This is a genomic window from Enterovibrio nigricans DSM 22720 (genome assembly GCF_900167155.1).
GTDB classification, from domain to species: Bacteria; Pseudomonadota; Gammaproteobacteria; order Enterobacterales; family Vibrionaceae; genus Enterovibrio; species Enterovibrio nigricans.
Window position 1 is genome coordinate 1 of the sequence record NZ_FUXU01000006.1, and the last position, 115,343, is coordinate 115,343.

The 115,343-nt window shown below is 46.7% G+C and carries 94 protein-coding genes, 5 tRNA genes and 2 pseudogenes (1 of these 101 running past the window's edge); 48 read left to right on the forward strand and 53 right to left on the reverse strand.

What is annotated here, in order from left to right:
* The first annotated feature begins 874 nt into the window (after positions 1 to 874).
* Entirely contained in the window at positions 875 to 1,201 is a 327-nt protein-coding gene (locus tag B5D35_RS03600; RefSeq protein ID WP_078751237.1) for a hypothetical protein, read from the forward strand.
* A gap of 345 nt (positions 1,202 to 1,546) precedes the next feature.
* Complete coding sequence (locus B5D35_RS23980) at positions 1,547 to 1,957, forward strand: hypothetical protein (protein ID WP_139367719.1); 411 nt, start codon at positions 1,547 to 1,549, stop codon at positions 1,955 to 1,957.
* A 109-nt stretch (positions 1,958 to 2,066) separates the two neighbouring features.
* Here B5D35_RS23980 and B5D35_RS03605 read toward each other — a convergent pair whose 3' ends face one another.
* The 13 genes and pseudogenes from B5D35_RS03605 to B5D35_RS03670 form a co-directional block, all read right to left on the reverse strand.
* Positions 2,067 to 2,306, reverse strand: a complete 240-nt coding sequence (locus B5D35_RS03605) for an SEL1-like repeat protein (RefSeq protein ID WP_078751238.1) — start codon at positions 2,304 to 2,306, stop codon at positions 2,067 to 2,069.
* 60 nt (positions 2,307 to 2,366) lie between these two features.
* Positions 2,367 to 2,876: pseudogene (sodC, locus tag B5D35_RS03610) on the reverse strand (superoxide dismutase [Cu-Zn] SodC).
* 34 nt (positions 2,877 to 2,910) lie between these two features.
* Positions 2,911 to 3,375 (reverse strand): ankyrin repeat domain-containing protein, encoded by a 465-nt coding sequence (locus B5D35_RS03615; protein ID WP_078751239.1) that lies wholly within the window; start codon positions 3,373 to 3,375, stop codon positions 2,911 to 2,913.
* Between the two features lie 99 nt (positions 3,376 to 3,474).
* Positions 3,475 to 4,989, reverse strand: a complete 1,515-nt coding sequence (gene katE1 / locus B5D35_RS03620) for a catalase KatE1 (RefSeq protein WP_078751240.1) — start codon at positions 4,987 to 4,989, stop codon at positions 3,475 to 3,477.
* Between the two features lie 687 nt (positions 4,990 to 5,676).
* Positions 5,677 to 5,763: transfer RNA gene (locus B5D35_RS03630), tRNA-Leu, on the reverse strand.
* Positions 5,764 to 5,846: 83 nt separating this feature from the next.
* Positions 5,847 to 5,922 (reverse strand) — tRNA-Gly (locus tag B5D35_RS03635).
* A gap of 32 nt (positions 5,923 to 5,954) precedes the next feature.
* Positions 5,955 to 6,031 (reverse strand) — tRNA-Met (locus tag B5D35_RS03640).
* Between the two features lie 42 nt (positions 6,032 to 6,073).
* A tRNA-Gly gene (locus B5D35_RS03645) sits at positions 6,074 to 6,149 on the reverse strand.
* Positions 6,150 to 6,152: 3 nt separating this feature from the next.
* Positions 6,153 to 6,226 (reverse strand) — tRNA-Cys (locus tag B5D35_RS03650).
* Positions 6,227 to 6,494: 268 nt separating this feature from the next.
* Positions 6,495 to 7,697 (reverse strand): enoyl-ACP reductase FabV, encoded by a 1,203-nt coding sequence (fabV, locus tag B5D35_RS03655; protein WP_078751242.1) that lies wholly within the window; start codon positions 7,695 to 7,697, stop codon positions 6,495 to 6,497.
* A gap of 162 nt (positions 7,698 to 7,859) precedes the next feature.
* Positions 7,860 to 10,154 carry an acyl-CoA dehydrogenase gene (locus B5D35_RS03660; protein ID WP_078751243.1) on the reverse strand — a complete coding sequence of 765 codons (2,295 nt, stop codon included), beginning with the start codon at positions 10,152 to 10,154 and terminating at the stop codon, positions 7,860 to 7,862.
* Positions 10,155 to 10,204: 50 nt separating this feature from the next.
* On the reverse strand, positions 10,205 to 10,882 hold the full coding sequence (psrA, locus tag B5D35_RS03665; protein ID WP_078751339.1) for a TetR family transcriptional repressor PsrA: 678 nt from the start codon (positions 10,880 to 10,882) through the stop codon (positions 10,205 to 10,207).
* 534 nt (positions 10,883 to 11,416) lie between these two features.
* Positions 11,417 to 12,259 carry an SDR family oxidoreductase gene (locus tag B5D35_RS03670; RefSeq protein WP_078751244.1) on the reverse strand — a complete coding sequence of 281 codons (843 nt, stop codon included), beginning with the start codon at positions 12,257 to 12,259 and terminating at the stop codon, positions 11,417 to 11,419.
* A gap of 314 nt (positions 12,260 to 12,573) precedes the next feature.
* Here B5D35_RS03670 and B5D35_RS03675 point away from each other — a divergent pair, with 314 nt between their 5' ends.
* On the forward strand, positions 12,574 to 13,428 hold the full coding sequence (locus tag B5D35_RS03675) for a MurR/RpiR family transcriptional regulator (RefSeq protein ID WP_067414617.1): 855 nt from the start codon (positions 12,574 to 12,576) through the stop codon (positions 13,426 to 13,428).
* Positions 13,429 to 13,596: 168 nt separating this feature from the next.
* Positions 13,597 to 15,042, forward strand: coding sequence for a pyruvate kinase (gene pyk / locus B5D35_RS03680; RefSeq protein WP_078751245.1), 1,446 nt, complete (start codon positions 13,597 to 13,599; stop codon positions 15,040 to 15,042).
* Between the two features lie 80 nt (positions 15,043 to 15,122).
* On the opposite strand, the gene B5D35_RS03685 is transcribed toward pyk, so the two are convergent.
* The gene (locus tag B5D35_RS03685) at positions 15,123 to 15,725 is read right to left on the reverse strand and encodes an HD domain-containing protein (protein WP_078751246.1); all 603 of its coding nucleotides are present in this window, start codon (positions 15,723 to 15,725) and stop codon (positions 15,123 to 15,125) included.
* On the reverse strand, positions 15,718 to 16,305 hold the full coding sequence (rimJ, locus tag B5D35_RS03690) for a ribosomal protein S5-alanine N-acetyltransferase (protein WP_078751247.1): 588 nt from the start codon (positions 16,303 to 16,305) through the stop codon (positions 15,718 to 15,720). Before rimJ ends, B5D35_RS03685 begins: the two co-directional genes overlap by 8 nt.
* A gap of 34 nt (positions 16,306 to 16,339) precedes the next feature.
* Between rimJ and B5D35_RS03695 the strand changes: the two genes are divergently transcribed.
* Positions 16,340 to 16,810 carry a methylated-DNA--[protein]-cysteine S-methyltransferase gene (locus B5D35_RS03695; RefSeq protein ID WP_078751248.1) on the forward strand — a complete coding sequence of 157 codons (471 nt, stop codon included), beginning with the start codon at positions 16,340 to 16,342 and terminating at the stop codon, positions 16,808 to 16,810.
* Positions 16,811 to 16,825: 15 nt separating this feature from the next.
* Here B5D35_RS03695 and tyrR read toward each other — a convergent pair whose 3' ends face one another.
* From tyrR to pspA, 6 genes are all read right to left on the reverse strand, one after another.
* Entirely contained in the window at positions 16,826 to 18,364 is a 1,539-nt protein-coding gene (tyrR, locus tag B5D35_RS03700) for a transcriptional regulator TyrR (RefSeq protein WP_078751249.1), read from the reverse strand.
* A gap of 266 nt (positions 18,365 to 18,630) precedes the next feature.
* Complete coding sequence (locus tag B5D35_RS03705; RefSeq protein ID WP_078751250.1) at positions 18,631 to 19,647, reverse strand: YcjF family protein; 1,017 nt, start codon at positions 19,645 to 19,647, stop codon at positions 18,631 to 18,633.
* A 9-nt stretch (positions 19,648 to 19,656) separates the two neighbouring features.
* Positions 19,657 to 21,051, reverse strand: coding sequence for a YcjX family GTP-binding protein (locus B5D35_RS03710; RefSeq protein WP_078751251.1), 1,395 nt, complete (start codon positions 21,049 to 21,051; stop codon positions 19,657 to 19,659).
* Positions 21,052 to 21,119: 68 nt separating this feature from the next.
* Positions 21,120 to 21,506 (reverse strand): envelope stress response membrane protein PspC, encoded by a 387-nt coding sequence (gene pspC / locus B5D35_RS03715; RefSeq protein ID WP_078751252.1) that lies wholly within the window; start codon positions 21,504 to 21,506, stop codon positions 21,120 to 21,122.
* Positions 21,503 to 21,733, reverse strand: coding sequence for an envelope stress response membrane protein PspB (gene pspB / locus B5D35_RS03720; RefSeq protein WP_078751253.1), 231 nt, complete (start codon positions 21,731 to 21,733; stop codon positions 21,503 to 21,505). The genes pspC and pspB overlap by 4 nt, the downstream gene beginning before the upstream one ends.
* Before the next feature lie 25 nt (positions 21,734 to 21,758).
* A complete protein-coding gene (gene pspA / locus B5D35_RS03725; protein WP_078751254.1) occupies positions 21,759 to 22,424 on the reverse strand; it encodes a phage shock protein PspA in 666 nt (221 codons plus the stop codon).
* Between the two features lie 192 nt (positions 22,425 to 22,616).
* Here pspA and pspF point away from each other — a divergent pair, with 192 nt between their 5' ends.
* The 6 genes from pspF (at position 22,617) to B5D35_RS03755 (ending at position 28,989) form a co-directional block, all read left to right on the forward strand.
* On the forward strand, positions 22,617 to 23,618 hold the full coding sequence (gene pspF, locus B5D35_RS03730; protein WP_078751255.1) for a phage shock protein operon transcriptional activator: 1,002 nt from the start codon (positions 22,617 to 22,619) through the stop codon (positions 23,616 to 23,618).
* Positions 23,619 to 23,729: 111 nt separating this feature from the next.
* Complete coding sequence (gene sapA / locus B5D35_RS03735; RefSeq protein ID WP_078751256.1) at positions 23,730 to 25,349, forward strand: ABC transporter substrate-binding protein SapA; 1,620 nt, start codon at positions 23,730 to 23,732, stop codon at positions 25,347 to 25,349.
* A 3-nt stretch (positions 25,350 to 25,352) separates the two neighbouring features.
* On the forward strand, positions 25,353 to 26,315 hold the full coding sequence (locus B5D35_RS03740) for an ABC transporter permease (protein WP_078751257.1): 963 nt from the start codon (positions 25,353 to 25,355) through the stop codon (positions 26,313 to 26,315).
* The gene (gene sapC, locus B5D35_RS03745; RefSeq protein ID WP_078751258.1) at positions 26,302 to 27,189 is read left to right on the forward strand and encodes a putrescine export ABC transporter permease SapC; all 888 of its coding nucleotides are present in this window, start codon (positions 26,302 to 26,304) and stop codon (positions 27,187 to 27,189) included. The genes B5D35_RS03740 and sapC overlap by 14 nt, the downstream gene beginning before the upstream one ends.
* Positions 27,189 to 28,199, forward strand: a complete 1,011-nt coding sequence (locus B5D35_RS03750) for a peptide ABC transporter ATP-binding protein (protein WP_078751259.1) — start codon at positions 27,189 to 27,191, stop codon at positions 28,197 to 28,199. Before sapC ends, B5D35_RS03750 begins: the two co-directional genes overlap by 1 nt.
* Positions 28,183 to 28,989 carry a peptide ABC transporter ATP-binding protein gene (locus B5D35_RS03755; RefSeq protein ID WP_078751260.1) on the forward strand — a complete coding sequence of 269 codons (807 nt, stop codon included), beginning with the start codon at positions 28,183 to 28,185 and terminating at the stop codon, positions 28,987 to 28,989. The genes B5D35_RS03750 and B5D35_RS03755 overlap by 17 nt, the downstream gene beginning before the upstream one ends.
* A gap of 75 nt (positions 28,990 to 29,064) precedes the next feature.
* On the opposite strand, the gene pyrF is transcribed toward B5D35_RS03755, so the two are convergent.
* The 9 genes from pyrF to B5D35_RS03800 all read right to left on the reverse strand — a co-directional run bounded on the left by pyrF (position 29,065) and on the right by B5D35_RS03800 (position 38,372).
* Positions 29,065 to 29,760, reverse strand: a complete 696-nt coding sequence (gene pyrF / locus B5D35_RS03760; protein ID WP_078751261.1) for an orotidine-5'-phosphate decarboxylase — start codon at positions 29,758 to 29,760, stop codon at positions 29,065 to 29,067.
* Between the two features lie 6 nt (positions 29,761 to 29,766).
* On the reverse strand, positions 29,767 to 30,936 hold the full coding sequence (gene lapB, locus B5D35_RS03765) for a lipopolysaccharide assembly protein LapB (protein ID WP_078751262.1): 1,170 nt from the start codon (positions 30,934 to 30,936) through the stop codon (positions 29,767 to 29,769).
* A 6-nt stretch (positions 30,937 to 30,942) separates the two neighbouring features.
* Complete coding sequence (locus B5D35_RS03770) at positions 30,943 to 31,227, reverse strand: LapA family protein (protein ID WP_078751263.1); 285 nt, start codon at positions 31,225 to 31,227, stop codon at positions 30,943 to 30,945.
* 178 nt (positions 31,228 to 31,405) lie between these two features.
* Positions 31,406 to 31,684 carry an integration host factor subunit beta gene (gene ihfB / locus B5D35_RS03775; RefSeq protein ID WP_078751264.1) on the reverse strand — a complete coding sequence of 93 codons (279 nt, stop codon included), beginning with the start codon at positions 31,682 to 31,684 and terminating at the stop codon, positions 31,406 to 31,408.
* A 75-nt stretch (positions 31,685 to 31,759) separates the two neighbouring features.
* Positions 31,760 to 33,430 carry a 30S ribosomal protein S1 gene (rpsA, locus tag B5D35_RS03780; protein ID WP_078751265.1) on the reverse strand — a complete coding sequence of 557 codons (1,671 nt, stop codon included), beginning with the start codon at positions 33,428 to 33,430 and terminating at the stop codon, positions 31,760 to 31,762.
* 102 nt (positions 33,431 to 33,532) lie between these two features.
* Positions 33,533 to 34,219 carry a (d)CMP kinase gene (gene cmk / locus B5D35_RS03785; protein ID WP_078751266.1) on the reverse strand — a complete coding sequence of 229 codons (687 nt, stop codon included), beginning with the start codon at positions 34,217 to 34,219 and terminating at the stop codon, positions 33,533 to 33,535.
* A 164-nt stretch (positions 34,220 to 34,383) separates the two neighbouring features.
* The gene (gene aroA, locus B5D35_RS03790; protein ID WP_078751267.1) at positions 34,384 to 35,667 is read right to left on the reverse strand and encodes a 3-phosphoshikimate 1-carboxyvinyltransferase; all 1,284 of its coding nucleotides are present in this window, start codon (positions 35,665 to 35,667) and stop codon (positions 34,384 to 34,386) included.
* Between the two features lie 113 nt (positions 35,668 to 35,780).
* Positions 35,781 to 36,866 carry an ion channel gene (locus tag B5D35_RS03795; RefSeq protein ID WP_078751268.1) on the reverse strand — a complete coding sequence of 362 codons (1,086 nt, stop codon included), beginning with the start codon at positions 36,864 to 36,866 and terminating at the stop codon, positions 35,781 to 35,783.
* Between the two features lie 123 nt (positions 36,867 to 36,989).
* Entirely contained in the window at positions 36,990 to 38,372 is a 1,383-nt protein-coding gene (locus B5D35_RS03800) for a uracil-xanthine permease family protein (RefSeq protein WP_078751269.1), read from the reverse strand.
* Between the two features lie 290 nt (positions 38,373 to 38,662).
* Between B5D35_RS03800 and B5D35_RS03805 the strand changes: the two genes are divergently transcribed.
* Entirely contained in the window at positions 38,663 to 39,421 is a 759-nt protein-coding gene (locus tag B5D35_RS03805; protein WP_244556498.1) for an MBL fold metallo-hydrolase, read from the forward strand.
* 50 nt (positions 39,422 to 39,471) lie between these two features.
* Here the strand turns inward: B5D35_RS03805 and serC are convergent, their stop codons facing one another.
* Positions 39,472 to 40,554, reverse strand: coding sequence for a 3-phosphoserine/phosphohydroxythreonine transaminase (gene serC, locus B5D35_RS03810; RefSeq protein WP_078751271.1), 1,083 nt, complete (start codon positions 40,552 to 40,554; stop codon positions 39,472 to 39,474).
* Between the two features lie 245 nt (positions 40,555 to 40,799).
* Positions 40,800 to 43,538 carry a DNA topoisomerase (ATP-hydrolyzing) subunit A gene (gyrA, locus tag B5D35_RS03815; RefSeq protein ID WP_078751272.1) on the reverse strand — a complete coding sequence of 913 codons (2,739 nt, stop codon included), beginning with the start codon at positions 43,536 to 43,538 and terminating at the stop codon, positions 40,800 to 40,802.
* A gap of 616 nt (positions 43,539 to 44,154) precedes the next feature.
* On the opposite strand from gyrA, the gene ubiG reads away from it, so the two are divergent.
* The 8 genes from ubiG (at position 44,155) to glsA (ending at position 54,031) form a co-directional block, all read left to right on the forward strand.
* Positions 44,155 to 44,865, forward strand: coding sequence for a bifunctional 2-polyprenyl-6-hydroxyphenol methylase/3-demethylubiquinol 3-O-methyltransferase UbiG (ubiG, locus tag B5D35_RS03820; RefSeq protein WP_078751273.1), 711 nt, complete (start codon positions 44,155 to 44,157; stop codon positions 44,863 to 44,865).
* A gap of 40 nt (positions 44,866 to 44,905) precedes the next feature.
* The gene (gene gph, locus B5D35_RS03825) at positions 44,906 to 45,568 is read left to right on the forward strand and encodes a phosphoglycolate phosphatase (RefSeq protein ID WP_078751274.1); all 663 of its coding nucleotides are present in this window, start codon (positions 44,906 to 44,908) and stop codon (positions 45,566 to 45,568) included.
* Between the two features lie 399 nt (positions 45,569 to 45,967).
* Entirely contained in the window at positions 45,968 to 48,247 is a 2,280-nt protein-coding gene (gene nrdA, locus B5D35_RS03830) for a class 1a ribonucleoside-diphosphate reductase subunit alpha (RefSeq protein WP_078751275.1), read from the forward strand.
* A gap of 65 nt (positions 48,248 to 48,312) precedes the next feature.
* The gene (gene nrdB, locus B5D35_RS03835; protein WP_078751276.1) at positions 48,313 to 49,446 is read left to right on the forward strand and encodes a class Ia ribonucleoside-diphosphate reductase subunit beta; all 1,134 of its coding nucleotides are present in this window, start codon (positions 48,313 to 48,315) and stop codon (positions 49,444 to 49,446) included.
* Positions 49,443 to 49,733, forward strand: coding sequence for a 2Fe-2S iron-sulfur cluster-binding protein (locus tag B5D35_RS03840; RefSeq protein WP_078751277.1), 291 nt, complete (start codon positions 49,443 to 49,445; stop codon positions 49,731 to 49,733). The genes nrdB and B5D35_RS03840 overlap by 4 nt, the downstream gene beginning before the upstream one ends.
* A gap of 329 nt (positions 49,734 to 50,062) precedes the next feature.
* On the forward strand, positions 50,063 to 51,442 hold the full coding sequence (gene gad, locus B5D35_RS03845) for a glutamate decarboxylase (RefSeq protein WP_078751278.1): 1,380 nt from the start codon (positions 50,063 to 50,065) through the stop codon (positions 51,440 to 51,442).
* A 91-nt stretch (positions 51,443 to 51,533) separates the two neighbouring features.
* Entirely contained in the window at positions 51,534 to 53,093 is a 1,560-nt protein-coding gene (gene gadC, locus B5D35_RS03850) for a glutamine/gamma-aminobutyrate antiporter GadC (RefSeq protein WP_078751279.1), read from the forward strand.
* The gene (glsA, locus tag B5D35_RS03855) at positions 53,090 to 54,031 is read left to right on the forward strand and encodes a glutaminase A (protein WP_078751280.1); all 942 of its coding nucleotides are present in this window, start codon (positions 53,090 to 53,092) and stop codon (positions 54,029 to 54,031) included. The genes gadC and glsA overlap by 4 nt, the downstream gene beginning before the upstream one ends.
* A 57-nt stretch (positions 54,032 to 54,088) precedes the next feature.
* On the opposite strand, the gene B5D35_RS03860 is transcribed toward glsA, so the two are convergent.
* A complete protein-coding gene (locus B5D35_RS03860; RefSeq protein WP_244556499.1) occupies positions 54,089 to 55,336 on the reverse strand; it encodes a CinA family nicotinamide mononucleotide deamidase-related protein in 1,248 nt (415 codons plus the stop codon).
* Between the two features lie 233 nt (positions 55,337 to 55,569).
* On the opposite strand from B5D35_RS03860, the gene B5D35_RS03865 reads away from it, so the two are divergent.
* A complete protein-coding gene (locus B5D35_RS03865; RefSeq protein ID WP_078751281.1) occupies positions 55,570 to 56,754 on the forward strand; it encodes an aromatic amino acid transport family protein in 1,185 nt (394 codons plus the stop codon).
* A 154-nt stretch (positions 56,755 to 56,908) separates the two neighbouring features.
* A complete protein-coding gene (locus tag B5D35_RS03870; protein WP_078751282.1) occupies positions 56,909 to 57,796 on the forward strand; it encodes a DUF3943 domain-containing protein in 888 nt (295 codons plus the stop codon).
* Positions 57,797 to 57,880: 84 nt separating this feature from the next.
* Here the strand turns inward: B5D35_RS03870 and B5D35_RS03875 are convergent, their stop codons facing one another.
* The 3 genes from B5D35_RS03875 to cysB form a co-directional block, all read right to left on the reverse strand.
* Positions 57,881 to 58,603 (reverse strand): sulfite exporter TauE/SafE family protein, encoded by a 723-nt coding sequence (locus B5D35_RS03875; RefSeq protein ID WP_078751283.1) that lies wholly within the window; start codon positions 58,601 to 58,603, stop codon positions 57,881 to 57,883.
* A complete protein-coding gene (locus B5D35_RS03880) occupies positions 58,604 to 59,806 on the reverse strand; it encodes a methyltransferase (protein ID WP_078751284.1) in 1,203 nt (400 codons plus the stop codon).
* 138 nt (positions 59,807 to 59,944) lie between these two features.
* Positions 59,945 to 60,895: an HTH-type transcriptional regulator CysB gene (gene cysB / locus B5D35_RS03885; protein ID WP_244556502.1), complete on the reverse strand. Its 951-nt coding sequence runs from the start codon at positions 60,893 to 60,895 to the stop codon at positions 59,945 to 59,947.
* Positions 60,896 to 61,248: 353 nt separating this feature from the next.
* Here cysB and B5D35_RS03890 point away from each other — a divergent pair, with 353 nt between their 5' ends.
* The 7 genes from B5D35_RS03890 (at position 61,249) to B5D35_RS03915 (ending at position 68,351) form a co-directional block, all read left to right on the forward strand.
* The gene (locus B5D35_RS03890) at positions 61,249 to 62,004 is read left to right on the forward strand and encodes a DNA repair protein (protein WP_078751285.1); all 756 of its coding nucleotides are present in this window, start codon (positions 61,249 to 61,251) and stop codon (positions 62,002 to 62,004) included.
* 308 nt (positions 62,005 to 62,312) lie between these two features.
* Positions 62,313 to 64,286: a methyl-accepting chemotaxis protein gene (locus B5D35_RS03895; RefSeq protein ID WP_078751286.1), complete on the forward strand. Its 1,974-nt coding sequence runs from the start codon at positions 62,313 to 62,315 to the stop codon at positions 64,284 to 64,286.
* A 10-nt stretch (positions 64,287 to 64,296) separates the two neighbouring features.
* Positions 64,297 to 65,244, forward strand: a complete 948-nt coding sequence (locus B5D35_RS03900) for an ABC transporter substrate-binding protein (RefSeq protein ID WP_244556500.1) — start codon at positions 64,297 to 64,299, stop codon at positions 65,242 to 65,244.
* Between the two features lie 5 nt (positions 65,245 to 65,249).
* A complete protein-coding gene (locus B5D35_RS24755) occupies positions 65,250 to 65,558 on the forward strand; it encodes a hypothetical protein (protein ID WP_244556501.1) in 309 nt (102 codons plus the stop codon).
* Between the two features lie 327 nt (positions 65,559 to 65,885).
* Positions 65,886 to 66,710 (forward strand): DUF3100 domain-containing protein, encoded by an 825-nt coding sequence (locus B5D35_RS03905; RefSeq protein WP_078751287.1) that lies wholly within the window; start codon positions 65,886 to 65,888, stop codon positions 66,708 to 66,710.
* Between the two features lie 3 nt (positions 66,711 to 66,713).
* Positions 66,714 to 67,163, forward strand: a complete 450-nt coding sequence (locus tag B5D35_RS03910) for a hypothetical protein (RefSeq protein WP_078751288.1) — start codon at positions 66,714 to 66,716, stop codon at positions 67,161 to 67,163.
* The gene (locus B5D35_RS03915) at positions 67,164 to 68,351 is read left to right on the forward strand and encodes a M20 metallopeptidase family protein (RefSeq protein ID WP_078751289.1); all 1,188 of its coding nucleotides are present in this window, start codon (positions 67,164 to 67,166) and stop codon (positions 68,349 to 68,351) included.
* 78 nt (positions 68,352 to 68,429) lie between these two features.
* Here B5D35_RS03915 and adiA read toward each other — a convergent pair whose 3' ends face one another.
* Positions 68,430 to 70,724 (reverse strand): arginine decarboxylase, encoded by a 2,295-nt coding sequence (gene adiA / locus B5D35_RS03920; RefSeq protein WP_078751290.1) that lies wholly within the window; start codon positions 70,722 to 70,724, stop codon positions 68,430 to 68,432.
* Between the two features lie 374 nt (positions 70,725 to 71,098).
* Here adiA and potE point away from each other — a divergent pair, with 374 nt between their 5' ends.
* Both potE and B5D35_RS03930 read left to right on the forward strand, forming a co-directional pair.
* Positions 71,099 to 72,418 carry a putrescine-ornithine antiporter gene (gene potE, locus B5D35_RS03925; RefSeq protein WP_078751291.1) on the forward strand — a complete coding sequence of 440 codons (1,320 nt, stop codon included), beginning with the start codon at positions 71,099 to 71,101 and terminating at the stop codon, positions 72,416 to 72,418.
* A gap of 9 nt (positions 72,419 to 72,427) precedes the next feature.
* Positions 72,428 to 72,802 carry a hypothetical protein gene (locus tag B5D35_RS03930; protein ID WP_078751292.1) on the forward strand — a complete coding sequence of 125 codons (375 nt, stop codon included), beginning with the start codon at positions 72,428 to 72,430 and terminating at the stop codon, positions 72,800 to 72,802.
* A 56-nt stretch (positions 72,803 to 72,858) separates the two neighbouring features.
* On the opposite strand, the gene B5D35_RS03935 is transcribed toward B5D35_RS03930, so the two are convergent.
* The gene (locus tag B5D35_RS03935) at positions 72,859 to 73,833 is read right to left on the reverse strand and encodes a LysR substrate-binding domain-containing protein (protein ID WP_078751293.1); all 975 of its coding nucleotides are present in this window, start codon (positions 73,831 to 73,833) and stop codon (positions 72,859 to 72,861) included.
* 166 nt (positions 73,834 to 73,999) lie between these two features.
* Positions 74,000 to 74,467: a low molecular weight protein-tyrosine-phosphatase gene (locus B5D35_RS03940; protein ID WP_078751294.1), complete on the reverse strand. Its 468-nt coding sequence runs from the start codon at positions 74,465 to 74,467 to the stop codon at positions 74,000 to 74,002.
* Between the two features lie 217 nt (positions 74,468 to 74,684).
* Between B5D35_RS03940 and cobO the strand changes: the two genes are divergently transcribed.
* Positions 74,685 to 75,275 (forward strand): cob(I)yrinic acid a,c-diamide adenosyltransferase, encoded by a 591-nt coding sequence (gene cobO, locus B5D35_RS03945; protein ID WP_078751295.1) that lies wholly within the window; start codon positions 74,685 to 74,687, stop codon positions 75,273 to 75,275.
* 46 nt (positions 75,276 to 75,321) lie between these two features.
* Here cobO and B5D35_RS03950 read toward each other — a convergent pair whose 3' ends face one another.
* Positions 75,322 to 76,350 (reverse strand): metal-dependent hydrolase, encoded by a 1,029-nt coding sequence (locus B5D35_RS03950; protein ID WP_078751296.1) that lies wholly within the window; start codon positions 76,348 to 76,350, stop codon positions 75,322 to 75,324.
* Positions 76,351 to 78,391: 2,041 nt separating this feature from the next.
* Positions 78,392 to 79,450, reverse strand: coding sequence for a recombinase family protein (locus B5D35_RS03955; RefSeq protein WP_078751297.1), 1,059 nt, complete (start codon positions 79,448 to 79,450; stop codon positions 78,392 to 78,394).
* A 768-nt stretch (positions 79,451 to 80,218) separates the two neighbouring features.
* On the opposite strand from B5D35_RS03955, the gene B5D35_RS03960 reads away from it, so the two are divergent.
* A complete protein-coding gene (locus B5D35_RS03960) occupies positions 80,219 to 80,647 on the forward strand; it encodes a CBS domain-containing protein (RefSeq protein WP_078751298.1) in 429 nt (142 codons plus the stop codon).
* A gap of 60 nt (positions 80,648 to 80,707) precedes the next feature.
* On the opposite strand, the gene B5D35_RS03965 is transcribed toward B5D35_RS03960, so the two are convergent.
* The 3 genes from B5D35_RS03965 to apbC form a co-directional block, all read right to left on the reverse strand.
* The gene (locus tag B5D35_RS03965) at positions 80,708 to 82,867 is read right to left on the reverse strand and encodes an AsmA family protein (protein ID WP_078751299.1); all 2,160 of its coding nucleotides are present in this window, start codon (positions 82,865 to 82,867) and stop codon (positions 80,708 to 80,710) included.
* Positions 82,868 to 83,039: 172 nt separating this feature from the next.
* Positions 83,040 to 83,681 (reverse strand): uridine kinase, encoded by a 642-nt coding sequence (gene udk / locus B5D35_RS03970; RefSeq protein WP_078751300.1) that lies wholly within the window; start codon positions 83,679 to 83,681, stop codon positions 83,040 to 83,042.
* 172 nt (positions 83,682 to 83,853) lie between these two features.
* Positions 83,854 to 84,945: an iron-sulfur cluster carrier protein ApbC gene (gene apbC / locus B5D35_RS03975; RefSeq protein ID WP_078751301.1), complete on the reverse strand. Its 1,092-nt coding sequence runs from the start codon at positions 84,943 to 84,945 to the stop codon at positions 83,854 to 83,856.
* Between the two features lie 203 nt (positions 84,946 to 85,148).
* Here apbC and metG point away from each other — a divergent pair, with 203 nt between their 5' ends.
* Positions 85,149 to 87,185 (forward strand): methionine--tRNA ligase, encoded by a 2,037-nt coding sequence (gene metG, locus B5D35_RS03980; protein WP_078751302.1) that lies wholly within the window; start codon positions 85,149 to 85,151, stop codon positions 87,183 to 87,185.
* A gap of 67 nt (positions 87,186 to 87,252) precedes the next feature.
* Here the strand turns inward: metG and B5D35_RS03985 are convergent, their stop codons facing one another.
* From B5D35_RS03985 to lrp, 6 genes are all read right to left on the reverse strand, one after another.
* Positions 87,253 to 88,815: a methyl-accepting chemotaxis protein gene (locus B5D35_RS03985; RefSeq protein WP_078751303.1), complete on the reverse strand. Its 1,563-nt coding sequence runs from the start codon at positions 88,813 to 88,815 to the stop codon at positions 87,253 to 87,255.
* A 295-nt stretch (positions 88,816 to 89,110) separates the two neighbouring features.
* The gene (gene serS / locus B5D35_RS03990) at positions 89,111 to 90,397 is read right to left on the reverse strand and encodes a serine--tRNA ligase (RefSeq protein ID WP_078751304.1); all 1,287 of its coding nucleotides are present in this window, start codon (positions 90,395 to 90,397) and stop codon (positions 89,111 to 89,113) included.
* Positions 90,398 to 90,562: 165 nt separating this feature from the next.
* A complete protein-coding gene (locus B5D35_RS03995; RefSeq protein WP_078751305.1) occupies positions 90,563 to 91,897 on the reverse strand; it encodes a replication-associated recombination protein A in 1,335 nt (444 codons plus the stop codon).
* Positions 91,898 to 91,923: 26 nt separating this feature from the next.
* On the reverse strand, positions 91,924 to 92,520 hold the full coding sequence (lolA, locus tag B5D35_RS04000; RefSeq protein ID WP_078751306.1) for an outer membrane lipoprotein periplasmic chaperone LolA: 597 nt from the start codon (positions 92,518 to 92,520) through the stop codon (positions 91,924 to 91,926).
* A 12-nt stretch (positions 92,521 to 92,532) separates the two neighbouring features.
* Positions 92,533 to 95,325 carry a DNA translocase FtsK gene (locus B5D35_RS04005; protein WP_078751307.1) on the reverse strand — a complete coding sequence of 931 codons (2,793 nt, stop codon included), beginning with the start codon at positions 95,323 to 95,325 and terminating at the stop codon, positions 92,533 to 92,535.
* 213 nt (positions 95,326 to 95,538) lie between these two features.
* Positions 95,539 to 96,033 (reverse strand): leucine-responsive transcriptional regulator Lrp, encoded by a 495-nt coding sequence (gene lrp / locus B5D35_RS04010; protein ID WP_067414434.1) that lies wholly within the window; start codon positions 96,031 to 96,033, stop codon positions 95,539 to 95,541.
* Positions 96,034 to 96,198: 165 nt separating this feature from the next.
* Here lrp and ald point away from each other — a divergent pair, with 165 nt between their 5' ends.
* From ald to infA, 7 genes and pseudogenes are all read left to right on the forward strand, one after another.
* Entirely contained in the window at positions 96,199 to 97,314 is a 1,116-nt protein-coding gene (gene ald / locus B5D35_RS04015) for an alanine dehydrogenase (protein WP_078751308.1), read from the forward strand.
* A gap of 121 nt (positions 97,315 to 97,435) precedes the next feature.
* Entirely contained in the window at positions 97,436 to 98,392 is a 957-nt protein-coding gene (trxB, locus tag B5D35_RS04020) for a thioredoxin-disulfide reductase (RefSeq protein WP_078751309.1), read from the forward strand.
* A 134-nt stretch (positions 98,393 to 98,526) separates the two neighbouring features.
* A complete protein-coding gene (gene cydD / locus B5D35_RS04025) occupies positions 98,527 to 100,296 on the forward strand; it encodes a heme ABC transporter permease/ATP-binding protein CydD (protein ID WP_078751310.1) in 1,770 nt (589 codons plus the stop codon).
* The gene (gene cydC / locus B5D35_RS04030; RefSeq protein ID WP_078751311.1) at positions 100,289 to 102,010 is read left to right on the forward strand and encodes a heme ABC transporter ATP-binding protein/permease CydC; all 1,722 of its coding nucleotides are present in this window, start codon (positions 100,289 to 100,291) and stop codon (positions 102,008 to 102,010) included. The genes cydD and cydC overlap by 8 nt, the downstream gene beginning before the upstream one ends.
* Positions 102,011 to 102,098: 88 nt before the next feature.
* Positions 102,099 to 102,803 carry a leucyl/phenylalanyl-tRNA--protein transferase gene (gene aat / locus B5D35_RS04035; protein ID WP_078751312.1) on the forward strand — a complete coding sequence of 235 codons (705 nt, stop codon included), beginning with the start codon at positions 102,099 to 102,101 and terminating at the stop codon, positions 102,801 to 102,803.
* Positions 102,804 to 102,805: 2 nt separating this feature from the next.
* Positions 102,806 to 103,506 (forward strand): annotated as a pseudogene (locus B5D35_RS04040) (arginyltransferase).
* Positions 103,507 to 103,744: 238 nt separating this feature from the next.
* Positions 103,745 to 103,963, forward strand: coding sequence for a translation initiation factor IF-1 (gene infA / locus B5D35_RS04045; RefSeq protein WP_016961517.1), 219 nt, complete (start codon positions 103,745 to 103,747; stop codon positions 103,961 to 103,963).
* Positions 103,964 to 104,028: 65 nt separating this feature from the next.
* On the opposite strand, the gene clpA is transcribed toward infA, so the two are convergent.
* Both clpA and clpS read right to left on the reverse strand, forming a co-directional pair.
* On the reverse strand, positions 104,029 to 106,290 hold the full coding sequence (gene clpA / locus B5D35_RS04050) for an ATP-dependent Clp protease ATP-binding subunit ClpA (RefSeq protein WP_078751313.1): 2,262 nt from the start codon (positions 106,288 to 106,290) through the stop codon (positions 104,029 to 104,031).
* A gap of 58 nt (positions 106,291 to 106,348) precedes the next feature.
* Complete coding sequence (gene clpS, locus B5D35_RS04055) at positions 106,349 to 106,669, reverse strand: ATP-dependent Clp protease adapter ClpS (RefSeq protein ID WP_078751314.1); 321 nt, start codon at positions 106,667 to 106,669, stop codon at positions 106,349 to 106,351.
* Between the two features lie 826 nt (positions 106,670 to 107,495).
* Between clpS and cspD the strand changes: the two genes are divergently transcribed.
* Positions 107,496 to 107,717, forward strand: coding sequence for a cold shock domain-containing protein CspD (cspD, locus tag B5D35_RS04065; protein WP_078751316.1), 222 nt, complete (start codon positions 107,496 to 107,498; stop codon positions 107,715 to 107,717).
* Between the two features lie 206 nt (positions 107,718 to 107,923).
* On the opposite strand, the gene icd is transcribed toward cspD, so the two are convergent.
* A complete protein-coding gene (gene icd / locus B5D35_RS04070) occupies positions 107,924 to 109,171 on the reverse strand; it encodes an NADP-dependent isocitrate dehydrogenase (protein WP_078751317.1) in 1,248 nt (415 codons plus the stop codon).
* Positions 109,172 to 109,396: 225 nt separating this feature from the next.
* Here icd and B5D35_RS04075 point away from each other — a divergent pair, with 225 nt between their 5' ends.
* From B5D35_RS04075 to B5D35_RS04100, 6 genes are all read left to right on the forward strand, one after another.
* Complete coding sequence (locus B5D35_RS04075) at positions 109,397 to 110,053, forward strand: pseudouridine synthase (protein ID WP_078751318.1); 657 nt, start codon at positions 109,397 to 109,399, stop codon at positions 110,051 to 110,053.
* Positions 110,054 to 110,138: 85 nt separating this feature from the next.
* Entirely contained in the window at positions 110,139 to 111,251 is a 1,113-nt protein-coding gene (gene mnmA / locus B5D35_RS04080; RefSeq protein WP_078751319.1) for a tRNA 2-thiouridine(34) synthase MnmA, read from the forward strand.
* A 13-nt stretch (positions 111,252 to 111,264) separates the two neighbouring features.
* Positions 111,265 to 111,885, forward strand: a complete 621-nt coding sequence (hflD, locus tag B5D35_RS04085; RefSeq protein ID WP_078751320.1) for a high frequency lysogenization protein HflD — start codon at positions 111,265 to 111,267, stop codon at positions 111,883 to 111,885.
* A gap of 21 nt (positions 111,886 to 111,906) precedes the next feature.
* Positions 111,907 to 113,277: an adenylosuccinate lyase gene (purB, locus tag B5D35_RS04090; RefSeq protein WP_078751321.1), complete on the forward strand. Its 1,371-nt coding sequence runs from the start codon at positions 111,907 to 111,909 to the stop codon at positions 113,275 to 113,277.
* A 138-nt stretch (positions 113,278 to 113,415) separates the two neighbouring features.
* Positions 113,416 to 114,549 (forward strand): ribosomal protein uL16 3-hydroxylase, encoded by a 1,134-nt coding sequence (locus B5D35_RS04095; protein WP_078751322.1) that lies wholly within the window; start codon positions 113,416 to 113,418, stop codon positions 114,547 to 114,549.
* Positions 114,550 to 114,749: 200 nt separating this feature from the next.
* A protein-coding gene (locus B5D35_RS04100; protein WP_078751323.1) for a permease crosses the window boundary here: on the forward strand, positions 114,750 to 115,343 show its 5' portion. It continues 471 nt past the right edge of the window; only the first 594 of its 1,065 coding nucleotides appear in the window; its start codon is at positions 114,750 to 114,752; the stop codon falls past the right edge of the window.

Consider the following 115,343-nt stretch of genomic DNA (forward strand, 5'->3'; position numbering starts at 1 on the left):
GCCTGAAACTCAGTATATTGCTTAAGAACCGAACAACTTTAGGCTGCCATGTCTTCCAACCGAATTAAGCAACAAAGCCATTTCACAATGTACTCTTACTGTCTTTTTAATTAAACTAAAGTGCACTATAAAAAGAGTCAAAGTATGTTGGCCTTTTAATGTTTATGAAATGTAAGAAATGAGTAAAAATGGGGAACTAGTGGTCAGGCAGTCGGAAACCTGACACTTTTTGGGCGATTAAGGCGAGGTAGTACACCATTCACTGCCGATTCTGAGCCTACTATGTTGTTGCGATTTAATCAGTACACGTATTTTCACCACATAGAAATTATCAACGTACACAACGCGATACACAGTGATAGTGTGGTGTAGCATCATCACCAATAAGAAAGGCGGGGGATTTCGTATTGTTTCTGGCTATCAATAGGATTCAACATGCCGTAAACAGAACGTCATTTCACATTCAGTGAAGCAGTATGAGACCACTTCGATAAGACCATGAAACGCACCAATTTATGATTTCCAAAAAAGCGTCCGCCCCTATTTTCTCAGCTCCATATGGTGACCAAACATAGAATGACAGAGACCCTGTATGGCTGCCACATAAATTATAGATTTCCTTTCTTATTGAGAAGCCATATAATGTAAATCTCCAAATATGGATCTTTATTTTTAACAAGGAAAAGAAATTTAATTTAAATATTTCATTCAGGATAATAATATCTATCTTCTTGATCTTTTATAGCTCTTTTTCATTATCTAGCGTCATTGGTTCAACCCATATGTTTTCAGAGCGGCATGAAAAAGAAACTCTTTTCCATGCCAAATCAATAATTCTTCAAAAAACGCGAGCAAGGTAGAAGATGAATATGCTTTGTATCTACTCGAAAGAATAAAAACAAGTAATTTAAGAGGTGACGTTTCCACTTTCAAGGCTCTCACACTGATCAAGATTGGGGAAAAAGATGCAGATGAAAAAATATTAAAATTATTAAACGAGGGAATGGAACACAAAAACCCACTATCCTTCGCGATGCTGTATAACATTTACAATGAAGGATTAATGAGCATTGAAAAGTCATCTAAAAAAGCAAATAAAATAAGGGACGCGTATATTTTCGATTACAATTTAGGAATATTTCCAGCTGGTTTCGAAAAAGTAATAATTTTAATAGATAAGATATTTCACAACTGGGAATAAACAATCGATACTAGCCTTAACTTATTTTAGAAATTGACATGAATTGAATTATTTTTATCTCATGTTTAATATTTCAGTCATTCACTTTCAAAGGTCCAGGCAATCCAGAATCAATATAGTTGCAAGGTTTTAGTATGCAATAACATACACCTTTATCGATGCAGTACATTCCTCAACATTGGCAGCATTCAGCCATATATGGCAGTTCAATGGACTCTTTCTCCCTTTAGATCTTTTTCAAAAAACCGAAAACTCACAGGAACATCTAATAGGAGTAAAACAATGGTCGAAAAGGAAATTAGCAGTCAGTCAGAATAATGTACTAAGCAAACGAGGTTTCTAAACATGAATGGCTTAAGTAGATTAAACTACACAGTCTTAGCTGCTATTTTATTAGTAGCATTTACTTTCTGGTATGCTTTCTTGCCATATAGCAAAATGCCGTTGACCAAGATAAAAATATCCGAACCAGAGCCTTATTGCACCTCTAAGATTAAAAATGGACGTTGGACATCCACTTTTTTCTTAGTAAGTGACGAAGGTGTTTATTACACTATTAGTCATTTGGATAATGGATTTTGCGAGAAAATAAAATCTATTACATACGAAAACCAAGTGGCTTCTATAGAATTTTCGAGCAACCAAAAAGGAGAAAGAAAAGTTATAAGTAAACTTTCTGTCAAATGCAACGTATTATATGAATATAAAAATTCATTGGACAATCTTTGTGATTACTTACCCTTGAGAAACTGTTAAATTTTCAGTTATCCGTCTGGTTGCAGCCAGACGGACAATGGATGCAGTACGCAAAAAAAAGGGCCTGAAAGCATAAGCCTTCAGGCCGTAATATGGCGTATAAATCATTTTAATTTATATACTGACAATCTTGGAACGAAGAGTCTTTGCATTCAAGCACCAATGCCTTAGCTTCCTCAATTTCACTGTCACTTAGTAGTTTTTCCATCTGCGCAATCATTTCCTTGCTTTCTGGTTCTTCAGACGATAAATACGCCCACATATAGGCTAATTTATTATCTTTTTTGACCCCGAAGCCGTCTTCATAAATATTTGCAAGATGGCGCATCGCGGTTGAATAACCTTGCATGGCAGAAAGCTGAGTACTCCAAGGCAGTTGAAGTACTTTTTACACCGATTAATATAGAGCTTACTTAATCACGCCACACGATTCGAGCACCACCACCTCCAAGTTTCTCCGGATGATCAGAATGGTTGTCCCCCCCCATATGAATCATCAAAGCACGTCCTTTCACATCATCGAATTTGACTCGTGGCGCCAATACTGGCTGTGTGGCTCTGCCCAGTGAATTAACATAAAGTGTAGGCAAATCACCAAGATGATTATCGTCAGTCCACGGGAAGCCATGTTTACCCGTTTTCGCTGGGTCATAATGCCCACCCGCAGCCCCTCCTAGTATGGTATTTCCACCTTTGGTAATACTGTCGCATGAGCCATTTTTGTGCAAATGGAAGCCATGCATACCAGTAGGTAACCCTGTAGTGTTGGCGTAAAAACGGTGCCGTAATCACTAGAATGAATCATCACCGTTCCGGCTGACTGCCCTGAGCTAAGATCAATCATTTCCACACTCACTGCTTCTGCAAAAACAGATGAAGAAAAAAGAGCGAGTGCAGTAATACATAGTTTTTTGTTCATATTGTGACTTCCTTTCGTTGTTAGAACACTACACCTAGTAAGCAAGCGATTTCAGCACATTAGATTGTCCATAGATTTCAGCAAATTCTTTCAGATTAAGTCCGCCTTTATTACGCAGCTCAGGGGAACAACCTGCTTGATATAGGTCTTTCGCAATACCAATTTCACGTTTGATAAGTGCCCCCATTAAAGCAGTATTACCTCGCTTATCTTGCAAACAAGCATTCGCACCGGAGTCGAGAAGTAAACGGACAGCTTCTCTATTTCCTTGATAGGCAGCTACCATTAGAGCGGTGTAACTTTGGTTGTTGCGTTGGTCTATAGGGAAGCCTTGAGAAACGAATGTATCAAGCACTTCAGTATTTCCCATCCGTGCGGCATCAAAAAACAGTCCAACCAAAGATTGATATTCCTCTTCCAGTCGATCATCAGCAGCCAATACGCCGTGCGAAAAGATCAAAGAGAAAATGATGGAACAGAGCAAAAACACAGTTTTCATTCGCTCACCCTCACTTACATATTGGAGAATGACCCACGGGAGCGCTGATTTCCGGGCAGAAAAGAGCAGATAAATCTCCCGCAGGTCAAAACTTGAGATTTACATCTTCGCTTTGTTTTTGGCTTGCGTAAGATTGGTATCTGTAGCCTCAGCTAGGCGTGAACCGTACTCCTTATCTGCACGATAGAAATAGCTCACCATGGTTTCCTTAACGCCTTTGTCCATCACCTTATTAAGGTCACCTGCTAAGTTAGCAATCAAATCGCTTTGGTCTTGCTCGTTCATGCTGCGGTACAACACACCCGCTTGGTAGAAGTTGCGAGGATTGCTGATTGCTTTTTGTTGAACTGTGCCCACAAGCTTGGTTTCAACCGCTTTAAATTGCGTATCTTCTGCCAGCGCCAGTTTACGGCTTGGTTCGTAGTTCACGTCGCCATTGGCTTGTTTCGCGTTGTTGCTCAGTCCATCTTGGTTATGGTTGTTCACTGATGCTAAAGGGCGGTTTACTGGCAGTTGGAACAAGTTCACACCCAAGCGGTACAGCTGCGTATCTGCATATGCGAACAAACGACCTTGTAGCAATCGATCTTCCGATGGCTCGATACCAGGAATCAAATTCGAAGGCGCAAATGCCGACTGTTCAGTGTCTAAAAAGAAATTTTCAGGTAGGTGGTTCAACGTCATAGTACCGATTTTTTGATCCGGTACATTCAGCCATACTTTGGTTGCATCCAGCCCATTGTAATCCAGTTTGCTCAAGGCTTCTGGCGTTAGCACCTTCACGTAAAGGTCCCACTTAGGGTAGTTACCACGCCCAATTTCTTTGTAGAGATCGTTGGTTAGATGGTTGAAATCCTTGCCCTGCATCGCCGTTACTTCATCGGGGCGAAAGCTTTTAATACCTTGAAGGCTCTTCCACTGGAACTTCACATAGTTCACATCACCTTGCTTATTGACCCACTTATAAGCATGAACGCCAAATCCATCCATCGTGCGATAGCTCGCTGGCGTGCCTAGGTTACTGTAAACCCAAGTGAGCATGTTGGTTGCACTAGGCTCATGACTGAAGAAATCAAAGAATCTATTTGGATCTTGAACGTTGGTTACTGGAGACGGTTTCAGAGAATGCACCATATCCGGAAACTTAATCGAATCACGGATGAAGAACACCGGTAGGTTATTCCCTACAAGATCCCAGTTACCCTGTTCAGTATAAAATTTAGTGGCGAAACCACGAGGATCGCGAAGTGTTTCTGGTGATCCTTTTGAGTGAATAACGGTTGAGAATCGAACGAAAACAGGTGTTACCTTTCCTTTATTAGTAAAAGGAGCTGAAACCGTTAAGTCACTAAAATCACCAGATGCAACAAATTCACCAGAAGCACCAGTACCACGAGCATGCACAACACGCTCAGGAATACGCTCTCTAGCAAAACGTTGCAATTTTTGGATAAGGTGAACGTCTTGCAGCAACACACTGCCGTTTTCACCCGCTGTGATTGAATTCTGGTTGTCACCGACAGGTGAACCATTGTCACTTGTCAGGGGTTGCGCCTGTAGAGATATGCTGGCTAAGCCAACTGTAATTAATAAAAAGCTTTTTGACATCCGCATGGTTGCTCTCCATTGCATGCTACCCATTTGACTTATCGAGTGGTCTATGGATATTCAAAAGCTCTTTTCTGCCCATGAAGAATATACCCTTAACGATACATTTTACTTAATGGAATATATCTATGGATTCAATAGGTAGAAACGATGACAAAATTTAACAGGGTAAATAGATGCAAGTATATTTCCCTTCCCCTCCAGAAAAACTTACTTTCGCTCCGTGAGGGTCAAATATTGGAAGACGGAATTTTCATCCAGCAGGGAAAAACGGGGGAAGAAGCAAATCAAGCTATGGAGTGCCGAGCTTAAGGACGCTGTAAAGGAATGTGATAATGCCTATGGAGTAAACAGCCTGTATGTCATTCATCAGACAACGGGCTCTTCTTTTTCACGCGATGGGTTTAACTCTCGTTGGAAAAAGGCGCGGGAACGGGCAAGAAAAGAAACGGGCCTCCCCCTCGATTTCACCTTTCATGATTTGAAGGCAAAAGGGATATCCGATTACAACGGAAGTACGAGGGAGAAACAGATTTTTTCCGGTCACAAGACCGAAAGACAGGTGGCAACTTACGACAAAAAAGTGGAACAAGTACCCTTACTCAATCGCCAGAACATTACCAATTGATATTACCAAATATTACCCAAATAAAAACGGCTCACAAGCAGATGCTTGTAAGCCGTTGTTATAGATGGTGCCCCGGGCCGGACTTGAACCGGCACAACGCGAACGTCGAGGGATTTTAAATCCCTTGTGTCTACCAATTTCACCACCAGGGCACGCAATTCTTTATTGCGATGATTGACACCATCGTCGCATGTATTTCTACATACTTACCTTCATAGATATAAAGGTCAAAATTTGGAGCGACACACGAGGTTCGAACTCGTGACCTCAACCTTGGCAAGGTTGCGCTCTACCAGCTGAGCTAGTGTCGCATATTACCCGGCATAAGCCGAATAATTAAATGTGGTTGCGGGAGCCGGATTTGAACCGACGACCTTCGGGTTATGAGCCCGACGAGCTACCAAGCTGCTCCACCCCGCGTCCGTGTTTCAATGTTCAAAGCACACTGAGAGCTTATATGTTTGGAGCGACACACGAGGTTCGAACTCGTGACCTCAACCTTGGCAAGGTTGCGCTCTACCAGCTGAGCTAGTGTCGCAAATGGAGGCGCGTCCCGGAGTCGAACCGAGGTCCACGGATTTGCAATCCGCTGCATAGCCACTCTGCCAACGCGCCATTCCACAACCACCTTCAGAAGTTGCCTTCCTCGTTGGTATGGGTGGCATTTTACATAAGTTTTTCGGGCTGTCACGTACAAATTTAGGGGTTTTGGTTCGTTTGCTTCTTATTCAACCAAATATGATAAATATCAGCCACATTGATCATATTTTTAGCAATTTTTACTGGAAATTTTCAGTTCCGTTTATCTATTTAGTTTTCCCGGTATGCACCAAATAGAATAAAGGCCAGCATATTCGCTGACCTTTTCATTCAACATACTGATTTAGATAGCTTGAACGTCGAAATCTATTTCTGTGTTCACGTCCGCATCGTAGTCAACACCTTCAATACCAAAGCCAAACAGCTTCAAGAACTCTTCTTTATACTCAACGTAGTCAGTCAGTTCTTTCAGGTTCTCAGAAGTGATTTGAGGCCACAGATCACGGCAATGCTGCTGAATGTCTTCACGCAATTCCCAATCATCCAGACGAAGGCGGTTTTTGTCATCTACTTCTGCAGGAGTACCGTCTGCTTTATACAGACGCTGGCTAAGCATACGGTAGATTTGTTCCATACAGCCTTCATGCAGGCCCTCTTCACGCATCTTCTTAAATACCATCGCAATATAAAGAGGCATAACAGGGATTGCAGACGATGCTTGGGTCACCACACTTTTCAGTACTGCAACATTGGCACTACCGCCGGTTGCAGACAGTTTCTCGTCCAGTGCTGACGCTGCGCGGTCCAAGTCCATCTTCGCACGGCCTAGCGCGCCGTCCCAGTAGATTGGCCACGTCAATTCAGTACCGATGTAGCTGTATGCCACTGTCTTACAGCCATCAGCCAGAACGCCCGCATCAGACAGAGCCTGAATCCACAGTTCCCAGTCTTCACCACCCATAACCGTGACTGTGTCTTTGATTTCTTCTGCCGTTGCTGGCTCTACGCTGGTTTCGATGATTTCATCTTTGTTGGTATCAACCGCCGTTGAACGGTAAGTCTCGCCGATTGGCTTCAATGATGAACGAACCACTTCACCTGTTTTTGGCAGTTTACGTACTGGTGACGCCAGAGAGTAAACCACCATGTCGATTTGACCCAAATCTTCTTTGATCAGCTCAATTGTTTTTTTCTTCGCTTCATCAGAGAAAGCATCGCCGTTTAGGCTTTTGGAATACAGGCCTTCTTCTTTTGCAAACTTGTCGAATGCTGCAGAGTTGTACCAACCCGCTGTACCCGGCTTTTTCTCTGTGCCAGGTTTTTCGAAAAACACACCGATGGTCGCTGCACCGCCGCCAAACGCTGCTGCAATGCGCGAAGATAGACCGTAGCCACTTGATGAACCAACAACCAGTACACGCTTAGGTGCATTTGCGATTGGACCTTGTGCTTTGGTGTACTCGATTTGCTCTTTTACGTTAGCTTCGCATCCTTTTGGATGTGTCGTCGTACAGATAAATCCGCGAATTTTCGGTTTGATGATCATATTCAACCTTCCTTACAAAGTTGCGCCTAGGATAAATACTTCATCTTGTTTTCGCACTTTTTTTTGTTGTAAAAGCCCTGATTCAAGCAGTGGTTGGAGGTGTTGACGAAAAAAAACGCCGCGATTGCGGCGTTTTTGAGAGCTAGGTTTATTTGCTGTCGGTTACGCCGCTTTGCCTTTTTTACCTGAGTTACGGGTTGATGACTTGGCTGGCGCAAACCAAGAAGGGTCAAAATTATCTACCTGAATGGCTTTAGACCGAAGCGCATCAGCTTCTGTGATCTGCTCAAACTCCGCCTGCGAGATAACCTTTTCTTCGAGAGCTTTTTCAAGTTTTTCCTTAAGAGGAACTTTCGCAGGGATTTGCCCATTTTTTGCAGCTACCGCTAGTTTTTTCTCTAACGGTCTAATGGCTTGCATCGCTTCAAATGCCCTTTCCATAATGGCAACCGGATCGGTTTCTTTGCCGCCAACATAGCAAAGGTGCGTCAATCTCGTGCGGTGTGCTCCTGGTGTCATCATCAAAGTGGCAATCTCATTGGCCAATTCATCGGAGGGGGCTTTAAAGTGCATGCCCAGCGGGAAGGTAATCGCACGCAAGGTGGTACCAACCCCTCTGCGAGGGAAATTGTTGAATGCACCATAAAATGCCTCTGCACACTTATTCAAACAGTGTTGAAGGGAGTAATGAACAAAGGGTAAATCCGCTTGTTGACGCCCATCATCTTCATAGCGTTTTAATACCGCCGAGGCGAGATAAAGATGACTCAATACATCTCCTAATCGGGCAGACAGCATTTCTCTACGCTTTAATTCCCCGCCCAACATCAACATAGACACGTCAGCTGTAACAGCCAAAGCACGGCTCATTCGCGCAAGCTGTTTGTAATACTTTGCTGTTTCGCCCGAAACTGGCGAACGGTTAAATGACGAACGCGAAAACGCGTTGGTCAGGGACATCAGAACGTTCTTAGATGCAAAGCCGATATGCTTCATCAGCAAAGCATCAAACGATTCAGCTCCCTTCGCCTCATCAGTTTCTGCGGCCGCTTCCATTTCTTTCAGTACGTAAGGGTGACAACGCGTTGCACCTTGACCAAATATCATCAGGTTTCGCGTAAGAATGTTTGCACCTTCTACGGTGATCGCCACGGGCATACCAAAGTAATGGTTGCCGATATAGTTCAATGGACCAAGTTGGATCGCACGGCCTGCATGTATATCCATCGCATCGTTAAGTATGGTGCGTGCTAATTCTGTCATGTGATATTTAGCAATCGCGGTGACAATCCCGGGTTTTTCGTTCATATCGAGGGAGGTTGTCGTCAAGGTACGGGCGGCTTCAAGCATATAGGTGTATCCGCCGATACGCCCCATCGCTTCTGCCACACCTTCAAATTTGCCGATGTTCATACCAAACTGCTTGCGCACATATGCGTAAGCACCTGTCGTTTTCGATGCAAGATGACCGACAGCCGTACCTAACGCGGGGAGCGAGATGCCCCGCCCTGCAGAAAGGCATTCCACCAGCATACGCCAACCTTTACCCACATAGTCTTGACCACCAATGACCCATTCCATCGGAATAAAGACATTTTCGCCGCGAGTAGGGCCATTCATGAACGACAGCCCTAACGGGTTATGGCGCTCTCCAATTTCAACGCCTTCATGATCGGCAGGGATTAACGCACAGGTAATGCCAAGCTGTTCATTGTCGCCAAGTAGGCCGTCCGGATCATGCAGTTTAAATGCGAGCCCCAATACTGTTGCAACGGGTGCAAGCGTGATATAGCGCTTGTTCCACGTCAGGCGAATACCTAACACTTCTTTGCCGTCGTGCTCACCCATGCACACAAAGCCCTTATCAGGAATTGACCCTGCATCAGAGCCCGATTCCGGTCCTGTCAATGCAAAGCAAGGAACTTCATCACCATTGGCAAGACGGGGCAACCAGTAGTTCTTTTGGTCATCGGTACCATAATGGGTAAGGAGCTCTCCTGGGCCTAAGGAGTTTGGCACCATCACGGTAACAGCAGCGCTCAGGCTACGTGTCGCAATACTGGTGACAATGGTGGAGTTAGCGTAAGCAGAAAATGCTAATCCACCGAATTCTTTCGGGATAATAAGCGAGAAAAATTTTTCTTTTTTCAAGAACTCCCACACTTCCGCGGGCAAGTCTTTTCGCTGTTGAACGATGTCAAAATCATCAAGCATATCGAGTAAGGTTTGCAGTTGATTGTCGATAAACGCCTGTTCTTCATCTGACAGCCTGGGTTTAGGGTATTGCAGCAGCGTTTGCCAATTCGGATTTCCGCTGAACAGTTCCCCGTCCCACCACACACTGCCGGCTTCCATTGCTTCACGTTCTGTCACTGAAAGAGGGGGCAGCACCTTCTTAAAAAACTTAAACGCTGGATCGCTGAGATAACGTCTTCTTATTGATGGTTGAGAGCTCATGGTTCAGATCCTTTTTGTTTCGTTACTTGATTATTGTTGTTCTGTTTTTCTTAGCTCACGCTAAGAGAAGTGCCGCTACTAATGAGCGTTAGCTCTCCTGCAACGGGTGCATCTACGCCCGCGGCTAAATAAGGGATGAGTCGATCGACAATGTCCTCTATCAACACCGTATGACCAAAATCATTTTCTGCAATTTCGCTTAAAGCCACATTGGAGGCCATGGTGAAAATGACAGCACCAAGCGTGAAGTGAAGGCGCCAAAACACGTTTTCTGGCTTCAATGAAGGATTGGCTTTAACGACCGCTTGAGTGAACGCGGTTAAAACCGTGTCATAGCGCGTGGTAATAAACCAACGTAGATGCCCTTGAACATCCGTGTATCCTCGTCCAATAAGCTGCATGAATGTGGATGCTCCATGTCGGCGAAAGGTATCCAGATCCAACAGTGGTCGTTTTGTACACGCAAAAACATCCATCATGGTGATGTCATCTTTCACAAGCAGCCGCTGAAGTTCTTGCTCCAATTGAGGCATGAATTTTTCCAGATACCGTGCCAGTACCGCTCTCACTAAAGATTTCTTGTCGCCAAAGTGATAGTTCACTGAGGCCAAATTTACATTCGCCTTACTGGTGATCGTTCTCAAAGAGGTGTCTTTAAACCCATGCTCAGCAAAAAGCTGTTCTGCTGCATCAAGGATTTTTGCTTTCGTCTCGCCTTTCCCAGCCATTTTCATTCACCCGTATTAAACACCTGTTTAACTTTACATCTCGTTAGCATTAATAACAACCCGAAAACAATCACACTTTTAACAACTTTTCTTTTGAGAAATACAACAAGGTCTAAGGTACCGATATCAAAGGATTTTATTTAGAAAGGGAGACGAGACTGACTCACTATTGAGAAATATATCCGTCTGTTTGGGAACAAAGCTAAAAAAGTCAGGTCTTAATTTATGCCACTGCTTTTTCTTAGAAGAATGTCTTCTTAGAGCCCACATCATCGATTTGAGTGTGGGCTTTTTTTCGTCAGAATGATCGGTGACCACTGATTTAAAAGGGGTAAATGTAGGCTTTAAAGTTTTTTTGAATTTTTTTTGAACTAATTTCTGAACAGTGTATCTGAGTATATATAGATAGCGAATAAGTGCCTTTTAATGTATAGCTGGCCGCCTCACATGATTTCTGACTTATCGCTAACACTGCTGCTTTTTCTTACTCCTGCTCAAAAAGTTTTGTTGCCCGCTCTCTGTAGCGGGCTTTTTTTATTTCTTTTTCAACGCAGGTAATGGCATATCAAAAGGTGACGCATAGCTAAGTGTCAAAGACAGTGCCTGTAATGTTTTGCTCGCATCAATACACTTACCAGCCCCTTCTCCTTTCGTAAACGTCGGAGGTTCAAGACCCATTTCTTTGGCTGCCCATCGATAAAATGACGAACGCGTAGGATGCTCGCCAGCGCTTAAATGGTAAATTCCACCCTTTGCGTTTTGCGCGATTAACGCCTTAATGGTATTCACGCAGTCGACCTTATGAATGAGGTTTACAGGGTCATCGCCATTCGGCACATCGTGGCGACCAGCCAGATAACGTGCAGGGTGCCTTGCCTCTCCCACCAAACCAGAAAGTCGTAAAACGACACCACGTTCTGCAAACTGCTCACTCAGGTACTTTTCTATCTCAACGTGAGCAATCCCTGATGCAGTATCAGGCGCACAGGGTGTATTTTCCCAGATGATGCCTTTGGCTGCCCCATATACGGACGTCGTACTAATAAAAATAAGTTGCTCTACGCCGCCACGTTTTGCTTCATCGATTAACGCTTTCATGGCAAGTACAAACTCGCTGCTCTCCAGCTTTCCCCTGCCCGGTGGGATATTTAATACCAATGTGTCGCTGCCAAAGACTGTGGCTTTATCCTGGTAGCTTTCCGTATCATTGAGATCAAACTGAACACCTTGAATTCCACGTTGATTTAGCCTTTTAGCATCTGTTGCCGATCGTTTTGTGCCAACAACCTTGTACCCGTCAGACACAAGCTGATCGGCCAACGTCATACCAAGCCATCCACACCCACAAACCGTGATTGTTTTTATAGGTTTCGACATCGAAAGTTCCTTGTAATCCAATTTCAGTTCCAACAAAAATCCATCATCAACGTGCCACAAAATTGCACTTTGAATTAATTCGACTGAAAAAAAAATCCGAACCTGTGTAATAAAGCAACTAAAAGCGTGAATGAATACAAACTTTTCAAAGCTAGTTGTTGGTTAAAATGTCATTAATCGATTCCAGCCGTTAGACTCAAGCATAACATTGTCGAACCTCAATTTATTTCGCCCGAGCACCTCAGTGACGTATATCTCGCTAGCGTAAGAGGCAGTTCTGACCAGTAGATAGCGGAAGCAAAGCGGTAATCTAAATGAACACCCTAGAAAAAATACAAAAAAATATTGAAAACTTCAGTAAGTCTGAACGTAAGGTAGCAGAGGTTATTATTGCTTCACCGCAAACTGCTATCCATTCGAGCATCGCGACGCTAGCAAAAATGGCTGACGTCAGTGAGCCTACGGTTAACCGATTCTGTCGACGCCTCGACACGAAAGGCTTCCCTGACTTTAAATTGCACCTTGCACAAAGCCTTGCAAATGGTACGCCTTATGTTAATCGTAATGTCGAAGAGCATGACAGTGCCGATGCATATACGTCTAAGATCTTCGAATCGACCATGGCGTGCCTGGACGTGGCGAAAAATAGCATTGACCCACACCAAATCAACCGCGCGGTCGATTTGCTGACACAAGCGAAGAAAATTTCTTTCTTCGGATTGGGGGCTTCCGCTTCTGTCGCGTACGATGCGCAAAATAAATTCTTTCGTTTCAATATTCCTATTGTTTGCTTCAACGATATCGTTATGCAGCGCATGAGCTGTATAAACTGCACCGATGGCGATGTTGTCGTGGTGATTTCACATACTGGGCGCACCAAGTCTCTGGTCGATGTAGCGATGTTAGCGAAAGAGAACGGCGCTACTGTCATTGGTATTACGGAGAAAGGCTCCCCTCTCGACAAGGTGTGTTCACTGACCATTACGTTAGACGTACCGGAAGACACTGACATCTATATGCCAATGGCAAGTCGTGTGGTTCAAATGACGGTGATCGACGTTCTTGCCACTGGCTTCACGCTACGACGTGGGCCTGGTTTCAGAGAAAACCTCAAACGGGTAAAAGAGGCGATTAAAGACTCGCGGTTTAACAAAGAGTCGTTGACTTAACCAATTGAAGGGCAGTGTGATACTGCCCTTTTTAATTATCTCGCACGCACTCAACTACACTTTCTTTAGAAGACAGATTGTCACCATAACCAAACAACCTGAAGGTGCCCGAATAAAGAGGACTACTGTCACTCAATTCGAGGTTACATTCTGACTCTGGAGAATTGAATGACTGTACCCATGCGTCGTACCAAAATCGTCACAACCCTTGGTCCAGCCACTGATAAAGATGACATCCTTGAACAAATAATCATGGCCGGTGCCAATGTTGTCAGAATGAACTTCTCACATGGCTCAGCACAAGACCATATAGATCGCGCCAACAAAGTGCGCACGATTGCGGCGAAGCTAGGCCAACATGTTGGTATTTTGGGCGACCTGCAAGGCCCTAAAATCCGCGTATCTACATTTGCGGATAACAAGGTGCAGTTGGCGGTAGGTGACCGATTTGTTTTAGACAGTGATTTGCCCGCGGGAAAAGGAGACAAAGAGCGCGTCGGCCTAGACTATAAAGACCTTCCCAAAGACGTAGTTCCTGGAGATGTTTTGCTTCTGGATGACGGACGTGTTCAGCTGAAAGTGGTGTCAGTCAAAGGGGCATGTGTACATACTGATGTGACCGTTGGAGGCCCACTTTCTAACAACAAAGGCATTAACAAGAAAGGCGGCGGCCTCTCCGCGACAGCCCTCACAGACAAAGACAAACAAGACATCCTCACCGCAGCCGCCATCAAAGTGGATTACCTTGCCATTTCATTCCCGCGTAATGGCGACGATATGCGCTACGCCCGTTCTTTAGCAAAAGATGCGGGGCTGAACACACGTATGATTGCGAAGGTTGAACGCGCTGAGACGGTGGCCACGGATGAAAGCATCGATGACATTATTGAAGCTTCTGATGGTGTCATGGTTGCTCGCGGCGATTTAGGCGTTGAAATTGGTGACCCCGAACTGGTTGGCGTTCAGAAAAAACTCATCCGCCGAGCTCGGGCTCTTAATCGTTGCGTAATCACAGCAACACAAATGATGGAGTCCATGATTCACGCCCCAATGCCAACGCGTGCAGAAGTCATGGATGTCGCAAACGCTGTACTCGACGGCACAGATGCCGTCATGCTCTCCGCTGAAACGGCCGCTGGAGACTACCCGCTTGAAACCGTGAAAGCCATGGCCGAAGTGTGCATCGGTGCAGAAAAAATGCCATCGATTAACGTTTCCAATCACCGACTAAATAAAGAGTTTGATCTGATAGAAGAGACGGTTGCAATGGCCACCATGTATGCCGCAAACCACATGTCTAAAGTGAAAGCCATGGTATCTTTGACCGAATCAGGGAAAACGGCCTTGATGATGTCACGTATCAGTTCGGGAAAACCTATCTTCGCAATGTCGCGGCACGAATCTACCTTATCTCGCGCCGCCCTTTACCGGGGTGTCACGCCCGTATTTTTCGAAAGCGATACTGGAGCAGGGCCAGAAGTGGCGCATAAAGCCATTCAGTTGCTTAAAGAACAAGGGCTTTTAGAGCCATGGGATGTGGTGATATTCACGCAAGGCGATGTTTCCGGCTACGTCGGCACCACCAATACTATGCGCATGATCACCGTGACCTAATCACCGAACTCTGACATAAAAAATGCCCCGAAATCGCGGGGCATTTTTCTCTCGGTGAAAAGCATAGCTCAGTATAGGGTTCAGACTTTCAGCCAGCCTTTGTCTGCTGCTTCTGAGAGCATCTCTGTCACTTTATCCCAAAGAATTTCAGAGCCTTTTTCTATCTTGCGGTTTACCGTTAGAGCTTGGTCAAGACTCACACCATGTTCTTTCCAACTTTGGCCGTCACTATGGTAGTTCAATAACATCGGGAGCATTCTATCTAACGCTTTGCCAAATCGTTCTTCAGGTGACTCTCCGGCTTCAAACTCCAACCACAAGGCAAGCAATGCTTCTCCTTGATCATGAGGGAGCATGCCAAAGATTCGTTTCGCCGCTTTTAACTCTTTCTCTTCTTGCAGCTTCGCTGCCTCTAGATCATAAACAAAGGTATCGCCCGCATCGATTTCTACTACATCGTGCAGCAACAGCATTTTCACCACCTTTGCTACATCGACGGGTTCATTGGCATATTCTTCCAGCAGCAATGCCATGAGAGCGACTTGCCAGCTATGCTCTGCCGAATTCTCGCGTCTAGCACCATCACTTTGGACACGGGTACGCCGTAAAATGGCTTTTAATTTGTCGACTTCCACCAGCAAAGCCAATTGTTTCTCAAGACGTAAAGGATCGAAATTATTCATTGATAGATGCTACCCAGTTTGTATTGATCAACGAGGTCAGAATGTGATCCTCCCACTTACCATTAATCAGTAAGTAGTCTTTTGCTTCGCCCTCTTTCAAGAACCCCACAGATTGGAGAACCGCTGCACTGCGCGTGTTTCGAGGCATATAGGACGCAACGATACGGTGCATATTCAAGTTATCGAACATCCACTGGTTCGTCATTTTAAGCGCACGACGCATTACCCCTTTGCCTTGTGCATGTTCAGCGAGCGAATAGCCAACCGTGCAGGCATGAAAAGGGTACTGCATCACATTGCTATAGGTGATAACCCCCTGAATGTCCTCGTTACCTGACTCAAAAATCAGAAAGTAATACGACAATCCATGGCGTTGTAATTCCGTCAATTGAATAACCCTTCGTTCCCAGCCTTCAAAGGTAAAAAATCCGTCCGGCCGCAATGGCTCCCAAGGCATGAGATAGGCACGATTAGATTGAAAGTAGCGTACTACCTTTGCGACGTCCCCCTTTTGAATTGCCCTAATTACAAGATTATCAACGCTCAAGTTCGGGAAAGGGTTTATAATTTCGACTGACAACTTGCCTCCTGTCTATACAATATGTGTCGTCATTATGTACTACGATAGCTTTGAATCACCGTTGGGGAAAATCCATTTACTGTCCGACGAGGCCGGACTCAGGCATCTCACGTTATGCCTCCACCACCCTTTCGAGCCCAGTAGAGAATGGAAACACGCCCCAAAACAACTCGCCCCGTATAAAACGCAACTACTCGAATTTTTAGCCGGAAAACGCTTCGAATTTACCGTTCCGCTGGCTCCCGATGGTACCGAATTCCAACATCAAGTATGGCGTGCATTACGCGCAATCCCTTATGGCGAAACACGTACTTATGCCCAAATTGCGAATGAGATCGGGAACCCTCACGCCTGTCGAGCAGTGGGTATGGCCAATAATGTGAATCCTCTTCCTCTGATTGTTCCCTGCCACCGCGTCATTGGAAGTGATGGACAATTAACGGGCTACCGTTATGGGCTAACAATCAAAAAAAAGCTTCTCGAAATTGAAAAAAATAGCGGCTAAATGGCCGCTATTTTTCTATTTCTTTCCGATGCTATATTCCCGCAATTTGTTTGCAATCGCGGTATGAGATACATCGAGACGTTTAGCCAGCTTACGTGTTGAAGGATAGCTGCGATAGAGATTCGACAGAATGCCGGACTCATAACGCTTCATGATCTCATCCAACGAGCCGTCCATTGACTCTTCGGTTAAAAATGCCGTTTGCTCTGTTTCAGGCAACTGAATGTCTTCTTTGGTCAGGCAACCGTCTTCTATCTGTGTCATTGCACGGAATAGAACATTTCGCAGCTGGCGCACATTGCCCGGCCACGAGTATTGCGTAAGAAAATCAGAAACACCCTGCTGCATCATAGGCCTTTCCTGACCGAGCTCAGCCGAGAATTGATTTAAGAACAATTCTGTCAGTGGCTGCACATCAGAAGGACGCTCGCGAAGTGGCGGCACTGTCAGCGAAAGAACGTTCAGTCGATAATACAAGTCTTCACGGAACTGACCTGCTGCAACTCGCTCAGAAAGGTTTTTTTGCGTTGAACAGATAACACGCACATCGACTTTAATTTCATGTTCTTCTCCAACGCGACGGAAAGCACCATCACGCATGAATCGAAGCAATTTAATCTGAAGGTGCGGGCTCATCTCACCGACTTCATACAAAAAGACGGTTCCGCCATCGGCTTGCTCTAGCTGACCTTTTTTGCCCTCACGACCTTCGGTCGGCGCACAGCCAAATAGCTCCGTTTCTGCCGCATCATCTGGCATAGAGACACAGTTAACCAAGAGGAACGGCATTTCTGCACGGTGTGAGCGTTGATGGCACGCTTTGGCCAACATTTCTTTGCCCGTCCCCGTCTCGCCTTGAATCAGTAATGGTGCATCAAGAAGGGCAAATTTTTTCGCTTGATTGACCAGCGAGCGAAATTTGCTGGATTGACCCACTAAATGGTCAAAGCCATGCTCCCCAGGGGTCCGGTAAAGCTTGGTTGGCAATTGACTCATAGCCACTTGCTTTAGCTGAATTACCGCACTTGCCAACACATTTTTGTTTTCGCTGTCAGTGATGTACACAGGCATCACTTCCATCAGGTAATCGATACCTGCGATTACAATTTGACGGCAAATCTGACTTGCGTTATCACGCTCTAACCAGTGGCTAAAGTTGAACTCAGGGAAAATAACATTGGTAGACTCCCCGATAAGTCCCTCTTCGTCGTTGCCCATCAAGCGAAGCGCGGCCTTGTTTGCCAAATCAACTTTGCCATTCAGGCTGACCGATAATACGGGATCAGAGAGGGTTTCAAGCAGTGCACGAAGCTCACGATGCTCACGCTCTGCGGGTAGGAATTGAATTTTTCTAACGTCGGTAACACCGCTTATTAGACGAATTTCTGACATTAGTTGACGGAATTCTTCAAATTCGACTTCTGGACAGTTGAGGTAAATGATACCTACTTGATCAATCTCGATGCCGCGCAAGTCTATGTTGCGGCGTGCAAGAATATCGAGAAGCTCACGGGTTAGTCCAAGTCGATCTTCACAAAAGACCTGTAATCTCACGGTGATGTCCTGCTAACAAAACAGATAACGCTTGCGTACAACGCCATCCGATGTGGTGGATGAGATAGGGTTGTTCAATCCAGCTGACACCCGCCTTCCATTGCGTAAAAAACAGCCAATAAAAGTGTCAGGAATTGTTGACAGTAAACGGAGTGTGCGCCTGAACATCAACGTAGTCAAGTGCTAGCGAGCAAAACGTGAGAATGCAGCAATGAAGAAAAACAGCAGCCTAAGCTGCTGTTTTCAAGTTTGTCATTTCTTTCAGTTTATTTGTTACCGCCTGACGTGAGTCTTCCAAGCAGTTGCTTGCGCATATCAGACAGTTTTGGCGCAGACGTTCCCACATAAGGCAACGGTCGCATTAAGGCCATGGCTTTATAGCCCAAACGTGCGGTCAGCAAGCCGACACCCAGCCCCTGCGCAGCACGTGCCGAAAGCCGCCCAGCAAGGTCGACAGATAACAAATCAGCACCGATATCAGTGAGGGCTTCACTCGCTCCCGCAAAGGCCATATTGGCGAGCACCAGCTTTAATAAACGAATGCGAGACCAGTAGCCGAGCTTGACGCCATATAACGTTGAAATCTGCTCCAACAAGCGAAAGTTTCGCCACGCCACCAGCAACATATCCGCGACGGCTAACGGGCTCAGTGCCACCATCACCGCAGCTTCTGAAGCATATTTGGTCACCATTTTTCTCGCGAGTACATCTTGCTCTTTCACCACCATTTGGTCGTAAAGTTCAAACACTTCTTTGTCGTTGTGCGTTGCTGCGAGTGATGACTGCCATCGGTCGTAGCCTGCCGTCAGTTCGCCTTTGCCTTGCTTAGACAACTTCTCACAAACGGTTTTTGCTTTACCAATGCCATCGGCATCAATAATCGCTTGGATCTGTTGGCGATCATCTTGACGGCCTTTCAGCCTTCTCAATGCAAAGTATTCTCTTCCAAGTGCAGATACACCCAGCGCTGCTAGCCCGGCAACGAAGCCGCTCCAACCAACGGAAAGCCAGTCCCCGCTTTGTACTGCTGTGACCACCGAATCAACGGTTTGCCACAGCACCAGACCCAAGCCAGAAAAGGCCAACGCTCGGATCCCCCAGCGTGACTTTTTCGGTACCAATGTCTTTTCTAGGCTTTGTTCTTGTTCTGTTTCTTCTTCAACTGGCGCAAGATCGAACTTCACTTTTTCGGCATCAAAGTGGCGTTGTGCCGTGAGCTCAGGTCCATCAGTCTCAGTTTTTTCTGTGTCTTCAAACACAATGGATTTTTTAAATTCACTCATCTTTTCGCCTTATCTCAGCTTATCGCCCAACAGGTATTGCAGTGACTTGTCGACACGAATGTGCGGCAGTGGCTCATCCACATCACTGGCCATCGGGCGGAATTGACGAAATTCAAATTGATTGTTTTGCCAAAACTCATCGTTTGGCAGCCTTGCAGGTACATCGCCAGGGTACAGGAGGATTGGGTCGCCTGACTCCAAGGTTCCGCGCAGTGCTGCTATCGTCTCCCCGCGATGATTGACCATGCCAGGCTCCGTCGCTTGAATCGACGCCAGACTGATGCATTCCATATCAATCCCTTCAAACGCGGCGGTTTGCCACGCTTCGTGAATCAGCTGTTGAAGCAAGGAGACGAGATTTGAGTGCTGATCAGGCGTGACATGATCAGCCTTAGTGGCGGCAAACAATATCTTATCAATGCGTGGTGAGAAGAGTCGACGCAACAGACCACTCTTTCCATAGCGAAAACTTTGCATCAGTTGCTCTAACGCAAGGCGCATGTCGTTGAATGATTCTGGCCCCGCATTCAGAGGTTGTAGCGTATCCACCAGCACAATCTGACGGTCGACTTTAGAAAAGTGCTCTTTGTAGAACCCTTTTACGATGTGATTGCAGTAATACGCATAACGCTGCTTCAGCATCGCGAAGTTGCTGTTTGGTGGTGCGGCAGCCAACTGACTGTCACCGTATTTTTCCGTCGCAAGAGGGAAAAACTGTAACACGGGTGCCCCGCTGTATTCACCCGGTAAAACAAACCGTCCCGGCTGTACCCAATGCAAACCCGCTTCGTCTTTGCAGGCGTGAAGATAATTCGTGTAAAGCGCAGAAAGGTCAGCGATCTGTTTTTCATCGGCCTCGGCTAAAGGATCAAAGTTATCCAGTGCAGACAGCCACGCTTCAGAAAGATCTTTGCGACGGCCAACCAAAAGACCACTTTGTTTTCGCGACCACTCTTCAAAGCTCATCGACAGCAACGGCAAATCCAGCAACCATTCCCCCGGATAATCAACGATATCAAGATACAGTGTCGCGGTATCTTGAAGTAGCTTCATTGGGCCACTGTCTGGCTGATAACGAATTGCCAAACGAATTTCGCTCACATCGCGGGTCGGCGACGGCCAACGCGGTGGCAGAGAGCGAATCGATTGGATACCGAGATCGTAATCGAAGGCAGGGATGTGAAGTTGGCTTTGTTGAACGCGTCTTGCGCCGCGCAAACGCCCTTCTCTTGCCGGTTCGAACAGCGGCATACGCGGATTGGTGCCACTGTGGAGTAATTGGTTGATGAGGGATGTAATAAATGCCGTTTTACCGGCGCGAGAAAGGCCCGTCACGGCAAGGCGAACATGACGATCTAAACCGCGGCTCACCCATTTATTCATGTGACTTTTTAAGGACTTCATTGACAGCAGCGCTCCTCAAAACGAAATACCCCCGGCGATATAACCGGGGGAGAGAACCAAGCTAAAAATTAAAGCTGCTTGAACTGACGGTTCAGGTCAAATTCTTTGGAGGTAACATACGCTTCCATTTTGGCGACGTCACCTTCCATTTCTTTGATTTCTTCATCAATACCAGCGAGCAAATCGCTAGCAGATTTACCTTGTTGCCAAGGTTTTTGTTTCACTTTGTGCTCACGGGACTGATTGTTTCGCTGCACTTCTTCTATTGGCATTTTTTCAAGTATCAACATGGCTGCTACGTATATAACAACCACCAAGAGAAAAAAGCCAACCAGTGCTGCAGCCACAGTAAAAATCCTTACTACCCAGATCTCTATGCCTAAGTAATCGGCGACTCCTGCACAAACGCCACCGATTTTCCCGTTTACAGGGTCACGATACAGCGTTTTATTCATTGTTTATGTCTCCAATTTGGTGCTTCTTCATCAAGAATACGTTCTAGCGATTCAATGCGAGACTGCAACACTTCCGCACGATCAGCCAGTGCTTGTAGCTGCTCAAATTCATCACTGCTCAATCCCTGCCCTACCTGTCGCTTACTGCGGTAATGGAGCCATAACCACAGGGGTGCCACAAAAACGAGGAACACAACCAGTGGAATTGATAGAAATGCCATCGACATGTGATCTCCTTACCTCTCTCTCAGATTATTCTTTGTCTTTCAGCGCGGCTTTCATCTTCGCCAGTTCTTTTTCAATTTCATCTTGCGCTTGCAGATCCGCAAATTCGTCTTCCAAGCGTTTACCTTTGCCGATGGTGTAGCTGTCAGCTTCTGCTTCCAGCTCATCAATGCGACGTTCATATTGTTCAAACTTCGCCATCGCTTCATCTGTGCGATTCGGATCTAATTGGCGACGAACATCACGACGTTTACCCGCAGCCTCACGACGAATCACCAATGCTTGCTGGCGAGCTCGCGTTTCAGCTAGTTTGGTTTCAAGCTCAGCGATCTCATGACCCAATTTTTCAATCGTTTCATCAACAAGGCTATATTCTTCTTTGAGTGTCAACAGAATATCGTGCACTTTTTGTTTTTCAATCAAAGCGGCACGCGCCAGATCTTCACGCGACTTTTGCAATGCTAACGTGGCTTTTTCCTGCCAGTCTGTCATTTGACGTTCAATATTATCAATTTTGCGTGCCAGTTCCTTTTTGTCTGCCAACGCACGCGCTGATGAAGTACGAACTTCAACCAGTGTATCTTCCATTTCCTGAATAATCAGGCGAACCATTTTCTGAGGATCTTCAGCTTTGTCCAACAGTGAATTAACGTTGGCATTAACGATGTCTGCGAAGCGAGAAAAAATACCCATGGTGAGACTCCTTTTACAAAATGCGCGCTGTGCGCTTACGAGTTAATGTCGAGTGTATTGCATTCATGATGTTCCTATATCAAAGTGCATGCCAACTTTTATATTCCATAATAATCATAAACTTAAGAAAACTTGTGTTTTATAACCTAACAAGCGTATGATTAAATAAACTAACAAGTGGTAAATTTAACCATGCAAAAGCCTGACAATTTAATTGGCGAGTCCGATCACTTCCTTTCCGTGTTAGATCATGTGTCGCGCATCGCACCGCTGAATAGACCTGTGTTGATCATCGGAGAGCGTGGTACAGGTAAAGAGTTAATTGCCAAGCGTTTGCATTATTTATCAAAACGCTGGGATGGCCCGTTAGTGAGCTTAAACTGCGCGGCGCTCAGTGAGGGACTGATTGACTCTGAGCTGTTTGGTCATGAAGCGGGGTCATTCAGTGGATCGAAAGGCCGGCACAAAGGCCGCTTTGAGCGGGCAGAAGGTGGCACACTTTTTTTGGATGAGCTCGCAACCTCGCCGCTTGGCGTGCAAGAAAAACTATTGCGGGTCATTGAATACGGTGAATACGAGCGTGTTGGCGGCAGCGATGCACTGAGTTCAGATGTGCGACTGATTTGCGCCACGAATGAGGATTTGCCTGCATTAGCCTCTAACGGGAATTTTCGCGCGGATCTGCTCGACAGATTGGCGTTCGATGTTATTCACCTCCCTCCTCTTCGCGAGCGTCATGGCGATATCCTGCTGCTCGCCGAATACTACGCAGTGAAAATGTGTCGTGAACTCGGGTACAGCTACTTCAGTGGTTTTTCGACAATTGCTCAGAAAACACTGTTGAGCTATCAATGGCCAGGAAATGTGCGTGAGCTAAAAAATGTCATAGAGCGCGCCATCTATCGTCACGGTGATGAACACAGTGAAGTCGATACTATTCACCTCGACCCGTTCAAAGCACCGTGGGCAGCCAGCGAAAGCCAAGCACCGGAAGCAACAGCCTCATTTTCGTTTCCAATGGACTTGCGCCAATGGCAAACACAGCAGGAAAAAGAGATTGTTGAATCAGCCATGACACAAGCCAAGTTTAATCAAAGACGTGCCGCAGAGCTTCTGGGCTTAAGCTACCATCAAATAAGAGGCTTGCTCAGAAAATATAACTTGGTGGGCGAGGATGTTCAGGACACTGTATAGATTCGCACTCAATTCGTTGTATTTTGGTCTGTTCTTTTCGTGACCACTTGGTGACAAGGTTGCTTCAGTGGTAAATTGAATCACTTAATCCGAACAATGAATCATTGGCTTATGAGAGCATTACGTCGTTTGCTCACCGCGAGCGTTGCTATATTGCTACTGGCAGGATGTGAAGACCCGTTCTCTGAAAACTCAGCGAGAAATCGAGGGTTTATTTATTGCGGGCCGGGACAACCCAACACCTTTAATCCCCAATTGACCGATGGGGGGTTAACAGCAGATGCGCTCTCAAGCCAAATCTTCGATAGATTGCTCCAATTAGACCCCGACACCTACCAACCTATCCCTATGTTGGCGCAAAGCTGGAGCGTCAGCCCGGATGGAAAGGAATACACGTTTAAGCTTCGTCGCAGCGCCAAATTTCAAGTCACTGACTGGTTTATTCCCCATCGAGGTGTCATGGCCAAAGATGTGGTGTTCAGTTTTAATCGCCTGATCGACCCAGAGCACCCGTTTCATGATGTCTCCGGCGGTGAATATCCATGGTTCGATAGCATGGATTTTGCTGGCTTAGTCACCAAGGTCGACGCGCTCGACGATTACACGGTGAAATTCACCTTATCTCGCCCCGATGTGTCATTTTTATCCACCCTGTCGACCACGTATGCCGTGATTCATTCAGCCGAATATGGCGACACACTGATTAAAAGTGGCGAATTAGCCAACATCGACACCCTCCCCGTGGGTTCGGGGGCTTTTCATTTGGATGAATACAAACCGCATCAGCTTATTCGTTTAAAACGCCACTGGGGATATTGGAATGGGGCCGCCCCCATGGAGCAAGTTGTCTACGACATCAGTATTCGTGGGACTGGAACCTTGGCAAAACTGATCACGCGTGAATGTGATGTACTCTCTTCTCCCGTTGCCAGCCAGCTTTCCGTGATTGAAAAGAACCCAGATTTTGTATTGGCGTCTCAAACAGGGATGAATGTGGCGTTTATTGCGTTGAATACTCGTCATCCGGCGCTTTCAGAGCTAGAAGTACGCCAAGCGATCAGCCTCGCGATCAATCGCGACACCTTGATTCAGTCGGTTTATCACGGAACGGGCACCCCAGCGACAGGTATGCTTCCACCGATGTCTTGGGCCTATGACGACAAGCTCAATACAACCTTTGACCCTCAACTCGCATTGAGTCTGATGGCAAAAGCAGGCTATCGGCATGGTTTTAGTGTCGATTTATTGGTACCGCTGACGCCTAAGGCGTACAATCCTAGCCCCATCAAAGCCGCGGAGCTAATCCAGTCTAATTTAGCGGTGATTGGTATTCAGGTGAACATCGTTGCGCAAGAAGACATCAATCGTAAACTGCTTCGTGATGAAATTAGTGATCTAGGTATGGTACTTACTGGCTGGATTGCCGATAATGGCGACCCTGATAATTTCCTTCGTCCTTTACTCTCGTGTAATGCCAAATTCACGGGCTGGAATTTATCGAATTGGTGTAATCGCTATTTTGACCGTTATTTGGACGGCGCGATAGCAACAGATATTCAGGAAAAACGACGCGATATATATCTGCAAGCGCAAACCATATTGAAAGACAGGATGCCCGTCATTCCTCTCGCTCATGGCGTACATTTTCAAGCAAGAAACGCCAGCCTTCAGGGTATTAACCTCAGTCCATTTGGAGACAAATCTTTTGCAAATGTTTCGAGGAGCCATTGATCTATGTTGATCTATGCTATTCGCAGGCTCAATCTGTTTATCATAACACTGCTGATACTGACGCTTATCAGCTATAACATTGTCAAGCTCGACCCATTCTCCGTTTTTAATCAGCAAGAATTCTGGGCTGGTTGGTTTCAATATCTCCGTCAGTTGATGCAAGGCAACCTTGGTATTTCCGCTGATGGGCTGCCTGTGACTCAAGCGTTGTCAGAAGTATTCCCTGCGACCATGGAACTGTGCTTTTTTGCCTTCTTCATTGCACTCATTGTAGGAATACCTCTAGGAACGCTTGCTGGCATTCGTCGCGGCTCTCCAGCCGATATTGTGATCTCTTCCATTACACTCTTAACGTTCTCGATGCCCATCTTCTGGATGGCCATTTTGATGATCATGTTGTTTTCTCTCTACCTTGGCTGGTTGCCAGTATCAGGGCGTTACAACTTGCTGTTTGAAATCCCCAACACGACGGGCTTTGCGTTGGTCGACGTGATGCTTTCAAACCACCCACAGCGCAATCAGGCCGTCGAAGACATTATTCGCCACTTGATCATGCCGACTCTGGTATTGGCCGTGGCACCAACCACAGAAATTATTAAACTTCTCCGTGACTCAGTATCAGATGTTATGAGCCAGAACTATATTAAAGCCGCTGCAACAAAAGGACTTTCAAAGTCTGAGATTGTCATGCGGCACGGCCTTAAAAACGCGTTACCTCCTATCATCCCAAAATTTGGTATCCAAATTTCGACCATGATGACCTTTGCCATCATTACTGAGTCGATTTTCAATTGGCCAGGTATCGGCACTTGGTTGTTGGATGCGCTGAGTTTTAAAGATTATGTGGCAGTACAAGCGGGTGTTCTCACCGTGGGAAGCGTGGTTTTACTGGCCAATATTTTTTCAGATCTCGCGGGTGCTGCTATCAGTCCACTAGCAAGGAAGGAATGGTATGCCCTCAAATAGTGTGTATTTAGAGCAGCGCATTCCGACCCAGTTGGAACGCGCGTGGAAAGCATTCAGAGAAAACACGTTGGCTGTGGCTGTTTTCTGGTTGCTGTGTATTCTTCTGCTGGTGACAATTTTCGCGCCATGGTTAACGCCCTACGATCCGCAATTCCAGACAGGCCATCTACTACAGCCTCCGTCTTGGGACAATGCCGGAACCGTTGACTACTTTTTGGGTACCGATGATCTGTCGCGCGATATGCTATCACGCTTGATTGCGGGTTCTAGACTGACGTTCGGCTATGCGCTTCTGGTTGCACTTGCGGCAGGCATTATTGGTGTCTTGATTGGTATCTTGGCAGGCATGACATCCGGCTTAAAATCGAGCTTTCTGAACCACATCCTCGATACCGTCTTGTCTATTCCGTCACTGCTGTTGGCAATCATTGTTGTCGCCTTTAAAGGTCCCGGAGAGATGAGCATATTGTTGGCGGTATGGCTGGCGCTTATTCCTCGCTTTATTCGATCGGTATACACGGCAGTGCATGCTGAAATGGAAAAAGAGTACATTCTTGCTGCACGACTCGATGGTGCCAACAGTTTTTATCTCCTCTACCACTCGGTATTGCCAAACATCTTTATGATATTGAGTACCGAACTGACACGCGCAATATCAGTAGCGATTCTGGATATTGCCGCGCTTGGCTTTCTTGGATTGGGTGCACAAGCCCCTTCTCCTGAATGGGGCGCGATGTTGGGTGACTCTATAGAGTTAGTATTTACAGCGCCATGGACAGTGACATTACCAGGGCTCGCTATCATGGTGAGTGTCTTGGTCGTCAACTTAGTAGGCGATGGCGTTAGCCAAGCGGTTAATGCGGGGACAGAATAATGCCGTTATTAGATATTCGACACCTGACCATCGAAATTGATACACCTCAAGGTCCGGTGAAGGCCGTAGACCGGATGAGCTTAACCATCAACGAAGGTGAAATTCGTGGTTTGGTAGGCGAATCTGGCTCAGGCAAAAGCTTGGTCGCTAAGGCCATTTGTGGCGTCACTAAAGACAACTGGCGTGTCAGTGCAGACCGATTACGCTTGGGTAATATTGATTTGCTCTCTCTGCCCGCACGCGAGCGTCGACACGTTGTTGGCAAAGACATCGCGATGATTTTTCAAGAGCCTTCCACCTGTTTGGATCCTTCTGAGCAAGTGGGTTATCAGCTTGAAGAAGCGATTCCATCGAGTTCATTCAGTGGCAGTTGGTGGCAGCGACTTTCGTGGCGTAAGCAACAGTCAATCGCACTGCTGCACAAAGTGGGTATCAAAGACCACAAACGCGTCATGAACAGTTACCCCTACGAGCTAACCGACGGTGAGTGTCAAAAGGTGATGATTGCGATGGCAATCGCGAACCGTCCTCGCTTGCTGATTGCCGATGAGCCGACCAACGACTTAGATCCGATTACGCAGGCACAAATATTCCGTCTGCTCAGTCGAACCAATCAGATTTCTAATACCACCATATTGTTGATCAGCCACGACTTAACAACTGTAACCCAATGGGCTGACCGTATTACGGTCATGTATTGTGGTCAATCCGTTGAATCGGCCAGCCGCCAGCAGATCCTTGAAAAGCCGCATCATCCTTATACCAATGCGCTATTGCGGGCAATGCCTGACTTCAGCAAAGACATCCCACACAAATGTAAGCTCGAAGCTCTTCCCGGTGCGATTCCCCCACTTCAGAACTTACCGATTGGTTGTCGTTTGGGGCCACGTTGCCCTTATGCGCAAAGAAAGTGTGTTGAAGTACCTCGTACGAAAAAAATAAAGAACCACAAGTTCGCGTGCCATTTCCCACTCAATATGGAAGTCAAAAAGCATGACAGCATTGCTTGAAGTTGAAGGCTTGAGTAAAAACTACCAATACCGTACAGGCCTGTTTACCAAGCGTGTCATTGAAGCTGTAAAGCCGGTTTCTTTCTCTTTAGATGCCGGTGAAACGCTCGCCTTGATTGGCGAAAACGGTTCCGGTAAATCAACCCTGGCAAAAATGTTAGCGGGTGTTGTCGAGCCCTCTGGTGGTGAAGTACACGTAAACGGTGATGCTTTACTGCCCAAAGACTACAAAACCCGCTGCAAATTGATCAGAATGATTTTTCAAGATCCCAACACGTCGTTGAATCCACGAAATCAGATTGGGCAGATCTTAGAAAGTCCTTTAAAACGAAACACCAACATGACACCCCAAGAGCGTGAAAAACGTGTTGTGGATACGCTTCGGTTGGTGGGTCTTTTGCCTGAGCACGCCTATTTCTACCCACAAATGCTGGCGACGGGGCAAAAACAGCGCGTTTCGCTCGCTCGTGCACTGATCCTACAGCCTTGCGTCATAGTTGCAGATGAAGCGTTGAATGGACTCGATATGTCCATGCGTTCTCAGATACTGAACCTCCTACTAGAGCTTCAGGAAAAAATGGGACTTTCCTACATCTATGTGTCTCAACATATGGGGGTCGTGAAACACATATCTGATAAAGTCATGGTGATGCAAAACGGCGAAGTGGTGGAATCCGGTACGACACAAAGCATTTTCTCTGCACCGGAAAATGCACTGACACAACGTCTTATTGAAAGCCATTTCACAGCACCGACAATGGACCGACGATCCCGATACAATGTTGCATAAAGACAAGCCCTGCGGTTGCAGGGCTTAGGAAAAGCATAGTAACGTAAAAAACCGCCGATGACGGCGGTTTAATAATTATCGCAGTGACGCGTTAATCTCGGTCAAGACTTGCATTGGATCAGCCGCTTGTGTGATAGGGCGACCAATCACCAAATAGTCAGAACCTGCAGAAACAGCCTCAACAGGCGTCATGATACGACGCTGATCACCAGCATCAGAGCCCGCAGGGCGAATGCCAGGTGTTACCAGTTTAAAGTCCTGACCCAGTGCATTTTTCAACATACTGGATTCATGGGCTGAACACACAACACCGTCCAAGCCACTATTACGGGTTAGGGTAGCCAGAGACATTACGTGCTCTTGTGGCTCACGACTAATGCCAATACCCGCAAGGTCACTTTGCTCCATGCTGGTCAGTACCGTTACACCAATTAGCAACGGTTTGTCTTTTCCATATGGTTCCAGTGCTTCACGCGCTGCAACCATCATACGCTCACCACCGCTTGCATGAACATTCACCATCCAAACACCCAACTCTGCCGCCGCTGCAACCGCACGTGCACAAGTGTTCGGAATATCGTGGAATTTCAAATCGAGGAAAACGGTATGACCACGTTCATGAAGCTTACGCACATAATCAGGGCCGTACAGGGTAAACATTTCCTTACCCACTTTCAGGTGACAACTGCCTGGCTCAATACGGTCAACAAACGCCAGTGCCTGATCAATATTTGGGTAATCCAATGCAACAATTACTTTTGGGTCCTGCATTCCTAATTATTCTCCGTCTAGACCTCTAATGGGCTTAATTGATCCCCATCCTTTGCATGAAGGACAATGCCAATACAAAGAGTGGGTAGAAAAACCACACTTACGACAACGATAGTGCGGTTTAACCTTTAATTGTTCTTCTACAAGATGTTTTAACGTGTTTAAGCTGATCTTAGCTCGCCCTTCCTCAGCCTGTTCAACATGAAGCTGCATCAGTTTGTGGAAGCCTTTCATTGTTGGATTTTTTACAAGTTGGCGAGTCAAAAAGCTCTGTGCCATGGCTGCATTTTCATGAGAGTTGATCACATCAGACATCATCAATTCGGCAGCGGCTCCAGTATTCTTTTCTAAACAGCTTTTCAGGAAACGTACCATCGACATTTCCTTACCCAGCTGGTGATAACACTTGTCCAGCAGCGGTAACGCTTCACTGATGAAGTCTGGGTCTTGCTCCAATATATGCTCCAGGACTTTGATGGCATCTTTGTAGTCATTATTTTCGATGTCCATACGTGCAATCATTAAAGATGCTCGCACACAGGTTTTATCTATAGAGAGGGATTTCTTTAAAAGCTGACGCGCTGATCTTTCATCTTCATCACCTAAAGCCTGCATCGCCAATTCACAATAGAAATGCGATATATCGCGCTTCAGTTTTGTCTTACCCGATTTGACCAGACGGCTCGCCATGTCGATGGCTTTTTCCCATTCTCTGGTTTGTTGGTAAATGGCAAGAAGCTGTTGTAATGCGAACGGCTTGTAATCAGGCTCATCAACAAGCTGGTGGAAGATCTTTTCTGCGCGGTCGAAGAAGCCTGCAACCATATAGTCTTTGGCCAGTTGTTGGAGTGCGAGATTTCTTTGGTCAATGGTGAGATTTGGACGAGCAATAAGGTTCTGGTGGATACGAATAGCGCGGTCGACCTCTCCGCGCGAACGGAATAGGTTCCCGAGTGCAAGATGAGTATCTATCGTCTCGTTGTCGACTTGAAGCAACTCAATAAACAGATCCACCGCTTTGTCAGACTGATCTGACAACAGCAAATTCAAACCTGCGACATATTGCCTCGAAAGATGGTGTGATTGATCCTGTCGACGATGACGAGCATTCCTATTGCCCATGTACCAGCCGTAACCGGCCGCGATTGGTAACAATAGAAACAACAGCTCAAGCATTTACTGTTATTCCTTAACCGGGTCCGTGCGCAATTTATCCAATTCTTGGCGTTGTTTGTTGACTTGTTTTTTCAACATTGACGCTGACATTTTGGCTTTCAGGTAAAGCATGCCACAAATCAACCAACCAAGCGCAAAACCCGTTCCAAAGACAATGCCTAACAACAAAGATAATTTGAACTCACCCTGTGCGAGCAGATAGTTGAAGTTCACCACTTCCTGATTTTGTGTCCCTAACGCCAGTGCTATGAGAAAACTCAGGACGAGTAATACGATACCAATAATCTTCACTGTCACTCCCTCTTTAAAATTTCCGGCTCATGACACCCAATTGATGAAAATGTCAGTTACTTGCCAGCCAGTTTATGTGTGATTATGCAGTAATTTGGCTTGTCAGACCATTCTAATAGACATAAAAAAACGGCATACGATACGCATGCCGTTTTTTCATTCAGAATCGAATCAACCGTTAAAGGTTAACTCGGTCGCGAAGCTCCTTCCCTGGTTTGAAGTGAGGAACGTACTTGCCGTCCAACTCAACTTTGTCACCAGTCTTTGGATTACGTCCAACTCTAGGAGCGCGATAATGCAAAGAGAAACTACCAAAACCACGAATCTCGATTCGGTCACCTTCTTCGAGTGTAGTGACCATGTGCTCAAGGATTTCCTTGATGGCATCTTCTACCTGTTTGGCAGAAAGATGGATTTGTTGACTACACAGTCTTTCGATTAACTCAGACTTCGTCATGAACACCCCGCTTTTAGTATGTTTCTCAACAGTATAACTGTAGAGGAGGAATTTTTCCCCCTCAGTTCACATTAATTATTCGCTTTTCGCAGCTTTGAAAGCATCTGCCATTGCGTTACCGAACGCAGCATCGTCTGCTTTGTTCAGAGTAGCCATAGCTTCTTGCTCGTCTGCTTCGTCTTTCGCACGTACAGAAAGGTTGATTACGCGGTTCTTACGGTCAACACCGGTGAACTTCGCTTCAACTTCGTCGCCAACAGCCAGAACCAGAGTCGCATCTTCAACGCGATCACGTGATGCTTCAGAAGCACGCAGGTAACCTTCAACGCCTTCAGCTAGCTCAACAGTAGCGCCTTTAGCGTCAACTGCAGTTACTTTACCCTTAACAATAACGCCTTTTTTGTTGTCGGCCATGTAGTTATTGAATGGGTCTTCTTCCATTTGCTTGATGCCCAGTGAGATACGCTCACGCTCAGCATCAACTTGAAGAACAACTGCAGAGATTTCGTCGCCTTTCTTGAAGTCACGAACTGCGTCTTCGCCTGCAACATTCCAAGAAATGTCAGACAGGTGAACCAGACCGTCGATACCGCCTTCCAGACCGATGAAGATACCGAAGTCAGTGATTGACTTGATCTTACCAGTTACGCGATCGCCTTTGTTTTGCATTTCTGCAAATACTTGCCATGGGTTGTTCTTACATTGCTTCAGACCCAGGCTGATGCGGCGACGCTCTTCGTCGATGTCCAGAACCATAACTTCAACTTCATCACCCACGTTAACAACTTTAGATGGGTGAATGTTTTTGTTAGTCCAGTCCATTTCAGAAACGTGTACCAGACCTTCAACGCCTTCTTCGATTTCTACGAAGCAGCCGTAATCAGTCAGGTTAGTTACACGACCAGTCAGTTTGTGACCTTCTGGGTAACGGTTAGCAATTGCTACCCATGGATCTTCGCCAAGTTGCTTCAGACCCAGTGATACGCGAGTGCGGTCACGGTCAAACTTAAGAACTTTAACCAGAATCTCGTCACCTACGTTAACGATTTCTGATGGGTGCTTAACGCGTTTCCAAGCCATGTCAGTGATGTGCAGCAGGCCGTCAACACCGCCCAGATCTACGAATGCACCGTAGTCAGTCAGGTTCTTAACGATACCTTTAACTTCCATGCCTTCTTGCAGAGAAGCCAGCAGTTCATCACGCTCAACGCTGCTTTCAGATTCGATAACAGCACGACGAGAAACAACAACGTTGTTGCGCTTCTGGTCTAGCTTGATAACTTTGAACTCCAGCTCTTTGCCTTCCAGGTGAGCAGTGTCACGTACTGGACGAACGTCTACCAGTGAACCTGGCAGGAACGCACGGATGCCGTTAAGCTCAACAGTGAAACCACCTTTAACTTTACCGTTGATAACACCGATAACAGTTTCAGCGTCTTCGTAAGCTTTCTCAAGTTGGATCCAAGCTTCGTGACGTTTCGCTTTTTCGCGAGACAGTTGAGTCTCACCGAAGCCATCTTCGATAGCGTCTAGAGCTACGTCAACTTCAGCGCCAACTTCAATTTCTAGCTCGCCTGCAGCGTTTTTGAATTGCTCTGCTGGGATAGAAGACTCTGATTTCAGGCCTGCATCAACAAGAACGTAACCGTTCGCGATAGCTACTACAGTACCTTTAACGATGGCACCTGGACGAGTTTCAATCTCTTTTAGAGATTCTTCAAAGAGTGAAGCAAAAGATTCAGTCATTAATTTGGTCTTCAATTATTTAAACGTCCACGGGTATCCTACCTCATGGGGTTGATATTAATGTCGGTCATCATCCTTGCGACCAACGGCTTTGCCGCTACTTTAAGAAGTAACGGTATATTTACTTTCAATATAGGACAAAGCTTGCTCGAGCACCTGCTCAATGTTGAGAGAGGTAGAATCTAGCACTAAAGCATCGTCCGCGGGACGTAATGGCGCGACTGCGCGGTTGCGATCTCGGTCATCACGTTCCTGAATTTCGTTTAAAAGGCGGTCAAAGTTAACATCTAACCCCTTCAGTTGCAACTGGTTCATGCGGCGAGTTGCGCGCTCTTCAGCGCTGGCATCTAAAAAAATTTTCACTTCCGCTTTCGGGAAAACAACGGTTCCCATGTCGCGACCGTCAGCAACCAGCCCTGGGGCTTCTGCAAAGGCACGTTGACGACGCAACAGCGCTTCACGAACACGTGGTAGTGCAGCTACTTTAGATGCCGCCATACCGGTTTCTTCTTTACGAAGCTCACCCGATACATCTTCACCTTCAAGGATAACTTTAACCAGTTCACCTTCGGCTTTAAACTGCACGTCAAGGTGTGCAGCCAACGGAACCAGCGCGTCTTCGGACTCTGTGTCCACGCCATGGTGGATAGCAGCAAGAGCCAGAACACGGTAGATCGCGCCAGAGTCGAGCAAATGCCAGCCCAGCTTCTCTGCTAACAACATGCAAAGGGTACCTTTTCCGGCGCCGCTTGGGCCATCAACGGTAATCACAGGTGCTTGGGTAGACATAGACTTCTCCAAATCGTTTACGTCCGAAACAGTTAGCACAATCACAGACTCGTGTATCGATAGGCCAACTGCTTCGAGGAATCGGGCGGTATTATAGGGAAGTCTCAGAAAAAAAACAGGTCGGCGATGCGACCCATTTTCTCTTTTTCTCTCTTGGCGGAACGTTAACTTTCCGCAAGTGCTGATAATTTGTCAAAGTAATCAGGAAATGTCTTCGACGTACACTTGGGATCATTGATTGTCACGAGTGTATCGCTGAGCGCAACCAATGAAAAACACATCGCCATGCGGTGATCATCGTAGGTGTCGATCGCTGCGTGTTGCAGGTTATCTGTCGGCGTAATCGTGATGTAATCTTCGCCTTCTTCAACCTCTGCGCCAAGTTTACGCAATTCTGTTGCCATCGCAGAAAGGCGATCAGTTTCCTTCACTCGCCAGTTATAAACATTACGAATGGCCGTCGTGCCTTCTGCAAACAATGCCGTGGTCGCTATCGTCATTGCGGCATCTGGAATATGGTTAAAATCTAAGTCAACCGCTTTCAACTCGCCACGACGGGCAATCACATAATCGTCGCCCCACTCGATGTCCGCACCCATCGCTGCCAGTGCGTCCGCAAATTGCACATCACCTTGGATACTTTTCTTGCCAATGCCTGTGACTTTGACTTCACCACCTTTGATTGCGGCAGCAGCAAGGAAGTAAGAGGCGGAAGACGCATCACCCTCCACAAGGAAGTCACCCGGTGAGGCGTAGGTTTGGTTACCTTTAACATGGAAGGTTTGGTAGTTATCATTTATGACTTCCACACCAAATTGCGCCATGATGTGCAGCGTAATATCGATGTAGGGTTTTGACACCAAATCGCCTTTAATTCGAATGTCAGTATCACCACTAAACAACGGGGCTGTCATGAGGAACGCAGTCAAAAATTGGCTGGAAATTGAACCATCAATGTCTACACTGCCACCTGCAATATCTTTACCGATGATACGTAGTGGCGGATAGTTTTCATTTTCCAAATACGTCACTTGCGCACCAACACCGCGCATTGCATCAACCAAATGGCCAATTGGACGCTCTTTCATTCTTGGCTCACCAGTGAGTACATACTCACCTTTTCCTAAACAAAGCGCTGCGGCCAAAGGACGCATCGCCGTGCCCGCATTACCTAAAAACAGCTCTAACGCTTCAGATGTGTTAAATGCCCCACCTAAACCCTCAACCTCGCATACTGTCTTGTCATCAGACAGTCGGAAATTGACACCCAGCTTTGCCAGTGCATTTAGCATATGACGGATGTCATCGCTATCAAGAAGGTTGGTCAGGCGAGTAGTGCCTGTTGCAAAAGCGGCGAGAAGAAGAGCGCGATTAGAGACACTCTTTGAGCCTGGAAGATTAACTTCTCCGTTAATCTTAGAAATTGGTTGTAACGTCAACTGCTCCATCTGAACTTCGAGATCCTTGTTGTTTCATATCCCGAGAGTAACGAAAAAGCAGCTAAGTCGCTACCCTCTGCAGCGCTTATATGGCGATTTCTTCTTTTTTCGTATTCAGTAAGTTAGCGTGTCATTTTCTTCACAAAGACCACAACGAACAATGCAATGGTAAAGCTGCCAGTGAATGCTTCTGTCGCAGCCACAAGTCGCGACATTCCTATCGGGATAAAGTCGCCATACCCCAACGTTGTAAACGTCACCACGCTGTAATACAGACAATCCGAAAATGCCCAAAAGTTTTCACCTGCCGTTTGCTGCGATGAAAAGCCCACGTAATCACCCGCATATTGGATACCTGTTTGAAAATAGATGATCGCACAAAGTAAGATCAGCGCGAGGGAAAAGAAAATAACGCGAATTGGGCTTTCTCCATAGCCACAGAACAAATCAACGGTTTTTGACATCGCCCTTTGTGTGGAAAAATAAGGCATTTGATAACGTCGCATCGTCAGTTCTTTTTGCAAAAATTGGCCTGCCATCGTAAAAATACCCTGTGCTTCCGACGCTTTTCTTAAATCCCGATAGATTTCCTCTGACTGCTCAAAAAGATCTAGCGCCTTTTCCATGTCCCTTTTTCTTTCTGCAACACGGCCTTCCGCCTCTTGCTGTAAAGTGCTCCCGATCTTAATGTTATCGATTTTTGTGTCTGTGAGCTTTACACCCAACAGGTTGCAATTAATGAAGCTGGCACAATGAATATTGGCATCATGGAGATCCGCCTTCATCAAGCTACCATTATCAAACTTTGCGTTAAACAAGTGCGCATTGGTCATGTTCGAACGATAGAAGTTCGCATAACTGAGATCGTAACCACCACCCGGCCCATGTCTCACAAGGTTCACATCCTGCAGATCTGCACGCTTAACGACAATCCCGCGCAGTTGCCCACCCTTTTTTGCATATTCCTCAAGCTGCGTTTTAACGGTTGGCCCGTCTTTGGGTGCATTTTCATCGTGCCAAAAACAAAAGCCAGTCTCGCCTGCTGGCTCAAAGCATTGATGTACAACCCCGTCTGGATCGAGATATTGGCAGCACGACTCCGCAACATTTTGTGATGTCGCTATAGGCAGATCATCCTGATGCGTTTTTTCCGTAGAAGTCCCAGAAGGTACGGATTCAAAATTGGTGGAATCTGAATGGTTTGACATAACGACACCTCCAGTTTCTCAGTATAGAAACAGGTTGCCGAAAGTGAGAGGTGTGGAGAACGTAATTATGAAAAAGAAAAAGAGAGGGGATGGTGCACCGTCCCCCTCTTTTTGGGCAAGATATTAGTTTGTGTCTTCGTTATGGTCTTCGATTGGCAGAACCAGATTGAGAATAATCGCAGTCAAACCACCCGCTGCCATACCGGAAGAAAGGATATTTTTAATCCATTCTGGCATAAATTGCAGGATTTCTGGTTTTTGTGCGATACCCAAGCCCATCGAAAATGAAAGTGCCATGATAAGAATCGCACGACGGTTAAGCTCACAGCGCGAAATGATACGGATACCCGACGCAGCGATGGTACCAAACATCACAATCGTGGCACCGCCCAACACAGGCTCAGGGATAAGTTGAACGAGCGTCGCCACCCCTGGTAGCAGGCCAAGAATTACCAACATACCCGCCACAAAATAACCGATGTAGCGACTCGCAACCCCCGTCAACTGAATGATGCCGTTATTTTGGCTGAAAGTAGAGTTCGGGAAACTGTTCAGTAACGCGGCCAAAGCAGAGTTCACACCATCAGCCAACACGCCACCTTTAATGCGGCGCATATATACAGGGCCAGAAACAGGTTGTTCAGAGGTTTCTGATGTGGCAGTAATATCACCAATGGCTTCCAGTGATGTGATAAGGAATACAATAATCAACGGAACCAACAATCCGATATCAAACGACAAGCCATATTGCATTGGAATTGGCACAGCGAAAAAGTCCACATCACTGGCAGGGCTGGTGTTCACCATTCCAAGCGCAAACGCTATCAGCGTACCGACAGTCATCGCAATGACGATGGATGAAACACGCAAGTAAGGATTATTGATGCGATTAAGCAACACGATCACACCCAGCACAGAACCCGCGAGAAGAAGATTTTTTAAATCACCAAAAGTACCGTTTTCAATGGCTGTATAACCACCACCCATTGATGTCAGACCTACCTGAATGAGAGTCAAACCAATCAGGGTAACAACAATGCCGGAAACCAACGGAGTGATCACACGCTTCGCATGTTCGAGTACTCGGCTTAATAGAACCTCGGTCATTGATGCCACCATAATGGTGCCGAAAATAGCCGCCATCATCGCTTCAACTGTCGCGCCACCCGCTTTCATCGCAAGGCCTGCACCAATAATTGGTCCTAAGAAGTTAAAGCTTGTGCCTTGGATAGACAATAGCCCTGAGCCGAGAGGGCCAAATGTTCGGATTTGAATAAATGACGCTAAGCCAGATGCAAATAACGACATACTCACGATGGTATTGGTATCCGCGGCTGGCAGACCCAGTGTTTGGCAAATAATCAGCGAAGGCGTAACCACGGCGACGAACATCGCCAGTAAGTGCTGGACTGCCGCAAATAGTGTCTGAGGAAGTGGCGGTCTGTCGTCCAGACGATAAACCAGTTCAGACGGGCGAGCTTTTTCGTTAGTGCGAGAAAGAGTCATAGCAAAGTACCTATAGAAGTCGCGATCCTCAATGCGCTGACTGGGCATTGAGCTGTCAAAAAGCAGTGTTCTGTTATTGCTGTTACTCAGAGCTTATAGACGGTAAGGCGATGGTGTAGAAGGAAATTTTTCGACATTGTAGGACTGAAAAAACAAAAAGCAATCGTTTGCGGCAAACGCTTGCGCTAACTGATTAACTAGTAACCACATTTAACACAAGGAAAACATTAGAAACATAAACGCCATCTTTTCTGTACACTTTGACTGGTCAGATGAGAAAGGAGATCCGAGTGTCCGATAACCCCACGCTCCATGAAATCGAGGGTTACATTCAAACCATATATCTTGCAGAGTATCAGAAAGGACTAATGTTGCTCGATGGCTGCAGCCGCGCTGACGTAGGCGTTGTTTTGTCATACATTCAGCACTCACTTATGCGCCCGATTGAAGATCTGAAATGGATTATTGTGACCCACATGCATCCCGATCACGCAGGAGGAGCTCACCGACTTAGAGACATTACAGGTTGTCAAATTGCCACTGGTGTAGCGGAGCAAGATTGGTACAAAGGCTTTGATGGCATCATGATGCATTGGACGGATATTGCGTTGGCGAAATGGATGGCAAAGCGCATGGGTAAATCGCCCAAGCGGGTATGGTATAACCGTCGGCTCAATGCGGATGCATATTTAAAAGATGGCGATGCCATTCCAGGCTTCCCCGACTGGACAGTGCTAGAAACCCCGGGACATACCGACCGGGACATTTCACTTCACCACGCAGCCACCAGCACTGTTTATGTTGCTGACTTGATGGTGACCGTAAAAGGTAAGTTTATTCCGCCGTTTCCGGTGTTCTACCCCAATCGCTACAGACAATCATTACAGAAAGTATTTTCGCTTCAGACTGAGTCCATCATGTTAGCGCATGGCGGGAAGGTGTCACCCACTCCAGACGACATTGATTTCCTTACCAGCAAAATTCCGCCAATTCCGGTAACACACTGGCGATCAGTAAAGACCAAACTGAAAAAGCTGGTGCACATTTAGCAGATACAAAAAAGCCGTCTTTCGACGGCTTTTATCTTCACTTTTTGGTATTACGCGTTTTTCGCTTCAAACGCTTTCATGAAGGCAACCAACGCCTGTACGCCTTCAAGTGACATGGCGTTGTAGATAGACGCACGCATACCACCTACATCACGGTGACCCTTCAACGCTTTCAGACCTTGAGCATCAGACTCTTCGAGGAACTTTTCGTCCAGCTCTGGATTAACCAATTGAAACGGAACGTTCATCAGCGAGCGATTATCAGGGTGAATGTTGTTCACGTAAAACGTCGATGAGTCGATGCAATCATAGAGCAGCGCCGCTTTTTCTTCGTTACGCTTTTGCATTGCGTCAAGTCCGCCCTGCTCTTTCAGCCATTTATAGACTTCACCTGCCAGATACCATCCAAATGTGGGTGGCGTGTTGAACATTGACTCTTTGTCCACCAGCGTTTTGTAGTTCAGGATGTTAGGTAAATAGTCTTTGGCTCTGCCAAGTAAATCATCACGTACGATAACCAGCGTAATTCCCGCTGGGCCGATATTCTTCTGCGCCCCTGCGTAGATCACACCGTATTTTGATACGTCAATCGGACGAGACAAAATCGTCGATGACATGTCCGCCACGATCGGCTTATTGGTTTCTGGCAAATCACGGATTTCGATACCATCAATCGTTTCATTCGGACAGAAGTGAACAAAAGCGGCATCGCTGCTCAGTTTCCAATTTTTAGCCGGAAGCACTGCGCGTTTGCCATCAGCGTCTGTTTTAACGTTAACAACATTAGGCGTGCAGTATTTTTTTGCTTCCTGAACAGCACTTGCTGCCCAGTAACCACCATCGATGTAGTCCGCAATGGTTTTACTTCCCAGAAGGTTCATGGGTACTGCTGCAAACTGAGCTCTTGCCCCGCCTTGCGCATACAAAACATGATAGTTATCAGGGATAGACAGTAATTCACGGAGATTTTTCTCGGCCTCAGCAACAACGGCTAAAAATGGCTTCCCGCGATGCGATACTTCCATAACGGATGTACCAGTACCGTTCCAGTCTGTCAGTTCCGCTTGAACTTTTGCCAGAACAGCCTCAGGCAACATTGCCGGGCCAGCCGAGAAGTTATAGACCTTTTCCATGATTTCAGAATGCTCCTGCGTTTTATCGCTTTTTTATGATGTTCTAAATTAATTTGTGCATACAACCAGTTAGTAACAGCTTCACCAAACCGCGTCGCGCAAAATCTGTTCATTTTTGTTTTATCACCTTTTGGATACGATTGAAACGACAATTCGCATTCTGATACTGCTTGATTTAGATAGGTGATAAAAAAAACGCAGCTTATGCTGCGTTTTTTATAGATTAAGCGTCAATGCTCAGAGAGTTACTCTTCGCTATCGTCTTCTTTTGCTGAATCTTCAGAAGATTCTGGCTTCGCTTCTACTGGCGTATCCGTCGTTGCTTCGGTCGTTACTTCAGCAGTCGATTCTTCACCGTCTTCCAATGGCAAGATTTCTTCATCCGGCTCATCGATACGTTGAAGACCTACTACTTTTTCGCCTTCGCTTGTACGGATCAGCGTAACACCTTGGGTGTTACGGCCAACCTGACTCACTTCAGATACACGAGTACGAACCAGCGTACCGCCGTTGGTGATCATCATGAACTCATCACCTTCGCTTACCTGAACTGCGCCAACAACTGCACCGTTACGTTCAGAGACCTTGATTGACACAACACCTTGTGTCGCACGACTCTTCGATGGGTACTCAGCGAGTGAAGTACGCTTACCATAACCATTCACAGTAACCGTTAGGATATCGCCTTCAGTATGCGGAACAATCAGCGAAACAACTTTGTTGTTCGGTGCTAGCTTGATACCACGAACACCCGCAGCGGTACGGCCCATTGGTCGCACACCTTTAAACTTGATTTCTGGCTTGCCATTTTCATCAAGTACTGGGTTACCGTCTTCGTCAAATACTGGTGATTCTTCTGCTTCTTTGAAGCGAACAACCTTACCCGCATCAGTAAACAGCATGATTTCATCATTGCCGTGGGTAATATCAACGCCAATCAAGGAGTCGCCATCGCGCAGGTTAACTGCAATGATACCCGCACTACGTGGGCGGCTGAAATCAACCAACGGTGTCTTCTTCACCGTACCGTCAGCCGTTGCCATGAAGACGAATTTGTCTTCCGCGTACTCTTTAACTGGCAAAATCGCAGTGATGCGTTCATTCGCTTCAAGAGGCAGCAGGTTAACAATTGGTTTGCCTCGCGCAGTACGCGACGCCAACGGTAATTGATATACCTTCAGCCAGTACATACGGCCACGGCTAGAGAAGCAAAGAATGGTGTCGTGAGTATTAGCGACCAACAGGCGTTCAATGAAGTCTTCTTGCTTCATTCGTGTTGCTGACTTGCCTTTACCGCCACGACGCTGTGCTTCGTAATCGTTCAACGGTTGATATTTCACATAGCCTTCGTGAGACAATGTAACAACCACGTCTTCTTGATTGATCAGATCTTCAATATCAATGTCAGCACTTGCTGCGGTAATTTCAGTTCGGCGTTCATCACCGTAACCGTCACGAACCGCTTCAAGCTCTTCACGGATAACTTCCATCAAACGCTCAGGGCTTGACAGGATGAACATCAATTCGCCGATAAGTGTCAGCAACTCTTTGTATTCATCAAGGATCTTTTCGTGTTCAAGACCAGTCAGCTTGTGCAGACGCAAGTCCAAAATGGCCTGCGCTTGTTGCTCAGTCAGGTAGTAGTTACCATCATCACGAACACCAAACTCTGCATCCAACCACTCAGGGCGCGCATCATTAACACCGGTTGAACCAAGCATGGCAGCAACAGCTTCCATACCCCAACCACGTTGTAGTAGTTGAGCACGAGCAATGGCTGGCGTTTGAGCAGCACGAACCAACTCGATAATTTCATCGATGTTTGCTAGAGCGATCGCCAAACCTTCAAGGATATGGGCACGATCACGCGCTTTGCGCAGCTCGAAAATAGTACGACGTGTCACCACTTCACGGCGGTGGTTCACGAAGCACTTCAGCATCTCTTTTAGACCAAACAGTTTTGGCTGGTTATTGTCCAGCGCAACCATGTTGATACCAAAAGACGTCTGAAGTTGTGTTTGTGCGTATAGGTTGTTGAGGATAACCTCACCAACTGCATCACGCTTACATTCAATAACAATACGCATACCGTCTTTATCCGACTCGTCGCGTAACGCACTGATGCCTTCGATCTTCTTCTCTTTAACCAGCTCCGCGATCTTCTCGATCAAACGTGCCTTGTTAACCTGGTACGGGATTTCAGAAACAATGATCGTTTCTTTTCCGTTTTTCTCGACTTCGATTTCTGCACGAGAGCGCAGGTAAATCTTGCCGCGACCAGTACGGTATGCATCTTCAATACCTTTACGACCATTGATCATGGCAGCAGTAGGGAAGTCTGGACCCGGAATGTGTGTCATCAGCTCTTCAATGCTGATGTCTTCATTTTCGATATACGCCAAACAACCGCTGACAACTTCAGTCAGGTTATGCGGAGGAATATTGGTCGCCATACCTACAGCGATACCGGAAGAACCGTTTATCAGCAGGTTAGGAATTCGGGTAGGCATTACCTCTGGAATTTGTTCGGTACCGTCGTAGTTAGGAACAAAATCAACGGTTTCTTTGTCCAGATCAGCCAGCAATTCGTGGGCGATTTTCGCCATACGAACTTCGGTATAACGCATCGCAGCGGCAGAGTCGCCATCAATCGAACCGAAGTTGCCTTGACCATCAACCAGCATGTAACGCAGCGAGAACGGCTGTGCCATACGGACAATGGTATCGTAAACAGCGCTGTCACCGTGTGGGTGGTATTTACCGATCACATCGCCGACAACACGGGCAGATTTTTTGTATGCTTTGTTCCAGTCATTACCAAGTACATTCATCGCGAAAAGAACGCGGCGGTGTACAGGTTTCAGACCATCACGCACATCAGGAAGAGCACGACCCACGATAACGGACATCGCGTAGTCTAGATATGAGCTTTGCAGCTCCTCTTCAATATTGACGGGCGTGATCTCTTTAGCAAGATCGCTCATGGAGCCAATATCCCTCAGGTAAGTATGTCAAAGTTGACTACGTGCAAGATAGCGAGAATACCACAAAAGCACGCTAAGAGTCACAGCCTAAACCCGAGATAAATCACGAAATACTCTTATTTTGGCCCTCTATGGGACGGCAGGGCGAAAAAACACCCAACTTCAAGGTGGAGGTCGCACTTTCACTTTGAGGCTCTCAGAAACGCATCTGGAAAACCATATGATTTGGGCAGTGCAAATCACCCAGATCACAATTGAAAATGTAACAAGTTAAATAAGAGAAGAGTGCGAAGCCCGTCTCAATATCCCTTGTATTTGTAAGGAAAAATGCTACAGACACATTTCGTGTTTGTAAGGGGGACGCTATGTTATATCAGGCAATCAATGCATTAGGCATGGCGATCATTATCGGTAAATACACTTTATTAGGTCTGCTGGCAGCGATTACGCTAACAAATGCAGCATAAATTTTATTATCGATAATTTCGCCAACTGGAGTCACTCTAACCGGGGGGGAAAGCCTCCGGTTCTCGCGTTTTCACTTTTTCCTCTCCCCGACGTTTATAAACTTCTGTATATTCCCGAGATATAGAAAATTTTTAGGGACGAGCAGTAGATGACCTCTCCACGTAATGTCGATCCAGCGGAAATCAAGAAATTCGAAGACATGGCTTCTCGCTGGTGGGATTTAGAAGGCGAATTCAAGCCTTTGCACCGTATTAACCCCTTGCGCCTAAATTATGTTATCGCCCAAAGCGGCGGAGTTTTCGGTAAAAAAGTGCTGGATATTGGCTGTGGCGGCGGCATCCTTGCCGAGAGTATGGCCAAAGAGGGAGCTATCGTCACAGGCCTTGATATGGGCAAAGAGCCACTTACTGTCGCTCGCTTGCATGCGTTAGAAACAGGGACTGACGTATCATACATCCAGTGCACTGCCGAAGAGCACGCAGAATCTCACGCTCAGCAATACGATATCGTGACCTGCATGGAAATGCTGGAACACGTGCCTGACCCTGCTTCTGTGATCGCATCTTGCGCGAAATTGGTAAAACCCGGTGGGCATGTTTTCTTTTCAACGCTCAACCGCAATGTGAAATCTTGGCTATTTGCGATAGTTGGTGCGGAGCATGTGATGAAAATAGTGCCAAAAGGAACACATGATCATAATAAGTTCATTCGCCCTTCTGAATTACTGCGCATGATCGACGCAACGCCACTTCAAGAAAAACACATGACGGGCCTGCATTACAATCCACTCACCGATCGTTATTGGTTGTCGCCACGTAACGTGGACGTAAACTACATCGTTCATACCCGCAACCCATAGTGATCGGTTTTTCCACCCAAGGGTGAAACAGGACAATTCGATGAAAGGACGCATCAAAGCAGTATTGTTTGATTTGGATGGCACATTGCTTGATACCGCACCTGATATGGCAAGTGCGGCAAATCAGGTATTACGAGAATTCGGCCTACCGCCGCTTACTGAACGCCAAATTCAAGCAAATACTAGCCTCGGCGCAAGGGGGCTTCTTCGCGTGGGATTTGGTGATGAAATGAAAGACAAAGACAAAGACATCGATGCGTTACGGCTGTCCTTTCTCAAGCATTACGAACAGAATATCTGTCGAGCGACACGCATGTACGACGGTGTCCCAGAACTTCTCAACATCTTGAGTCAGCAGAATATCCCTTGGGGTATCATGACGAATAAGCCCGGCTTTCTAACCCGACAGCTTTTGCCCTACTTTCCCCCTTTGCAAAACGCTCAAGCACTTGTCTGTGCCGACACCTTGGCTGTAGCAAAACCCCATCCAGAACCTCTCATTCATGCTGCAGAGCAACTAAACGTTCGACCAGAGTCATGCATCTATGTTGGTGACATTCGCAATGATATCGTCGCCGCGAAAGCGGCAGGCATGCACTCTGCAGTCGCTGCATGGGGATATATTGACGATTCCATCGACCCACACGATTGGGATGCGGATCTTATTTTTAACAATATTGAAAACATACTGTCATTATTCTGATCTTTGTCACACAGACTCAGAGCAAAAAACAACCAGTGTTCAATGAGTTAACACCATGCATTCTTTCTTTTGTCACGCAAGAGAAATAAATTTTTTAATTTCTTCAAACCGCCCAAAAAAATTTGCTTTTTCCTATGCTATTGCATTGATTGGCATAACACGGTTAGTGAACACTAACGTCACTTTTAAATCCCCAAGATATCCACAGATAACGCTATCATTAGCAACTTGCATTATCTGCCCTCCAACACTATCTTGTTACCAAAGTCAGTCTAAGACCCTATATATAGTGTTACGACATACAAGTCATAATTTTTATATTGATCACAAATCTGCTTTGTATTTTGTGAAATTTACCAAAACACGTCTTCAGGCATAGAAATACCGGGAACAAGATAAATGAACCAACAAATCACTGTTCAAAAACGAAGTGGCGCGAAAGAAAACATCGATTTAGATAAAATCCACCGAGTCATTACTTGGGCAGCGGAAGGCCTCGATAATGTCTCCGTTTCTCAAGTGGAACTTCGCTCACACATCCAGTTTTATGACGGTATTAAAACTGAAGACATTCACGAAACCATCATCAAAGCAGCGGCAGATCTCATCTCGGAACAAACGCCTGACTACCAGTACCTTGCTGCTCGCCTTGCCGTATTCCATCTGCGTAAGAAGGCATATGGTCAGTTTGAGCCACCAACACTGGGTGACCATGTTCGTAACATGGTAGACATGGGCAAATACGATGATCATCTTCTCAAAGACTACACCGCTGAAGAGCTAGACATTCTCGATAGCTATATCGACCACTGGCGAGATATGAACTTTTCTTACGCTGCGGTGAAGCAGTTGGAAGGTAAATATTTGGTACAAAACCGCGTTACTGGTGAAATCTATGAAAGCGCTCAGTTTTTGTACATTATGGTTGCTGCGTGTTTGTTCGCAAATTACCCGAAAGAGACGCGTCTTGATTACATCCGTCGCTTCTATGATGCGGTGTCACAATTCAAGATTTCTCTGCCAACGCCAATCATGTCCGGCGTACGTACACCTACTCGTCAATTCAGTTCTTGTGTACTTATTGAGTGTGATGACAGCCTAGATTCAATTAACGCAACGGCAAGCGCCATTGTTCGTTACGTCAGCCAACGTGCAGGCATTGGTATCAACGCAGGCCGCATTCGTGCGCTGGGTAGCCCAATTCGCGGTGGTGAAGCCTTCCATACAGGTTGTATTCCTTTCTACAAATACTTCCAAACAGCGGTTAAATGCTGTTCGCAAGGCGGTGTTCGCGGTGGTGCAGCCACCCTGTTCTACCCTATTTGGCACCGTGAAGTTGAAAACCTGCTGGTATTGAAAAACAACCGAGGCGTTGAAGAGAACCGCGTTCGTCATATGGACTACGGTGTTCAAATCAACAAACTGATGTATACGCGCCTCATCAAAGGTGGAAACATTTCACTGTTCTCGCCTTCGGACGTTCCAGGCCTATACGACGCGTTCTTTGCAGACCAAAATGAGTTTGAGCGTTTATATACTCAGTACGAAGAAGACACGTCAATCAAACGTCAAACAGTGAAAGCCATCGAACTGTTCTCTCTGATGATGCAAGAGCGTGCTTCCACTGGCCGTATTTATATTCAGAACGTTGACCACTGTAATACCCACAGCCCCTTTGACCCGCAGGTAGCGCCGATTCGTCAGTCTAACCTGTGTTTGGAAATTGCGCTGCCAACCAAGCCACTGACTAACGTTGAAGATGATCAAGGTGAAATCGCACTGTGTACACTTTCTGCGTTCAACCTTGGTGCGATCAAAGAGCTTGATGAGCTGGAAAACCTCGCCGATTTAACCATTCGTGCGCTGGACTCTTTACTGGATTATCAAGACTATCCGCTACCTGCAGCACGTAAAGCGACAATGAACCGCCGCACACTGGGTGTAGGTGTGATTAACTTCGCTTACTATCTCGCTAAGAATGGTGTTCGTTATTCTAACGGCAGTGCAAATGGTCTGACGCATCGCACATTCGAAGCGATTCAGTACTACCTGCTAAAAGCCTCAGTAGGATTGGCGAAAGAACAAGGTGCGTGTCCTTCGTTCAACGAAACAACGTATGCAAAAGGCATACTGCCAATTGATACCTATAAGCGAGATTTAGACGCCATTTGCGATGAACCGCTGCACTACGATTGGGAAACTCTGCGTCAAGAGATTGTTGAACACGGCTTACGTAACTCAACTTTGTCTGCGCTGATGCCGTCGGAGACGTCGTCGCAAATCTCAAACGCAACCAACGGTATTGAACCTCCGCGAGGCTATGTATCGGTTAAAGCATCTAAAGATGGCATCTTAAAACAGGTCGTCCCTGAGTTTGAGAAATACAAAAACAACTATGAGTTGCTGTGGAACATCGAATCGAATGATGGCTATCTACAACTTGTCGGTATTATGCAGAAGTTCATCGACCAAGCGATCTCGGCAAACACCAACTATGACCCTAGCAAACAGCCAGGCGGTAAAGTGCCAATGAAGCTGCTGATGAAAGATCTGCTTACCGCTTACAAGCTGGGTGTCAAAACGCTGTACTACCACAACACACGTGATGGTGCTGATGATGCGCAACAAGATCTCGCATCAGAAGACGATGGCTGTGCAGGCGGTGCATGTAAAATCTAATTCAACATTCTAGAGGGAGCAACGCTCCCTCTAAACGGTTAACTTTTCACGGCGTATTGATAGCAATGGCTTACAGCACTTTCTCTAAACAAAACAACAATCCCCTAAAAGAACCTATGTTCTTTGGTCAGTCCGTTAACGTGGCTCGCTATGACCAACAAAAATACGACATTTTTGAAAAACTGATCGAAAAGCAGCTCTCCTTTTTCTGGCGCCCGGAAGAAGTGGATGTCTCAGGTGATCGTATTGACTACGCCAATTTGCCGGAACATGAAAAGCACATTTTCATCAGCAACCTGAAGTATCAAACCCTGTTGGATTCCATTCAAGGCCGCAGTCCAAACGTAGCACTGCTCCCTTTGGTATCTATTCCTGAGTTGGAAACTTGGATTGAGACATGGTCATTCTCTGAAACCATTCACTCACGTTCCTACACACACATTATTCGAAATATCGTTAACAACCCTTCACAGGTATTTGACGATATCGTAGTGAATGAGCAAATCATCAAACGCGCAGACGACATTGCCGGTTATTACGACGATTTGATTCAGGCCACCAGCGACTACCACCGTTTAGGCGAAGGCGAACATACCGTTAACGACGAGATGGTTGTCGTTTCACTGCGCGAGTTAAAAAAGAAACTCTATGTGTGCCTGATGTCAGTTAACGCATTAGAAGCCATCCGTTTCTACGTCAGCTTCGCCTGTTCGTTTGCGTTTGCTGAGCGCGAGTTGATGGAAGGTAATGCCAAAATTATCAAGCTAATTGCTCGCGACGAAGCCCTTCACCTGACCAGTACGCAACATATGTTGAATATTTTGCGCGGCGGTGATGACGACCCTGAAATGGCAGAGATTGCAAAAGAGTGCGAACAGCAGTGTTTTGATTTGTTTAAAGCCGCGGCCGAGCAGGAAAAAGAGTGGGCAGAGTATCTGTTTAAAGATGGTTCGATGATTGGTTTGAACAAAGACATTCTGTGCCAGTACGTTGAATACATCACTAACCTTCGCATGTCTGCTGTTGGTCTCAAACAAGCATATCCGGGCGCGAACCAAAACCCTATCCCTTGGATTAACGCTTGGCTTTCCTCTGACAACGTCCAAGTTGCACCACAGGAAGCTGAAATCAGTTCTTACTTGGTTGGTCAAATCGACAACGATGTCGATATTGATGATCTGGGCGACTTTGAACTATGAGCCGAATCACTATCACAGTGAACGGTCAACCGCTGGTGGGTAACACCCACCAGCCCTTGCTTGAGCAATTGGAGCAAGCAGGACTACAACCAGAATTTCAGTGTCGGAATGGGGTATGTGGCGCTTGTCGCTGTAAGCTTCAAAAAGGAGCGGTATCTCAACAGGACACAATGGCCTACATTGCAGCAGGCGAAATTCTCACGTGCAGCGCAATACCTTCACAAAACGTCGACATTGACTTCGATTATCAGGTTTCATTTGTAGCAAGAAAAGCCGTGAACCTCTGACTCAGGTTCACGGCGCTTTTTTTTGTCTAGGCATACATACCCTCCCCAAAAACCTCCACGCTTTTTACCGACTCCCCTCAAAAAGATCATCTTAGAAATCCGTCGTGCCATTCACTAAGCAAAGCTTCATATGTAAAACTATTCACCAGAAATGACTAACCACTCAATATATACCGCTTTTATATCTTATTTTTAAGACACTTCATCAAGATAAGATTGCATCCTAAAACTAAGGCAATTCTCAATCGTTGTTCCTACTATACTTACAGGTGCTCATAACCGTTTTTAGAAAACCTCTATTTCGAAGGCACATTGAAGGAGCAACACTTATGGGACTGTATTATAAAAATCAAAGTGGTTCAGGAAATGAAGACCTCTATGAAGAAGTCCTCTCCCAGACCCAGCTACCCAAATTCGCCCTACCTAAAGAAAGCCAACCCGCTGAACTCGTCGCGCAAATGCTAAAAGACGAACTGCTCATGGACGGCAATGCACGACAAAACCTTGCCACTTTTTGCTCTACCTGGATGGATTCCAGTGTCCATGAACTCATGGATGTTTGTATCGACAAAAACATGATCGATAAAGACGAATACCCGCAAACCGCCGAAATCGAAGCGCGTTGTGTCCACATTCTCGCCAAACTGTGGAATAGCCAAGAAAGCGAAACAACGGTCGGCTGTTCCACCACAGGCTCTTCGGAAGCCGCAATGCTAGGTGGGCTCGCCATGAAATGGCGCTGGCGTCAAAAGCGTGAAGCACAAGGACTTCCTACCGATAAACCGAACATAGTGTGTGGCCCCGTGCAGATTTGCTGGCACAAATTCGCACGCTATTTTGACGTTGAAATGCGCGAAATTCCTCTAGATGGCGATGAAGTTTGCATGAACCCAGAAAAACTCATGCAATATGTCGACGAAAACACCATCGGTGTTGTGCCCACGCTTGGCGTGACTTACACCTGTGTGTTTGAACCTGTAGAAGCCATTTCCAATAAACTCGATGAACTACAAGCCTCTACTGGGCTAGATGTTCCTATCCATGTTGACGGTGCGTCAGGCGGTTTTATTGCTCCCTTTATCAACCCGGAATTGAAATGGGATTTTCGCTTACCACGTGTTGTCTCCATCAATAGCTCAGGCCACAAATATGGCCTCGCCCCTTTAGGTGTGGGCTGGGTGGTTTGGCGTGACGAGCAGCACTTGCCAGAAGAGTTGGTCTTCAATGTCGATTACCTTGGCGGCAACATGCCAACATTCGCCCTGAACTTCTCCAGACCTGGCGGACAAATCGTAGCCCAATACTACAACTTCCTTCGTTTGGGTTTTGACGGTTACAAAGGCATTCAAGAAAGCTGTTTAAAAACCGCACAATGGCTAGCTGATGAGATAGCGAAAATCGGTCCATTCGACCTCTTTTACGATGGTCGCGGCGGATTGCCAGCACTGAGTTACAGTCTCAAAGAAGGTGATTGGGGATTTACCCTATACGATCTTTCTGACCGGATGCGTATGCGCGGTTGGCAAATTGCCTCTTACCCTCTGCCGGGCAACCGCCAGGACACGGTCATTCAGCGCATCATGATTCGTCACGGCGTCAGCCTTGATATGGCTGCACTGATGCTGGAAGACCTCAAACGTTGCGTTGAGTACTTCAAGCAATACCCTCAAGTGCACTCCGGTGCAACGTCTTCATTCCACCACGGTTAACTCAGTTCTTCGCCCAAGAAACGTTAGTTTTGCATTTATCCCAGTCTGACCGTTCCGATGACGGTCAGACGTACTTGCAGGAATAAGAAAAATGAACAAGAAATCGCCTTCTGACAGCAATCTCAAACAAGCTGGAAAAATTAGTGTCGCCACCTTTGCCATCATGAACGTGGTGGCGGTGGTCAGCCTTCGTGGATTACCCGCCGAAGCAGAGTATGGACTCAGCTCGGTGTTTTATTATGTCTTCGCTGCCGTGTTCTTTTTAGTACCGGTTTCATTGGTCGCCGCGGAATTGGCAACCGGTTGGCCAGAAAAAGGCGGGATTTTCCGTTGGGTAGGCGAAGCATTTGGCCCTCGCCTCGCCTTTATTTCGATGTTTTTACTTTTTGTACAGGTCTGTGTGTGGTTTCCGACAGCGCTGACTTTCGGGGCGGTCTCTCTCGCCTTTATCGGCCCTGATCAGACGTTCGATGCCGCGTTATCGCAAAATAAGTTCTTTGTTCTCGCGATTGTTCTCGCCATCTATTGGTTTGCGACTTTCGTGGCATTCAAGGGGGTATCAGCGTTTACCTTGCTTTCTAAGTGGGGCGGTATTATCGGGACGATCATTCCGGCGATCATACTGATCATGCTGGGCTTTGCGTTCTATTTTAGTGGTGCAAAAATTCAGATTGATTTGTCATGGTCTCAATTGGTTCCTGACTTCTCTAACTTCAACAATGTCGTCTTAGCAGCCAGCATATTCCTATTTTATGCCGGTATGGAGATGAACGCCATTCACGTCAAAGACTTAAAAAACCCAACCCGATCGTATCCGTTAGCAATTGGTGTTGCGGCTCTCGGTACCGTGGTGATATTCATCCTTGGTACATTGGCGATTGCATTTGTTATTCCAAGTGCTGACATCAACCTGACCCAGAGTCTGTTGGTTGCCTACTTTGATATGTTCAAATGGGCGGGACTAGGCTTCTTGGCGCCCGTCATGGCTATCTGCCTTGCCATCGGTGTACTGGCAGGGATCGTTACGTGGGTAGCGGGTCCATCAACCGGCCTGTTAGAAGTCGCGAAAGCAGGTTATATGCCACGCTTTTGGCAGCACACTAACAAAAATGGCATGGCCACACATATCTTGCTCGTACAAGGGATCGTCGTCAGCTTCCTGGCTATCACCTTCGTGGTATTGCCATCCGTCGAAGCGGCTTACCAAATCCTGAGTCAACTTGCGGCAGTGATCTATCTCACCTTGTATATGTTGATGTTCTCCGCAGCGATTTACTTACGTTTCAGCCAACCAAACCGTCCGCGTCCCTACCGAGTGCCTGGCGGTAAAAATGGTTTGTATGCCATTGCGGGTATAGGCTTCACAGCATCACTGACTGCATTTGCTTTCAGCTTCATTCCGCCTAGCCAAATAGCCGTGGGCAGTCCAACTGTGTTCATTTCACTGCTGGTAGGCTTAACGCTGCTGTTCATCGCGATTCCGCTAGTCATTTACGCCGTGAGAAAACCGCATTGGCGTGACGAAAATTCAGACTTTGCACCCTTCACTTGGCAAATAGAGGGCATTCACCCTGGCTTGCAAAACCATTCAGACAAACATACAAACGCTGTGACAGAACACCATCAAGAAAACCAAGGAGGCAAACTATGAACAAGCTGCCTTCAGCGTCGGAACTGCAAACATTGGTGGATGAAACCTATGCACTTTTTCACACCTTACCGGGGGGAGAAAATGCGAGTTACATTCCTTATCTGGACTCCGTGCCTTCCGCGCTCTCTGCGCTGGTCATCGTAACGGCTGACGGTCAAATCTATCAAGCTGGTGAAAGTGACTATGGCTTTGCTATCGAGTCGATTTCAAAAATCGCTACGCTGGCACTATTAATGGAAGATGTCGGCCCTGAAATGGTAAGAGAGAAAATTGGCGCCGAACCGACAGGATTACCCTTCAATTCCGTGCTGGCTTTATGTGCACATCAAGATAAACCGTTATCGCCATTGGTGAACGCTGGCGCAATGGCTAGCGTCAGTTTGCTAAACGCCAAGACTCCCGAAGAACGCTGGGCTCGTATTCTTGACGTGCAAAGACGATTAGCTGCACGAGACATTGTACTTTCAGACGAAATCAATGATTCAGAACAGACCACCAACTTTCACAATCGCGGTATCGCATGGCTGCTCTATGCCGCGGGGAATTGCTTCTGCGATCCCATGGAAGCGTGTGAAGTATACACTCGCCAGTGTTCTACCTTGGTTTCTTGTAAAGATTTAGCGGTGATAAGCGCAACGCTTGCCAATCGAGGTGTGAACCCCATTTCCGGCGAACAAGTACTTACTGCAGCCAACATTCCCTACATATTGGCAGAAATGACGATGGAGGGATTGTATGATTATTCTGGTGACTGGGCGTTCGAGGTTGGTCTTCCAGGGAAAAGCGGTGTTGGTGGCGGCTTACTGGCTGTAGCGCCAGGCAAGCTTGGTATCGCCGCATTTTCACCACCATTAGATGAATCGGGTAACAGTGTTCGTGCGCAGCGCATGATTGCCCACGTTGTGAAATCTCTTGAGCTGAACCTCTATGCCTCTTAGCCCAGGAAGTTCCTGATTGTTGCTAGACAACAAAGCCTGACTTTCGTCAGGCTTTGTTTATTTATGGATATCGACAGGGATATGTAACGACTCCAAAGTTGCCAGCGCACTGATTTCAGGGAACATATCTTTATCCAGCAAATATCGTCGCAGCATATCCAGCATCATGGTGGAAGCATAGCAACGAAAATCCTCATGTTCGAGCGAGCGACGCGCTTTAACAATGACACCCCAATCCCCGAGTGACGTTGAAAGCCCTAACGCCACACGACCCGCTTCAACATTTCCACTCGCCAGTCCAATATCAACGCCCGCGTTTTCTCGTGCTGCAGTTGCCATCGCAAGGACGGCCGCCAAGGGGTTATAATCACTCTCCGCAGCTAAGGATGACTCACTGAGCACCCACCCTTGGACCAGTGCGTTTTGGGTGTCAATATTTTGATTAAACCAATTCGTCAAATACCCGCCCGTGAATTTTTCCGCCACCGCCACTCTAAACCGCATGTCACTGAGCACGTTGCCGACAGTATCTAACAATGGCTCTCCATCCCCAACCAGGTTGTCACCAATCGCAAGCTTAATCGCTTCTGTCACTAATGAGATTTCGGAGTGCTGCCTCGGAGAAAATACCTTCACTTCAATGAATGGCAACGCCGAGCGATAACCCAATTCAAATCCTTCGGGTAGTTCAACAGATTCAAACCGGTCGTTAAGCAATGACTCTCCGAGACCAAACGTGTATAGACGCTGGATTTCACGTCGGTAGGTATTGGGGTAAAGGGCTTGTAGCGTTGGCAAAATTTCGTTGTCGAACATTTGCTTAAATTCACTGGGGACACCCGGCGTAAAAAACATCTGGCAGCCATTTAGCTCGGCCTTGAATCCGCACGCAGTGCCTACAGGATTATCAATCAGTTCAGCCCCCTCTGGCAGCATCGCTTGTTTGATGTTGCTCTTGGCCATGGTTCGACCGTTTTTCTCAAAACGCTCTTTCAATACCGTCAGCCAATGGGGATTCAACTCAAGATCAACATCCATGGCCATCGCCATCGCTTCAGTGGTGAGATCATCCGTCGTCGGTCCCAAACCACCATTCACAATCACGACGTCAGAAACCTGGCTACAACGTACCAGTTCAATCGCAAGATCATCAATTGCATCTCCGACAGTGACACGACGGTGAAGGGAAAATCCCTCCTCGAAACATCGACGCGAGAGCCAAGCAGCATTGGTATCGGTAATATCACCGTGTAACACCTCTTCTCCCGTACTCAACATGGCAACGCGAAGTTTGCTCTGCTCCACCGATATCTCCTTGTATGCATTGAAGTTAGACCATTATGCCCAGACACTCGGCAACACCGCAACCCAGAATAACCGTACAAAATTAATTACACACAGCGTTTTCCTTTTGTTACACTCAGCGCCTCTGAAATCTGGATTGGTCTGATAATCCATGGAATATTCACTAAATACAGTGTAATTCTTCACCACTCAACTTAAGTGTAAAGAATATAATACAGCATCAAGTAGGAACCATGAGCAGTAAAACAGTAGGAAGTATATTGATAATCGCCGGCACAACCGTCGGCGCAGGTATGTTGGCGTTGCCTCTTGCATCCGCAGGGCTCGGCTTCACAACGTCAACGCTCATTATGATCGCGATGTGGATGCTGATGAGCTATACCGCCCTACTCATGCTGGAAGTCCATCAACACGCGCCAGCAGGGGCAACGCTAAACACATTATCGAAACAGTTCCTGGGGAGAAAAGGCCAATATTTGGCCACGTTCGCCACACTATTTCTTCTTTACGCGTTATGCGCTGCATACATTGCTGGCGGCGGTGGGCAATTCAACACCAAGCTATCAACACTGGCACAATTTGACCTTCCACCAGCAGCGGGAACGGTGTTGTTCACCTTATTGGTTGCCGGCGCAATCATGCTTGGCACGCAAAAAGTCGATTTTATTAACCGCGGCCTTTTCGCCCTCAAAATCATCATGCTTACGCTCTCGTTGGGATTGCTTACCCCACACGTATCAATGAGCAACCTTGTCTTGCTACCGATAGAACAAGGCTTGCTGGTGGCAGCAATCCCTGTGATGTTTACCTCTTTTGGTTTTCACGGCAGCATCCCCTCGGTTGTGGCTTACACTGGCTTAAACATTCGTTCTTTGCGCACTATCATGCTTTGCGGTTCCGCATTACCACTATTGATCTACATGTTCTGGCAAGCAGCGAGCTTCGGTGCGTTAGGTCAGACCTCGCTATCGCAAAGTGGCGATCTACAGGGGTTTTTCCATGCGATCAGCAATGTTGTCATGTCCCCACGCGTTACATCGGCCATTTCTTGGTTTGCGGATCTCGCACTGGCAACGTCTTTTCTAGGCGTCAGTCTCGGCCTGTTTGACTTTATTTCAGACACGTTAAAACGAGACAATACCGTCAAAGGTCGAATGCAAACTGGCGCTATTACATTCCTCCCGCCCCTTCTTATCGCGCTCTTTTACCCTGATGGATTTATCAAGGCATTAGGCTATGCCGCGATTGCGCTGGTTTTGCTTGCAGTCATTCTTCCTGTACTGATGGCAAAAAAAGTACGGTATACGGGATTAAACAAAGATAAGTACCAAGTTTTTGGTGGAAATATCGCCCTTTCAATTGCTATGATTAGCGGCCTAATTGTCATTGCCTCACAATTAGTAAATGGTATCAATTAAGAGACGATACTGTGCCGGTGTCTTTAACAAGGATGTTACGCATAACACCGACAAAACAATCACATTTGTGAATATAAATTAATTAGCTGCCGAACCTGGCTTCAGAGCATTTCTGACGTGTCGGGTTTGGCTTTTGTTTGTGTGGAGATCCTGCGTGCGCTATCGCTCGACTTTGGCAGCGGCAAGTTTGCTGTGTGCCCAATCTGCTTTTGCTTTTGATGCTTCAACCTTGAGTTTTGAACAGCAAGCATACGACTATTCAAATACTTATGGATTCGCACCAACGGCACTGAGCGATAACTCAGCCGTTGAGACGGACAACGGAATGCGCTTCAATGACGCACCCAAGCACCGTTTGCCAAAATACCTAAGCACTGCCCCTGAAAAAGACTGGGATTACCTGATGGGTCAGACTTACACCATTTTAGGTTTAAGTGTGGCAACTGTCGGTATGATGACGTTTCTTCCAGAAAGCATAACCAACTGGACCGCAGAAGATCGCGACTTCAGTAACCTTACTAGCAAGTGGTGGGATAACGTTTCAGAAGGCCCTGTATGGGACAAAGATGATCACTTCCTGAACTATGTGATGCACCCTTATTTTGGTGGTGTTTACTATACCGCTGCGCGTCACTCTGGTTTCAATGAATTTGAATCCTTCGTTTACTCATTCACAATGTCTACATTCTTCTGGGAATACGGCGTTGAATCCTTCGCTGAAGTGCCGTCTATTCAAGATATCATCGTCACTCCACTTTTTGGCGCAGCAGTCGGTGAATGGATGTATTTGACAGAACAAAGTATTGTTAGCAACGGCGGTGAAGTACTGGGTTCTGAAACACTCGGTGGCGTTAGCCTGTTTGTCTTGAACCCTGTGGGTCATATCCATCACTGGATCACAGACTTTTGGCAAGGTGATACTGACGTTAAAATGAACTACAACCCGTGGTTTGATAATAAAGAAGCCATGCAATATGCGATGGACTCGGGCGCAGAATATGATGCGCAGTTTATCGGCATGCAGGTTAGCCTGAAGTTCTAATTTCTTCTGCACATGAAAACCAGACACTAAAACGCCAGCTTTTGCTGGCGTTTTTTATATCAAAATATCATCAAACGAGTGGCATCAGGAAAGCCCCTGAATAAATGTGCTCGCGCCAGCAAACGTACAAAGTGCCAACAGACCAAACCTAACCCATTCCGCACGAACATAAGGGGCAATCTTGTAAGCAATCGCAGAGGCAAGTAACACAAACGGTAAAGACATCAAACTGACTTTTACATGCCAGAGCGTAAAATAGCCCGCCATGGCAAGCGCAATGAGAGAAATGAAACAGCTGAATATAAAATAGCCCGAAAGGTTTGCTCGTAATTTAACGACATCCATTTTATGCAGAACCAACGCCATTGGCGGACCACCAATACTCGTTGTTGTTCCCATCACTGCCGCTGCAAAACCCGCCAAAAACATGCTTTTGTTATTTGGCTCTACCGAAAACTTAAACAAGCTCGCGACAACGGCGAACATTACCGCTACGCCCATCATTATTTGCATGGCAGACAAAGAAAGGTAAGCCAGCATTACACCTGCCACCAAGGTTCCCGGAATCCTACCAACAAACGCCCAACCTAGCCCTCGAAGCGACAATTGCGAACGGTACTGCCAGGTATTTACCGACGACAGGTACAAGGTAACCAAGGTTACTGCGGTGGGCACCAACATGGGGTCAATCATCATGAGAATGGGGGCTGATACAATGGCAAGTCCGAAGCCAATAAGACTTTGTACAAAGGCACCCACCGACAGTGCTAGCGCAATAAGAACGAGCTGGTCAACACTCAGGTCCATTTAGCCTTTCCTTATGGCATGAATAAACAGATTGCGTGGCGTAAGTTCCCTTTTGCAGAACGTGGTGACGTCGACATCAAAACCGTTTTCTTGCAGATAAATCGCCCTATCTAGCACAAGCCAAATTTCTAGCGGACGCCGGAACAATGTACGAACGGTTTCCATTTTTTCTACGTGGTGAAACCGCACTTCCCCAACCTGTTGATAGTGTTCAAAATCAGTCCCTGCGGGAAGAGTAATATTTTTCTGCTCGGCAGCCCAATGACAAAATGCCGAAAAGCCTTCATTTAACAATGATTTTTGTACGTTAGGTACAGGAAGATAGCAATCAACCTTGTTCAACGTTCGCTGCAATGCATCAAAGCCTAACCGGAAACTCACTTCAATAAAGCGTTTGTTCTTTACCGTCTGTCCTGCCGTCACCGTTTCTTGTAATGGTAATTTCAAGTCATGGCGAGAAAGCGTCAACGAAGAGTTTTGTGCATAGCGAGAAAGTGGTTGATATGCCGAATGTTGGATCAGGTGGTAGCAACAAGGCGATACCGTGACACTTTCCACTGCTGTATTTACGGCATGGCGTAATAGCGTCACATGTAGGTCACCACAAGCATGAAGCGCAACAGCATGATCGCATTCATCCAATAACACTCTATTATCTAGTGAAAACGCATCCCCTTGAACAAAGCGCATCGCCAAGTTGTGTTTATCCGCATAGGCCTGACCATCCTCACAGAGTGCCTTCTGCCACTCTAAGCTGGTCACACTTGCATCCCGAGAAACCGCTAACATACGCCCCAAATAGCCTTTCCCCGCACACCATTCAAGCCACCGGCCCTGCTTTATCGGGGGTAATGACTGATTGAATGCCTGAATTTGAGACCATTTGCGTCCAGGAATGCCCGTCGCCCAGACGCCATCACATAGAAGGTGCGAGGTTGTGTGTTCAGGTACCACGCTGGCTTCATGTAATTGGGAGCACTCTGGTAACCATGCACTGACTGCGTCTATCAGCAATTGCGGGCTTTCTTTGAATGTTTGAAGTGACGAAAGGCTTTGCGCGTCCAACCACCGGCAAAGTTCAGGGTGAGTGTCTCGCCAAGGCAGATCCAAACAGTCAAATGGCACGCCCTGCCAAAGGTCAACATGACGAGACAGAATGTCGTCAAGCATCAAAAACTGAGGAATAAAGGGGGACGTAACCATAGAAAAGACGCACTCCAAGCTGAAAGCCATTTGATTGAAACGCGCGGAGTATACCCCCAAACCGTTGCAAGGTGCAGCGGTTCAGGGTCTATCGACGATAAGAGCGTAAGCGTGTGTGCTAAATCTATCGGAACTCAGCTAGCGAACAGGCAAATCCATTGTGGCAAACAGCCTATCCACTTCATTCGAATCTTTACATTGCATGGCTTTATCTATCACGTCACGTGTCAGGTGTGGTGCAAAACTCTCAATGAAGTCATACATATAATTCCGTAAGACAGTGCCTTTACGGAACCCAATTCGGGTAGTGCTGGCATCAAAAATATGGCTGGCATCAATCGCCACCAGATCATCATCGAGTTTTGCATCGTAAGCCATTGTCGCCATGACCCCGATCCCGACGCCCAGACGCACATACGTTTTGATCACGTCGGCATCAGTCGCAGTGAAAACAATATTTGGACGCAGTTTCGCACGGTTAAATGCAGAATCTAAACTTGAGCGGCCAGTGAAGCCGAAGACGTAGGTGACCAACGGATAGCGTGCGATATCTTGAATAGTGAGCTTAGGAACTCTTGTTAGTGGATGGCCTTTTTTGACAATCAAAGAGCGCGTCCAGTGATAACACGGCAACATCACTAAATCTTCATACAGATGCGATGCTTCTGTTGCGATCGCAAACTCTGACGCTCCCTTCAACACAAAACTGGCAATTTGGCTCGGCGCGCCTTGGTGCATGTGTAAAGACACCTTAGGGTACCGCTGTACAAAGCGCGAAATAACATCAGGCAAAGCGTAACGCGCCTGCGTATGCGTTGTCGCAATGTTCAACTGACCGTATTCAGGGTTGGTGTACTCCTGCGCTACGGACTTAATACTGTCTACGCGCGAAAGAATATCTCTGGCAATATCGACGATTTGTTCACCCGCAGGGGTTAACTTCGTCAAATGTTTACCACTTCGCCCGAAGACCTGCACACCAAGCTCATCTTCTAGCGCACGGATTTGCTTACTGATGCCAGGTTGTGAGGTAAAAAGACTTTCCGCGGTAGAAGAAACATTCAGGTCATGATTCACGACTTCCACGATGTATTTTAATTATTGAAGTTTCATACAGTTATCAGTAGCAAGTGGAGAGGTACAGGTGATATATAGCGTTTATCTCGGGCTTTGAGTAGCGGTATTTACCATATCCGCAAGCTATCGCGCAAAAAAAGCGCATTTGTGGCAAAGCACCAATAAATAGCTCCCCTTACGTCATACTAAACAGAATAAATTCTTGTGCAATAAACGTGCGTTCAAACGCAGTAAGCTTGAGAAAAGCGTTACGTTGCCTCAGATTTTAGCTAAGATCGAAAATAGTAATAACAAACTATAACCATACTTGCAGATCGTGTATCTTAGTCTGCCTAAGTTGAAACAGGGAACATCGACGCTCGCTTATGAATATCGCCTTGATTGTGGGCTTATCCGTTATCTTGCTCGGCCTTATTGTTGGTTACAACATCATGGCTCAGCAACGTCAACGTGTAGAGTCAACTAAGCGCCAGGAAATGGCTAAATATATCGCCGTTATTGATGCCACGGAAGAGCTGATCGGTAACGCTCACAACTTGCCATACAGTGGCACACTGCTAGTTTGCTTGAACCAAAAAATTCTCGATGCATTGAAAACAATGTATGAGATTGATAAGTCTGACCGTTCCTTGCCACAACGCATTAATGATGTACAAGGCCAAGTGAACCAAATCAAACAGGCATATCAAAACAAAGAATCCACTTCTTTTCGTGTGCCAGACAGCGATCGCGAAGCGATCTCTATGCTCAAACTGGTCAAACGTCTCCGTGCTGTTATCAAAGCAGAACACACGAAAGGACGTATGCAGACCCAAGCATTTGTGGCCGAGAACGCACGTTTAGAACAAATGCAGCTTAAAATAAATATTGAAAACGTGGTTAAGCGCGTTAACGATGCCAAGATTAAAGGGCAAATGGGTACGGCGCAGCAGTTGCTTAAAAAAGCGCTGGCCATTGTGAGCGCTAAAAGCGATGCATACTGCCAGTCTGCCAAAGAAAACCTCTCAGCAATGTTAGATGACGTGAACACGTCACTCGATCAGGGTGCTGAAGCTGCCAAACCGAAGAATGACGAGAACAAAGAGCTCGATGAACTTTTTGCACCAAAGAAAAAGTGGTAAGAGCAGACCTCATTTATTAAAGGCCCGTCCGGGCCTTTTTTGTTGCCTATTTTTCTGCCACTTCAACCATCAACTCTCTCCGAATTATTGACACTCCTTCCAATTTAATTTTTGCCGCGAATTAAATTGTGCTTGATGTAACAATTTTTTATTAAAGAATGTCACATTGAGTGCCGATAACATCGATTGATGTCAAAATTCTTGGCTTATTTCCCTATTGGCTCTCCGACTTATTTTTAGTCATGAATTTTTGAAGCCGAACAGACCTTTTTAGTCTCCTCCAAGACTGCCGTAAGAGTGAGAGAACAATGAAGTTGTCCGTCGTACAAAGAACCATCGCTGGTTTTGCATTAGTCTTCGTACTAATGGCTCTACTCAGCAGTGTCAGCCTGTTCAATGCGAAAACATTACAAAGTAAAGTTGAACAAATCACTGACCAATCTACCCCGATGGTTGTCGCATCCGGTAATCTAATCACCCAATTGATGCGCACCAACTTACTGGTGAATACCTTCCATCGTGACATTGAAAAGCTGAATGTGATTGACGATCACTTTGACGATCAAAAGCAACGTTTTTTTCAAACATTAAACCAAGCAGAAAGAAATGCAGTTCTTGATGAAGAACGTCAACAGCTTCGCGCTATCTACCAAACGTCTTCAACTTACTATGGGCAAGCCGCAGAGCTGATTGATATGCAGCAACGCTCTCTCGAATTGGTTGAGCAACAACAAGCCTTAGACCTTAAATTTCTTCGCCTCGAAGATACCTACCAGTGGGCGGCTAACCTCTTACTTCAGAAAGCATCGGTAAAGCGTTCTCTACACAATCGTGCGGAGCTGATAACCAGTGGTATCGCCCGTGACTTGAAACTGCTTCGTCGCGCAAATCAAGACACTGACTTAGCCAAGCTACGTGCGGTATTGTCCAAAGACATCGAAATTGCGTTCAAACGCCTTGCGCTCATTTCGGTAGAAGACGATGTAAAAGCACGCTATTCGCGCAACCTGAAGAAAGTTGAATCATTGACGCTGGGTGACGGCGGTTTGCTTGACGTACTGACACAGCAGCAACGTATCAATCAGTCACTGCAACGTGAGAACCGGGAAACCAGCGAACAAATGGATCGCATCCAAGAGCAGCTTCAAGGATTTGCTGATTACGCGCAGCATCTTGCTCAAACGAGTCGTTCAGCAGCTGAAACGGCAGTTAGTGAAGCGTTCTTGTATGTCATCGTGATGACCTCATTTGCTGCGGCAATCAGTATTTGGGTCGGCTTTACGACAACGCGAAGCATCCAAAAACCGTTGGCGCTTATCAATACCGTACTCGACAAGATGACGGCGGGTGACATGCGTACTCGCACAAATTACAACACCAATGATGAGTTTGGTGAACTAAGCCGCTCTATCGACATGCTTGCCAGCACCATGTCTCAAACCCTGGCGAAATTCGGTGATGGCGCACAACACCTTCTCGATGAAGCAGGTAGAGCAGCTGCCGTCAGCGACAGTGCCATGTCGCGTGTCGAAGATCAGAAATCACGCACAGACCAAGTCGCCGCCGCTATTTCAGAAATGGAAGTGAGTGCGAAGGAAATTTCTCGTTCAACCGAAATGACCGTGGCAGAAGTGGAAAGCACAAACCAAGCGGCGAACAGCGGACGTTCTCAGGTTTCTCGTAGTCGTCAGTTGACCGAGCAACTGTCAGGAAACATTGAAGAAGCGGTATCAAACACTCAGCAATTGAACCAATATTCTTCAAATATCGGCTCAATTCTTCATGTTATTCAAGAGATTGCTGAACAAACTAACCTATTAGCGTTGAATGCAGCCATTGAAGCGGCACGTGCTGGTGCACACGGCCGTGGTTTCGCGGTTGTTGCAGATGAAGTGCGTGCACTGGCGACGCGCACGCAAAAGTCGACGGAAGAAATCCAGCAAATGATCAACAATCTGCAAGGCAATGCGTCCCGCATGGCGGATACCATGAGCGCAAGCCAAAAGCAGATGGAAGACTGTCTAAATCAAACCCGCATGACAGACCAAACCTTGCAAGACATCGTATCCCGAATGGAGGCGATTCAAGACATGGCTGTTCATGTCGCGCAAGCAACGGAAGAGCAAATTAAAGTCAGCCACGAAGTTGCTGAACATATCAACGGTATCGCGCATGTCGCTTATGAAGCAGAGAAAGATGCACGGGAGTCAGCGTCAAGCAGTGATGCTTTAGCAACATTGGCTCAAGAGCAACAAAACCTGATTTCTAACTTCCGCGTGTAAGGATCTGAACATGAAAAATACTTTCCTCCTGCCGTTGGCAGCGGTGACGTTGGCCGTGTCTTCTTTTGTCAATGCGCAAAGCACGCTGGTTATTGATTCTTGGCGCAGTGACGACAAAGTGTGGAATGAAAAAATCATTCCCGCTTTTAATAAGCACTACCCTGATATCAAGGTGGAATATCGCTCACCACCGGACATGGACGCGTCCAAATGGAATGACGATATGGAAAAACGCTTCGCCGAAGGTACTGCGGGTGACTTGATCGCCTGTCGCCCTTTTGATGGCGCTCTGGGTCTTTTCCAGCGCGGACTTTTAAAAGAAGTGACCGAAATGGAAGGCATGGAAAACTTCCCAAGTTTTGCGCAAGCACCGTGGCAAACCGATTCAGGCGCACAGACATTCTGTTTGCCGATGGCGTCAGTGATCCATGGTTTTTTCTATAACAAAGATATTTTCAAAGAAATCGGCGTTAACGAACCGGTCACCAAGGCAGATTTCTACTGGGTATTGGAAAAAGCCAAACGTCAGGGGTATGTACCGCTGGCAATGGGCACGAAAGACAAATGGGAGTCCGCTACCATGGGCTTCCAAAACATTGGTCCGACATACTGGAAAGGGGAAGATGGCCGAGAAGCCCTTGTAAAAGGCTCAGAACGCATCGACAGCGAACCGTACTACCAAACATTCAGCGAGCTGAAAAAGTGGGCAAGCTATATGGGCGAGGACTTTGACCAGCGCAGTTATGCCGACGCAGGTTCGTTGTTTACCGAAGGTAAAGCTGCAGTCTATCCTGCCGGCTCTTGGGATATCATGACCTTCAAAGGTAATGTAAATATGGGCGTATTCCCCCCCCTGTCGAAAAGAAAGGTGATGCCTGCTATTTCACCGATCACACCGACTTGGGCATGGGTATCTACTCACATACCAAAAACTCAGAAGCAGCCGATTTGTTCTTGAAATGGATGACTACTGCCGAATTTGCCGAGTTGCTGACAAATGAAATCTCAGGCTTCTTTTCGCTGTCCAACCATTTCTTTGATATTAACGATCCGATTGCTCAGGAAATGATGTCTTGGCGCGATACATGCGATTCAACCATTCGCAATACTGCACAAGTACTTTCTCGCGGAGAACCGAATCTAGAGTTGGAAGTGTGGGAAACCAGCGTAGGCGTAATGTCTGGTCAACTCACACCGATGCAAGCGGCAGCCCAGCTACAAAAAGGGTTGGAAAGTTGGTATCAGCCTCAGAGAGAGTTTGAACAATGCTAGCGCTATGATGCTGCAATGCCCACCCGTTAAATAGCTTTCAGGCTTTACAACAACCCGGCCACCGTGCCGGGTTTATTTTCAACCTTAACACCGTTGTTAAATGAGATAATCCCGTCGGTTACACTTGTTACTTTTCACGCCCTTTCAGCAACACAGTTCACACGTGCTTCGCGACTTTTTTACCGCCCAATAACCCTTAATTCCATATGGGAATATCATATTTAGTTTTCATCTAGATACCGGATGCAACAATTGATCTCATTCACGTTTCGCTTTTCAACTCTCCCTATAATCGCCCTGGATTCCACATTTACTTGATGAATAAGTATGACTAACGTAGAGAACAAAGGCGGACAAGCGCGTATCGTGATGACGAGTGTTATCGCAGTATCAGCGCTGATTTTCGTTTCACAATTTATTATTGGCACCCAAAAAATCGACTTGGGCTTTGCCACCATTTCCATCCTTCCAATGCTGTTCGCAGTAATGTTCGGCATGGTTCTTTCTGTTAACTGGACCAAAAACAAAGTTAAAGCATGGGGCAAAATCTTCACTGAGAAAGAAGAAGGCTTCTGCGGAAAAATGGTCGGCTACTGCCTTTTGGTTCTCGGTACCCAATACGCGGGCATGATCATTCCTAACCTAGAAATGATTATCGACGCGGGCGTTCCATTGCTGCTTCAAGAGCTGGGTAACCTTCTTCCTATCCTTGTTGCTGTTCCTTTGGCAGTGAAGTTTGGATTCGGCCGCAAGACGATTGGCGCATGTTCTTCTATCAGCCGTGAGCCTTCAATCGCAGTTATTCAAGGCAAATTTGGCACAGGCAGCCCTGAGTACGTTGGCGTACTGGCTATCTACCTGTGTGGTTCTGTCGTTGGTACCCTTTGGTTCTCCGTTCTTGGCAGTATCGCACCGCTAACCGGTCTTCACCCTTTGGCACTGGCCGCAGGTTCTGGTGTAGGTTCCGGCTCGATGCTAAGCGCAGCATCAGGCGCACTGGTATCAGGTCTGGATCCTGAGATGGCAAAGCAAGTTCTGAGTATTGCTGCTGCATCTAACCTGCTGTCTTCTGTACTGGGCGCTCTGTCGCTGACCTTCTTGGGTCTGCCACTGGCTGAATTCATCTACAAAATCTGTAACAAAGGTAAATAAGCCATGAAAGCCATTTTTAACGACATGAAGCTAGTGTCGCTTGCGATTGTACTGGCCGGTTTTACCCAATTCCTGACAAACGGTACAGCACCACTAGAGATGGTAAACAGCTTTATCGCAATGTCAGTGATCGTTTTCCTGTCACTGGTAGCTAAGAAGTTCATTCCTTCTTCTTTGCCTACATTCGCGTACGCAACCATCATCGGTATTTTGATCTGCCTGCCTGACACGCCAATTCGCGCTTACTTCCTGGAATCTGTGGGTAAAATCCAGTTCCTGTCAGTGTGTGTCCCTCTGTTGGCATTCGCAGGTCTGTCTGTCGGCGGCCAGATGGAAGAACTGAAGAAGATGTCTTGGAAAGTGATCGTAATCTTCCTGATTGTTGCAACCAGCTGTTTCTTTGGCGCATCAATCGTTGCCCAAATCGGTTTCCAAATGAAAGGGATTATCTAAATGTCTGCGAAGTACGGCAATTTTAACCTAGACAGTAAACTGCTGGGTCTGCACGCGTTCAGCATCAAGACTCGTCGCGATCTACACCAGATCCCTGAAGTATCTGGCGAAGAGTTCAAAACCTCTGCGTATTGTCAGACGCTGATGACCGAAATGGGTTACTCGCTGACTACCTACGAAGGTTTCACTGGCTTTATCGCAGATTTGACCGTGAACCCAGAGTGGAACCGTGTCGCTTTCCGTGCTGATATGGATGCACTGGAAATGCAAGACATGACAGAGAACGATTACCGTTCTTCCCACGACGGTCGTTCACATAACTGTGGCCACGATACCCATATGGCTATCATTCTGACCACAGCAAAGTACCTGTCAGAAAACCAAGGCGAGCTTAAGCATAACGTTCGCTTTGTGTTCCAAATGGCAGAAGAAGACATGCGTATCCCTGGCGCAAGCAAAATGGTTGAGCTGGGTTGTATGGAAGGCGTTGCGGAAGTGTATGCACTGCACAATGATGCCGCGCTGGAATACGGCATGGTGAAAATCAACAACGGCATTATGTCTTCTTACGGTTCTGCGTGGACGCTGGATGTTCACGGCGTATCTGCGCACGGATCTACCCCTCAAAAAGGGATGGATGCGATTCGTGAAGCAAGCCGTATCATCATGGACATGGACTACATCGTTGCTAAGCGCACTAACCCATTCAGCCCTGCTGTATTCGGTTGCGGCATGTTCAACGGCGGTAGCATTCCAAACGCTGTGCCTGATTACGCACAAGCTCGCGGCACCATCCGTGCAATGGATGCGGAAACTGACCAAATCCTGAAAGACAGCTTCGGCACGTTTGTAAAAGAAAGTGAAATCCGTGGCTTCAAAACCACCATGGTGTGTGAAGGTTACCCTGCGGTAATTAACCACCCAGACGCTTACCAGCGCGTTATTGAGGCTGCACAAGCAACCGTTCCTGCTGACCGTCTGGACCCTCACGGTAAACCAATGACAGGCTCTGAAGATTTCAGCTTGATGGTGAATGCAGCAGAAAACCAGAAAGGCGCGATGTTCTTCCTGGGCAGTGGCAACGCTGAGGCGGGCATCTGTAACTACCTGCACTCAAGCCCTTACTACGTAGATGACGATTTCCTGCTTATCGGCGCGCAAATCTTCACGCGTATTGCTTGCTCGTAAAACAAGCGTCATTCCCCCTAAACATAAAAGGCCGGAGTATTCTCCGGCCTTTTCTTTTGCTTCGTCAATCAGTAATCATTACACGTTTTTCACACACATCACGTGATAGATGCCACCATGCAATTCCGTCCCTTCTGTCTCCTTCTCAAAGCCTGGGAATTCGTCATCCCACACTTCGAGGCTCTTGAGATATTTGATCTGCGGACTGCTTTCATCACCAAAGCTTTCACCGGACATAAGCATCGGAATACCCGGGGGGTACGGGATAACCGCGTTCGCGGCGACTCGCCCCACCAGCTGGTGAGATGGCACCATTTCTACGTTATCGGCAACAATTGCTTGGAACGCAGCGCGTGGCGTCATCACCGCGTCAGGCAGCATCTCATAAGCCGCATTCAATACTTCACCCGGATTATGTTTTTTAAGGTAAGCAAAGATTTTGTCACCCAGATCTTTAAGGCCCAAATTGCCATAAGCATCAGGGAAGTCAGCGACAAGATCAGGTAACGCGTCAACCAATGGCGTATTGTTATCGTAGTGGCGCTTAAAGGCCATTAGCGTATTTACCAAAGTTGCCCACTTACCTTTGGTGATACCCATGGAGAAGAGGAACATTACTTGGAAGTCAGTGGTACGGGTTGGCACAATACCAAAACGACCAAGGTACAAGGTTACCAGTGCGGCTGGAACACCTGTATCGAGTAGATGACCATCATCCCCCATACCTGGTGCCAGAATACTGACCTTAATAGGGTCGAGCATACACCAGTCTGCGGGCATGTCTTCAAAGCCATGCCATTTATCACCAGGGTGCATCACCCATGCATCCTGACTTTCACAGAGCAGGTCTGCTGGCGCGTCTTCGAACGCATAAGACTGCCCGGTGGCGGGATCTTTCACTACTTCTGCATTCCACGGGGTGAAGAACCAATCACCCTTTTCCGTGTACTCGCGATTCAAACGTCCCATCGCCTGACGGAAATCAACGGCTTCACGGATCACTTCCAGCGTCAGTGAGTGACCGCGATTACCCGCCATCTGAGAAACCGCAATATCGTTCGAGGCACTGATCGCATAAAGCGGCGATGTTGTTGCATGCATCATGTACGCCTGATTAAAGCGCTCGTAGCTGATCGCGCCTTTCCCATTCCGGACATGAAGCCACGATGCTTGAGAAAGCGCATTCAGCAATTTGTGTGTGGAGTGAGTGGCAAATACTGTTGGACCATCAGGATCGTCTACTGGATCGCCGCGCATCGCAAAGTGGTTTTCATAGATAGGATTGAAACGCGCATAACCATACCAAGCTTCATCAAAGTGAATGCGATCACTGCTTTCGGCTAAGATATCCTGCGCTCGTTTTGCGTTATAGCAAAGACCATCATAGGTACAGTTAGTCAACACCGCGTAAACGGCACGCTGATCGGCATAGTCTTTGGTTAATGAATACTCTTTCGCTCGTTTATCAAGAACAGGTTTAGACAGTTGGTCTGGGTAGATGGGTCCGATGATGCCATACCGGTTACGGGTCGGAACCAAATAAATAGGGCGCGAGCCAGACAGCATCAATCCCTGCTCAATGGATTTGTGACAATTCCGATCACAGATAACGAGATCATTTTCATTCATACACGCAGACATTATGGTGCGGTTTGAGCCCGATGTACCTGTCACCAATGAATACGATTGATGCGCACCGAACACTTTAGCGGCATATCGCTCGCTTTCACCAAATGACCCAGTATGGTCGAGCAGTGAACCTAAACTGCCGCGCTCAATCCCCATATCGGTGCGGAAAATACCTTCACCGTAATAATTATAAAATCGCTGCCCCGCTGGCGTTTTCGTAAAGCCAACACCACCTTGGTGCCCTGGTGCCGCCCAAGAGTACTCGTGAATATCATCATATTTCATTAATGCAGACATCAGAGGCGGAAGTAACTGGTTGCGATAACGCGTCATTGCTGCAATCGCACGACCTGCGATGAAATCAGGCGTGTCTTCAAGGATCCAGGCGAACTCATCCACCTTTTCCATCATTTCTTTGGTAACGTGCAACGTGATTTTTTTTCGTTCTGCTAAAAGGAAAACGGGAACACCTTGCTGGCGGCGATTCAACTTGTCGATAAGCACGAAAAAGCGATCGTTCTCTTCGGCTTGCGAACCACTCATTGCCGACGTCAACATCAAGCAATCTAACGCCGTGTTAGTGAAAATCATGGAGTAACAGTCATCATAACTGTTCGCTACCATCACCCTCGCCCCGCCCTCTTCGAGTTCGGCAATCAATCTTTCAATCGCATTGCCAACCATGCCCTCTCTGTGGGCCTCTTCCAGAATCAGAACATTAAATTTCTTTCCATAGGTTTTCATAGCCTACCCCAGCACTGTACATGAAGAAGAGATTGCTCAAATGTTTGTTGAGACTCATTCACCATAGAAGAGAGCATAGCAACGCAAAGTCGCAAAAGAGCAACTATGAAAAAAAATCTGATTTTCCCAACTGGCGATAATCCAAGTGATCAGCACTCAGTTCTAAATGTCGCTTTTTATCTATCAGACTGTCTTGTAAACGAATCAAACCGCCCTCTCTTGAACATCTATTTTGAGTTCGACGGTGCGTGCATTTTGATGTAGCACGCAAAATGTCACCTTTTGGCGCAATACTTATATGCTCTTTAAAGACAGCGCATGGAAGAAACTCATTTCCGCATTTCAAATTAAGCCCAAGGCGGTGGAGAATAAACATGGCATCAGGAAATAAAATGGGATTGGTTGGCCTCACGACTATCGTGACGGTCAATATGATGGGGTCAGGCATCATCATGCTGCCTGCTAGTTTGGCTCAAACCGGGGCAATTTCGCTGCTCTCATGGATAGTTACCGCGATTGGTGCAATGTGTATCGCCTATGCATTTGCCAAGTGCGGGATGTACTGTAACAAAGACGGGGGGATGTCAGCGTACGCCAATGAGGCGCACGGAAAGTCCTCATTTTTTATTGCTTCCTACACTTACTATGTCTGTCTAGTGATCAGTGCGGTTGCGATCGCCGTATCCGCAGCAGGCTATTTAGTACCCTTTTTCCCTTGGATAAAAACCACCCCCATTCACACCTTTATCGCTGTTGTGGCAATACTCGTTGTCACCATGGTAGCCAATTTTTGGGGACCAAAAATCACGGGGCAAATATCAGCAATTACGGTGTGGGGTATCATCATTCCGGTTGTGGGTCTTTCTATCGCAGGTTGGTTCTGGTTTAAACCAGACGTGTTTGCAGAAGCGTGGAATCCTCACCAAGATACCAATATCACCGCGATTTCTTCTGGTATCGCACTCACGCTGTGGGCTTTCCTTGGGATTGAGTCTGCGGGGGCAAACTCGGGGGCCGTTGAAAACCCCGAAAAGAACGTTCCCTTGGCATGTATGCTCGCCACAAGCTTCACAGCCATCGTTTACATAGCATCGACGTCCGTGATTCAGGGGATCATCCCCAATGCTGAGCTTGCGAAATCAGATGCCCCTTTCGGCCTTGTATATACCTATATGTTTAACGAGACCGTGGGTAGCGTCATTACGGCGCTTGCGGTTATCGCTTGTATTGGTTCACTGCTGGGCTGGCAATTCACAAATGCACAAGTTTCTAAAGCAGCCGCAGACATCAAGCTGTTTCCGAAAGTCTTTGGCGAAGTCAACAAAGCCGATGCACCCATCAAAGGCATGCTGATCATGCTGGGGCTGGAATTGATACTTGCTATCATGACCATCTCGCCAAACTTGGTGAATCAATTTAACGTGCTGCTCAATCTTGCTGTGTTTATCAACATGGTGCCTTACATCTTGTCGCTCACGGGTCTAGAAGTCATTCTTCGCAAGAAGAAAGTCAGTAAAAAGGAATACCAGACAGGTGCTGTCATCGGTACGCTTGCGGTGGTTTACAGTATCTATGGTGTCTACGCCTGCGGTCAGTCAGCCGTATTCTACGGCGCAATCCTGACACTGTTTGGTTACATTTTCTATGGCTTCTTAGCTGCCCGAGACAACAGTGACAATGGCTCTATGGCCTAGGAGGGAACGATGCATTTTGCAGTTCTGAACCCCAAATCAGTCCGTCTTTGGACGCTGTTATGTCTGCCGCTGGTTTTAGGAGGGCTTAGCTTTTCACTCCATGCCGCAGAAGAAACGCAGGACACTGAAGTCGTAGAGATTGACGAATCAGATCCTATGACGGCAATCGAAATTATTATAGGGAAACGTATTCCTGATTCGGTTCTGGACGGTGAACGGCCACATCATGTTTATCGCCCAAAAACACCGATTTATCACCATCATCATCCGGAGAATGAAGCTGTCCCACCAGCAATCAGGAAACACTTGCTGGTTGATCATCCCGAGGTAAATAACAATCAAGGTAGGGTGATTCGCACGCCACCAGAAAACGACAACCAATGACGTCAATGAAAAACGCCAGCGATGTGCTGGCGTTTTAATTTATCGACAAAATACATTTAGTATACGGGTAGCTCTAACCCTTCAAACAGCGAGCCAACTTTCTCACTGCTATTCTGCATCAATACATTTTCCATCAAGGTTTTCGTCAAGTGTGGCGAAAAAGACATCAAGAAGTCATACATGTAATTTTGCAGAAGAATGTCTTTTGAGAAACAAATCCATGCGTTGGACGGCTCAAACAAGTGATCAAGGTTTATATAGGTCAGACCCGTGTTTTTAATGTCTTTCGCCGCAAGGGAAGACACTATGCCAATACCAAAGCCTAGCTGTACGTAACGTTTTATCACGTCAGCATCCATTACTGTCATGAAATAATTTGGCGAAATCCCTTCTCGCTCAAACGCTTCGTCTTGCGTACGCCGACCCGTAGCGCCCGGTTCGTAACTCAAAATGGGATATTCTGCTAACTGCCTCAGTGTAGGTTTTGATACCTCTGCCAGCGGGTGATCTTCAGGCACAACCAAACCAAGCGTCCATCGATAAGCAGGTAAGACAATCAGATCGTTATCTAAACCCACATCATGTGCAACAATCGAAAAATCAGAATGCCCTTTGCTGATCACCCCTTTTGTTTGGAGTGGCAAAGTAGGATGCAAATGAAAATTGATATTCGGGTATTTACGGGTGAAGTACGACACGCTGTTGGGCAGTAAATAGCGTGCGATGGTATGCGTGGTATAAATATTCAACGTGCCGACACTTGGGTCCAAATGCTCGCTCGCCAACGCTTTAATTTTCTGCTCCAGCGCCAGCATACGTTCGACTTGTTCGAGAATACGCTCACCAATCGGCGTGATCCCGCTCAGGTTCTTGCCTCGGCGTTCGAAGATACGAACACCCAGCTCTTTTTCAAGCAACCCAACTTGCTTGCTGACACCTGGTTGCGTTGTAAAAAGCGATTGTGAAGCAGCGGACACGTTCAGATTATTGTCCTTTATCGCTTTAAGATATTTGAGCTGTTGAAGTTTCAATCCCTTACCTCAAACTAAAATGGCAGCTATAGATCTTAAATTTATAAGAGCAAACTATTTTAAACAAGCGTTATACCGTGAGTTTGCTCAGTGTTTAGCAAATGTAGGGAAGAAAAAATAAAGCCAGCACATTGCTGACTATCAAATAGCAGAGAAATTTGAGCGCTTACTGGCATTTATCCAGAATACTGTCGCTGGCCTCTTCGATTAAATCCAGCACCTGCTCAAAGCCTTGACCACGGCCAAAATACGGATCTGGAATCTCTTCCAGCGTGACATCGCCATGGCTTAAAAACAGTGACACTTTATGTCGGTACTGTTTCGGGCAGTTATCAAGAAGGTCCGCAAGATTGGCTTTATCTGCGGCCAAAATCATATCAAAGTGCTCAAAATCGTCTGATACGACGGGACGAGAATAAATGCCAGAAAAATCATAACCACGCGCTTCTCCGGCAGCGCGACTTCGCGAGTCTGGTTTCGCACCTTCGTGATACCCAATGGTGCCCGCTGAGTCGATAATCACATCAATCCCTCGATCGGCTGCTTTCTGCCTCAGCACCGCCTCACCTGTGGGTGAGCGACAAATGTTACCCATGCAAACCACAAAGATTTTTGTTGCTTTGTGCGTTTTCATAGTGGTCGACGTCCTGTCTTTGAGACTGATTATTCCATGCTGTTACTGCCAATCTATCAGACTGTTTTCTGTAGCACCATGATTTGTCTGATTCCCCGGCGGCTGACGCAAATTTACTTTCGGTTCGCGCTTCCAATAAAAAATGGTTTTGGTATGTTGGTGTCCATTCACGAATACGGCACAAAGGAATCAGCCAGTTGAATTATAGGATTCAAGAATGAGCAACGAACGCTACAAAGCCCGCCAACAAAAAGTCAAAGAGCAAGTAGATGAACGTGTCGCTGTCGCACAAATAGAAAAAGGCCTTTTGTTGGTGATCACAGGCAATGGGAAAGGAAAATCCACATCAGGTTTTGGTGTGATCACTCGTGCTACGGGTCATGGACAAAAATGCGGCGTCGCTCAATTCATTAAAGGCACATGGGAGTGTGGCGAGCGTAACTTACTGCAAAAATGCGGCGTCGAGTTTCATGTTATGGCTACTGGCTTTACATGGGATACACAAGATAAAGACGGCGATACCCGTGCGGCTCAAGAGGTATGGCAAGAATGTAAGCGCATGCTGGCCGACTCTAGCTACGATGTCGTACTACTCGATGAGATGACCTATATGGTGACGTATGGCTATGTTGAGCTTGATGATGTCGTGACTGCGCTGGAAAATCGTCCGAGCGAGCAATCCGTTATCATTACCGGTCGCGCCGCACACCGCACATTGACAGACATGGCAGATACCGTGTCGGAAGTACGAAACGTGAAACACGCTTTCGAAGCAGGTGTGAAAGTTCGCAAAGGCATTGATTGGTAATTCTATAGCAAAAGGAAAGGGCTCTTCTTCAGAGAGCCCTTTATCACTAATCTCGGAAGCAATCATGCTCATTGCAAAGCATGGCATCAATGCTTTGCCAACCGAGAAGTCGCATCCACAATGCGGGAATCTGCCTTGGAAGCACAGGTCCCGGATCGACTTGCTTGGGCTCCACCATTTGCCAGATATTATCTTCACCCATTTCCGCCACGATAAATTTAAACGGTTGGTACATTGCCATACCCAGTCGTAAGTCTGTCACGGTCAGGACATTCCCTTCTTGTTGGTATCGCACAAAACCCTTCGTGAAATATTCGAAATCAACAAGACGTGTCGGATTCACAGGAAAAGGCCACTCACCACGGGCCATCGGCATCCAATCGATATTCGGATCCTCATCCTTCAGAGAAGCTAACCCTTCCCAGTACTTATCTCCATCTAACACGACAATCCGCCAAAGCACCGTATTCAGAGGGGTTGGGGCAACAAATACTGGCTGCCCTTCAAGGTGCGTACCCGCCAGGTTTTCTTCAACACGGTCTTGGATCATCCCCATCGCCACCAGCGACCACCCCAAATACAACGTAGACATCGTAAGACCAATTCCGCAGAGTTTTGCCGCCCTACTACGCCAAATAAATGCGGCTAATACAGGAATGAGCAAGGGGATGGTGTAGAGGGGATCGATAATAAAAATGCTAGATATCGCAACAGGCGGCGTGTTTAAAGGCCAGAATAGCTGCGTGCCATAGGTTGTAAAAGAGTCAAGAATAGGATGTGTCACCAACGCAGCAGTGATGAGCAACCACAGTTGCCAAAGCGGCCAAGATTCCGCGACAAATCGCTTCCAGAGTATGGCCAAAACCGTGGCAAACGGGATCAGAACAAACAAAGAGTGGCTAAAACCTCGGTGCTCAATCATGTTCGAGATTGGATCACCGTAGTCTAAAAATACGTCTAAATCAGGCAGCGTCCCTAACGCAGCACCGGCTAGAAGTATCTTTGGCGAGCAACGTTTGCCCGCAACTAAGCCCGCTACCGCCGCGCCAAGAGCAGCTTGAGAGATCGAATCCATTAACGCTTCCCATGATTACTTATTGTTATTAGCCTAAACGGCCTGAAAATGCAGGCGATTTGGAGATGACTGCAAATGATAGCGTTGCAAACGTTCAGAGTTAAATATTTCGTTACGCACTTTCGCTATCGCCAGCAAGTTTCTGTGTCCTTGATCTCAACATTTCACCCTTACTTTTTGTAGGTTTTAAAGTGAGACGATTAAAGAGGAGAAGACATAGGATGCCAGGAAAAGTATCAGACTACATGACACCAAAAGTTCGCTAACAAAGTTACAGCTTGAAAGGGCTATCACTCACCCGATGAAATCCACCAGCAAGTAAGAGGTTTGTTGTTGAGTTCGTTTGTAAGACAGCAGGAAAGCCAACCTAGAAAGCTAGTGTGTTAGTGGATTGCACCAGTTGAGCGATTACACTAAAAGAAAATACGCTCTGTACGACGATTTGAGACGATGTAGGGATTTAGTAAGGTGATTTATCGTTGTTAGGTGCTAAAACGTCACTGTGAGCTAACGAAACCGTTTGCTGATAGCCTTCTGACCCTTATTTTTAATGAGTTTCACTGACCCAATCAAAAAGACTGCTTTTGCTTTAAGTTGTGGCACTACATGAAAATGACTTCTCACACTGGATAGTTTGAAACATGCACTAGGGTTTACGTGAGGTCATTTGAATGGAGTGTCTAAACTGCGTTGCTGAACCAATCCTAAAAAGTTGATGGTTGTTGGTGATGTTTGTTGTTGTCAGGGAAAAGTATACGTAACTCATGATCTCCAACCCTCAAGGGTAAACATGTGCTGATTCATCACGGCGCTAAAGCACCTATTCATCTAGCACCCTTGACCGTTGAACATCATCGAGTTTTAAAATCATATCCCTGACAAGCAACTAAACTTTCAAAAGTTAACATTGATTAGGTATTGGTGTTTTCATGTCGCTATCTGAAAGGTAACCCCTCAACAATCCAATCACTCAAACCACCAGCACAATGATGACCTCACCCCTTTAGAAAATACCACTGCGTAAGCCTGTAAACTTTGGCCGATTTACGTGCTGGAAGCACGTCCTACAAACATCATCACTAACAAAAGTTATAGTGCTTTAAGTGCTGGTGGTTGTTCCCTCACTCAAACACCCCTTGTTTAGGTCATCCCATCCCCTAATTTTCCAAAGCTGAAACATGCCTAATTCCATCGATGAATCAGTGAGTTACAAAAAGGGATGGGGCAACCAATAGATATGATGATACATCCTTAATTTTAAATTCTCACAAACAGCCTTTTTTCGATTTCTGGCTGTATTTAAGATATTCACCACTTTTAACCACAAATGAGACATTTAAGTGAGTAACACCTTTCAATCCGACTTAACCAATTCGGCAAACCCATCTCAGGCAATCCAAATCTATGAGGCATTGTGTGGATTTGGTAAAACGTCAGCTATGGTTAAATGGCTATTCAAAGAACAGCAAGCTAACCCTAAACTAACGATTGTTGCATCACCGACTAAACACCTTTCACGGTCAACCTATTCTAATTTTGTTAACCAGTATTCTGAGTGCGACGATGACATAGACGCTCATGTAAGAATCATTGATGTGAACCATGTTCCTCATGTTGAAACTGCACTAGCTGAAATTGACCAAATCCATAGGGACGGTAATTTTGATGGTGTTGTATTCATCACTCATGCAACCTTGTTTAAGGATTCATTAGCAGCATTCCTTTCACGTTCCCATGTAATCATTGATGAAACCCCGTCTAAATCAATCAACATGATCCAACTGTCAGTTTCACAAGCTAACATAGCTAAAGTTCGTCGTTTCTGTAACTTTCAAACCCTGACCTACGGCAACAAACGAAAGGAGTGTGAACGGGTAACACTCAAGAAAGATGTAGACACTAGATTCAAGGTTGAGGCCATTATCATCAACCATGAACTAGCAAAGGATGAAACCAACTCGGACAAATACATTGAGCTGTTACGTTTCCTTTTAGACGAGCATTCAATTACCTATTATAGCAATGGTGAGTCACACATCTTTCAAGCTGTTAACTCAGACAACAAGCAAACCACATTCTTACATGGGTTTTTACGGTCACTTGAACCACGATACTTTAAGATCTCTTTACCATCACTCACCGTTGTAACCATAGGAGATCCACAGCTACGACAATATGATTTCTTGAACCCAGTGAATACAGAAATTAAACCCTCTGTTCGTGTTCGCGCTTTAAAATTCTCTGTCCTGATCTGAACCAATTGGTAAAACGTAGCCTCATCAATCAAAGGAGGGACATGATTAGATAGTGTGTGCTGCTTTCCACGAACCGTGATGTTGAATTCACCATACAAAGCCTTTCTGGTGTGAATCCGTCGTAACATCATTTCACCCCAATCAAGTTTAGGATGATGGACAACAAGCCAATCCTGAATACCTCTCACTGGTGAACCTGAAAGCATCATATTGATGACTGTTTTCATCACCGTTGCTTTGTACGGGTTAAGGCTGATTTCACCCGTTTCTGTGTTTGTGTCGATGTAACTCGGGTAACGTCCTGACGGAATAGCCAAAGGTAAACCGTTCACACCTTTCACACCGTCATGGTGGTTTTGAATTCTGACTAGGTTTGCTTTTGTCACTCGTTCACTCTTTGCCTGTGATTCACCGTTAGCACGTGAAAGGCTAATCAGTGCCATCATTAAATTCGTCATCAGGCTTGGATCATGCTTATCAAAAATCCGTTTTTCTTGAGTGATGTAAATTCGACATTTGTCGATGATTCCCGTCAGTGTGTGAACTGCTGTGTTGATGTCCTCACGTGACAAGCGATCCAAGTTACTCAACACCAATACAGAATCAGGTGAGGCTATCCCACTATCTAGCAGTTCGATGATTCTAGAGAATCTAGGACGTTCACTAGCATTGATTTTGAAAGCACTGACAGCAAGATCTGAAAAGGTTTCATGATATGGGGTTAACTCGTATTCGTTACAAAGGAAATCCCTTTCATCGTCTGATAGTTGCTGACCTTTTAAACCGGTTTTGTCGATCTGCTTTGACGTTGAAACTCGGCTGTATTCGATTAGATAGTTGTTCATGCTTTAGTGAATTACTTTTGCAAGCGTTAGCTTTCGTCGTAGTTCCCGTAACTCAACTGGTAAATCACGATTAGGCTGCAACCCTGCTTTGAATAGGATTTCCTTACACACATATGTTTGCTTTGGTGAAAGACGACTAAAGCCACCACATGACACCAGAAACCTGAGATCACTAGCTGTCAGTTTCTTATCAAAGTACGACTTAAACGCTGGATGTGTAGCAATATTGATTAGGTGACCGATTGATCGTTTATATCGATCTTGCTGGTCATCAGGGCGTTTAAACCATGTTCTTCCTACTTGTCTCACTGGTTAACCTTAATGGTTTGGTTCGTTTGCAGGGGAATCTATTCAAATTCACATATGTGAACAAATCGAAAGGTTCATGGTGACGATCAAGGAAATCGATTCATTAAGAACATGCATTGAGTGCATGTGGATTTTTAAGCCATGCATCAAGTGCATGTTGATCAATCGGTGAGTGATGACATTTTTGCATATCCATTGGTTATGTCATGCATGTTGGTCATTTTGTTGATTAGTTTTTGATAGGGTTTGATTGATATGCGTTCGAAGCATGTAGATCATTTGAATACATGCATGTTGTGCATGTTGTGCATGTAAGTCATGTAAAAATGTCATTGGATTAAGCTATTGACAGAGTGCAAAATTTTTTCGATTCATCAATCATCTCCAAATTTTCAGTCTTGAGCTAGGATTCTCTACCGCTCTTGCTTCTAACACTCTCCAAACACCCCAGCTTTTAAAATGGTTTTAGGCACACGAAAGCTCATCACCATTACGCCTCAGATGGGCGTAAGAGAAGCCTACTTTTTGATGAGGGATGAAGACATTCGACATTTGCCCGTTGTTGAAGAAGACCAACTGGTAGGCATTATCAGTGATCGACAATTACGACGGCCGAATTGGGCTGATGAAGCTCCCGATATTGAGCACCCCTATCTCCTTTCCGACGACTTAACCGTTGGTGATGTCATGGAGAAAGATGTTGTTACTTGCCGCACCTATGAAACCTTATCTAAAGCAAACAAAACCATCATGAACCACAACGTAGGTGCACTCCCCGTGCTCGATAAAACCGATGCCCTGGTCGGTATTCTCTCTGCGGTAGATTTATTGGCGGCGTTACAAGATTTATTAAAGTACCAGAAATCCAAGAAGAAAGTACGCGCGTAATAAGCAAAAGAAATCCACCTTAGGGTGGATTTCTTTTTGTTTTGTTTTTGTTTGAAAAACTTAGTTAAACAAACCTTTCAACAACTTATCCGTGACTTGTTTAACTTTGTCATCGTCAGCTTTATCACCCAACAGTTTCTTCAAACCTCGCTCCGCTTCCTTACGGGCTTTTGTTTCTAGTACTTTGTTGCTCGACAACAGTGCCTTCACATCAAGTTTGTACCCTGGAGCCTGCCAAGTACCGTTTATCTTCACTGGAATAGTGAGGTCTTTTAACTCATCGATATCTTTGCCGCCCTGCCCTTTACTAGTGCCAACCACGGACACAAACACATCGAAGTCCAAAGTTTCGTTGAGCAGGTTTGTTTGGCCTTCGCTGTGGACACGCAGCGCCGGCGCTTCAACTTTCAGATTACGCGTAGACGCGATACCTTTGCCCAAATTGAAGGTTGCGCTCATGCCACTAAAGTCGGTTTTTCTTGCTTCATCAACGTACTCTGCACGTTTACCTTTCAAGGTTGCTTTCGCTTCACGGATCATTTCTGGAATATTGATGCCATTAATCGCACCATCCACAAAATTGATACCGACAGTGCCAGTAATGCCACTGCGCAAGCGTTTTTCTGAAAGACCCACACCGCTGACATTCACATCAATATTGCCTTTACCCGAGAGCATATCTTGCCCCGCAGCAGCGACCAACAACAGCTGAACATTCACATTTTTCATGCCCTTGGTGACCTGATAGCGCGCAGGAGAAACCGATGCGTCTAAGCTACCTTTCGCAGCAATCGTGCCGCCATACAAATTTGCATCGAACTGATTGATCGCGACTTTACCGCGATTAACCGCAAAGTTTGCCATCACATCCGTCACTTGAACATTGCTGGCAATAAAGTCATCGATAGTGATCACGCCGGCGATATCCAGTGCTTTAAGCGCAGACAAATCAGGCTCTACATCGCTCAGCGGCTGCTTCTTCGCTGGCGGCGTAGAAGGTGTCGCCGGCTCTCCCGCACTTTCGCTGTTCCCTGCTGGCTTATCTCCTTGTGTAGAAGAATTAGGGTTGCCCAAGAACGCATCCACATTGATTTTTGAACTGTGGACATCAAAACGCACCGCAGGAATATCCGCCAGCACCACATTTGCCTCACCGTCGACTGTCAGCTCATCCACCGAGGCTTTCATATTCGTCAGTGATGCTTTCTGTGCATTGTTGTCAAACTCAACGTCACCGTTGAATCCGATCATCATTTCTGGTCGAGGTAAGCCTTCACCTGAAATCTGGCTATTTAACTCAAAATTCGTCGCCGTGATCAGTGAAATAGCTTCATTGACATTCAAAGACGTTTTGCCTTTAGCATCAAACGTCATGTCATTCGCATTACCTTTTGCTTCAAAGCTCAGGGCCATTGGCACGCCTAAGCCTAATTGATCGACATTTAGGCTAACGTTTTCCAATTTCATTTGAGCATCTGATGCACTGGCAGAGAGCGCAAGCTTACGCAATTGAGACTTCATGATGTCTTTTTCAATCATGGCTTCTGCACTGCCCTTGGCATTAAACGCCAGCGCATTTTGCTTACCGGTCACATCAAAATCGATAGGTACCCAAACGCCCGTTTCCAGTTTACCGATATTCAGGTTAAGTGAGCTGATCTCACTCTTTGTGTGTGCTTTGTCATCACGTACCGTTGCGCTGGCATCAACAACGTCCAATCCACCGATGGTAATTATCCATGCAGCGGCAGGCTTGGTATCTGCGGATGCTGTTTCGGCTGTAGCAGGCGAAGTTTCACCTGATTTCGATTCTTCGGCTGGCACTGTCTCACCTGACAAGCCATCTAAATTGCTGGTCCCGTTTGGCAGGGTTTGAATAAAGACATGTGCGCCGTACAAGCTCACCATGCCGATATCCAACTGATCAGAAAGAAGCGGCATCACAGCAACCGACATTTCCGCCTTGTCGAGTTTCAACATGTCGGGTTCGGCGAATCTTTTCGGGTTTTTAAACGCCAGCTTTTCTACCGATAAACCTAAGCTCGGCCAAAAATGCCAACTGATATCGCCATCAATGACCAATTCTCGCCCTGTCGCTTTTTTCACTTCATCAGCAATCAGCGGCTTAAAGTCATTCGGGTTGATGACGGCGACAAGAACGCCAATGGCGATAACAACCAGTAGCACCAAGCCAAGTAGGACATAAAGAAGCTTTTTCATGTTGGTAATCAGTTCCTTATCTAGGGCGAGTAGGTATTCGACTATTTTATCGAATTACGAATACAATTATTGCCGAGGCGTATCCAATATCAAAGAATACTGCTCGGGTAAATAAAGTCACATTATTGATAAAATGACATAAAAAAAGCCGGACTCAAGTCCGGCTTTTTTCTTATGCTTTCAGCAGTTTGGCAATATGTGCTTTTAACACATCAATCGCAATTCGGTTTTTACCGCCACGTGGGACGATGATGTCTGCATATTGTTTTGACGGTTCAATGAACTGCATGAACATTGGACGTACCGTTTTCTGATACTGTTCCAGCACGGATTCCATCGTACGACCACGCTCTGCAACGTCGCGTTTAACACGGCGCAAAAGACAGATATCCAAAGGAGTGTCCATGAAAATGCTGGCGTGCATGATGTCACGTAGGCGAGGATCAGTCAGAAGCAGAATACCTTCTAAAATGATCACTTTCTTCGGCGTCAATGTCGAGGTCGCTTCCAAACGGGTATGTTCTGAGTAGCTGTACTGAGGTACTTCTACTGATTTGCCTTCCATTAGCTCGTTGAGGTGCTTACACAGCAGATCGTGGTCAAGCGCTTGCGGGTGATCGTAATTCGTCTTGACGCGGTCTTCCATACTGAGGTGACCTTGGTCGCGATAGTAGCGGTCTTCCGTGATAACACCGATCTGGTGATCGCCCACTTTTTCTTTTAGTTCTTGATAGATTGTACTGGCGATCAAACTTTTACCGGATGCAGACGCTCCTGCAATACCGATAATGACACATTGGTTGTTGTCACTCATAAATGAATACCCGGGAATATGGCGAGAAATAAACCGCCTGATTATAGGGAGTTGAACTCGCGCTTTCTATCTAAATTTGTGATGAAAGTCTCAAATAGCGGTGAGATGCTGAAAGTTTCATCACTTTGATTGCGCATTGTCCAACCCTATATGGATATTAAAGATAAGCGCATCAGCTCACTGTCGTGATCGCGATAGACTCCGCAGCGACATCTCCGCGCCAGTACAATTGACTAGCAACATTCAAAGCGACTTGCGTATAAATGCGCGCGAATTCACTGTCTGACGCAGATTCCATTGTCGGCTTGCCTGCATCAATATCCTCTCGGATCTGAATATGCAAAGGCACTTGACCAAGCAGCGACAGCCCAAATTGCTCAGACATTTTCACCGCCCCGCCGTGACCAAAAATCGCTTCATGATGACCACATTGACTGCAGATATGGTAGCTCATGTTTTCCACAACCCCGAGTACCGGGACCGCGACTTTTTCAAACATTGCGACGCCCTTAATAGCATCCGCTAGCGCAAGGTCTTGAGGTGTTGTTACGACAATGGCTGCCGTCACCGGAAATTGCTGCGCAAGACTTAGCTGAATATCACCTGTACCCGGTGGCATATCGACAATCAAATAATCAATATCTGGCCATCGTGTTTCATTCACGAGTTGCGCGAAGGCTTTTGATGCCATTGGCCCCCGCCACACCATGGCATTTTCGTCAGGCACTAAATATCCAATGGAATTACTGTACAAACCGTGCGCTTCGATAGGCTCCATCAATTTTCCATCAAGGGTGATGGGCTGCTTACCCTTAGTGCCGAGCATAATCGGTAAGGACGGACCATAAATATCCGCATCAAGAATACCTACCTTTGCACCCTGCGCTTTTAAAGCAAGTGCAAGATTGACCGATGTTGTTGACTTGCCTACACCGCCTTTTGCTGAACTGACAACCAGAAGGTTCTTCACACCTTTCAGCAAGGCTTTGTCACCCGCTTTTATTGGTGCAACACGGGACGTAATAGCGATATCAGGAATGACCTCTCCCGCTTCTTGTTTCGCACTCAACCAGGCTGTGAGTGCTTGAATAACAGCATTTGCCGCAAAAGGGAACGTCACAGAGATGTCCCCCTTCTTCGATTGTGTCACCAAACCTTTATGGCTTGCCCAATCAGAGACCAAGGTGAAATGCTCAAATTGATTAAGAAGTGAAATAACGTCGTTTAAATCTTTGGGCTGGGTTTTATCTCGTCCAAAAAACATAGTAGGAAAGCTCTCCGGCATGGATTTGCAAAACTCCTTTTAGCCTAATGAATTTTCCGGTGATTCACACGGTTTTCGACCCTAAATATGAAATGCAATGATGAAAGGTGAATAACATCGTGAAAGCTAGGCTTTCCAACGCGTATCAGGTAAGATTTGCGGCATTCATCCGATTCATTTGTCAAAAGCGAACATTCTAAATTATGGCTGCAAACCAACGTAAAATTCTGGTTACCTGTGCCCTGCCTTACGCGAATGGCTCAATCCATTTGGGTCATATGCTAGAGCATATTCAGGCAGACGTATGGGTGCGTTATCAGCGCCTGCGTGGCAACACTGTAAACTTCATCTGTGCAGACGATGCGCACGGTACCCCTATCATGCTGAAAGCTCAGCAACTGGGTATTGAACCTGAAGCCATGATCGCCGAGATGCAAAAAGAGCACGAAGCAGATTTTGCAGGCTTTGACATCAGTTTTGATAACTATCACAGCACTCACAGCGATGAGAACCGTGAACTGGCATCATTTATCTACACGCAGTTGAAAAACAATGGCTTCATTAATAGCCGTACCATTTTTCAGCTGTTTGACCCAGAAAAAGAGATGTTCCTGCCAGACCGTTTCGTTAAAGGCACGTGCCCGAAATGTAAAGCAGAAGACCAATACGGCGACAACTGCGACAATTGCGGTGAAACCTACAGCCCAACCGACCTGATCAACCCTAAATCAGCGGTTAGCGGCGCAACACCCGTCATGAAAGATTCCGTTCACTTCTTCTTCGACCTGCCACAGTTTGGTGACATGCTGCAAGCGTGGACCAAATCGGGTGCACTGCAAGAAGAAACCGCCAACAAGATGGCTGAATGGTTTGAGTCAGGTCTGCAACAGTGGGACATTTCTCGTGACGCACCGTACTTCGGTTTCGAAATCCCTGGTGAAACAGGTAAATACTTCTATGTTTGGCTCGATGCGCCTATCGGCTACATGGGTTCATTCAAAAACTACTGTGACAAAAATGGCACTGTAGACTTTGACGAATACTGGAAAAAAGACAGCGATACCGAGCTATACCACTTTATTGGTAAAGATATCGTGTACTTCCACAGCTTGTTCTGGCCTGCAATGCTAGAAGGTGCTGGTTTCCGTAAGCCAACAAATGTTTTCGTTCACGGTTATGTCACCGTTAACGGCGCGAAAATGTCTAAATCTAAAGGTACGTTCGTCAAAGCAAGCACGTACCTTAAGCACCTAGACCCTGAGTGTTTGCGCTACTACTATACAGCGAAGCTGAACAATCGCATTGACGATCTCGACCTGAATCTGGATGACTTCGTTCAGCGTGTGAATTCAGACATCGTGAACAAAGTCGTTAACTTGGCGTCTCGAAATGCTGGCTTCATCGCCAAACGTTTTGACGGCATGTTGGCTGCTGAATGTGCAGAGCCTGCTCTATACGCAGAGTTTGCTGATGCGGCAGAACGTATTGGTGATCTGTACGAGAAGCGCGAATACAGCCGTGCTATCCGCGAAATCATGGCACTGGCTGACAAAGCAAACCAGTACGTTGATGAAAAAGCGCCGTGGGTTGTTGCGAAAGAAGAAGGCAAAGACGCAGAGCTTCAAGCAATCTGTACCATGGGCATCAACTTGTTCCGTGTACTCATGGCTTACCTGAAACCTGTTATGCCTGAACTGACAGCTCGCTCAGAAGCATTCCTGAACGAAACACTTACGTGGGAAGGTATTGCGCAACCGCTGACTTCACACAAAGTGAGCGCTTTCAAAGCCCTGTTCAGCCGTATCGATCCGAAGCACGTTGAGGCGATGGTTGAAGCATCGAAAGAAGATGCAGCTGCAGAAAAAGCAGTAGCGGAAAAAGCGAAAGGCCCGTTGGCAGACGAGCCAATTGCAGCAGAAATCGAATTCGATGACTTTGCAAAAGTAGACCTACGCATCGCAAAAATCATCTCATGCGAGTCTGTGCCTAAAGCCGACAAGCTGCTGAAGTTCCAACTGGATATCGGCGGTGAAACCCGTCAAGTATTCTCGGGGATTAAGTCTGCTTACAATCCAGAAGATTTGATTGGTAAGTACACAGTGGTCGTTGCAAACCTGAAGCCACGTAAGATGAAGTTCGGTATGTCTGAAGGTATGATTCTAGCCGCAGGCCCAGGTGGTAAAGACCTGTGGTTGTTGGAACCGCACGAAGGTGCGCAACCCGGCATGCGCGTGATGTAATCTAGCGATACCTCGCTAACAAAAAAGGCCAGCAATGCTGGCCTTTTTAATTTAACACTCACGCATATCAGCCTGTTCGGCGGAATTGCTTTACCAATCTTTTTTGCTCTTCCAATGCGGAATAAAGCTTCTCAGCTTCCGTCACCGACTCACGTGCAATGTTGATGGTTTGCTGCGACAACTCAGACACCGACTGAATATTACCGTTCATCTCGTTCGACACTGCGGCTTGCTCTTGGACTGCCGTAGCAATTTGATGATTCCGATCATTGATATCCGTCACCAACTCCTGAGAACGGCGCAATACGTCACCCGCTTGCTCTGCACTGGTCACACACTCTTCAGACAAGGAGGTTCCTCTAGCCATGGCATCCACGGCTTGCTGTGTACCGTTCTGAATTTGAGAAATCACATCTTGAATCTCAGAAGTAGACTCTTGCGTGCGTTGAGCGAGTGCTCGAACTTCGTCTGCGACAACGGCAAAACCTCGACCTTGCTCACCCGCGCGGGCTGCCTCTATCGCGGCGTTCAGTGCGAGTAAGTTCGTTTGCTCGGCAATACCTTGAATGACATCAGATACCGCACCAATGCGCTTACCATGTTCTTCCAGTTCAGAAATCACACTGGACGCATCGCTAAGCTGCTTCGCGAGGTTTTGAATTGCGTCCACCGTTTTTCCTACGGTTTCCATCCCCGCCAAGGTGGCATCTTGTGCCTCTGTCGCCGCATCAGATGCACCTTGAGTGTTACCGGACATATCATTGGCTGTCGCTGACATTTCATTAATAGCGGCTGCTATCTGATCAGTTTCTGCATTCTGGCGGTCGAGGTTCCCAGATGTTCTCTGCCCATTCTCTTTCGCGACGCTTGCAGCGGCGAGCACTTGGTCACTGCCATCCATGATTCGACCAACCACAGCATTCAATTCTGCGGCACACATCTTCAACGCAAGCTCAATTTCAGACACATCATCAATCGAGCCATTGTAGATATATTCCATCAACGGATTATCATACGCCTCTCTTGCCAATGTAGTGACTCTCTCAAGACGACGCGTCATCATGAATATAGCAACCACAGACCATAACAATTGAATAGCAACGGATGCTGCAAAACCGACAAAGAAACCTGCCGCTCCTGCGAGAATAGCACCGGGTATAAACCACATTAATGCACGTTGCCAAAGACGAGTGCGAGGCATTTTTAAGGCAGAAGGTGTCTTACCTGCCAATAATAGTGGATACACTTTCTCCGCACGTTCTACCGCCTTTCTCTCCGGTACCATACGAACAGACTGATACTCGACGATCTGGCCGTTTTGCTTTATTGGAGAAGCAAATGCGTTTACCCAATAGTGATCACCATTTTTGGTACGGTTCTTCACCAAACCCATCCACGAACGACCATTTTTGATGTACTCCCATAGATTCTCGAAAGCGGCGGGAGGCATAGATGGATGGCGCACCATATTGTGTGGTTGTCCTACCAACTCTTCTCGCGTGTATCCAGCGACTTCGCAGAATTCATCACTTTCATATTTGATGATACCGCGCGTGTCAGTGGTAGAGAGTAAGTTGTAATCAGCAGGAAACCTAAATTCCTTCTCTGTGACAGGATTATTGACTCGCATACGACACTACCCTTCGGTTAATAAGACAGTATTCTAATAAGTAATACTAGACGAATAATTCAGAAGAAATTGACAAGATGCTTTTTAATTAGTGACTTAGGCACCATATACAATAAATGATGCGATTTATCAGTGAGATAGATAGCTTGGAATTAAACCGCTTTAATGTGCTGTATCCCAACATCTTGATCCGGTAAACCACTGACTTTTTCAGCAGAACTAAAGAAAGAGAACGTGCGTAAAATCCATAAAAAAAGCCGGCTTAAAAGCCGGCTTTTTGCAAATCTATTTGACATTAGCCAATGTGGGTCAAACCACCCATGTATGGACGCAGCACTTCTGGCACTTCAATTTGGCCATCAGCCTGCTGGTAGTTTTCCATGATAGCAACCATGGTACGACCAACTGCAAGACCAGAACCGTTCAATGTGTGCAGAAGCTCTGGCTTTTTCTCGCCTTTACGACGGAAGCGAGCTTGCATACGACGCGCTTGGAAATCAGTCATATTTGAACATGAAGAGATTTCACGGTAAGTGTTCTGTGCAGGAACCCAAACTTCCAAATCGTAAGTCTTCGCAGAACCGAAACCCATGTCACCTGTACACAGGATAACTTTACGGTAAGGCAGGTTAAGCAGTTGCAGAACTTTCTCAGCGTGGCCTGTTAGTTCTTCCAGTGCCGCCATTGAGTCTTCTGGCTTAACGATTTGTACCAGCTCAACTTTGTCGAATTGGTGCATACGAATCAAACCGCGAGTATCACGACCGTAAGAGCCTGCTTCTGAACGGAAACAAGGTGTATGTGCAGTCATGCGAATTGGCAGGTCTGCTTCATCAATGATTTCGTCACGAACCAAGTTGGTCAGAGGAACTTCTGCCGTTGGGATCAGTGACATGCCTACGCCTTCTTCAGTCGCAGGTTTGGTGTGGAACAGGTCTTCACCAAATTTAGGCAGCTGACCAGTACCGAACAGGCTGTCTGCGTTAACCAGGTACGGTACATACATTTCTGTGTAGCCGTGCTCTGTGGTGTGCAGGTCCAACATGAACTGAGCGATTGCACGGTGCAGACGCGCCATTTGGCCTTTCATCACGATGAAGCGTGAACCAGATAGCTTAACGGCACTTGCGAAATCCAGACCGCCAGACATTTCGCCCAGATCAACGTGGTCTTTCACTTCGAAATCGTAAGACTTAGGCTCACCCCAAACGGTGATTTCAACGTTCTCTGACTCGTCTTTACCTACTGGCACAGCGTCGTCAGCGATGTTTGGCACACCCATGATGACATCGTTCAGTTGGTCTTGCAGTTCAGCCAGATCTGCTTTTGCTTTGTTCAGCTCGTCACCCAGATTGTCTACTGCTGCCAGTAGTGGCTGGATGTCTTCACCTTTTGCCTTCGCTTGACCGATGGACTTGGAACGCGCGTTACGCTCAGCTTGCAGCTCTTCAGTACGAACTTGCAGCGATTTGCGCTTTTCTTCCAGGTTACGGAGAGTGTCAACGTCAAGCTTGAAGCCACGACGTGCCAGTTTTTCAGCTGTATCGTCCAGCTCGGTACGAAGTAGTTTTGAATCCAGCATGTTAATCCTGTGAATCGTTAAACAGTGCCTGAAAAAAGTTGACGTTGCCACGCACTATTATGACAACGTCAATAAGACTGGTTTGCCCAAGGAATACCGTTCAATGTATTACCGAATTAGAGGGCTTTTATGGGTTTAAACAATACCCAAAATGCCCTCTATTTCCTAGCGTTTTTGCGGGCTATTTGCGTCTAACTGTTCAAGAAATGCCAACTTCTCAGCGATTTTGATTTCCATGCCTCGATTTACAGGATGGTAGTAGCGCGTTCCCTTCATTTCAGTTGGGAAATAGCTTTCTCCTGCTGCGTAAGCGTTTGGCTCATCATGGGCGTAACGATAGCCATCTCCATATCCCATTTCTTTCATTAGTGTCGTAGGCGCATTGCGAAGATGATTGGGCACTTCATAGTCAGGGTGCATGCGTGCGTCAGACAGTGCTTGTTTCCAAGCGGTATAGACCGAATTGCTTTTAGCTGCGCACGCCATGTAAACGGCCGCTTGTGCTATCGCGCGTTCGCCTTCAGCAGGCCCAACACGTGTGAAACAATCCCATGCATTAATGGCAATTTCCATGGCACGAGGGTCTGCATTGCCAATGTCTTCCGATGCAATTGCAAGCAAGCGACGAGCAACATAGAGTGGATCTCCTCCCGCAGTAATGATCCTTGCATACCAATACAAGGCCGCATCCGGATCTGAGCCACGGACCGACTTATGAAATGCCGAGATCAAGTCGTACCAAAGGTCACCTTTGTTATCAAAGCGCGCGATCTTTTCACCTGCAACTTCCGCAAGAAGCTCTAGCGTGATGCGCTTTTGACCTTTACTGTCAGCCTCTGCCATGTCGCTAAGAAGCTCTAGGTAGTTGAGCGTCATACGTGCATCACCGGAGGTGAAATTGGCGAGCTGTTCTTTTACGTTCTCGTCAAAGCAGAGTGCTTCGCTGCCAAGTCCGCGTACTTTGTCTGACAGTGCCTGTTCGATAACGTCGAGGACATCATCACTGTCCAGCGATTTAAGTTTATAAACACGTGCGCGTGACAACAATGCGTTGTTCAGCTCAAAAGACGGATTTTCAGTTGTCGCACCAATAAACGTAATGGTGCCGTTTTCGATATGAGGAAGAAACGCATCTTGCTGACTTTTATTAAAGCGATGCACTTCGTCTACAAACAAAATGGTGCGCCGGCCTACAAGTTGGTTTTCTTTGGCTTTGTCTATCGCCAGTCGAATGTCTTTCACACCTGAAGTGACCGCAGACACGCGCTCTATTTCTGCGTTGGCATAACCCGCAGCCACTTCTGCCAGCGTGGTTTTTCCCGTACCAGGTGGCCCCCACAAGATCATCGAATGTAAGTGACCACTTTCTAGCGCTCGTCGAAGAGGCTTACCTTCAGACAATAGGTGCTTCTGGCCAATATACTCGGCCAGATTTGTGGGGCGCATACGCGCCGCAAGGGGACGAAAATCGTCTGCGAAATCCAGACTTAAATTACTCACGCCTGTTACTCACGATAGGGTCTCTACTACTGTCGCTGATCATCCAGCTCTACACCTTTTGGAACAGTAAAGCTGAAAAGCGAAGAGCTTGGCGACACATTCTTGACATTTTCCAGCGCAAACTTACTGGTTTGGCCATCCTGCTCAACCACTGAGAATTGTGTAATTCGACCGTTAGGCTCAACACTCACCACAAATTCACCTAAGCTAGACGCTTTTTTAGGAGAGAGTGTGAAAGTGTTTCCATTTTGTGCAACATCGTAGTTATTCCAATCCTTCGGATCGTTACGCGTTAAAAGCACAAATGGAGTTTGCGATGTGGCATCGTCCAGCCACATCGCGGTGACTTGCTCTATAAACGGGCTGTAGTACCACAGTGTTTTGCCGTCAGAAATGAGGGTGTTTTCATCCGGTGTAACGGTTTCCCAATTGAACAGGTTTGGGCGTTTCATCGCAAGCGTCCCTTCCCCCTCACTGATCACCTCACCTTCAGGGCTTGTGACTACTTGATCAAACTCTGCGGTAAAGCTGTTTAGTTTGGCAAGACGGGTATTCAGTTCTTGTTGCGGTGAAGCAAACACGGCGGGAGCCACCAACAACAAGGATAACAACACTTTTTTCATTCTTATTTCCAATCAATCTCTAGGTGGCGGCGGTGGCGCCAGCACTTCACGATTTGAATTATGTCCAGGCGCACTCACAATGCCATGCATTTCCAACTGTTCAACGACACGGGAAGCTCGGTTATAACCGATTTTAAAACGACGCTGTACACCAGAGACTGAAGCGCGACGTGATTCTGTCACGAATTCAACGACCTGATCGAACAACGGATCCAGTTCTTCGCCATCACCAGCGTCGCCTGTCTCACCCGGCAATAACCCATCTGCACCTTGATCACCACTGGTGATCTCCGTGATATATTGGGGCTTACCACGCGCTTTCCAATTGCTCACCACACGGTGAACCTCATCATCATTCACAAACGCGCCGTGTACACGTGCTGGGTGGTTTGAGCCATTTGGCATAAACAGCATGTCACCCATACCAAGAAGCGATTCGGCACCGCCTTGGTCAAGAATGGTACGCGAATCTGTTTTGGTAGATACCGTAAATGCCATACGCGTTGGTATGTTAGCTTTGATAAGGCCGGTGATAACGTCCACTGATGGTCGCTGCGTTGCCAATACCAAGTGAATGCCTGCCGCGCGCGCTTTCTGTGCTAGACGAGCAATCAGTTCTTCCACTTTTTTGCCCACGACCATCATCAAATCAGCAAATTCATCGACGATAACAACGATATAAGGCAGTTTTTCTAGCAATGGCGCCGTTTCATCCATGCTGTCACCTGGCTTCCAAAACGGATCAGGGATCGGATGATCGGCGTCATTCGCTTCTTTAATTTTGTCGTTATAGCCCGCGATGTTACGCACACCTAAGGCAGACATCAGCTTGTAACGTCGTTCCATTTCCGCCACGCTCCAACGCAGGGCATTACCTGCATCTTTCATGTCAGTCACGACTTCCGTCAGTAAGTGAGGAATACCTTCATACACCGACAGTTCGAGCATTTTCGGGTCTATCATGATAAAGCGAACATCTTCTGGACTCGCTTTATAAAGCATACTCACGATCATGACGTTCACGCCGACGGACTTACCCGAGCCTGTCGTACCTGCCACCAGCATGTGAGGGGCCTTAGAGAGATCTGTCACGACCGCTTCACCGGCAATGTCTTTACCCAAGACAACGCAAAGCGGTGATTTTGATTGTTGGAAGCGTTCACTCGCAACAACCTCTGACATAAAGACAGTTTCGCGGCTGGTGTTTGGCAACTCCAACCCGATATACGGCTTACCAGGAATGACATCAACAACGCGGACTGCACTGGTTGACAGCGAGCGCGCGATATCTTTAGACAGACTCATGATTCGGCTAACTTTTACACCAGGTGCCAATTCAAGCTCAAAACGCGTGATAACAGGGCCGGGGAAAATGCCTTTCACTGTCACCTTAATTTTGTACTCTTCGAGTCGCGTTTCAATCAAACGTGCTTGATATTGAAGCTCCTCATCCGTTGCCCTTGTTGCCGTATTCCGCGGAGGGTCCAGCAAATCAATGGTGGGTAGCGGCTCTTTCGGTTTCGGTAAGTTTGGCTCATCCTTTATCAAGAATGGGTGCACCGCACCGGCTGCGTTTTTCTGTGCTTCGCGAATGGTTTCCAAGAATGGGTCTTCATCCGGGATAACGGATTCAGCCTGAACACGATCCAATTCAGACACGCCATCATTGTTGCCAATTTCATAACGTCGGTCGTCATCTTGCGCCACGTCTGATTCGATCATATCGCGTTGTTCTGAGGCTGATGTGTTGATCTCAATCGACTCTTCAAACGTCTCTATAGCAACGTTGTCTTGATACTCTGAATGCAAAGGTTCCACATTTTGCGGTTCTTCTTGCCAAGGCGGCAGTTCTTCAGGAACCGTCTCATCCATCGAGCCTTGATGCACTGATACCGTATCTTGCTCAACATAGTTATCAACGACGGAAGGTATAAACTCAGGTTCCTGCGCGAATTCAGCAACAGGATCCATCGACATCACAGGCTCAGTACGTGCCACATTCACTGGCGCTGGCTTATGAATGACAGGTCCATCCGCTTTTTCATTTTCCAAACGCTGCGCTTTTGTGAGAGCGGCAATATCTGCCAGTTCCTGTTTCTCTACCGATTTTGCAAACAGCGGATCTGAATCATCATGATCAGAAGTATCCACTGTGGCCCCCAACGTTTGTGGTTTATCACCACGCACTTTGTTAACGACCCAAGTAATGGTCGAGAGGGTCTTCTCTCCTAGCGTATCTACGATGGTCAGCCATGAAATACCGGTAAATAAGGTAAAACCCGCAGCCCAAAGAAACATAAATACTAATGTCGTTCCAAGGAGGTTGAACATAGGCATTGAAAGCTCAGTGAGGACGTCACCAAGGACACCACCTGATGAGAAGAACCAGAAATCATCGAAATTAAGGTCTGCCAAGCCACAACTGGTCAGCAACAGCAAGACAACACCAAGAATTTTGGTTGCTAGCGTCGTGTAGTTTAACGGTTCGGATTCATTACGACGGCGGAAGAATACCCAGCCACCAAGCAACAGAATGAAAGGTAAAGGATAGGCTAATGTGCCCAGCGCAAAGAAAAGCGAGTCTGCCACCCAGGCCCCCGCATTACCTGCCGCATTTTGTACAGGCCCATCCCATGCAGTTTGAGACCAAGAGGGGTCCGACGAATCATAACTAATGAGAGAAACAAAAATGAAAACAGCCGACAGTAGCGCAAGGATCAGGGCGCTCTCTTTCAATCGTTGAATACCATTCAATCGATTTGAGGTTTCCGTCTGTTTTCGCTCCTGACGCAAGAAAAACTCCATTATCACCTATCTTCTTAAATCAAAACCCTAAAACATAGTTTGCCGGTTTTTTTCTTATCCATTCGTTACCGGTTGCAGTCTAACTTAGGCGAAACGTTGGCTACGCCAGTTTATCTGCTCTGCAAAAGTGTACACCAAACAAAAAAACAAACCGAGCAGCATGCTACTCGGTTTGCAGAATATATACCTTTAAGTCTTCGGGATGTGAAGAAGTTAGCGAGTTTTAATAACCAGATGGTTAGTTTGCTTCACTTCTTCCATTACCACATAGGTACGCGTGTCGTTAACGCCGGGGAGTCGCAGCAGCGTTTCACCAAGCAGTTTTCGGTATGCTGACATGTCAGATACACGCGTTTTCAGCAGGTAATCGAAATCTCCCGACACCAGATGACATTCTTGAATATCTTCGAGCTGTTGAACGGCCTTGTTGAACTGCTCAAAGACATCAGGGGTGCCACGGTTAAGGGTGATTTCAACGAACACCAGAAGAGAGGCATCGAGGAACTGAGGGTTCAACAATGCGGTGTAGCCACTGATATACCCTTGTCTTTCAAGGCGACGAACGCGCTCTAAACATGGGGTTGGCGACAAACCTACTCGTTTGGAAAGCTCAACGTTTGAAACGCGGCCATCCTTCTGAAGTTCGTTAAGAATATTTCTATCAATGCGGTCCAATTCCTTGGAGGGTTTCTTTTTGGCTTCAACCATTTTTTATTCCACCTTATTACGTCCTTGCAATGTTAAATGCCAATTTTACTAACATAACTATAATTTTTAGCATCAAATTCGGCTATACGCGAACTATACTAGCTCTAAATAGGACAATATTACAAAACAACAGCCAATAACTCTACATCGAAGCGAGGAATCAGGATGATCATTGGGGTACCAAAAGAAATCAAAAACCATGAGTATCGAGTAGGCATGGTCCCTGCCAGCGTTCGGGAGCTAATCTCCAACGGCCACACTGTATACGTCCAGTCACAAGCGGGCGAAGGAATTGGCTTCAATGACGAAGATTACGTTAAAGCTGGCGCTTCGATTCTTCCATCCGCGGAAGACGTCTTTGCCATTGCCGAAATGATTGTCAAAGTTAAAGAGCCTCAGGCCGTTGAGCGTGCCATGCTTCGTGAAGGGCAAATTTTGTTTACTTATTTGCACCTTGCACCAGATTTTCCACAGACACAAGACCTTATCAAGAGCAAAGCTGTCTGTATAGCCTATGAAACCGTAACAGATTCTAGGGGTAGATTGCCACTTTTAGCACCGATGTCAGAGGTCGCGGGTCGTATGTCTATTCAGGCTGGAGCACAGGCTCTTGAAAAATCCCGAGGCGGTGCAGGAATGCTGTTAGGGGGAGTGCCCGGCGTTGAACCCGCTAAAATTGTAGTCTTAGGCGGTGGTGTTGTAGGTTCAAATGCGGCAAGAATGGCCGTTGGGATGCGCGCAGACGTAACCATTCTGGACCGAAACATTGATACGCTAAGAGCGCTAGACGAAGAATTTCAAGGACGCGCAAAAGTTTTATATTCAACAGAAGAAATTCTCGAAAAACACGTACTCGCCGCAGATTTAGTCATCGGAGCAGTGTTAATTCCTGGTGCAGCCGCGCCAAAACTGGTAAATGCGGAGCATATAAAGCGTATGAAGCCTGGCGCTGCCGTTGTCGATGTTGCCATCGATCAAGGCGGCTGCTTCGAAACCTCACATGCCACGACACATGCCGAACCAACGTACATTGTCGACGATGTTGTGCATTACTGTGTGGCGAATATGCCTGGCGCAGTAGCTCGCACATCGACGTTCGCGCTAAACAATGCGACATTGCCTTATATCGTGAAACTGGCCAATTTGGGTTACCGTGAAGCGTTGCTAAACGATAGCAATCTGTTGAAGGGCCTGAACGTAATAAATGGCGTGGTTACCATAAAAGAAGTCGCAGAGGCCTTTAACTTGGATTATGTCGATGCCCGTGCGGCACTAAGCTGAGCCATTTGTAATAAGAGATAACATAAATCAATGAAGGGTGCCGTCGAGCACCCTTTCTTTAGCCTTACATTTTCCCTACAATTTCCCCCATTACATAATACAAAATCCACCCGGAGAAATAATGAGCAACGTAAAGCATTCAAGCCTTCTAATTTTAGGTTCTGGTCCTGCAGGTTACACCGCTGCAGTTTATGCTGCGCGCGCTAACCTGAAGCCAGTAATGGTGACTGGTCTGCAGCAGGGCGGTCAGCTGACTACCACCACTGAAGTAGAGAACTGGCCGGGTGATGCCGAAGGTCTGACTGGACCAGCGCTGATGGAGCGCATGAAAGAGCACGCAGAAAAATTCGACACCGAAATTCTGTTTGATCACATCAGCGAAGCTGACTTATCTCAGCGTCCATTCCGCCTGAAAGGTGACAATGGTGAGTACACCTGTGACGCATTGATCATTGCCACTGGCGCATCCGCTCAATACCTTGGCATGGAATCAGAAGAAAACTTCAAAGGCCGCGGCGTTTCTGCATGTGCAACGTGCGATGGCTTCTTCTACCGCAACCAAAAAGTAGCGGTAATCGGCGGCGGAAACACCGCGGTTGAAGAAGCGCTTTACCTGTCTAACATTGCTTCAGAAGTTCACCTAATCCACCGTCGCGATACGTTCCGTGCCGAGAAGATTCTGGTTAGCCGTCTCATGGATAAAGTTGAGAACGGCAACATCGTTCTTCACACAGACCGTGTACTCGACGAAGTACTGGGTGATGACATGGGCGTGACTGGCGTACGTATCAAAGAAACGCATTCAGACGCAACAGAAGACCTGGATGTCATGGGTCTGTTTGTAGCAATTGGTCATAAGCCAAACACCAGCATATTCGAAGGTCAACTGGACATGCATAACGGCTACATCAAAGTACAATCTGGCCTTGAAGGTAACGCGACGCAAACCAGTATTGAAGGTGTGTTCGCAGCGGGTGACGTGATGGATCACATTTATCGTCAGGCTATCACATCCGCGGGTACAGGCTGTATGGCAGCACTGGACGCAGAGCGTTTCCTAGACGCACTGGCGAAGTAATTCGCAATGAAGGTCCGCTCTCACCGAGCGGGCCTTTTTAGTTTCAAAGCAGCCTTCCCAAAAACAGACGTGAAACAAGTAGGCCAAACACCTGTTATTCCGCGTACTGATAACAAAAAATGCCAAGAAGTATTATGGATAAAAAGAAACAGCGCGCACTCGCCCAATGGTTAAAAGGGCAAAGCAAGCTCGGGAAAACCTGGCTAATGGCAGCCATTGGTCTTGCCTTTGTGTCTGGGCTATTGCTCATTGCTCAGGCCGCTTTACTCGCTCACATTCTTCACGAACTGATTGTTGTCAAAGCCGACAAGCATGAGCTTTGGTTCTCATTCTTCGCCCTAGGCATAATCGTCATCATTCGAGCCTTGTGCTGTTGGGGCAAAGAGCAGGCCGGTTATCGCGTCGGCGAGACAGTCCGCACGCACGTTCGCCAATTAATTATGGACAAGCTTCAGACGCTTGGACCCGCGACAATTCAAGGCAAACCGGCAGGGACCTGGGCTAGCCTTTTGTTGGAGCAAGTAGAGGAAATGCAGGACTTCTTCGCACGCTATTTGCCCCAAATGGCCATTGCCGTACTGATCCCGTTCATTATTCTGGTTGCCGTCTTTCCGCTTAACTGGGCGGCAGGGCTTATTTTTCTTCTCACCGCTCCCCTCGTGCCCTTTTTTATGGCACTCGTAGGCATGGGTGCGGCTGATGCTAACCGTCGAAACTTCAAAGCACTCCAGCGCCTGTCTGGTCACTTTTACGACCGTCTTCGAGGCCTGCCGACAATTCGTTTGTTCGACCAAGCAGATGCTGAAGCCAAACACTTAAAAGTCGCATCGGAAGATTTCCGGAAGCGCACCATGGAAGTATTAAGGCTCGCTTTCTTATCTTCTGCCGTACTTGAGTTTTTCACGGCTATTTCGATCGCTATTACGGCCGTTTATTTTGGCTTTAGCTACATCGGCGAGTTGAACTTCGGCCACTACGGCACCAGTATTTCACTGTTTGTTGGTCTCTTCGTTCTGGTTCTTGCCCCTGAATTTTATCAGCCTCTTCGCGACCTTGGCTCTTTCTATCACGCAAAAGCACAAGCAATCGGCGCGGCAGAATCCATTGTTAACTTTCTCGACGCCACCCCAGAACACAATCCAGTGGGAAGCCAAAAGATCACTGCTGATGTTGTTACCATTGAGGCTGAGAATCTTGAAGTGTTAAGCCCTGATGGCACCGTGTTAGCTGGTCCTCTTTCTTTCACGATAGATGCGGGTAAGAAAGTAGCATTGGTCGGCCAAAGTGGTGCAGGTAAAACGAGCCTCATCAATGCCCTGCTCGGTTTTCTGCCCTATCGCGGAAGTCTTCAAATGAATGGGGTCGAACTGAGAAATGCAGACCTTAGTCATTGGCGTAAACAAATAAGCTGGGTTGGACAAAATCCTCAACTCTTCCATGGAACAGTGAAAGACAACATCGCGCTTTCCATGCCGATGGTGACAGACGACGAAATTCAACGCGTCGCCAAAGCCGCTTATGCAGATGAGTTTATACAGCGCTTGGAAAAAGGCTATCAACATCCAGTGGGCGACCGTGCCACTGGTATTTCTGTTGGCCAGGCGCAACGAATCGCTGTTGCGCGTGCGCTGCTTCAGAATGGGCATTTCTGGTTGCTCGATGAACCCACGGCGAGCTTAGATGCGTCAAGTGAGCGACTCGTTATGGCGAGCCTTGACCACGCCACCAAGCACACCACCTGTCTGCTCGTGAGCCACCGTATTGATCAATTGGGCACGAGCGACCTAATCCTTGTCATGGATAAAGGTAAATTGGTTCAGAAAGGGACGTTTGAGTCACTTAAACACCAGGGTCTTTTTGCAGAAATGATCCAATCAGTCGATAAGGGTGACCTCGATGCGTGATCTCATTCCATTTCTCAAGCTATATAAAAAGCACTGGTTCGGCCTAACACTGGGTATGCTTTTAGCCTTTGCAACGTTGGCGTCTGCAATTGGCCTGCTTGCTTTGTCTGGCTGGTTTATTGCAGCATCAGCAGTAGCAGGCTTACTGGCCACCGCGAATTTCAACTACATGCTCCCTGGCGCTGGCGTACGCGGGCTTTCAATGGCACGTACAGCTGGTCGGTGGGGTGAACGCGTTGTCAGCCACAACGCAACATTCAAGCTGCTTGCTGACCTCCGTATCTTTTTCTTCGAGAAACTGACACCGCTGATTCCAGGTAAAGTGGGAAACCTTCGCGATGCGGATGTCCTCAACCGCTTGGTGGCCGATGTCGACGCAATGGACCACGTTTATCTGCGCCTGCTGAGTCCGCTCGTTGTCGGTACGTTGAGTATTCTCTGTGTCAGCGGTTTCTTGTACTGGTTTGATCCCGCGCTGGGATTGACTTTGGGCGCCATTCTTTTTGGCTTAATGCTGATTCTTCCTGTGGTTTTTTATCACCTTGGCCGTCCTCACGGACAAGAGATCACTCAAGCTAAATCTGCCTTTCGCATTTCCTTGCTGGATTGGCTTCAAGGCCACGCAGAGCTGCAAATCTTCGGTGCATCAGAACGTTATCGTGACCGCGCAAAACATGAAGAAGAACGCCTACTATCAGCACAACGCCAAATGGCGGGTATCACCGGCTTAGCCAATGGGTTTTTACTGGCTGCTAACGGCCTTACCTTAGTGCTTATGTTGTGGTTGGCAGCAGATGGCATTGGAGGAAATTACCCTGATCCTTTGGTTGCTTTGGTGGCATTTACCACCATGGCGAGCTTTGAAATCATGATGCCTGTAGCAGGTGCGTTCCAGTACCTCAGCCAGACTGTGACATCAGCAAAGCGCTTAAATGAGATCATCGAAGCCACACCAGAGACCCAATTTGACCCAATGGGTTACAACAACACGGCCAAAGGTAAAATTGCGTTCGATAACGTAAGTTTTACTTACTTTGACGCGCAGCAACGCGCGGTTGAAAACGTGACTCTTACTATTAACGCCGGTCAAAAAGTTGCGCTATTGGGCCGTACCGGTTGTGGAAAATCTACGCTACTGCAATTGCTCACACGCTCGTGGGATCCTTCTGAAGGCGAAGTTTCTGTTGATGACGTACCGCTGACCGCGTGGAGAGAATCCGCATTGCGCGCGTCGATTGCAGTTGTTAGCCAACGTGTCGACATCTTCAATGGCGCGCTCCGCAATAACCTCACCATGGCAAAGCCGAATGCGACAGATGAAGAGTTGATTGCCGTATTAGATAGCGTTGGACTGTCTGCGCTACTTGAGGGCCCTAGTTTGGATACATGGCTTGGCGATGGTGGTCGCCAGCTTTCCGGCGGAGAAAGACGACGTTTGGGGATTGCTCGCGCCTTGTTGCGTGATGCGCCTATCCTGCTGTTGGACGAGCCAACCGAAGGGCTTGATGTGAAAACTGAACGACATATCCTCAAATTGCTTCTTGAGCATGCGAAAGACAAAACCGTTCTGTTTATTACACATCGCCTGATTGGTCTGAGTGACATGGACGAAATCTGCTTAATGGATGAAGGTCAGATCATAGAAAAAGGCACGCACAGCACCCTGAAAGCTGCGGGTGGCCGTTACGCCAATTTACTGCAACGTATTCAGTAGCCTCATGAATTGCGTATACTAAAGGGAGCAATTGCTCCCTTTTTTCTGCTTGTACGAAAGTGCTCAACACTAAGGATCCGCTGCTTCAATGACGATTTACTTGCCACCATTGGATGAACATCATCCCGACATTTTCCCTCCGGTTACCTCTGCTCTGGAGGATCCAGACGGACTGCTTGCGATAGGTGGCGACCTTTCACCAACCAGGCTGAAAGCGGCATACGAAAATGGGATTTTTCCGTGGTTTGGTGAGGAGGACCCTTATTTGTGGTGGTCACCGTCAGAGCGCGCCATTATCAACCCCCTTACCTACAAACCCAGCAAGAGCCTGAAAAAGTTTGTCCGTAAACACGGTTACCACGTTTCAATCAATCGTAGTTTTGACCAAGTCATCGAGCAATGTGCACTGATCCGTGGTGAAGACCAAGTCTGGATCACTGAAGAGATGCGAGAAGCTTATCGCCAGCTTCACCGATTAGGTCACGCACACAGCGTAGAAGTTTGGCGCGAAGATGATCTTATTGGTGGGCTATATGGTGTGAACGTCGGTGGGCTGTTCTGTGGCGAGTCTATGTTTTCCCTCGAAGCCAACGCCTCGAAAACGGCGCTTTGGCATTTTTGCCAGCATTTTGGCGCACATGGCGGTCAACTCATCGACTGCCAAATGATCACTGAGCATTTGGTCTCCTTAGGGGCTTATCCGATGACAAGGCGCGAATACATCGCAGAAGTTGAAAGGCTAAGGCATCTGTTCGTCGATACGTCGGTTTATCGTTCACAATGGATCTCATAAACATGGAACGTCACACATTTCGCGTTGGCGTCATGCCTCCTTCTACATGCAGCTATTTAAGCACCAACAAGAAACTATCGCCGTCGTGTTGGAACCCGAGCTTCACAGTGTCACAGGCTACGCCTGGCTAATACAGTCAGGTTTTCGCCGTAGCGGGAATACCCTATATCGTCCACACTGCCAACGCTGCTCAGCATGCCAATCACTGCGTGTCGATACTCATCTTTTTACACCGAGTAAGAGCCAAAAACGGCAAATCAACCAACTGAAGCGATTGACCGTCGAACTGAAAACGGAGCTTGATGAGGACTGGTTTGATCTTTACGACCGCTACATTTCCGCAAGACACAGAGATGGATCCATGTATCCTGCCCGCAAAGACGATTTTCTCTCGTTTATTGGCAGTACATGGCAGCGGACCTATTATGTGCACCTCTATGAAAACCAAAATCTTATCGCCATCGCCGTCACTGATGTGATTTCACGCGGTTTCTCCGCCATTTACAGCTTCTTTGACCCAGACCACCCTTGGTCATTAGGCTCATTGTGCGTCTTAGCTCAAATTGAGTTGGCAAAGCAAAATAAAATCCCTTGGCTCTATCTTGGCTTTCAAATTGATGCGTGCCCAGCAATGAAGTACAAAACCAAGTATCACCCCCATCAACGTTTTATTGATGGGACTTGGCAAGCCAGCCAGTATTGAGTTCTGTCCAATCAACCACTTCCACAACGAAGTCGTCGTCGGTAAAATCGTGCAGCAGCTCCCGTTAAAATGGTTTTAACGCATTAAGATTTAGGCTAAATCTTAATCTAACACTTATTTTTACTGGTCAGTACGAATACAAAGGGGTAAAATTCTGCCCCTAAACTTTACAGACTTAACGAATCAAGGCATTATCTGCCAGTCAAAATTTGGCTGAGAGATAGCCCAAGAGGATTAAATGGCAAAAGAAGACGTAATTGAATTGCAAGGTACCGTTCTGGACACCCTGCCAAACACCATGTTCCGCGTAGAACTGGAGAACGGCCACGTAGTGACTGCACACATCTCTGGTAAGATGCGCAAAAACTACATCCGTATCCTGACTGGTGACAAAGTTACCGTTGAGATGACACCTTACGACTTGTCGAAAGGTCGCATCATCTTCCGCGCGCGCTAATCCTCACGTCTCGCGAATACAAAAACCCGGCTTCTGCCGGGTTTTGTCGTATTTGCACTTTACTCTCAAGCGGGTTCCATTTCGTCGCTAAAGCTGAATGTAAGTTGATCGTTTTTCACGCCAACTTTTACCGTTCCGCCATTAACCAAACAACCGAACAACAGTTCATTTGCCAGATTCTTCTTCACATGATCTTGCATTACGCGCGCCATTGGACGGGCACCCATCGACTTGTCATAGCCTTTCTCAGACAACCAAAGCTTCGCTTTGTCTGTGACCTCAAGAGAAACACCACGCGCGTCAAGTTGTGCTTGCAGTTCCACAATGAATTTGTCGACGACTTGCAGGATGATGCTCTGATCCAGATGATTGAACCAAATGATGTTATCCAGCCTGTTACGAAACTCTGGCGAGAAGACCTTTTTGATCTCCGACATGGCATCAAGGGTATGATCTTGTTGAATCAGACCAATCGACTTACGTACTGTCTCGGTCACACCTGCGTTGGTGGTCATCACGAGAATCACGTTACGGAAGTCTGCCTTGCGGCCGTTGTTGTCTGTCAACGTACCGTTATCCATCACCTGCAACAGCAAGTTAAACACATCTGGATGTGCCTTCTCGATTTCATCAAGGAGCACAACACAATGTGGATGCTTGATAACAGCATCTGTTAAAAGACCACCTTGGTCGCAACCGACATAACCTGGAGGCGCACCAATCAAACGGCTCACCGTGTGACGTTCCATGTACTCAGACATGTCAAAGCGCTGCAACTCAATACCCATTGCGCGGGCAAGCTGTACGGTCACCTCTGTTTTACCTACCCCTGTAGGGCCAGCAAACAAGAATGAACCAACAGGTTTATTCTCAGCACCTAAACCCGCGCGGCTAAGTTTGATAGCCTCACAGAGTGCGCTGATTGCATCGTCTTGACCGAAGACCAGCATTTTTAGTTTCTGATCGAGAGACTGAAGCACATCACGATCTGTCGATGACACCGACTTCTCAGGGATACGCGCCATTTTTGCAATCATGGCTTCTATGTCGCCCACCCCAACAGTTTTCTTACGCTTGCTCGCAGGCGCAAGGCGACAACGCGCACCCGCTTCATCAATCACATCAATTGCCTTATCTGGCAAGTGACGTTCATTGATATATTTGGCTGACAACTCAACCGCAGCCCGAATCGCTTTATTGGTGTAGCGAACTTCGTGGTGCGCTTCGTATTTCGGTTTCAGCCCCATCAGGATCTTGGTGGTGTCATCCAGCGAAGGTTCAACAACATCGATTTTCTGGAAACGACGTGCCAATGCACGTTCTTTTTCAAAAATGTTGCTGTATTCCTGATAAGTGGTTGAACCTATGCAGCGTAGCTTGCCACTCGACAGCAAAGGCTTGATTAAGTTTGCTGCATCAACCTGACCGCCTGAGGCCGCACCTGCGCCAATGATGGTATGAATTTCATCAATAAACAGAACCGCGTGATCTTCTTTTTCCAGTTGCTTAAGAATGCTCTTAAAGCGTTTTTCGAAATCACCACGGTATTTTGTTCCGGCCAGCAACGAGCCTATATCCAGCGAATAAATCACACAATCTTGGATAATGTCGGGGACCTGACCTTCCACGATACGCCATGCGAGACCTTCCGCAATTGCCGTTTTACCGACACCTGCTTCACCCACAAGCAGCGGGTTGTTTTTACGACGGCGACAGAGAACCTGAACAGTACGCTCTAGTTCTTTGTCACGGCCAATTAGAGGGTCTATACCACCAACTCGCGCCAACTGGTTAAGGTTGGTCGCAAAGTTCTCCAGACGTTCGTCTCCGCCCTCTACAGTCGCTTCTTCCGAGGACATGTCTGAACCGGGAAGTTCTTCGTCAGAATTTGAAGATTTGGTGGTACCGTGTGAAATGTAATTAACCACATCCAAGCGGCTAATATCATTTTTCTTAAGTAGGTAAGCCGCGTGTGATTCTTGCTCGCTAAAAATAGCCACAAGGACGTTCGCACCGCTCACTTCGCTACGACCGGACGATTGGACATGAAATACCGCACGTTGCAATACGCGCTGGAAACTCAGCGTGGGTTGTGTTTCACGGTTATCGTCGTCGACAGGAATAAGTGGGGTTGTTTGTTCAATAAAAGCTTCTAGCTCTTTACGAAGAGCATCAAGGTCTGCGCGGCAAGCTAGCAAAGCTTCTCGAGCGGCCACATTTTCTAGAAGCGCCAATAGCAGATGTTCTACCGTCATGAACTCATGACGTTTTTCTCGTGCTCTTGCGAAAGCCCCGTTGAGACTTGCTTCGAGTTCTTTATTTAGCATAAGGCACCTCCCTTAAAACCACATTTTGGTGTGCCGGAGAGAAAACAGTATCTCCTGATTAAGCTTTCTCCATCGTGCACAATAGTGGGTGTTGATGTTCTTTCGCGTACATCATTACTTGTGCGACCTTCATTTCAGCAACTTCTGCCGTAAAGACGCCGCATACTGCTTTGCCTTCATAGTGAACCGATAACATCAGTTGCGTTGCCTTTTCCAAATCCATGGAAAAGAACCGCTGTAACACCTCTACAACAAACTCCATGGGGGTGTAGTCGTCGTTATTCAAGACCACTCTATATAACGACGGCGGCTTGACTTTGGTTTCTTCCGCCTCTTTCACATCAGAGTCAGGAACTATCCACTCGTACATTTTGCTCATAACTGTTTACAATACTTAAGGTAGCGCATCTGCTCTTTACGAAACAACTATTTATGAGGTTGTTTTGTGGACTTGAACATCAGACACAAAAAACGCTACCACTCCTTAAAACGTAATTCACAGATTGTATTCCAGCAACCGTGACAATGCTACGTTGATGCCATTTGGCATTTAGACTTTTAGCGCAACAGCCCAATTTCAGTCCAATCCATACGTCTAGAGTGAGCATCATCACTTTCATTCAGCAATTTAACGCTGATTTTCTCAGCCAACCGAAATGGCAATGTCAATTATTCCAGACATATTCAAACGTATTCGAATGGGCCTGCGACAGGAAAGATGTCTCGAAAAAGATAAACTTAATTCACCGAACAAAAAACAGCGTATGAATCATTCACGACAGGAATATAACATTCCTAGTGTATTAATCATTCAATTCAGTAAGCTCTCAAAAATACACGAGATTCTTATCTATCAGTTAATTATCCACCACCACCTGCCTCTTGTTAGCGTTAATGAAACTTTGGCTCGGTCGGATAAAACCTACTTAGCTCAACAATTACAAACTCTTTCTAGAGAGTCATATGGTTATTTTATGAAACACTTTGTCGCAAAGTGATACCCACATCATCCTTCTCGCAGAACTTAAATTATTTTTATTAAAATGTTGTTATATGGACGTTCTCGGGCTTGACTGCCTAAATCTTTCTACTAGAGTGTGAATTGAAGTAAAAACATACAGTTTTGTAATCAATCTAGGTTGATACATGGACTGTCTGTTTTTATTTGATAGTTATGCAATTTAAATGCAAGAGGGATGTTTCGCATGGCAACTGGTACAGTTAAATGGTTTAACAACGCTAAGGGCTTCGGGTTTATTTGCCCAGATGAAGGTGAGGGAGATATTTTCGCTCATTACTCAACGATCCAGATGGACGGTTATCGCACGCTAAAAGCAGGCCAGACCGTGAACTATGAAGTGCAGGAAGGCCCTAAGGGTTACCATGCAAGCCAAATTGTTCCAGTAGAAAACGAAGCCTTAAAATAAGAGTGTTGCTAAATTATATTTTTCGCTGCCGGAAGGTCGAAATTACGAAGAGCGGACATTTGGTCCGCTCTTTTTGTATCCGCGTATAAGAAAACATACTCACAGCTGTTATTCATCAGTTTGAGCATCCCAGACGTTATTAACGTGACAAAATACCAATAAAAAGCCCGGCGAATACCGCCGGGCTTTTTTGAAATTTAGAACATTTACATCTGTTCAATCATGTCTTGCGCAAACTCAGAACATTTACGCAGTGTTGCGCCATCCATCAGACGCTCAAAGTCATAGGTCACAGTCTTGTTGCTGATCGCTTTTTCCATTGAACTGATAATCAGGTCAGCCGCTTCAACCCACCCCATGTGACGCAGCATCATTTCAGCAGACAGAATCAATGAACCTGGGTTCACTTTGTCCTGACCCGCGTACTTAGGAGCTGTACCATGCGTTGCTTCAAACAGAGCAATACCGTCACCGATGTTTGCGCCCGGAGCAATACCAATACCACCCACTTGAGCTGCAAGCGCATCGGAAACATAGTCACCGTTCAGGTTCATTGTAGCGATAACATCGTATTCTGCTGGGCGAAGCAGGATTTGCTGCAGGAACGCATCGGCGATCACGTCTTTTATGATGATTTCTTTACCCGTGTTAGGGTTTTTCAATGTCATCCAAGGACCACCGTCCAGCAGCTCTGCGCCAAACTCTTCTTTTGCTACTTCATAGCCCCAATCTTTGAAAGCACCTTCGGTGAACTTCATGATGTTACCTTTATGAACCAGCGTCATTGAATCACGATCGTTGTCGATGGTGTATTGAATAGCAGCGCGGACAAGACGCTTAGTGCCTTGCTCAGAAACAGGCTTGATACCAATGCCACATTCTTCGTCAAAACGGATTTTCGTTGCACCCATTTCTTCTTTAAGGAATTTGATGACTTTGTCTGCTTCAGCAGTACCCGCTTTAAACTCAACACCCGCATAGATATCTTCTGAGTTTTCACGGTAGATAACCATGTCAGTTAGTTCAGGCTGTTTTAGAGGGCTTGGCACGCCTTCAAAATAACGAACAGGACGAGCACAGATATACAGATCCAGTTCTTGGCGTAGGGCAACGTTCAAAGAACGAATACCACCACCAACTGGTGTCGTCAGAGGGCCTTTAATTGAAACTTTGTAATCACGAATAAAATCCAGTGTTTCAGTTGGCAGCCATTGGTCTTCACCATAGACTTGCGTTGACTTCTCACCGGTATAGATTTCCATCCAGGAGATCTTACGGTCACCGCCGTAAGCTTTTTCAACTGCCGCATCTACAACCTTGATCATTGCAGGGCTAACATCAACACCAATGCCATCACCTTCAATGTACGGGATGATTGGATTATTAGGAACGACCAGTTTGCCGTTTTCTACTGCAATTTTCTCTCCGGCCGGTACGACTACTTTACTTTCCATTTAATTCTCCTAGCGTCCATTTTTTATTTTGCGCTTCACCAAACAGAGCAATTGTCTGTCATGCTGCGACTCAAATAACCTCTTGCTGTAGCACGTCAGGTAATTGTTCTGCTTGGTATAACATGCGGGCAAAAGAATACTGTAAATCCTGCAACACGCCAATCACATTATTCCATGTATAATACGGAGGTCTCATTTGTTAACTGACCTGATTGACACGAATTTATGACGTTTAAAACTGCACCTAAAAGAAACGCACATAAGTCGGCTTCAACGCCTAACTTTCGACGAACTTCACGTCGACGTACGGATAAACCTGCTCGCCCTAAAGGGCCAACTACGGTCATTCTATTCAATAAACCTTTCAACACCCTGACACAGTTCACGGGAGAGCCTGGCGATTCGACTTTGGCTGACTTCATCTCTGTTAAAGATGTCTACCCTGCAGGCCGCTTGGATAAAGACAGTGAAGGCTTATTGGTTCTAACAAACGATGGAATACTGCAAGCCCGCCTCACCCAACCACAATCAAAGTCTGCAAAAATCTACTGGGTACAAGTAGAAGGCATACCAAACGAAGAGGCGCTGAAGACACTCCGTGAAGGCGTAGAGCTTAATGACGGCTGGACGCTTCCGGCTGGCGCAGAAATCATGGATGCGCCAGACGTTTGGGATCGCAACCCACCTATTCGCCATCGACCGAGCGTGCCAACCACTTGGTTAGCGATTACGCTGACGGAAGGCCGTAATCGTCAAGTCCGTCGAATGACCGCCGCTGTTGGCCATCCAACACTACGCCTGATCCGGTATAAAACGGCAGACTGGACAGTCGAAGGTCTACTACCTGGTGAGTGGCGAGAAGTACCTGCGCCGAAACGATAAGATTGTGACCAATATATCATCTGTATCAGCGTAAATCTTTCTGTTAAACTCTGCCCCCGATTTAATTGGAACTAGATATTTCGTCATGTCAGATAACAGCAGCAAAAAAGTTATTGTCGGTATGTCCGGCGGCGTCGACTCCTCAGTGTCGGCTTACTTACTGAAGCAACAAGGCTATCAGGTAGAAGGCCTTTTCATGAAAAACTGGGAAGAAGATGATAACGACGAGTACTGTTCGGCAGCGGAAGATCTAGCCGATGCACAGGCCGTCTGTGACAAGTTGGGGATCCACTTGCACACCATCAACTTCGCCGCAGAGTATTGGGACAATGTGTTCGAACACTTTCTGACCGAATACAAAGCTGGCCGCACGTCAAATCCAGATATCTTGTGCAACAAGGAAATTAAATTCAAAGCATTCCTTGAGTTTGCCGATGAAGTACTTGAAGCAGACTACATTGCGATGGGTCACTACGTTCGTCGTACATTCCCAACGCAAGAAGGCGAAAAAGCACAGATGCTACGCGGTCTGGATACAAACAAAGACCAAAGCTACTTCTTGTACACATTGGGCCATGAACAAGTCGCTCGCAGCTTGTTCCCTGTTGGCGATCTGGAAAAACCGGAAGTACGCCGTATTGCAGAAGAACAAGATCTGATCACCGCGAAGAAGAAAGACTCTACCGGTATCTGTTTTATCGGTGAACGTAAATTTACAGATTTCTTGGCCAAATTCTTGCCTGCGCAGCCTGGTGTGATTGAAACCGTAGACGGTGAAGCGATTGGTGAACACCAAGGTTTGATGTACCACACGCTAGGTCAGCGCAAGGGTCTTCTTATTGGTGGTCAAAAAGGCGGAAACGGCAACGAAGCTCCTTGGTATGTGGTAGATAAAGATGTCGAGCGCAATGTGCTGATCGTCGCGCAAGGCAGTGATCATCCACGTCTTTTTTCAAATGGCCTGATTGCAGGACAGCTGCACTGGGTTGATCGTGAAACAATTACCGAACCATTGAAGTGCACCGTAAAAACGCGATACCGCCAGACCGACATATCATGTACCATCGAGCCCATTGATGGAGACCAGATCAAAGTCATCTTTGACGAACCGCAAGCTGCGGTTACCCCTGGTCAATCTGCGGTATTTTATAGCGGTGATGTCTGTCTAGGCGGCGGCATCATTGAGCAGCGTATTTAAGGAGCAATAATCAGTGGCTAATACTTTGTTTGATCGTACTATCGCATTCGCAAGTATCTGTCAGTCCGTTAAATTAGTGCAGGAAATAGCACGTTCAGGCAGCTGTGACCACGACGCGCTCAGTGCCAGTCTGAACAGTATTATCGTCACTAATCCAGCTTCTACTTTGGAGGTTTTCGGCAAAGAAGAAAACCTCACATTGGGGTTAACGACCCTTGTTAATGAATTGGATAACAGCCCGGGTGGCAGCGAGCTCACCCGTTATCTGATTAACCTACTGGCACTTGAACGTAAGCTCTCTGGTCGTCGCGACAGCCTTGCTCAGCTTGGCGACCGTATCGAGACTGTACAGCGTCAGATTCAACACTTTGACCTGCTTGATGATCAAATGATCAGCAATTTAGCCAGCATTTATCTGGATACCATCAGTCCATTGGGGCCGCGTATCCAGGTCACTGGTACACCTGCGCAATTGCAACAGACCGGCGTTCAGCACAAGGTTCGTGCGTTATTGCTGTCTGGCATTCGCAGTGCTGTGCTTTGGCGTCAGGTTGGCGGTAAACGCCGTCACCTTATCTTCGGCCGCAAGCAAATGATTGAGCAGGCCAAAATTATCCTAGCCCGAAATTCGTAATATTAATTCAGGAGAGAGCCCATGGAACTGTCAGCACTGACAGCTGTTTCACCGGTTGATGGCCGTTACGGGACGAAAACGATTGCGTTGCGTTCTATCTTCAGTGAGTTTGGTCTACTGAAGTACCGCACTATCGTCGAAATCCGTTGGCTGCAGAAACTGGCTGCAACAGATGCTATCAAGGAAGTACCGGCATTCAGCGCAGAAGCAAATGCACAGCTCGACAAAATCGCTGCAGAGTTCAGCGAAGCAGACGCAATGCGTATCAAAGACATCGAGCGTACAACCAACCACGACGTAAAAGCGGTTGAGTATTTCCTGAAAGAAAAAGTGGCTGACAATGCAGAACTGAACGCGGTTAACGAGTTCATTCACTTCGCATGTACCTCTGAAGACATCAACAACACGTCGCATGCTTTGATGCTAAAAGAAGCGCGTGACACTGTTATCCTGCCAGAAATTCGCAACGTTATTGATGCAATTAAAGCACTGTCAGTGGAATACCGCGAAGTACCGTTACTGTCTCGGACTCACGGTCAGCCTGCGTCTCCTTCTACCATGGGTAAAGAGATGGCAAACGTGGCGTACCGTATGGAGCGCCAATACAAACAAATCGAAAACGTTGAGATTCTAGCGAAAATCAACGGTGCTGTAGGTAACTATAACGCGCACATTTCTGCGTATCCAGACGTTGACTGGCATCAGTTCAGCGAAGCGTTCATTACTGAATCTTTGGGCGTTACGTGGAACCCGTACACCACGCAAATCGAACCACACGATTACATCGCAGAATTGTTCGATGCTATCGCGCGTTTCAACACCATTCTGATCGATTTTGATCGTGACGTTTGGGGCTACATTGCACTGGGTCACTTCAAGCAAAAAACCATTGCTGGCGAAATTGGTTCTTCAACCATGCCACACAAAGTTAACCCAATTGACTTCGAAAACTCGGAAGGAAATCTGGGCTTGGCAAATGCAATGTTTTCTCACCTTGCTCAGAAACTGCCAATCTCTCGCTGGCAGCGTGACCTGACGGACTCTACCGTTTTGCGTAACCTAGGTGTGGGCGTAGGCTATGCAATCATCGCATACACATCTACCCTGAAAGGCATCAGCAAGCTGGAAGTTAACCAAGCTGCACTGGAAGCTGAATTGGACAAAAACTGGGAAGTACTGGCTGAGCCAGTACAAACGGTTATGCGTCGTTACGGCATTGAAAAGCCTTACGAGAAGCTGAAAGAACTGACGCGTGGTAAACGTGTAGATGGTGAAGGCATGCGCGCATTTATCGACGGCCTTGAACTGCCAGAGCACGAGAAAGCCCGTCTGAAAGAAATGACACCAGCAAACTACATCGGTGATGCCATCAAGCTTACTGATATGCTTTAAGCGTTTCTGATTAAAAATAAAAGCCCGGTTCGCCGGGTTTTTTATTGCCTTAAAAACTGCCAATTCTCGCTGAAAACTGCATATTACGGTGGTTTACGGTTATACTCTCCCCCACTTTCAAGTAACCGCGTTACCTCTATGTATCAGTTAAATTTCGACCTGAACGAGTTCCTCACCCGTTTCTGGCATAAAGAACCTGTTGTCATCAAAAGCGGCTTCGTCGACTTCGAAGACCCAATCAGTCCTGATGAAGTGGCAGGTTTGGCGATGGAAGAAGAGATCGATTCTCGCTTCGTTGCCAACCAAGATGGAGAATGGCAGGTTCAGCACGGTCCGTTTGAAAGCTTTGAGAGCTTCCCAGACACACACTCACAGCTCATCGTGCAAGCCGCAAACCATTGGCACCCAGGACTCAGAGCGTTCGTAGAACCTTTCCGAGGTCTGCCAAACTGGCTATTCGATGACGTCATGATCTGTCTATCAATGCCCGAAGGTGGTGTAGGTCCCCACATCGACCAATACGATGTATTTATCTGTCAGGGGATGGGTAAACGTCGCTGGCGCGTCGGCGATAAAGGTGAATACAAAGATGCCAATCACCATACAGGCTTGCGTCAAATCGAAGGTTTCGACCCTATCATTGACGAAATTCTTGAACCAGGTGACATCCTGTATATTCCACCGGGTTTCCCACATGAAGGTAACACCATTGATGTGTCGCTAAGCTATTCGATTGGCTACCGCTCGCCGAAGAAGCAAGAGCTTCTGAATGGCTACGCAGACTACGTTATCTCTAACGATAAAGGTGATATTCACTATCACAATCCTGAACTCCAGACTCGTGATGAGCACGGCATGATCCCGAAAGCCGAATACAATGCGCTGAATGATATGCTGATGAAACTCATCAATGACGATGAAGCAAAAGCGCGTTGGATGGGAGAGCAACTCAGTACCTCTCGCCATGAGCTAGACATCATGGCCGCCGATCCACCTTGGCAATCAGACGAGCTTCAACAATTCCTTGAAGACGGTCTGTTTCTTGAAAAAGTGTCGGGCATGAAAGCCCTTTACCACGAAAATAACCCAGGCGTTGTTTTCATTAATGGTGAGACCATCGAACTGCCAGAAGGCTGCGAGATATTCGGCAAAGTACTGTGTGATTTTGAAGATTTCTCTATCGATGAGTTGGGTCCTTTGGCCAGTAATCCTGCGGTTTTGGCTCTGCTACTCGATCTTTGCAACCAAGGTTTGTGGTACCCACAAGCATAGCGGTTGCCAAGACCCACATTTTTGTGCCACGGACATAAAATTTTCAATAAAAAGCCTTCTTCAAAGAAGGCTTTTTTATCAATGAGATAAACTGCCTTTTTCTTATTATTTCTGGAATTCCGGAAATATGGTATTGACGCCATCCTACTTCGTCTTTATATTTCGATAAAAATAGAAATATAATTTTCTAGAGGTTTATGATGTCACCAGAGTTCATCACCATGTTAAAAGAGGCAGCGAACATGTTTGCCTTCCTCGCTGTCGAGCTAACTATCTTGTTTCTTGCTATCAGCTACCTTGTAGGCATTTTGCAGGAGTACATTACGCCCGAAAAAATTCAATCAATCCTGAGTTCAAGAAACGGAAAAGGCTATTTCGTTGCAGCACTGCTTGGCTCTATCACGCCGTTTTGCTCATGCTCAACAATCCCTTTCTTGAAGGGACTGCTGCGCGCCCGGGCTGGCTTTGGCCCAATGATGGTGTTCTTGTTCGCCAGTCCATTGCTTAACCCTGTCATCATCGGTTTATTCGTAGTGACCTTTGGTGTAGATGTGGCAGTGTTCTACTTCGCCGTTGCAATGTCAGTCTCGGTTATCAGTGGCTATGCACTTGAGAAATTAGGCTTTGAGAGATATGTACGTAAAGAAGCTTACGAAACCACAGCGTCACCTTCCGGTTGCAGCACGTCATGTGGTGAAAAAGTGGAGAAAGTGGAAAAGACATCTTGCAGCGAAGAGAAACCAGCACCAGTCACCTCATGCTGTGAGGCGAAACCTGAACCTGTGTCTTGCTGC

What these genes read in the sequence shown, in the direction of transcription:
- B5D35_RS23980 (WP_139367719.1), top strand. Translation starts at nt 1,547, where the DNA reads ATGAATGGCTTAAGTAGATTAAACTACACAGTCTTAGCTGCTATTTTA.
- B5D35_RS03605 (WP_078751238.1), bottom strand. Translation starts at nt 2,306, where the DNA reads ATGCAAGGTTATTCAACCGCGATGCGCCATCTTGCAAATATTTATGAA.
- B5D35_RS03615 (WP_078751239.1), bottom strand. Translation starts at nt 3,375, where the DNA reads ATGAAAACTGTGTTTTTGCTCTGTTCCATCATTTTCTCTTTGATCTTT.
- katE1 (WP_078751240.1), bottom strand. Translation starts at nt 4,989, where the DNA reads ATGCGGATGTCAAAAAGCTTTTTATTAATTACAGTTGGCTTAGCCAGC.
- fabV (WP_078751242.1), bottom strand. Translation starts at nt 7,697, where the DNA reads ATGATCATCAAACCGAAAATTCGCGGATTTATCTGTACGACGACACAT.
- B5D35_RS03660 (WP_078751243.1), bottom strand. Translation starts at nt 10,154, where the DNA reads ATGAGCTCTCAACCATCAATAAGAAGACGTTATCTCAGCGATCCAGCG.
- psrA (WP_078751339.1), bottom strand. Translation starts at nt 10,882, where the DNA reads ATGGCTGGGAAAGGCGAGACGAAAGCAAAAATCCTTGATGCAGCAGAA.
- B5D35_RS03670 (WP_078751244.1), bottom strand. Translation starts at nt 12,259, where the DNA reads ATGTCGAAACCTATAAAAACAATCACGGTTTGTGGGTGTGGATGGCTT.
- B5D35_RS03675 (WP_067414617.1), top strand. Translation starts at nt 12,574, where the DNA reads ATGAACACCCTAGAAAAAATACAAAAAAATATTGAAAACTTCAGTAAG.
- pyk (WP_078751245.1), top strand. Translation starts at nt 13,597, where the DNA reads ATGACTGTACCCATGCGTCGTACCAAAATCGTCACAACCCTTGGTCCA.
- B5D35_RS03685 (WP_078751246.1), bottom strand. Translation starts at nt 15,725, where the DNA reads ATGAATAATTTCGATCCTTTACGTCTTGAGAAACAATTGGCTTTGCTG.
- B5D35_RS03695 (WP_078751248.1), top strand. Translation starts at nt 16,340, where the DNA reads ATGTACTACGATAGCTTTGAATCACCGTTGGGGAAAATCCATTTACTG.
- B5D35_RS03705 (WP_078751250.1), bottom strand. Translation starts at nt 19,647, where the DNA reads ATGAGTGAATTTAAAAAATCCATTGTGTTTGAAGACACAGAAAAAACT.
- B5D35_RS03710 (WP_078751251.1), bottom strand. Translation starts at nt 21,051, where the DNA reads ATGAAGTCCTTAAAAAGTCACATGAATAAATGGGTGAGCCGCGGTTTA.
- pspC (WP_078751252.1), bottom strand. Translation starts at nt 21,506, where the DNA reads ATGAATAAAACGCTGTATCGTGACCCTGTAAACGGGAAAATCGGTGGC.
- pspB (WP_078751253.1), bottom strand. Translation starts at nt 21,733, where the DNA reads ATGTCGATGGCATTTCTATCAATTCCACTGGTTGTGTTCCTCGTTTTT.
- pspA (WP_078751254.1), bottom strand. Translation starts at nt 22,424, where the DNA reads ATGGGTATTTTTTCTCGCTTCGCAGACATCGTTAATGCCAACGTTAAT.
- pspF (WP_078751255.1), top strand. Translation starts at nt 22,617, where the DNA reads ATGCAAAAGCCTGACAATTTAATTGGCGAGTCCGATCACTTCCTTTCC.
- sapA (WP_078751256.1), top strand. Translation starts at nt 23,730, where the DNA reads ATGAGAGCATTACGTCGTTTGCTCACCGCGAGCGTTGCTATATTGCTA.
- B5D35_RS03740 (WP_078751257.1), top strand. Translation starts at nt 25,353, where the DNA reads ATGTTGATCTATGCTATTCGCAGGCTCAATCTGTTTATCATAACACTG.
- sapC (WP_078751258.1), top strand. Translation starts at nt 26,302, where the DNA reads ATGCCCTCAAATAGTGTGTATTTAGAGCAGCGCATTCCGACCCAGTTG.
- B5D35_RS03750 (WP_078751259.1), top strand. Translation starts at nt 27,189, where the DNA reads ATGCCGTTATTAGATATTCGACACCTGACCATCGAAATTGATACACCT.
- B5D35_RS03755 (WP_078751260.1), top strand. Translation starts at nt 28,183, where the DNA reads ATGACAGCATTGCTTGAAGTTGAAGGCTTGAGTAAAAACTACCAATAC.
- pyrF (WP_078751261.1), bottom strand. Translation starts at nt 29,760, where the DNA reads ATGCAGGACCCAAAAGTAATTGTTGCATTGGATTACCCAAATATTGAT.
- lapB (WP_078751262.1), bottom strand. Translation starts at nt 30,936, where the DNA reads ATGCTTGAGCTGTTGTTTCTATTGTTACCAATCGCGGCCGGTTACGGC.
- ihfB (WP_078751264.1), bottom strand. Translation starts at nt 31,684, where the DNA reads ATGACGAAGTCTGAGTTAATCGAAAGACTGTGTAGTCAACAAATCCAT.
- rpsA (WP_078751265.1), bottom strand. Translation starts at nt 33,430, where the DNA reads ATGACTGAATCTTTTGCTTCACTCTTTGAAGAATCTCTAAAAGAGATT.
- cmk (WP_078751266.1), bottom strand. Translation starts at nt 34,219, where the DNA reads ATGTCTACCCAAGCACCTGTGATTACCGTTGATGGCCCAAGCGGCGCC.
- aroA (WP_078751267.1), bottom strand. Translation starts at nt 35,667, where the DNA reads ATGGAGCAGTTGACGTTACAACCAATTTCTAAGATTAACGGAGAAGTT.
- B5D35_RS03795 (WP_078751268.1), bottom strand. Translation starts at nt 36,866, where the DNA reads ATGTCAAACCATTCAGATTCCACCAATTTTGAATCCGTACCTTCTGGG.
- B5D35_RS03800 (WP_078751269.1), bottom strand. Translation starts at nt 38,372, where the DNA reads ATGACTCTTTCTCGCACTAACGAAAAAGCTCGCCCGTCTGAACTGGTT.
- serC (WP_078751271.1), bottom strand. Translation starts at nt 40,554, where the DNA reads ATGGAAAAGGTCTATAACTTCTCGGCTGGCCCGGCAATGTTGCCTGAG.
- gyrA (WP_078751272.1), bottom strand. Translation starts at nt 43,538, where the DNA reads ATGAGCGATCTTGCTAAAGAGATCACGCCCGTCAATATTGAAGAGGAG.
- ubiG (WP_078751273.1), top strand. Translation starts at nt 44,155, where the DNA reads ATGACCTCTCCACGTAATGTCGATCCAGCGGAAATCAAGAAATTCGAA.
- gph (WP_078751274.1), top strand. Translation starts at nt 44,906, where the DNA reads ATGAAAGGACGCATCAAAGCAGTATTGTTTGATTTGGATGGCACATTG.
- nrdA (WP_078751275.1), top strand. Translation starts at nt 45,968, where the DNA reads ATGAACCAACAAATCACTGTTCAAAAACGAAGTGGCGCGAAAGAAAAC.
- nrdB (WP_078751276.1), top strand. Translation starts at nt 48,313, where the DNA reads ATGGCTTACAGCACTTTCTCTAAACAAAACAACAATCCCCTAAAAGAA.
- B5D35_RS03840 (WP_078751277.1), top strand. Translation starts at nt 49,443, where the DNA reads ATGAGCCGAATCACTATCACAGTGAACGGTCAACCGCTGGTGGGTAAC.
- gad (WP_078751278.1), top strand. Translation starts at nt 50,063, where the DNA reads ATGGGACTGTATTATAAAAATCAAAGTGGTTCAGGAAATGAAGACCTC.
- gadC (WP_078751279.1), top strand. Translation starts at nt 51,534, where the DNA reads ATGAACAAGAAATCGCCTTCTGACAGCAATCTCAAACAAGCTGGAAAA.
- glsA (WP_078751280.1), top strand. Translation starts at nt 53,090, where the DNA reads ATGAACAAGCTGCCTTCAGCGTCGGAACTGCAAACATTGGTGGATGAA.
- B5D35_RS03865 (WP_078751281.1), top strand. Translation starts at nt 55,570, where the DNA reads ATGAGCAGTAAAACAGTAGGAAGTATATTGATAATCGCCGGCACAACC.
- B5D35_RS03875 (WP_078751283.1), bottom strand. Translation starts at nt 58,603, where the DNA reads ATGGACCTGAGTGTTGACCAGCTCGTTCTTATTGCGCTAGCACTGTCG.
- B5D35_RS03880 (WP_078751284.1), bottom strand. Translation starts at nt 59,806, where the DNA reads ATGGTTACGTCCCCCTTTATTCCTCAGTTTTTGATGCTTGACGACATT.
- B5D35_RS03890 (WP_078751285.1), top strand. Translation starts at nt 61,249, where the DNA reads ATGAATATCGCCTTGATTGTGGGCTTATCCGTTATCTTGCTCGGCCTT.
- B5D35_RS03895 (WP_078751286.1), top strand. Translation starts at nt 62,313, where the DNA reads ATGAAGTTGTCCGTCGTACAAAGAACCATCGCTGGTTTTGCATTAGTC.
- B5D35_RS03900 (WP_244556500.1), top strand. Translation starts at nt 64,297, where the DNA reads ATGAAAAATACTTTCCTCCTGCCGTTGGCAGCGGTGACGTTGGCCGTG.
- B5D35_RS24755 (WP_244556501.1), top strand. Translation starts at nt 65,250, where the DNA reads ATGACTACTGCCGAATTTGCCGAGTTGCTGACAAATGAAATCTCAGGC.
- B5D35_RS03905 (WP_078751287.1), top strand. Translation starts at nt 65,886, where the DNA reads ATGACTAACGTAGAGAACAAAGGCGGACAAGCGCGTATCGTGATGACG.
- B5D35_RS03910 (WP_078751288.1), top strand. Translation starts at nt 66,714, where the DNA reads ATGAAAGCCATTTTTAACGACATGAAGCTAGTGTCGCTTGCGATTGTA.
- B5D35_RS03915 (WP_078751289.1), top strand. Translation starts at nt 67,164, where the DNA reads ATGTCTGCGAAGTACGGCAATTTTAACCTAGACAGTAAACTGCTGGGT.
- adiA (WP_078751290.1), bottom strand. Translation starts at nt 70,724, where the DNA reads ATGAAAACCTATGGAAAGAAATTTAATGTTCTGATTCTGGAAGAGGCC.
- potE (WP_078751291.1), top strand. Translation starts at nt 71,099, where the DNA reads ATGGCATCAGGAAATAAAATGGGATTGGTTGGCCTCACGACTATCGTG.
- B5D35_RS03930 (WP_078751292.1), top strand. Translation starts at nt 72,428, where the DNA reads ATGCATTTTGCAGTTCTGAACCCCAAATCAGTCCGTCTTTGGACGCTG.
- B5D35_RS03940 (WP_078751294.1), bottom strand. Translation starts at nt 74,467, where the DNA reads ATGAAAACGCACAAAGCAACAAAAATCTTTGTGGTTTGCATGGGTAAC.
- cobO (WP_078751295.1), top strand. Translation starts at nt 74,685, where the DNA reads ATGAGCAACGAACGCTACAAAGCCCGCCAACAAAAAGTCAAAGAGCAA.
- B5D35_RS03950 (WP_078751296.1), bottom strand. Translation starts at nt 76,350, where the DNA reads ATGGATTCGATCTCTCAAGCTGCTCTTGGCGCGGCGGTAGCGGGCTTA.
- B5D35_RS03955 (WP_078751297.1), bottom strand. Translation starts at nt 79,450, where the DNA reads ATGAACAACTATCTAATCGAATACAGCCGAGTTTCAACGTCAAAGCAG.
- B5D35_RS03960 (WP_078751298.1), top strand. Translation starts at nt 80,219, where the DNA reads ATGGTTTTAGGCACACGAAAGCTCATCACCATTACGCCTCAGATGGGC.
- B5D35_RS03965 (WP_078751299.1), bottom strand. Translation starts at nt 82,867, where the DNA reads ATGAAAAAGCTTCTTTATGTCCTACTTGGCTTGGTGCTACTGGTTGTT.
- udk (WP_078751300.1), bottom strand. Translation starts at nt 83,681, where the DNA reads ATGAGTGACAACAACCAATGTGTCATTATCGGTATTGCAGGAGCGTCT.
- apbC (WP_078751301.1), bottom strand. Translation starts at nt 84,945, where the DNA reads ATGTTTTTTGGACGAGATAAAACCCAGCCCAAAGATTTAAACGACGTT.
- metG (WP_078751302.1), top strand. Translation starts at nt 85,149, where the DNA reads ATGGCTGCAAACCAACGTAAAATTCTGGTTACCTGTGCCCTGCCTTAC.
- B5D35_RS03985 (WP_078751303.1), bottom strand. Translation starts at nt 88,815, where the DNA reads ATGCGAGTCAATAATCCTGTCACAGAGAAGGAATTTAGGTTTCCTGCT.
- serS (WP_078751304.1), bottom strand. Translation starts at nt 90,397, where the DNA reads ATGCTGGATTCAAAACTACTTCGTACCGAGCTGGACGATACAGCTGAA.
- lolA (WP_078751306.1), bottom strand. Translation starts at nt 92,520, where the DNA reads ATGAAAAAAGTGTTGTTATCCTTGTTGTTGGTGGCTCCCGCCGTGTTT.
- B5D35_RS04005 (WP_078751307.1), bottom strand. Translation starts at nt 95,325, where the DNA reads ATGGAGTTTTTCTTGCGTCAGGAGCGAAAACAGACGGAAACCTCAAAT.
- lrp (WP_067414434.1), bottom strand. Translation starts at nt 96,033, where the DNA reads ATGGTTGAAGCCAAAAAGAAACCCTCCAAGGAATTGGACCGCATTGAT.
- ald (WP_078751308.1), top strand. Translation starts at nt 96,199, where the DNA reads ATGATCATTGGGGTACCAAAAGAAATCAAAAACCATGAGTATCGAGTA.
- trxB (WP_078751309.1), top strand. Translation starts at nt 97,436, where the DNA reads ATGAGCAACGTAAAGCATTCAAGCCTTCTAATTTTAGGTTCTGGTCCT.
- cydD (WP_078751310.1), top strand. Translation starts at nt 98,527, where the DNA reads ATGGATAAAAAGAAACAGCGCGCACTCGCCCAATGGTTAAAAGGGCAA.
- cydC (WP_078751311.1), top strand. Translation starts at nt 100,289, where the DNA reads ATGCGTGATCTCATTCCATTTCTCAAGCTATATAAAAAGCACTGGTTC.
- aat (WP_078751312.1), top strand. Translation starts at nt 102,099, where the DNA reads ATGACGATTTACTTGCCACCATTGGATGAACATCATCCCGACATTTTC.
- infA (WP_016961517.1), top strand. Translation starts at nt 103,745, where the DNA reads ATGGCAAAAGAAGACGTAATTGAATTGCAAGGTACCGTTCTGGACACC.
- clpA (WP_078751313.1), bottom strand. Translation starts at nt 106,290, where the DNA reads ATGCTAAATAAAGAACTCGAAGCAAGTCTCAACGGGGCTTTCGCAAGA.
- clpS (WP_078751314.1), bottom strand. Translation starts at nt 106,669, where the DNA reads ATGAGCAAAATGTACGAGTGGATAGTTCCTGACTCTGATGTGAAAGAG.
- cspD (WP_078751316.1), top strand. Translation starts at nt 107,496, where the DNA reads ATGGCAACTGGTACAGTTAAATGGTTTAACAACGCTAAGGGCTTCGGG.
- icd (WP_078751317.1), bottom strand. Translation starts at nt 109,171, where the DNA reads ATGGAAAGTAAAGTAGTCGTACCGGCCGGAGAGAAAATTGCAGTAGAA.
- B5D35_RS04075 (WP_078751318.1), top strand. Translation starts at nt 109,397, where the DNA reads ATGACGTTTAAAACTGCACCTAAAAGAAACGCACATAAGTCGGCTTCA.
- mnmA (WP_078751319.1), top strand. Translation starts at nt 110,139, where the DNA reads ATGTCAGATAACAGCAGCAAAAAAGTTATTGTCGGTATGTCCGGCGGC.
- purB (WP_078751321.1), top strand. Translation starts at nt 111,907, where the DNA reads ATGGAACTGTCAGCACTGACAGCTGTTTCACCGGTTGATGGCCGTTAC.
- B5D35_RS04095 (WP_078751322.1), top strand. Translation starts at nt 113,416, where the DNA reads ATGTATCAGTTAAATTTCGACCTGAACGAGTTCCTCACCCGTTTCTGG.